This window comes from Delftia sp. BGA-UO-ETr-SB1 (genome assembly GCF_059567865.1).
Genome location: NZ_JCAQOW010000004.1, coordinates 278133 through 390906, shown reverse-complemented (window position 1 = coordinate 390906; position 112774 = coordinate 278133). Strand labels below are relative to the sequence as shown.

The window sequence follows — 112774 nt, the reverse complement described above, 5'->3', positions numbered from 1 at the left end:
CGCACGGAGGCGAGACGGCAATCCAGTATTGTATGGAGAGCTTTCATCTCCAGGTTTTCGCCGCATCTATTACTCCATGGCCAAGAAACCTGAAACACAGTCGCGCATCGCCGACAACAAAAAAGCCGCGTTCAACTACTTCTTCGAGGAACGCTTCGAGGCCGGCATCGTGCTGCACGGCTGGGAAGTGAAGGCGCTGCGCAGCGGCAAGGTGCAGCTGACCGACGGCTACGTCATCGTCAAGGACGGCGAGCTGTTCCTGCTCGGCTGCCAGATCAACCCGCTCAAGACCGCCTCCACCCACGTCAACCCCGACGCGGCGCGCATCAAGAAGCTGCTGCTCAAGAAGGACGACATCCTGCGCCTGATCGGCAAGGTCGAGCAAAAGGGCTTCACGCTGGTGCCCATCAACCTTCACTGGAAGAACGGCTTCGTCAAGTGCGACATCGCCCTTGCCAAGGGCAAGGCCGAGCACGACAAGCGCGACGTGATCAAGGACCGCGAAGGCAAGCGCGAGGTCGAGCGCGCCATGAAGAGCTTCAACCGTTGACGGGCATCCGCAGCTTTTTTTGCACTGCTGCGGAATAAACCGGCACGGCCCAGTGTTCATTGCAGTGTCCGGCCGCAATTTCGCGCGCCGGCAAGCACCGGAGACAGCGATGAAGAAGCTCGGCATGAAACTTGGTACCTGTGCCTTCACGGCAGCCCTGACATTGGCCCTGGCAGGCTGCTATTCCGCGCCTGCGGCCAACGCCTCTGGCCAGACCCCGCCCAGCGCGGTCAGCGTGCAAAACGGCATGCTGGTCGGCGCCAACGGCATGACGCTCTACACCTTCGACAAGGACACGGCCGGCAGCGGCAAGTCCGTCTGCAACGGCCCCTGCGCGACCAACTGGCCGCCGCTGATGGGCAAGCAGGCGCCGTCCGGCGGCAACTACAGCGTGATCCAGCGCGACGATGGCAGCAGCCAGATCGCCTACAAGGGCAAGCCGCTGTACTACTGGGTGAAGGACGGCAAGGCCGGTGACACCACGGGCGACGGCGTCATGGGCGTCTGGCATACCGCACGCCCCTGATTCCAGCCGCATCCGCCTTCGGACCTGCCCATGGACCGCAGCCAGATCCTGGAGCACCTGCCCGGCCTGCGCCGCTATGCGCGGCTGCTGGCAGGCGATGCCTGGGCCGCCGACGACCTGGTGCAGGACACGCTGGAGCGTGCCTGCCGCAAATGGCTGCTGTGGCGCCCCGACGGCGATCTGCGCGCCTGGCTGTTCACGCTGATGCACAACCTCTACCTGAACCAGCGGCGCTCTGCCGCGCGCGGGCAGTGGCTGGACATAGACAGCCTGTCCGAGACCCTGGCCGCACCCGAGGACAACAGCGACGCGGCCCTGGACCTGGAGCGCTGCCTGCAGCGCCTGCCCGCCGAGCAGCGGGCCGTGCTGCTGCTGGTCAGCGTGGAGGACATGAGCTACGCCGACACGGCGCGCGTGCTGCAGCTGCCCCTGGGCACCGTGATGTCGCGGCTGTCGCGCGCACGGTCCCGGCTGCGCGAATTGATGGAGGCCCCATCGGCCACCTCTGCAGCGCCTGCACAGTCAGCACCGACTGCCAAGGCCGCAACACCCCAAGCCGCAGCCCCCGCGCTGCGCCGGCTCAAATGACGAGGCCGCCATGACCGCATCCGCCCCCACCCCTCTTTCATCTTCCTCGCCCTTGCCCCCGCCCATTTCCGACGAGCAGTTGCACGCCCTGGTCGATGGCCGCCTGCCCGCGCAGCAGGCGCAGGCGCTGCGTGACCAGCTGGACGAAGACAGTACCGCGCGCGTGGAGCAATGGCAACGCCAGCGCCAGTTGCTGCGCGCCCTGCATGCCGCCCGGGATGAACCCGGCATGCCCGACGAAATGCGCGCCGCCGCCGAACAGTTGCAGGGCCTGCACCAGCGCCAGCAGCAGTGGTGGCGCTGGGGTGGCATGGCCGCGGGCTGGATGCTGGCCTTCGGCCTGGGCTGGCTGGTGCATGGGCAGCAGGCGGTGCCCGCCGCCGCGCCATCAACGGCGGCCACGCTGGCTGCCGCCACCCCGGCCCGCTTCGCCCACCAGGCGGCCGTCGCACACGCGGTCTACCAGCCCGAGCAACGCCACCCGGTCGAGGTGGAGGCCGCGCAGCAGGCCCATCTGCTGCAGTGGCTGTCCAAGCGCCTGGGCCGGCCGCTGAAGCTGCCGGCACTCACGGACCTGGGCTATGAACTGGTGGGCGGCCGATTGCTGCCCGGCGACAGCGGCGCACGCGCCCAGTTCATGTACCAGGACGCGGCGGGCGAGCGCATCACCCTGTACCTGGGTGCGCTGGAGGACCCGGCCACGCACGGCGAGACCGCCTTTCACTTCAGCAGCGACGGCCCCGTGCCCAGCTTCTACTGGGTGGACCAGGGCTTTGGCTATGCGCTCAGCGGCGCCCTGCCGCGCAACCGGCTGCTGCAGCTGGCCACGGCCGTGCACCAGCAGCTTTGAAGCCTGGGGCCACGGCTACCAAGGCAGCGGCGCCGCCTCGCCGTTGCCATGCTCGCCGTAGTACAGCGAGGGCAGGAAGCGCGACAGGTAGGTGAACTCCGTGTAGCAATGGCGCAGCAGGCCCAGGCCCAGCGCGTCGGGCAGCTCGGCCGCCGGGTCGGCGCAGGACTGGCCCAGCAAAAAGCGGCTGCGCAGCACGCAGCCAAAAGGCGTGTCACGCGCCAGGTGCACCATCTGCCCGTCCATGGGGTCCCCGCTGGCGTCCAGCTGCACATGCTCGCCGAAGCCGATACGCGCATACACGGCGGCCGAGGCGCGTTTTTCGGCAAAGGCCAGCTCCAGCTGCGCAGGGTCGAACAGCTCGCGCGGATCGTGGAACTTGAGCCTGGCCGCCACGGGCGGAATATCGGCCAGGGACTCCACCGCTTCGATGGACGCGCCTATGTAGCTCTCGCCCTTCTTCCATTGCGCATCCCAGCCGCGATGCGCGATGTGGTCATGCGGATGCCACCACTTGATGTGCTGCGTGGTCTCGAAGAACTTGAACCACCAGTCCAGCATGCGGCCGCTGCAGCCATGCAGGTCGGTGCGGCAGGCCACCACCAGGCAGCCGCTGGGCAGGCGCTGGATTCCCGTCTCCAGCCGCAGCGGCGTGATGTGCAGCAGCTCGTCGATGCGGGAAATGTCGGGCTCGAAGGCATGGGAGTTCATGGGTGTTTTCCGTTCCTGGGTTGATGAGGAAAAGCCATCTTATATTAAAGAAACGAATAACGTTTCCAAACAATCGGATAATCCCTGCCAGGTAACAAAATGCTGCACAACCAGGCACAACCAGGCACGACCCTGCACAACACCGAACGGAACGACAAGAAATCCAATGGAATCCGAAATCACTCCTGCGGCCCCCCGGCCGCGCGGGCGGCCGGCCCGGCCCGAGCACGAGGCCAACGACGCCGCCTTGGCCGCCGCCACCTGGCTCTTGCTCAACGAAGGCTATGCCGCCACCACCATGGAAGCCGTGGCCAGGCGCGCGGGGCTGGCCAAGAAGACGCTCTACCGCTTTGCCGCCAACCGCGAGGACCTGGTGGCCCTGGTGGTGCGCGGCTGGACCGACGGTTTCCGCCCTGCCCTGTCGGCCGATGCGCAATCGGCCGCAGAGGTGGCGCCAGCGCTGGCCGAGATCCTGCGCGTGATTGCCGCGCGCGTGCTGTCGGCCGAGGCGGTGGGAATGTTCCGCCTGCTCACCACCGACTTTCCCGCCAAGCCCGAGCTGCTGGAGGTCTACCAGCGCAACGGCATAGAGCGCGGCCGCGGCATGCTGGTGGACTGGCTGCGGCGCCAGTGCGGCAAGGGGTTGCTGCGGGCCGAGCAGCCCGAAGTCGTCTGCGACCTGCTGCTGTCCATGGCCATTGCCGAGCCGTTGCGGCAGATGGCCCTGGGCCTGACGCCGCCCGTGCCCGAATGGGATCCGGGCCCGCGCATTGACGACGCGGTACGGCTGCTGGCAGGCCATTCCTGCCGCATGGAGCCTGCGGATCGTTGAATGAAAAAAGGCCACCCGGCATGGCGCCGGATGGCCTTTTGAACCGTTGGAGGTTTGAGCAACCGCCGCGCGATCAGTCCAGCGCTGCCAGCGGATGCGAATGCGCAGGCCAGGGGCTGTCGAAGAAGGCGCGCCACTGCGCTTCCTGCACCTCCTCGATGCGCGCAGGGCTCCAGCGCGGGTGGTGGTCCTTGTCCACGGCCAGCGCGCGTATGCCTTCGATGGCCTCGCTCTGGCCCGGGCGCAGGTAGAAGCAGTGGCGCACCATGTCGCGCTCCATGCGCAGGTCCTGGGCCAGCGTCATGCCGCGCGCGCGGCGGATCTGCTCCAGCACCACGTGCAGCATCAGCGGCGAGCGCTTGCGCAGCGTGGCTGCCGTGTGCCGGGCCCACTCGCCATCGGTGGCTTCAAGCGCCTCGACCATGGCAGCCACCGTGGGCAGGGCGAACACGCGGTCGATCTCGGCGCGGGGCTGGGCCGCCGGCTTGGCCGGGGCCGTGAACTTCGACTTCACCAGGGCCTCGATGGCCGCTGCATCGGCAAAGCTGCCGTCGGCCAGCGCGTCCCACAGCGCAGGCTGCTGGTCCGAGGGCAGGTAGCCATCGGCCAGGCCGAAGTCCAGCGCATCGGCCGCGCCGATCACATCGCCCGTCAGCGCCAGCCACTCACCCGCGTGACCCGGGCAGCGCGATAGGAAGTAGCCGCCACCCACATCGGGGAACAGGCCGATGGCCGTCTCGGGCATGGCCATCTTGGTGCGTTCAGTGACGATGCGCAGCGTGCCGCCCTGGCTGATGCCCATGCCGCCGCCCATGACGATGCCGTCCATGAAGGCGATGTAGGGCTTGCCAAAGGTGTGGATCAGGTGGTTGAGCGCGTACTCCTCGGTGAAGAAGTCCTCCAGCTGCGGATTGCCCGTGCTGCCCGCGCCATGCAGGAAGCGGATGTCCCCGCCCGCGCAGAAGGCGCCGAAGACCCCTTCCTTGCCCATGCCTCGGATGGCCACGGCCAGCACCTGCTCATCCTTTTGCCAGGCCAGCAGGGTGGCCAGCAGATCGCGCACCATGCCCAGCGACAGCGCGTTCAGCGCCTTGGCCCGGTTCAAGGTGATCATGCCCATGCGGCCCCGCACTTCGCTGAGGACTTCGCCGGCAGCTCCCGTCATATCTTGCTCCTTGTTGCTATGCATGCCCTGCCCCGGCAGCCCGGGGCAATGAGCCGCAACCATAGCTGAAAAACCGCGCCCACCCCTGACAAACAGGTGCCAATATGCGCAACTGCGCGACAGGTGCCGCAACGCCCCGCACTCAGTCCAGAGAGACACCCGTGCTCTTGACCACGCCGGCCCAGCGCTTGATCTCGCTGCGGATGTAGGCGCCGTATTCCTCGGGCGTGGAGCCCAGGCCTTCGGCGCCCTGCAGCTGCAGCTTCTCGACCACGCCCGGGTCCTTGAGCGCACGCATCAGCTCCTGGTTGAGCCGCTGGATGATGGCGGCCGGCGTTTTGGCCGGCACCATCACGCCCTGCCAGGCCCCGGCCTCGAAGCCGGACATGCCGCTTTCGGCCAGCGTGGGTGCATCGGGGAAGTTGGGCAGGCGCTTGGAGGAACTCACGGCCAGCAGCTTGAGCCGCCCTTCCTTGATGAAGGGGGCGACCGAGTTGATGGTGTCGGTCATGAAGTCGATCTGCCCGGCGACCAGATCCACGTCGGCCGGCGCGCTGCCCTTGTAGGGCACGTGGCTGGCCTCGATCTGGTAGTGCTGCACGACCTGGAAGGCCGCCAGGTGGGTGACGTTGCCGTTGCCGGCCGAGCCATAGGACAGCTGGCCGGTCTTGTCCCTGGCATGGCGCACGAACTCCTGCACGTTCTTCACCGGCAGCTTGGGGTTGACCACCAGGCCCAGCGGCACCACGGCCGTCAGCGCCACGGGCATCAGGTCCTTGCCCACGTCGTAGCTCATCTTCTTGTAGAGCGACGGGCTCAGCGCAATGGACGAGGTGTTGTAGAGCACGGTATAGCCATCGGGCGCGGCCTTGGCCACCAGGGCATTGCCGATGTTGCCATTGGCTCCGGGCCGGTTGTCCACGATCACGGTCTGGCCCAGTTGCTGGCCGACCTGCTGGGCCAGCACGCGCGCCACCAGGTCGGTGGGCCCGCCCGGCGGGAAGGGCACGACCATCGTGATGGGCTTGCTGGGCCAGGGCTGCTGCGCCAGCGCGGCGCCGGGCAGTGCCGCACCCACTGCCACCGCCGCAGCCGCCGCAATGGGGGCCGCCAGGGTGACCAGCGCCATGCGGCGCCTTCTATTGCGGGCCGCCTTGTCGATCTGCTTGTCCATGCTTTTGTCTCCTGATGTCGTTATGGGAATGCTTGTGGCTGCCTAGCTGCGCCCGGCCAGCAGGCGCACGGCCGTGTATTCCATGACCTTCTGGTGGCCCTGGTTGAAGACCTCGATGCGCGAGGTGACGACGGCGCGGTTGCCCTTGGAGGTGGGCTTGATGGCGGTGACTTCGACCAGCGCCTCGATGGAGTCGCCCACCAGCACGGGGCCGAGGATCTTCTGGTGCAGCTCCAGCATGGCCAGGCCCGTGCCCTGGATCATGCTTTGCAGGATGAAGCCTTCGATCAGCGCATAGGTCATGGCGCCCGGCACGGGGCGGCCGGCAATGGCGCCGCCGTCGTAGCCCTCCTCGATGAAGATGGCCTCCAGCATGCCCGTGGCATTGATGAAGGCGACCAGGTCCGATTCGGTCACGGTGCGGCGGAAGGTGCGCAGCTGCTGGCCGATCTGCAGGTCCTGCCAGAAAAAGCCCTGGCCCATGCGGGGCACGGCGTTCCAGGCGGCGCCGGGGTGGGGCTGCGGGGTGTTCACTGTCATCTCATGTCTCCTGTTGCGTGATCTGCAGGCCGGCGATGCGCTCGGCGCTCCAGCCCGCCTGGGCCAGCAGCGCCGCCGTGTGCTCGCCCAGGCGCGGTGGCATGCCCATGGGCGCCTGCCGGCCATCCATGCGCACGGATGAACGTGGCAGGTGCACGGTGCCCATGGCGGGGTCGTGCAGCGGCACGAAGAACTCCGTGGCCTGCAGGTGTGGATCGGCGGGCAGATCGTCCATGCGCGCCACGGGGGCGGCGGGAATCTCCAGGCGCTGGCAGGTATCGAGCCAGTACTGGGTGCCGTGCAGCGCCACATGCTCGCCTGCGGTCTCCAGCAGCTCGGCAATGTGGGCCGTGCGGCTGGCCTGGCTGGCAAAGCGCGCATCCAGGGCCAGCTGCGGCTGGCCCACGGCGGCGAAGAAGCGCTGCCAGTGCGCATCGGTGTACGGCATCATGCAGACGTGGCCGTCCAGCGTTCGGTAGGGCTTGCGCCAGGGCGCCATCACGCGCGGGTAGCCAGCGCCGCTGAGCGCGGGGCTGAAGTGCATGCCGTAGAAATGCTCGACCAGGTTGAAGCCCACCATGGTCTCGTACATGGGCACTTCCACAAAGCAGCCATGGCCGCTGCGCTCGCGCTGGAACAGCGCCGCCAGCACGGCATGCGCGGCCACCAGGGCGCAGGTCTTGTCGGCCGCAATGGTGGGCAGGTAGCGCGCCTCGCCCGTCTGGCGCTCCATCAGGTCGGCCAGGCCGCTCATGCCCTGGATGACGTCGTCATAGGCGGGCATGCCTGCATAGGGGCCGTCCTCGCCAAAGCCATGCAGGCCTGCATAGACCAGGCGCGGATAGCGCTCGCGCAGCGTTGCGGGGTCCAGGCCCAGCGGGGCCAGCTTTTGCGGGCGCATGCTGTGCATGAACACATCGGCCGTGGCCAGCAGCGCATGCAGGGCCTGGCGCGCCTCGTCCTGCTTGAGGTCCAGCACCACGCTCTTCTTGCTGCGGTTGGTGCCCATGAACATGGCGGCCATGCCGGGCTCCACGGCCGGGCCGGTATGGCGCGTGGAGTCGCCGGTCGGCGGCTCGATCTTGATGACTTCGGCGCCATAGTCGGCCAGCACCTGGCTGGCCAGCGGCCCGAACACCACGCTGGACAGATCCAGCACCCGAATCCCTGTCAACGCAGCCTGCACTGTGGTCTCCATGTTGCTTCAGGGAGCCAGTATTTGATATCTTCAAAGCTGCGTCTAAGACTTAATTCAGCATCTCTGATACACGGTAGATATCAATGGACCTGCGCCAACTGCGTCACTTCGTCACCCTGGCCCGCACGCTCAACTACCGGCAGGCGGCCGAGCAGCTGCACATGTCGCAGCCGCCGCTGTCCCAATCCATACGCCGGCTCGAAGACAGCCTGGGCGTGCAGCTGTTCCAGCGCGACCGCCGGGGCACGGCACTGACCGAGGCAGGCCAGGCGGCCCTGGAAAGTGCCGAGCTGGCACTGCACCATGCGCGCCAGATGCAGGAGGTCTCGCGCGCCACGGCCGGCGGCGAGCGCGGGCGCCTGCACATAGGCTTCATAGGCTCGGCGACGTTCTCGTTGATTCCGCGGCTGGTGCAGGCCTTTCGCAGCGAATATCCGCTGATCGACCTGGTGCTGACCGAATCGACCACGCGCGAGATCTGCGCGCAGGTGGCCAGCGGCGATTTCGATGCCGGCCTGCTGCGCTACCCGGTGACGCAGGCCACCGACCTGTCCATCACGCCCGTGGAAAAGGACGAGCTGGTAGCCGTGCTGCCCGAAGGCAACCCGCTGCTGCAGCGGCCCGCCTTGCGGCTGCGGGACCTGGCGGACCAGCCCTTCATCAACTACCGCCCCAGCGAGGTGCCAGGCCTGCATGCGCTGGTGGTGCTGGCCTGCCAGAACGCGGGCTTCATGCCCCAGGTCAAGCAGCATGCCGTGCAGGCGCAGACCCTGGTCAGTTTGGTGGGTGCGGGCCTGGGCGTGGCGCTGGTGCCAGCCGTGGTGGCCAAGGGCAGCACGCCGGGGGTGGTGTTCCGTGCGCTGGCAGATACCGAGAACCTGCCCTCCATCGGCCTGGCCCTGGCGCTCAATCCGCAGCAAAGCGCAGCGGCCGGGCAGCGACTGCGCGAGTTGCTGCTGCAGCTGCAGTAGCAAGCAGTAGCAAGCAACAGCAGCAGCAGTTCCTTTGCCGTGGCGCCCGCACGCCTGAACGGCGCGCCACAAAAGACAAAGGCCGCAGATGCGGCCTTTGACAGTCAGGGCGGTGAAGCCATGCGGCTTGCGTGCGCCCTGGTCGCAACAGCGCTTATGCGCCGCGCGAAGCGCGCTTGCGCTCGTTCTCGGACAGGTGGCGCTTGCGAACGCGGATGCTCTTGGGGGTGATTTCCACCAGCTCGTCGTCCTCGATGAATTCCACCGCGTATTCCAGCGACAGGTCGATCGGGGGCGTGATCTTGATGGCATCTTCCTTGCCGGACACGCGGAAGTTGGTCAGCTGCTTGGTACGCGTGGCATTGACCACCAGGTCGTTGTCACGGCTGTGGATGCCGATGATCATGCCTTCGTACACGGGATCGTTGGCCTTGACGAACATGCGGCCACGGTCGTCCAGCTTGCCCAGGGCGTAGGTGAAGATTTCGCCTTCGTCCATGGAGATCAGCACACCGTTCTTGCGGCCGCCGATTTCGCCCTTGTGCGGCTCGTAGCTGTCGAAGATGTTGGAGATCAGGCCGGAACCACGGGTCAGGTTCAGGAATTCGTTGGTGAAGCCGATCAGGCCACGCGCAGGAATGCGGTACTCCAGGCGCACGCGGCCGCGGCCATCGGGTTCCATGTTGACCAGCTCGCCCTTGCGCTCGCCCAGGGCCTGCATCACGCCACCTTGGTGGCCTTCTTCGATGTCGGCCGTCACCAGCTCGATAGGCTCGTGGCGCACGCCGTCCACGTCGCGGTAGACCACGCGGGGCTTGGACACGGCCAGCTCGTAGCCTTCACGGCGCATTTCTTCCAGCAGGATGGTCAGGTGCAGTTCGCCGCGGCCCGACACTTCGAAGATGCCGTCTTCGTCGGTTTCCTTGACGCGCAGGGCCACGTTGGAACGCAGTTCCTTTTGCAGGCGGTCCCAGATCTGGCGGCTGGTCACGAACTTGCCTTCACGACCTGCCAGCGGCGAGGTATTGACGCAGAAGTTCATGGTCAGCGTGGGCTCGTCGATCTTGAGCATCGGCAGCGGCTGGGGGTTCAGCGGGTCGGTCAGCGTGACGCCCATGCCCAGGTCGGCGATGCCGTTGACCAGCACGATGTCGCTGGGACCGGCTTCGGTCACTTGCACGCGGTCAATGCCCTGGAACTTCAGAACCTGGTTGATGCGGCCCTTGTAGCTCTTGCCGTCAGGACCTTCCATGACCAGCACGTCGGTCGAAGGCTTGAGCGTGCCGGAGGTGATGCGGCCCACGCCGATACGGCCCACGAAGGTGGAGTAGTCCAGCGCCGAGATCTGCATTTGCAGCGGAGCGGCAGGATCGCCCTTGACGGCGGGAACGTGCTTCAGGATGGTGTCGAACAGGGCCGACATGTCGGGGCCCCACTGTTCGCCGGGAGCGCCTTCTTCCAGCGAGGTCCAGCCGTTGATGCCCGAGGCGTACACCACGGGGAAGTCCAGCTGCTCGTCGGTGGCACCCAGCTTGTCGAACAGGTCGAAGGCGGCGTTGACCACGTAGTCGGGACGCGCACCGGGCTTGTCCACCTTGTTGACCACGAGGATGGGCTTCAGGCCCAGGGCCAGTGCCTTCTTGGTCACGAAGCGCGTCTGGGGCATGGGGCCTTCCTGCGCGTCGATCAGCAGCACCACGCCGTCCACCATGGACAGGGCACGCTCCACTTCACCGCCGAAGTCCGCGTGGCCGGGTGTGTCGAGGATGTTGATGTGCGTCTCGTTCCAGCTCACGGCGCAGTTCTTGGCCAGGATGGTGATGCCACGCTCGCGTTCGATGGCGTTGTTGTCCATCACCGTGTCCACGACTTTCTCGTGTTCGGCGAAGGTTCCGGATTGGCGCAGCAGCTGGTCCACCATGGTGGTTTTGCCGTGGTCCACGTGGGCGATGATCGCGATATTGCGGATTTGTTTGCTCATAGTGTTTTCCCATTGCCGCTGCGTCATGGGCGCGGCGTGTCTTCCAAAATCTGTTGAATTTCCAGTGAACTGAGCAGGCGCCCGGGGATGAGTTCCCCACGCACCACGCGCCCCACTCCCAGCAGAGCCTGTGGGTTCTCGCCATACACAGCCACCGCCTCGGCATCGGCCCAAGCGCCCTTGCGGGGCAGGCCCGTGAGAAAACGGGCCGCATCTTGCTCGCCCAGCGTGACAGCCGTGTGGCTGGCCAGCAAGGCGTCGACAGGCTGCAACTGCTGCAGACGCTCGCCCTCGCCCATGGCGGCCAGCGCCTCCAGCGAGATACAGCGCTCGACACCCAGCCCCCCGGTGTCGATACGGCGCAGCGCGCGCAGGTGCGCGCCGCAGCCCAGGGCCTCGCCCACGTCCTCGGCCAGCGTGCGGATGTAGGTGCCCTTGCTGCAGGTCACCAGCATCCGGATCGCAGGCAGGCCTTCGCTGTCTTGCGTCAGCGAAAGCTCCAGTGCGTGGATTGTCACTTCGCGCGCCGGGCGCTCGACTTCGATGCCGGCACGCGCATATTCATAGAGAGCCTTGCCGTCCTTCTTGAGGGCGCTGTACATGGGTGGCACCTGGCGGATCGCACCCGTGAACTGCGCCTGCACGGCGGCCAATCGCTCGGCCGTGAGGGCGGCGAGGTCAACGGCGCGCTCGCGCAGCACCTCGCCCTCGGCATCGGCCGTGGTCGTGGTCTGGCCCAGGCGCGCAATCGCCTCATAGGTCTTGGCAGCTTCAAGCTGCAACTGGCTGAACTTGGTCGCCGCACCGAAGCACAGCGGCAGCACGCCGGTGGCCAACGGGTCCAGCGTGCCGGTGTGTCCGGCCTTTTCGGCGCGCAGCAACCACTTGACCTTTTGCAAGGCGTCGTTGCTGGACAGCTCCAGCGGTTTGTCGAGTAGCAACACCCCATGCACAGGGCGCCGCTGCACCCTTGTGCGTGGCGCGTTCATGGGGCTACTCTTCCTTTCCGCGCGAAGAAACGGCCTTGGCGATCAAGGCGTTCATGTCGGCCGCACGCTCGGAGGTGCGGTCGTAGATGAAGTGCAGCGTGGGCACTGTGTGGATGTGCAGGCGCTTGAACAGGCCATTGCGCAGGAAGCCTGCGGCCTGGTTCAACGCTTCCTGCGTCGCCTGTGGATCGCCCACGAGCAGGCTGAAGTAGACCTTGGCGTGGGCATAGTCCGGAGTCACCTCCACGCTTTGCAGCGTGACCATGCCCACGCGCGGGTCCTTCAACTCGCGCGCGATCAGCTCTGCCAGATCACGCTGGATCTGGTCAGAGACTTTGAAGCTGCGATTCGGCGCAGCGGACTTGCGTGTTGCCATGGCGAATTACAGCGAGCGCGCGATTTCCTTGATCTCGAACACTTCGAGCACGTCGCCTTCGCGAATGTCGTTGTAGTTCTTGAGCTTGATACCGCACTCGAAGCCTTCCTTGACTTCCTTGACGTCGTCCTTCAGGCGCTTGAGCGATTCGATCTCGCCCGTGTAGATGACCACGTTCTCGCGCAGCAGGCGGAAATGCGCATTGCGCGTGACCTGGCCTTGCGTGATGTACGAGCCGGCCACGGTGCCGATCTTCGAAGCCACGAACACGGTGCGGATCTCGGCCATGCCGATGATCTCTTCCTTGCGCTCGGGAGCCAGCATGCCGGACATGGCCGCCTTCACCTCTTCGACAGCGTCGTAGATGATGTTGTAGTAGCGCAGGTCCACATCGTTGCTCTCGGCCGTCTTGCGCGCCTGGGCATCGGCCCGGACGTTGAAGCCGATGATGATGGCCTTGGAGGCCAGCGCCAGGTTCACGTCGGACTCGCTGATGCCGCCCACGCCCGAGTAGACCAGCTGAACGCGGATCTCGTCGGTCGAGAGCTTGAGCAGCGATGTGCCCAGCGCTTCCTGCGAGCCCTGCATGTCGGCCTTGATGATGATGGGCAGGGTCTGGACCTCGCCTGCACCCATTTCGGCAAACATGTTCTCGAGCTTGGCAGCCTGCTGGCGGGCCAGCTTGGTGTGGCGGAACTTGCCGGCGCGGTAGGTCGCGATTTCGCGGGCACGACGCTCGTCCTGCAGCACCATGAAGTCGTCGCCGGCCTGGGGCACGTCGGACAGACCCTGGATTTCCACCGGGATGGAGGGGCCTGCAGACTTGGTCTGCTTGCCGTCTTCGTCCAGCATGGCGCGCACGCGGCCGTAGGTCTGGCCTGCCAGCACCACGTCGCCCACCTTCAGCGTACCGGACTGCACCAGCACCGTGGCCACAGGGCCGCGGCCCTTGTCCAGCTGGGCTTCGATGACCAGGCCCTTGGCAGCGGCTTCCACGGGAGCGGTCAGCTCCAGCACTTCGGCCTGCAGCAGAACCTGCTCCAGCAGCTCGTCGATGCCCTGGCCGGTCTTGGAGGACACGGCGATGAACGGGGACTCGCCGCCGTACTCTTCAGGCACCACCTGCTCGGCCACCAGGCCTTGCTTGACGCGGTCGAGGTTGGCATCGGGCTTGTCGGCCTTGGTGATGGCAACCACGATGGGCACACCAGCCGCCTTCGCGTGCTTGATGGCTTCCTTGGTCTGGGGCATCACGCCGTCGTCGGCCGCGCACACCAGGATGACGATGTCGGTGGCCTGGGCACCACGGGCACGCATGGCCGTGAAGGCCTCGTGGCCCGGGGTATCCAGGAAGGTGACGATGCCGCGGGGCGTCGTCACATGGTAGGCACCGATGTGCTGGGTAATGCCACCGGCTTCGCCCGACGCCACCTTGGTGCGGCGGATGTAGTCCAGCAGCGAGGTCTTGCCGTGGTCCACGTGGCCCATGACGGTGACCACGGGAGCACGCGACTCCTGGGCAGCTTCCTGCTGGGACACTTCCTCGGCCGTGAAGGCTTCGGGATCGTCCAGCGCGGCGACCTTGGCCGTGTGGCCCATTTCCTCGACCACGATCATGGCCGTGTCCTGGTCCAGAGGCTGGTTGATGGTGACCATCTGGCCCATCTTCATCAGCACCTTGATCAGCTCGGACGCCTTGACCGACATCTTGTGCGCCAGCTCCGCCACGGTGATGGTCTCGGGCACGTGCACTTCGATGGCACGGAATTCCGCTGCCGCGCTCTGGTGCTGACCGTCATGACGGTCATTGCCACGACGGCCGCCACGCGGGCCGCCGCGCCAGTTGGAACGGCCACCCACGCCACCGGAGCTGTCGCCACGGGTCTTGATTTCCTTCTTCTTGCCATCGCCAGCCCAGCTCGACGAGAGCTTGGCGGACTTGACTTCCTTGCCGGCACCGGCAGGCGCACCCGCACGCGCACCGGCTCCACCGGCGGTCGTGCCAGCGGGCTTGTGCAGCGTGGTCTTCTTGGCATCGCCGGCAGCGGGCGCTGCAGGCTTGGCCACGGGCTTGGGCTCTTCAGGCTTCTTGGCCACGAGCACCTTCTTGGGCGCAGCCATCATGGCGCGAATGGCTTCGGCCTCGGCCAGCGCCTTGCGGCGGCGGTCTTCCAGATCCTTGGCGCGTTCGGCTTCCTCGGCCGCGCGGGCCTTGGACTCTTCCTCGGCCTTGACGCGAGCCGCAACCTGGGCTTCGGCGCGCGCGGCCTGGCCTGCAGCCTGCTCACGCGAAGCTTCCTGCTTCGCGCGGTTGGCCTCGAGGATCTTTGCGGCTTCTGCAGCCGCATAGGCGCTTGCGCGCTCTTCGGCTTCTCGTTCGCGTTGTTGAACTAGTTCGCGCTCTTCGCGCTCACGGCGTTGCTGTGCCAATTCTTCCTCCTCGCGGCCGATCATTTCGGCCTGGCGACGTGCTTCCCCTTCGCGGCGCACCAGATCCTGGGACTCGCGCTCCGATGCCGCGCGCTGCTCCTGGGCAGCGGCAACGACAGCGGGATCGGAGGCGCCCTCGGCGACCTCGTCACGCTTGACGAAGGTGCGCTTCTTGCGCACTTCCACCTGGATGGTGCGGGCGCGGCCCGACGAATCGGCCTGCTTGATCTCGCTTGTGGACCGTTTGGTCAGCGTGATCTTCTTGGCGCCACTTCCGTGGCTGGCCTGCAGATGGCTGAGCAGTTGCTGCTTGTCGCCGTCGGTCAACGCATCCGATGCGTTGTCCTTGGCGACGCCTGCAGCCTTGAGCTGCTGCAGCAACGTGTCAGGGGTCTTGTTGAGCTCTCTTGCAAACTCGGCAACCGTATTACTGGACATATATGCTCTGAACCTCCCTGACCTTACTCTTGCCCTTCGGTGAACCAGTGTTCACGCGCCTTCATGATCAAAGCCTTCGCTTCTTCCTCGGTCTGCCCGGTCAGCTCGGTCAACTCGTCGATGGCCAGATCGGCCAGATCGTCTCGGGTGTGCACATCGGCCTCGGCCAGCTTGTCCACGATCTCCGGAGTCATTCCCTCGAGCGTCAGCAGATCCTGCGACACTTTGCCCACGTTTTCCTCGTGCGCGATTTCCTGCGTCAGCAGTGCATCTTTCGCCCGGGTGCGCAACTCGTTCACCGTCTCTTCGTCGAACGCCTCGATTTCGAGCATTTCCTGCAGCGGCACATAGGCCACTTCTTCCAGGGTCTCGAAACCTTCCTCGATGAGGATGTTGGCGATTTCCTCGTCCACATCGAGCTTTTCCATGAACAGCTGGCGCGCAACAGCGGACTCGTCCGCCTGCTTTTGCGCAGACTCAGCCGCGTCCATGATGTTGATCTTCCAGCCGGTGAGCTCGGAAGCCAGGCGAACATTCTGACCGCCACGGCCGATGGCGATGGCGAGGTTTTCCTCGTCAACCACCACGTCCATGGCATGCTTTTCCTCGTCCACAACGATGGACGACACATTGGCCGGAGCCAGCGCGCCGATCACGAACTGTGCAGGGTCTTCGGACCACAGCACGATGTCCACGCGCTCGCCAGCCAGTTCATTGGTGACGGCGTTGACACGGGTGCCTCGCACGCCGACGCAGGTGCCGATGGGATCGACACGCTTGTCATGGCTGAGCACGGCGATCTTGGCGCGGCTGCCGGAATCGCGAGCGCAGCTCTTGATCTCCAGCAGGCCCTGCTCGATCTCGGGCACTTCGTTACGGAACAACTCGACCATGAACTCGGGCGCCGAGCGCGACAGGATGATGGGCGCGCCGCGCAGCGTGGCGTCCACTTCCATGATCATGGCCCGCACGCGGTCGCCGTTGCGCAGGTTTTCCTTGGGGATCATCTCGTTGCGGCGCAGGCGTCCTTCGACACGGCCGGCCTCGACGATGATGTCGCCCTTGTCCATGCGCTTGACGGTGCCCGTGAAGATCCGGTCGCCGCGCGACAGGAACTCGTTGAGCAGCATTTCGCGTTCGGCGTCACGGATCTTCTGCAGGATGACCTGCTTGGCCGCCATGGCGCCGATGCGGCCGATGGGCACCGACTCGATCTCTTCCTCGATGTACTCGCCTTCGGAGATACCGGGGACGCGGTCCTGTGCGTCCATCAGCATTTCTTCGGCATCGGGGTTTTGCAGGCCCGCATCATCGGGCACCACCAGCCAGCGGCGGAAGGTGTCGTAGTTACCGCTATCGCGATCGATGGCCACGCGGATGTCCACCTCACCTTGGTACAGCTTCTTGGTGGCCTGGGCCAGGGCCGATTCCACTGCACCGAACACCAGATCGCGCTCCACGTTCTTTTCGCGCGAAATGGCTTCTACCAACATCAACAATTCGCGATTCATGCGACGACTCTCCTATTTCAATCACACAGGAAGGGGATGGCAGTGCCCTTCCTGCCCCAATGATTCGACGTACCCTGCCTGCTCCGATCAGACCGGCTTGGCAGAACGCCCCTTGAAATCCACGATGGGAGCCAGACGCGCCTCGCGCAGCTCCTCCAGAGTGAAGCCCAGCGCCTGCAGGGGCGCGGGAACACGCTTTTTGCTGACCTTCTGGCCAGGCTTGACGGGTGGCTCGTCGCTCCAGACGATCTGCCAGCCACCATCTTCGGCACGCTCCAGCGTGCCGCGGAATTTCTTGCGATTGGCGCTGACCTGCCCTTCAGCGGCGGCGCCGATGGGCTCCTTGAGGGTCAGGTCGATGACTTCACCGACAAAGCGGGTGAAGTCCTGCTCGTGCCGCAGGGGGCGGTCGATACCAGGGGAGGAGACCTCAAGGCGCGTGTAATCTGCGCCATCAACCTCAAGCGCGAACTGCAGCTGGCGCGTGATCTTCTCGCAGTCCTCGACTGTCACGAACTGCTCCGGCACCACCGGCTCACCCTCCACCGGGGGCTGCCAAGGCAAATCAATTGTGACGCGCAACAGCCCGCCCGCCGAGCGTTCTATTTCCACCAGGTCATAGCCCAGACCTGTCACGGTTTGTTCAACGATTTGCTGTAGTGCCACGTGTATTTAAATTCAGTCCTGCAAACACAAAAGACCCGGAACGCCCCTGAAACATTGGCAGCAGCCATGTCCCAACAGCGCCGAGCCCCATGGCAATCCCGAAGGTCGCCCGAAGATCGCCCAAAAAAAAGGGCGGTTGGTACCCGCCCGTTTGGTCGTGAATATGCCATTGTATCCGCAAACGACCTTCAGGCCAAGCCCGCCCCGCACAAAAGCGGGGACAGGACGGGGTGCTCAGGCCCGCCCGCGCACCCTTGGCCCGGCGTCAGGCGCCAACGCGCTCCAGCGCCTGCGCCGACTGGAGCCGCCGCAAGAGGGCCTGCGCCTCGGCGGGATCGGCAGGGGCCGCGCCCGGGTCCTGGGCCAGTGACTGCAGCATGCGCGCCACAACCCCTGCCTGGGGCAGCACCGGCCCCAGAAAACGTGCACGCTCGCCATCGGCCACCAGCAGCGAGGGGAAGGTTTCGATGTCCAGGTCTCCGGCCACGTCCTCGCGGTCCTCGACATCAAGCCAGACAAAGCGCATCTGCGGGAACTGGCTTGCCAGTTCCGCAAACGTGCTTCGGTATTGGTTGCAAACGCCGCACCATTGCGCGCACAGGCAAACCACCCACCAGGGGCGGGTGGCGTCGCTGTCGTCCGGCAGCTTGCCGGCCATTGAATCCATGAAAGCCTCTCAGAAACCACGCCCTTCCCGGGCGCGATAAACCTCCATGTTACCGATTTCCGCCGCCTTGTTGCCCCAGGCGTTGCGCACATAGCTGGCCACGGCGGCCACCTGTGCGTCGGACAGCACATGACCGAAAGGCGGCATGCCGTGCGGCTGCGGCTGCTGCCGGGTGGAGGGTGGGTAGCCCCCCTCCAGCAACACCAGCAACAGGTTGCGCGGCTCGGCCAGGGTCACGGAGGCATTGCCCGCAAGCGCGGGAAACGCGCCCGGCGTTCCCTGGCCCTCGGCACCGTGGCAAACCGCGCATTGCCGCTCGTAGACGGCCCGCCCCAAGGCCATTTGCCCGGATGGTACGGGCGCGGCAGCAGGCCTGCTCCTGGGCGGGCCTGCTGCCGCGCCCTGCTCCTGCAGGTAGGAAGCGAGGGCCTGCAGATCCTGCGGCTGCCAGTGCTGGGTGCTGCGCGCCACGACTTCGGCCATGGGGCCCAGCGCCGATCCCGAAGGACCCGAACCCGTCTGCAGCAACTGCACCCAGGCGGACTCCTGGCCTGCGCGCACGCCGGCTTCGCCCGGGTCCAGCAGCGACGGCGCATACCAGGCCTGCCCTGCCACAAAGCCACCGGACATGGCCTGGGACGAGGCGCCCATGCCGTTGCGCGGTGCATGGCAGGCCGCGCAGTGCCCCAGGCCCTGGGCAAGATAGGCACCGCGATTCCAGGCAGCTGCCTTCTGCGGCCGGTCCTGCCAATCCTGCGGGGTGAAGAACAGCGCGCGCCAGACAGCCAGCGAGCCCTGCCAGCCATAGGGAAAGTCCAGCGCATGCCGGGGCGCCTGCGCGCGCACGGCGGGCAGGCTTTGCAGATAGGCAAACAATGCGTCCGAGTCGGCGCGCGTCACATGGGTGTAGCTGTCATATGGAAAGGCCGGGTACAGCAGGCGCCCTTCCCTTGACCGCCCGTTATGCATTGCACGCCAGAAGTCCTGGGCCGTCCACAGCCCCAGGCCACTTTCCTTGTCAGGCGTGAGATTGCTGGTGTAGAGCGTGCCGAACGAGGTGGGCAGGCCCCGCCCGCCCGCATACTCGGCGCCGCCAGCCGCCGTATGGCAGCCTGCGCAGTTGCCCACGCGGGCCAGGTAGGCACCGCGCTCCATCAAGGCAGTTGGCGATTCGCGCGCGCCTGACCAGCCGCCATGGCCATAGGCGTGCACGCCCTGCTCACCGCGCAGGTTGAGCCAGACCAGGAGCGCGCCCAGCAGGGCGATGATCAGTAACGCCAGCCCTGCCACCCTGGCCAGCCGTCGCCCGCGTGTGTTCCCGCTTGCCGCGTTTTCTGTCAGGGTGTTCATGGCTTGCCCTCCTGACCGGTAGTGGCGGCTACAGCGCCGCAGCGCAGCGGCATGGGCAGGGCCAGGGCTTCATGTCCGCCCGGCGCCACCAGTGCGGGGCGCGATGACAGCCAAGCCGTGACGGCCACGACCTCCTGCGCCGTCAGCGCCTTGGCCACCTGGTCCATGCAGTCGGGCGCTGCCGCCTTGCGCTGGCCGGAGCGCCAGGCACCGATCTGGCTGTTCAGATAGTCGCGCGACAGGCCCAGCAGGCCCGGAACATCGTCACCCGCACCCATGAGCCGCTCACCATGGCATGCAGCGCAGGCGGGCAGGCCGCGCTGCGCGTCGCCCCGCAAGACCAGTTGCTCGCCACGGGCGAGTTCAGCAGGCGGCAGTTGCGCCGGCACGGGCGGGGCATAGGGAAGATCCAGGCCTGCGAAGTGCGTGGCGATCTGGCGCAGATAGTCGTCCGACATGAATTCGATCAGCCGGTTCATGGCCGGATAGCTGCGGCGCCCTTGCTGGAAGTTCTTGAGCTGGCGGTACAGATAACCCGCGGGCTTGCCCGCAATGCGCGGAAAGTAGCCTCTGGGCGTGGCCCGACCCTCGGGACCATGGCAGGCCGTGCAGGCCAGCACCCTGGAGGCCATGGAGCCCACATCGGGCAGCGGGGCGCTGACCACGGCCGGCGGCAGGTCTGCCATGGGCACGCCCGGTGCTGGCTGCATGGTCTGCGCGGTCTGCGCCATCACCCCGCAGGTTCCACACGCGCCGGCCACCAGCCATGCGCCCAGCAGAGCCCTCCATCCCCTGGAGCCTGTGCGCCCCCGCCCAGCCCGCCACCGACTGCCATGTGCCATGTCCGACGCCTCCTGTTCCGTCCTGCCGACGCGCGAATGTAATGAACCCGTCACAAGATGCCAGTCAAGCAGGAAAAGGCCCATCGGTTGAGACCCTGCCATGACCGGGCTATGCTGCCTTCGGGTTTGTCCAGAACATCGCCCGCAAGGGCCGGAGGACGGAAATTCATGGATTACAAGGACTACTACCGCATCCTGGCCGTGGACAGGCAGGCCAGTGCCGATGACATCAAGAAGGCCTACCGCAAGCTGGCGCGCAAGTACCACCCCGATGTCAGCAAGGAGGCTGACGCCTCCGAGCGCATGGCCGAAGTCAACGAAGCCAATGCCGTGCTGTCGGACCCCGAAAAGCGCGCAGCCTATGACGCCCTGGCCGATGCGCCGCGCCGCAGCGGGCCCGGCGCCGGCGGCTTCCAGCCACCACCTGGCTGGGAAGGGCAGGACTTTCACTTTCGCAGCAGCGACGGCGCCATGCCGGAGGGCGACGCGGACTTCAGCGAGTTCTTCTCACAGATGTTCGGCCAGGGCGCGCGTGCCCGCCATGCGGGCGGGGGCGGCCAGCATCGCGCCCCACCCGACATGCGCGGGCAGGACCAGCACGCCAGCATCGAGCTGGACCTGCTGGACAGCTACCAGGGCGCGCAGCGCAGCCTGCACCTGCGCACCACGGTGCTGGATGACGACGGACACCCCGTGGCGCGCGACAAGGAATTGCAGGTCAGCATTCCCAAGGGCGTGCGCGAAGGCCAGATGATCCGCCTGGCCGGACAGGGCGGCCCGGGCCTGGGCAACGGCCCGGCAGGCGATCTGCTGCTGGAAGTGCACCTGCGCCACGACCCGCGCTGGTGGGCCGAGGGCAAGGATGTCTACCAGCCCGTGTCCCTGGCCCCCTGGGAAGCTGCACTGGGCGGCCCGGTCCGCGTGGCCACCATTGCCGGTGAATTCGAGGTCAGCGTGCCCGCAGGCAGCCGCGCTGGCCGCAAGCTGCGCATCAAGGGCAAGGGCTTGCCCGCCGCCACGCCGGGCGACCTGTACCTGGTACTGGGCATCGCCCTGCCCGAGCCCCAGACCGACGCCCAGCGCCAGGCCTATGCGGCACTGGCCCAGGCCTTTCCCTCGTTCGATGCCCGCCAGCACGCAGCGGGCCAAGGAGCCACGCGATGAGCACGCCGCTGTACCCCTTCTACGAGCCCGCAGAACTGCTGGGCGAAGGCGCTCTGGACCTGCAGGATCTGGCCCGCCACTGCCAGCGCAACACCGCCTGGGTGGTGGAGCGTGTGCAGACCGGCGTGCTGTACTGCGAAAACGAGCCGTCCGGCGAAGCGGCCGCGCCGCAGGCACAGTGGCGCTTCAGCAGCCAGACCCTGGTGCGCGCGCGCCGCATAGCCCATCTGGAGCACAGCTTCGATGCCGACCCTCAGCTGGCCGCGCTGACGGCGGACCTGATCGAGGAAGTGCAGATGCTGCGCCGCAAGCTCCAGGCACTGCAGCATTGAGAACGCCGCCTCAAAAGCAAAAGCCCTCGTAAGAGGGCTTTTGCTTTCAGAACGTGGCCGCAGCAGGCGCGCATGCGGCCCGCCGTGCTCAGCGGTGACGCTTGCCGGGGTTCTTCTTGGTATGGGTGTGGGCGCCACGGGCGCGGCTCACGCGCTGGCCACGGCCGGGCGTCGGCAGGGTGACGCCGTTGGGCAGGGGAGGCTGGGGAGTGAACTTGCGGTCGGCTTCGGTAACGATCTTGTTGCCCATGGCATTTCCTTCTTCAAAAAAATGAGAACGCGCAATTAGGCCATAGACCTGCATGACCGCGCACAAAAAAACACATGGCCTGCTCTGGCATAGGGAAAGTTCCAGCGTTGCGCGGCCCGCACAGCACCGGTGCAGGCAGCGCCGGCCTACACTGCGGCCCGGTTTTCTGTCCTAAAGTAGGAGCACGCTGCCAAGCGCGCAAGACCCTGGCATGCACGTCTGCCTGAACACGGAGTTCCGCACCATGTCACCCCGCCACCCCAATACAGAGTCAACCACCCCATCCACTTCCCGCCCCGCCTGGGTGCTGCCCACGGCCGGCCTGGCAGGGCTTGCCGTAGGCGCCGCCGCAGCAGCGTTGCTGTGGAAGGGCCTGCGCAACCCACCCATCCCCCCTACCGTGGAGCCGGTGCGCGGCTGGGACATCCAGCGCTACATGGGCCGCTGGTATGAAGTGGCCCGCATCGACCACAGTTTCGAAAAAGGCCTGGAGCGCACCCAGGCCGAGTACACACAGCTTCCCGACGGCACGGTGCACGTGCTGAACCGGGGCTACGACGCCCGCCACCGGCGCTGGAAATCCTCCGAGGGCAAGGCCCGCACGGTGCACGGCCCGGACGTTGCGGCGCTCAAGGTCTCTTTCTTCGGCCCGTTCTACGGCGGCTACAACGTGGTGGCTCTTGATGCCGAGTACCGCTGGGCCATGGTGGTGGGATCGGACCTGCGCTATTTCTGGATTCTTTCGCGCACGCCCGAACTGGCCGACGGCGTGGCGGCACGCCTGCTGGCGCAGGCCCGGCTGCTGGGCGTGCCCGTGGACAAGGTCCAGTGGATCCTGCAGGACGGGGTCAATCCCACGGGCAGCTGGTAGCGCGGTCCGGCAACTGCCTCAGAACCCCTCGGGCATGCCGTCGCCCGAGAAGCCGGCGGCCTCCACCAGCCGCTGCGTGTACGCCTGGCGCGGCGCGCCCAGCACCTGGGCGACGGGGCCGGATTCGACGATGGCGCCATCCTTCATGACCACCACGTCATGGGCCATGGCGCGGATCACGTCCACGTCATGCGTGATCAGCAGATAGGCCAAGCCCCGCTCGCGCTGCAGCCGTTGCAGCAGGCCCAGCACCTGCTGCTGAATGGTCACATCCAGCGCGCTGGTGGGCTCGTCGAGCACCAGCACCTCGGGCTCCAGCACCAGGGCACGTGCAATGGCGATGCGCTGACGCTGGCCTCCCGAGAATTCGTGGGGATAGCGGTCAAGCAGGCCAGGAAACTGTTCGTGCGTCAGGCCCACGGCCGACAGCATCTCCACGATGCGGTCGCGTTGCTGCGACGCCGTCAGCGACGGCGCATGCACGCGCAGGCCCTCGCCAACGATCTGCTCCAGCGTCAGCCGGGGCGACAGCGATGAATACGGGTCCTGGAACACCACCTGCACCTTGCGCCGCAGCGCACGGTTGGCGGGCGAGTTGCGCGTGGCTGGCTGCTGCCAGGCATGGCCGGCAATGCGCAGCCGGCCTTCATGGGGCAGCAGCCCCAGCACGGCCTGGGCCAGCGTGGATTTGCCCGATCCCGATTCACCGACCACACCCACGGTGCGCCCGGGCAACAGCGCCAGGTCTGCGGACTGCACGGCGACGAAGCGCCCCTGGCCGAACCATCCGCGCATGCCTGCCAGCGGCACCGGATAGCTGACCTTGAGGCCCTGTGCCTGCACCAGCGGCTCGCAAGCCGTGGCGTCGGCGCCTGCCTCCACCTCGATCAGGTCGCGGCGCGGCACGCTGGCCAGCAGCTTGCGCGTATAGGCATGGCGCGGAGCCGCCATGACCGCCGACACCCCGCCCTGCTCCACCAGTTGCCCGCGCTCCATCACCGCCACGCGGTCGGCAAAGCGCCGCACCAGGTGCAGGTCGTGCGTGATCATCAGCACGGCCATGCCGGTCTGGCGCTGCAGGTCATCGAGCAACTGCAGGATCTGGCCGCGCAGCGTGACATCGAGTGCCGTCGTCGGCTCGTCGGCCAGGAGCAGGCGCGGGCTGCTGGCCAGCGCCATGGCGATCATGGCGCGTTGGCGCTGCCCGCCACTGAGCTGGTGGGGAAAGGCGCGGGCGCGGCGCACAGGCTCGGCAATGCCGGTGGTCGCCAGCAATTCGGTGGCCTGGACCAGGGATTGCACTCGCGTCAGCCCCTGCTTGAGGCGAAGCACCTCGCCCACCTGCTCGCCCACGGTCATCAGCGGGTTGAGCGCCGTCATGGGCTCCTGGAAAATCATGGCCACGTCGCCGCCGCGCACGGCGCGCATCTCGCGCTCGGGCAGGCGCAGCAGGTCGCGGCCGTCGAACAGGGCCTGGCCGCCCAGTTGAGCGTCTCCAGCCAGCCGCAGCAGCGACAGCGCGGTGATGGTCTTGCCCGAGCCGGACTCGCCCACCAGCGCCAGCTTCTCGCCTGCCGCCAGGTCGAAGCTCACGCCGTGCACCACATCCTTGCTGCCGAAGCGCACGCGCAGGTTGCGCACGGACAGCAATGTCCGGCCACGGCCGGAGGGCGAAGGCAGCTCCATTGCCGGCTGCTCTGCGTTCATGCGGCGTCCTTTGCATCGACACCGGGGGCGGCATCGCTGGCTGCGGCCTTGCGCGGGTCCAGCGCATCGCGCAGCGCATCGCCCATGAAGGTCAGCAGCAGCAGCGTCACCACCAGCACGGCAAAGGTGGACAGCGAGATCCACCAGGCATCGATGCTGTTCTTGCCCTGGTTCAGCAGCTCACCCAGGCTGGGGGTGTCAGGCGGCACGCCCAGCCCCAGGAAGTCCAGCGAGGTCAGGGCCAGGATGGACGCACTCATGCGAAACGGCAAAAAGGTCACCACGGGCGTCATGCTGTTGGGCAGCAGATGGCGCCAGATCAGCGCGCCATTGCCCACGCCCAGCGCCCGCGCCGACTTCACATAGTCCAGCTGGCGGTTGCGCAGGAACTCGGCACGCACGTAGTCCGACAGGCCCATCCAGCCGAACAGCGACAGCAGCACCAGCAGCAGCGAGACGCTGGGCGCCAGCACCGCGCTGAAGATGATCAGCAGATACAGCTCGGGCATGGAGCCCCAGATCTCGATGAAGCGCTGGAATGCCAGATCCGTCCTGCCGCCGAAAAAACCCTGGACGGCCCCCGTCACCACGCCCAACACCACGCCCGATGCCGTCAGCGCCAGTGCAAACAGCACGCTGACGCGAAACCCGTAGATCAGCTGGGCCAGCAGGTCGCGCCCCCGGTCATCGGTACCCAGCAGGTTGTCGCGCGAGGGCGGCGCCGGATTGGGCGAGGTCGCGAAGTAGTTCAGCGCCTGTGGCCCATAGGGATTGAGCGTATACAGCGCCCAGTTGTCGCCCTGGCGCAGGCGGTCGCGGATGAAGGGGTCCAGGTAGTCGGTGGCCGTCTCAAAGTCGCCGCCGAAAGTCTTCTCGGAATAATCGTTCCACAGCGGCCAGTAGGTCTGGCCTTCGTAGCGCACCACCAGGGGCCGGTCGTTGCTGATGAGCTCGGCGCCCAGGCTCAGCACCACCATCACGCAAAAAGCGACCAGGCTCCAATACCCCAGCCGATTGCGCCTGAACCGCATCCAGGCCCGACGCGCCGGCGACACTGCCACCACAGCCAGCGGTACAGGCGCTGCCCCGGGCAGCCCTGCGCCTGGAGCGGCAAGGGAGTGCATCTCAGTTTCCATGTTGCTGCATCACAGTGGCGCGACCGCCCAAAGTCAGGGACACCAGGCAAGGGCCTGCGCCAGCCGCCAATGGCCCGAACGCTCCCCCCGCAAAGCAAGAGGGGGAAGCGGCGCAGCCGTTCAGGGGGGGCTCAATCAAACCGTACACGCGGATCCACCCACACATAACAAAGGTCACTGACCAGCTTTGTCACCAGGCCGATCAGCGTGAACAGATACAGCGTGCCCAGCACCACGGGATAGTCGCGCCGAATCACGCTGTCATAGCTGAGCAGGCCCAGGCCGTCCAGCGAGAACAGTGTCTCTATCAGCAGCGAGCCCGTGAAGAAGGCCCCGATGAAGGCGGCCGGAAATCCGGTGACGATGGGGATCAGCGCATTGCGCAGCACGTGGCGGTAGAGCACCTGCCGCTCGGACAGGCCCTTGGCACGCGCAGTCAGCACGTACTGCTTGCGGATCTCTTCCAGGAAGGCATTCTTGGTCAGCATGGCCGTGATGGCGAAGCTGCCCGCCACCATGGCCGTCACCGGCAGCGCGATATGCCAGAGATAGTCCACGATGCGCGCGCCCCAGGACAACTCGTCCCAGTTGGAGGAAGTCAGCCCGCGCAGCGGAAACCACTGCAACTGGCCGCCAAAGATCACCAACAGCGCCACGCCCAGCACGAAACCCGGAATCGCATAGCCGACCAGGATCAGCAGCGTGGTGGCGAAGTCGAACCGCGAGCCGGCCCGCACGGCCTTGGCAATGCCCAGCGGCACGGCAACGAGGTAGCTGATGAAAAAGGTCCACAGTCCCAGGCTGGCCGAGACCGGCAGCTTCTCCTTGATCAGCTGCCAGACATCCTTGTTCTGAAAGAAACTGCGCCCCAGGTCGAACCGCGCGAACTGCCCGAGCATCTGGAGAAAGCGCTCATGGGCCGGCTTGTCAAAGCCGTAGAGGGCCTTGATCTGCTCTATGCGCTGCGGGTCCACCCCCTGGTTGCCACGGTAGGCCAGGCCACCGCCTTCGCCGCCACGGCCCACGCTGGCCTTGGCCTCGGCCAGATACTGCTCGACCGGGCCACCGGGCACGAACTGCACGACCACGAAGGTCAGCAGCAGTACGCCCAGCAGGGTCGGCACCATCAGCAGCAAGCGTTTGAATATGTAGGCCCACATAAGAAGTCTTGCATTATGTCCATTGCGGGGAGGGGCCCCGGCAAGGGCACGCCCTCATCATGCAACGGATCGCAACGACACAGCCGCAACGCCGGCTCATGGAGGCGGCGCGGTCAGCACCGGCATGCGGGCCCACCAGGTGTCCATGGCCCAGCTCTCGCCCTTCGCATAGGCCGGAACCACGGCCGGTCGCACCAGGCGCCAGGAGTCGTAGACCATGCGGTGCGTGCCCGCGCTCCACTGCGGAATCAGGTAGTGGCCGTGCGTGATGATGCGTTCGAGTGCGTGGCAGGCAGGCAACAGTTGGGCCTCTGTCTTGGCCTCGGTCATGCGGCGGATCATGGCGTCGACCGCCGGGTTCTTCACGCCGGGGAAATTGCCGGAACCCTCGGTTGCCGCCGCCTGGCTGCCGAACAGGTCGGCGAATTCCTGGCCTGGATTGTTCGTGCCCTGGTAGGCGATGGAGATGATGTCGTAGTCGAACTTCTCCACGCGCTGCTGGTACAGCGCAAAGTCCGCCGAGCGAAAGCGCAGCCGGATGCCCAGCTTTTCCAGATTGCGTATCCAGGGCGAGACCTGGCGTATGCCCGACTCGCTGCTGTCCAGGTACTCCAGCTCCATGGCCTGGCCCCGCGCGTTGCGCAGCACGCCATCCTGAATGGTCCAGCCGGCATCGGCCAGCAATTGCCGCGCCTGGCGCAGATTTCCGCGCAACGAGCTGTCGCCATCGGTGCGCGGCGGCTCGGCCATGGGGCCGAAGGCCTCCGGCGGAATGCTCTTGCGCAAGGGCTCCATCAGCGCCAGCTCCTCGGGCGAGGGCTCGCCATGGGTCTCGCAGGCCGTGTTGCCGAACAGCCCGCGCACGCGCTGGTAGGAACCGTAGAACATCTGCCGGTTCATCCACTCGTAGTCCATGGCCAGGCCCAGGGCGCGGCGCACCCGGACGTCCTGCAGCACAGGCCGGCGCACGTTGAGCACATAGCTCTGGAATCCCGATGGCAGCTTGTTGCTGAACTCGCCCTTGACCAGCTCGCCCCGGTCGAAGCGCTTGCCATACAGGCGCCGCGCCCAGTCACCGGCGCTGTAAAAGCGCATGAGGTCGAACTCCCCTGCCTTCAGCGCCTCCAGCCTCGCCGTGTTGTCGCGGTAGATCTTGACGGAGATGCGATCGAAATTGGCCGTGCCAACGCGCACAGGCAGATCGCGGCCCCAGTAGTCCGGGTCACGCACATAGGTGATGTCCTTGCCGAATCGCACGGGACCTATCTTGTAGGGCCCGCTGCCGATGGGCGTGTCCGTCACCACCTGGTCGAAGGGCTTGGCCTTGCCGTTTTCCACGCCCCAGTCGCGGCTGAACACTGGAATGGCCCCCACGGTCAGCGGCAATTCCCGGTTCGGCTGCTTGAAGCGAAAGCGCACGGTGCGTTCGTCCAGCACATCGACGCCCGCCACATCGAAGAACAGCGTTCTGTAGCCGGGCAGTGCATGCGGGCCCACCAGCGTGTCATAGCTGAACTTGACATCGGCCGCCAGCACGGGCTTTCCGTTGTGAAAGCGGGCCTGGGGCCGCAACCGGAATGTGGCGGACAGGCCGTCGGCCGCGGCCTGCACGTCCTCGGCCAGCAATCCGTAGCCGGTGGCGGTCTCGTCCAGCGAGGGCCACAGCAAGGTGTCGAACATCAGCTCCGCCAGATAGGCGGGCGACGACCCCTTGATGGTGAACGGGTTGTATTTGTCAAAGGTGGAGATGCGCAGATTGCTCACCAGGCGCAGCTCGCCGCCCTTGGGGGCCTTGGCGTTGACATAGTCGAAATGGCTGAAGCCCTCGGCGTAGCGGGGCTCGCCCCACAAGGCATAGGCATGCGAGCCCCAGGCCGGCACACACGCCGAGGCCAGCAGCAGCGAAGAAATCATCCAATGGCGCATGCGACAATTCTGCACCACGCAGCCAGCCCTTCCGCTGGCAAACGCTGACGCGGGCCCCGGCCGTCGCCGCCAGCTGGTGCGCACTTCCACTCACTTTCTCTGGAGAACAACAATGGGCTTTCTCGCCGGTAAAAAACTGCTGATCACGGGCGTTCTGTCCAACCGCTCCATCGCCTACGGCATCGCCAAGGCCTGCCATGCACAGGGCGCGGAGCTGGCCTTCAGCTATGTGGGCGAGCGCTTCAAGGACCGCATCACCGAGTTCGCCGCCGAATTCGACTCCAAGCTGATCTTTGACTGCGACGTGGCAGACGATGCCCAGATCGACAAGCTGTTCGCCGACCTGGGTGCGACCTGGGGCAAGTTCGACGGCTTCGTGCACAGCATCGGCTTTGCACCGCGCGAGGCCATCGCCGGCAACTTCCTTGACGGCCTGTCGCGCGAAGGCTTCAAGATCGCGCACGACATCAGCGCCTACAGCTTCCCCGCGATGGCCAAGGCGGCCCTGCCCTACCTCAACGACAAGTCCTCGCTGCTGACGCTGTCGTACCTGGGCGCCCTGCGCTCCATCCCCAACTACAACACCATGGGCCTGGCCAAGGCATCGCTGGAAGCCTCGGTGCGCTACCTGGCCGAGGCCGTGGGCCGCACGGCAGACGGCCGCGCCATTCGCGCCAACGGCATCTCGGCCGGTCCCATCAAGACCCTGGCCGCCTCGGGCATCAAGGACTTCGGCAAGCTGCTGGGCCGCGTGGCAGATGCATCGCCGCTGCGCCGCAACGTGACCATCGAGGACGTGGGCAATGTGGCCGCCTTCCTGCTGTCGGACCTCGCCTCGGGCGTGACGGCCGAGATCACCTACGTGGACGGCGGCTTCAGCCAGACCGCAGGCCTGTCGGCCGACCAGGTCTAAGTCACCGCCAGACTGCGACCCGCCCCGCAGGCATTGCCGCCTGCGGGGTTTTTTTTCGCCTGGAATCCAGGCATCCGCATCCTGCCGATGCGCGAAAGGAAATACACATCGGATTGCATACGGTCATTTTTGTTTTGAATGAGAATGATTCTCATGAATAATACAATTCTCAGATCAATATCAAAAAACCTCTGAAAACCTCGGAGCCAGCAGATATGCAAGCAACCTCTGACCTCAGTCTGCCCTCTCCCGTCCCGGCACCCTCCGAAGCATCCTTGAATCAATGGGAACAGCTGGCGCGCCGCGCCCATGGGCATTTCCATGCAGGCCAGATCGAAAGCGCGCTCGCCATGCAGATGAAGGCCCTGCATGTGGCGCAGCGCCTCATCGCCGGCCCGCTGCTGGCGGAACACGCCGATCACTGCATGGCCGCCTGGGTGGTCTCCCACCACAACCTGGCCGAGTTGCTGGCATTGCGCCAGCAGCCCGCACTGGCCATCGAATACCTGTGCGAGGCGCACCAGGGCCTGCTGGCCCTGGGTGATGCGCGCCACCATGCGGCCGCCGTGTGCAGCGCCGCCTGGCGCCATATGCGCGAAACCCATTCAGCCCTGCTGCAGTGGCAGCGCCAGCACGGCAGCCAGCCCCGCATCGATGCGGCGCTTCAGGCCTCGGCCCGCGTCTTCGACTGCACAGCCACCGCCCTGCCGCCCCGGCTGGCGCATTGATTGCAGCCGCACAGACATCGCAACGCACCGATTTTTTCCCCGTAGTCCCTGAAAGAAACCACATGAGCAACTACACCCTGCCTCCCCTGAACTACGCCTACGACGCGCTGGAGCCCCATATCGATGCGCAGACCATGGAGATCCACTACACCAAGCACCATCAGGCCTATGTGAACAACCTGAATGCCGCGCTCAAGGACACGCCGCACGGCAGCCAGCCCGTGGAGCAGCTGATCGCCGACCTGTCCCTGCTGCCCGAAGGCGTTCGCGGGGCCGTGCGCAACAACGGCGGCGGGCACGCCAACCACAGCCTGTTCTGGACCGTGATGGCCCCGGTGGACCAGGGCGGCGGCGGTGCTCCCTCGGGCGAACTGGCACAGGCCATTGACCGGGAGCTGGGCGGCTTCGATGCCTTCAAGGCCGCCTTCACCCAGGCCGCGCTCACGCGCTTTGGCAGCGGCTGGGCCTGGCTGGTGGTGGGCAAGGACGGCAAGCTGGCCGTGGAAAGCAGCGGCAACCAGGACAGCCCCCTGATGGCCGGCATCGGCTCCGGCGCCACCCCCATCCTGGGCCTGGACGTGTGGGAACACGCCTACTACCTCAAGTACCAGAACCGCCGCCCTGAATACATCGCGGCGTTCTACAACGTAGTCAACTGGGCCGAAGTGGCCCGCCGCTACGCCGCCGCACGCGGCTGAACGGTCCGCAACGCCAACCTCTGACCTCGACCAGCATGGATCTGCCACAACGCTTCCGCTCCAAGACCAGCGTACGGTCCAACATCCGCCTGTGGATAGGCCTGGCCATCATGATGGCCGGCGCCTGGGCGCTCACCAGCCAGTTCTGGGCCTACGCCCAGAACCATCCGGTGGTCTTCCAGGCCCTGGCCGGAGGCTCGGCCGCCGCGCTGGCGACCGCACTGGGCACCGTGCCCGTGATGCTGTCCCAGCGCCTGTCCGAGCGCACGCAGGACACCCTGTTCGGCTTTGGCGCAGGGGTCATGCTGGCCGCCTGCGCCTTCTCGCTGATCCTGCCGGGACTGGAGGCCGTGCGCACCCAGGAACTGTTCGGTGGCGGCAGCTGGGCGGCTGGCGGGGTCATAGGTTCGGCCATCCTGATGGGCGGTGCCGCCCTCATGCTCATGGACAGGCTCCTGCCCCATGAGCACTTCATCAAGGGCCGCGAAGGCCTGGACCCGCAAGGCGCGCGCAAGCTGCAGCGCACCTGGCTGTTCGTCTTCGCCATCACCCTGCACAACCTGCCCGAAGGCCTGGCCATCGGCGTGGGCTATGCGGGCAACGACGGACTGCGCGCCAATGCGCTGGCCACGGGCATTGCCATACAGGATGTGCCCGAAGGCCTGGTGGTGGCCGTGGCCCTGCTGGCCGCAGGCTACAAGCGCAGCTTTGCCGTGTTGCTGGGCATGGCCTCCGGCCTGGTGGAGCCCGTGGGCGCCGTGCTGGGGGCAGCCATCGTGAGCGGCTCGGCAGCCATGCTGCCCTGGGGACTGGGCTTTGCAGCGGGCGCCATGCTGTTCGTGATCAGCCACGAAATCATTCCTGAGTCGCACCGCAAGGGCCATGAAGCCTTTGCCACGGGCGGCCTCATGCTGGGCTTTGTGCTGATGATGGTGCTGGACACAGCCCTGGGCTGAGCCAGCGCACCGCGCACGCCTGGCTCAGGGCAGCAAAAGCCCCAGTTCCCGCGCCGCCGCCAGCACATGGCGGGCGTGGCGCTCTTCATAGCGGTGGGCTGGCATGGTCAGTGTCAGCGCCGCTGCCAATTCCCCATCGCGCTTGAACACGGGGGCAGAAATCCCGGCGATCTCGCGGTGCCTGTCCCCCACCATGGCGCAGTAGCCATCGGCACGCACACGGGCCAGCTGCGTGCGGCTGCCGCCGCGCGATGCGGCGTACAACTCGGTGTCGAAAGCCGACAGCACGCGCCCGCCTGCGCCCTGGGCCAGCGGCAGCAGATCGCCCGTGCGTGCATGGTCGCGCACGGGGTGCGGCGAATCCACGCGGTACAGGCACAGCCGGTCCTGGCCCTGGCGCACGTGGTAGGCCGCACTTTCGCCCGTGGCCTGCACCAGGGTGCGCAGCACGGGCATGACCACGCTGTCCAGCGAGAAATGCCGGGCATAGACGGTGTTCAGCCGCGCCACGGCCGGGCCCACGGCGTAGCGGCCGTCATCCATGCGCAGCACCCAGCCGCCATGCTCCAGCGAGGCCAGCAGCCGCAGCACGGTGCTCTTGTACAGGCGCGTGCGCTCCGACAACTGGGCCAGCGTCAGCCCGTCGTCGCCGTCGCGAAACGCTGCCAGCAGGCTCAAGGCCCTGTCCACGGCCGCCACGCCGCCCGGCGCGGCATTCTCGTCGGCCACCGATTCCGTCACTGATTTGCGAGGCATAAAAAGGCACCCAAGGGAAAACCCCAGGCACGCAGGCTTGACGATGGCGCGTGCAGCAGGGAATATTTCAATAGAGAGAATATAGTTCTATCTATTAGAACCACACAAAACCCCGATGTCAACAGGTGAATCCGCCACCATCGACACCCACCACCGGATGCAACTGCCCATGTCCTCCCACCGTTTTGACGTACTCATCAGCGAAGTCGGCCCGCGCGATGGCCTGCAGTCCGTGGCCTCCACCATGTCCACGGAGCACAAGCTGGCCTGGATCGCCGCGCTGGCCCATGCAGGCCTGCAGGAGATCGAGGTCGGCTCCTTCGTCTCGCCCAAGCTGCTGCCGCAGATGGCCGACGCGGCCGAGGTGGTCGCCCAGGCCATCACCCTGCCGGGCGTCACCGTGATGGCCCTGGCCCCCAATCTGCGCGGCGCCGAGGCCGCGCTGCGCGCCGGCGCCCACAAGGTCACGCTGCCCGTCTCGGCCAGCCCCGCGCACTCCATGGCCAATGTGCGCAAGACGCCCATGCAGATGGTGGACGAGGTGCGGGCGATTGCCGCGCTGCGCGACGAGATCGCACCGCAGGCCCTGATCGAGGCGGGCATCTCCACGGCCTTCGGCTGCACGCTGCAGGGCCTGGTGCCCGAGGACGAAGTGATTGCACTGGCCCTGGCCTGCGTGGCGGCGGGCGCCGATGAATCGGGCCTGTCCGACACCACGGGCATGGCCAACCCGGCCCAGGTGCGGCGCCTGTTCACACGGCTGCGCGCCGAGCTGGGCGAACATGCAGGCGCGGCCCACATGCACAATACGCGCGGCCTGGGCCTGGCCAACTGCCTGGCCGCCTACGAGGCCGGCGTGCGCACCTTCGATGCCTCGCTTGCCGGCCTGGGCGGCTGCCCGTATGCGCCCGGAGCCTCGGGCAACGTGGTCACCGAAGACCTGGTATTCATGTTCGAGGCCATGGGCATCCGCACCGGCGTGGACATCGATCGCCTGATCGCCGCCCGCCAGCCCCTGGCCGCAGGCCTGCCCGGCGAGGAGCTGCACGGCATGACGCCGCTGGCCGGACTGCCCAAGGGCTTTGTGCCCCGTATCTACGCACCGGCCTGAGCCGCAGCGACAACCCCCACATTCATTCACCGTTTTTCCATGAGCCAACCCACCTCCCCCGACACGGCCGCAGGCCAGACCGCGCCACTGCCCTACGCAGGCATCCGCGTGGTCGAGTTCACCCACATGGTCATGGGCCCGTCCTGCGGCATGATGCTGGCCGACCTGGGCGCCGAAGTCATCAAGATCGAGCCCGTGGGCCACGGCCGCGACGGCGATGCCACGCGCAAGCTGCTGGGCTCGGGCTCGGGCTTTTTCCCGCTGTTCAACCGCAACAAGAAAAGCCTGACGCTGGACCTGCAGACCGAGGAAGGCAAGCAGGCCGCGCTGCGCCTGATCGCCACGGCCGACGTGGTCTGCGAGAACTTCAAGCCCGGCACCATGCGCAAGCTGGGCCTGGACTACGACAGCCTCAAGGACCGCTTCGAGCGCCTCATCTACGTGAGCCACAAGGGCTTTCTGCCCGGCCCCTACGAGCACCGCACGGCGCTGGACGAAGTGGTGCAGATGATGGGCGGCCTGGCCTACATGACGGGCCGCCCCGGCGACCCGCTGCGCGCGGGCGCCAGCGTCAACGACATCATGGGCGGCATGTTCGGCGCCATGGGCGCGATGGCCGCCCTGGCCCAGCGCGAGAAGACCGGGCGCGGCCAGGAAGTGCAAAGCGCGCTGTTCGAGAACAACATCTTCCTGGTCGCCCAGCACATGATGCAGTTCGCCGTCACCGGCAAGCCGGCCGCGCCCATGCCGGCACGCATCTCGGCCTGGGCCATCTACGACGTGTTCGAAGTCCGGGACGGCGAGCAGATCTTCCTGGCCGTGGTCAGCGATGGCGCCTGGCGCCTGTTCTGCGACGCCTTCGGCCTGGGCGAGCTGCGCGACGATCCGCGCCTTGGCAGCAACAACGACCGCGTGCTGGCGCGCAGCTGGCTGATGCCGCTGCTGCGCGAGAAGATGGCCCCGCACAGCGCCGCCCACATTGCGGAGATCTTCGAGAAGAACGGCCTGCCCTTCGCGCCCATCGCACGCCCGCAGGACCTGCTGGAAGACCCGCACCTGAACGCCACGGGCGCGCTGGCCCCCATCACCCTGCCCGATGGCCGCGAGACCAAGACCGTGCTGCTGCCCTTCACGCTGGACGGCAAGCGCCTGGATGTGCGCCTGTCGCCGCCGCGCCTGGGCGAGCACAGCCTGGAGATCCTCACCGCCCTGGGCTACAGCAGCGAGCAGGCCCTGGCCCTGGCCCGGGGCGACGCCACCGACAGCCACGCCAAGGCTTCCCACTGACGCCAGGCTGAGCCACTGAAGGCGCCGCCGTCCACCCGGCGCGCGGCGCCCCTGCAACCTTGCACCCCATCCACCCCACACCGGACGACGCTTGCCGCGCGCCCGGCGGGGAGGCCTTTTCCCAAAAATTCCCGGAGACAACACCATGCCCGCCATCCACCGCAACCCGACCGCCCAAAACCGGACACAGGCACAGACCCAGGTCCGCCCTTGTTCCGCCCCGCGCCGCCAGTTGCTGCTGTGCGCCCTGCCCGCATTGGCTGCCGCCCTGCTCCCGCTGGCGGCCCAGGCCCAGCCTGACCACTGGCCCTCACGCGCCGTGCGCATGGTCGTGCCCTACACACCGGGCGGCGGCACGGACGCGGTCGCGCGCCAGATCAGCGAGCGCGTGGGCACGCTGAACAAATGGACCGTGGTCGTGGACAACAAGCCCGGCGCGGGCGGCAACATCGGCCTGGATGCCGTGGCCAAGTCCGCGCCGGATGGCTATACCTTCGGCATGGGCCAGACCGCCAACCTCGCCATCAACCCCGCCCTGCTGCCCAGCATGCCCTTCAACCCGCGCACCGACCTGATCCCCGTGGCCCTGGTCGCTGCCCAGCCCACGGTGCTGGTCGTGCCGCAGGACTCGCCATGGAAGTCGGTGCAGGACCTGGTCAAGGCCGCCAAGGCCGACCCGGGCGGCATCCGCCAGGGCCTGGCATCGACGGGTACGGTAGGCCACCTGGCCGGCGAGATGCTGGCCTTCAAGGCCGGCATCCAGGTGCTCAACGTGCCCTACAAGGGCGCAGCGCCGGCCGTGACCGACCTGCTGGGCAAGCAGACGCACTACATGTTCGGCACGCCCCAGGCCGTCTATCCGCTGCTCAAGGGCGGCAAGCTGCGCGCCCTGGCCGTGACCTCGGCCAAGCGCCTGCCCATCCTGCCCGAGGTGCCCACCGTGGCCGAATCGGGCTATGCAGGCTTCGAGGCCGTGGACTGGAAGCTCATCGCCGCGCCCAAGGGCACGCCGGCTGCCATCGTGCAGAAGATGAACACCGCCGTGAACGCGGCCCTGCAGCAGCCCGCCGTGCAGCAGCAACTGCAGGCCGAGGGCAGCACGGCCCTGGGCGGCAGCATCCAGGATGCCGCCCAATACCTGCTCAAGGAACAGACGGACTGGGCCGCGCTGATCCGCGACGCAAAGATACGCCTGGAGTGACCACGGAACAACAACGCCGCAGCGGCGCAATGAAAAAGGCGCGGAGCCCCTTTCGGGACCCGCGCCTTTTTATGGGCCGTCAGCCGGCCCGGAGATCAGATCGTGCGGCCGAAGGGACCATCGTCCCCCACCTGCACCATCTTGCGGCCGCGCGCAGGCTTGGCTGCGGTGCCGACTTCAGGCGCGGCGGGCTGCACCTTGCGCGCTGCGGGGCGCTTGGCAGGCGCCTTGACCGCGGCAACCTTGGCGGCCGGCTTGGCTGCCGGTTTCGCGGCTGCCTTGGCAACTGTCTTGGCGGCTGCCTTGGCGGCTGTCTTGGCCGCAGGCTTGGCTGCAGTCTTCACGGCCTTCTTCGCAGCAGGCTTGCCACCTGCCGGCGTCTTGCGCGCCGGCGCGGTCCCGGCCACGCAGTCGGCGTAGTAGCGCACTTCGCCATCTTCGCTTTGCAGTTCCACCAGGCCGTGGATGTCGGTCTCGAAGCCCGGGCACTCCTTGGCGAACTCGCGCGCAAACAGCAGGTAGTCCACGATCTTGCGGTTGAACACTTCGCCGGGAATCAGCAGCGGAATGCCGGGCGGGTACGGCGTGACCAGGCCCACGGTGATGCGGCCCTCCAGGTGGTCGATCTCCACGCGCTCGGTCTTGCGCTGCGCGATGTGGGCGTAGGCATCGGTGGGCTTCATGGCGGGCTGCAGGTCCGACAGGTACATCTCGGTCGTCAGGCGGGCGATGTCGTACTTGGCGTACAGCTGGTGCACGTGCTGGCACAGGTCGCGCAGGCCCATGCGCTCGTAGCGGCGGTGCTGCTGGCAGAACTCGGGCAGGATGCGCGCCAGCGGCTGGTTGCGGTCGTAGTCGTCCTTGAACTGCTGCAGCGCCGTCAGCATGGTGTTCCAGCGGCCCTTGGTGATGCCGATGGTGAACATGATGAAGAACGAGTACAGGCCCGTCTTCTCCACCACCACGCCGTGCTCGGCCAGGTACTTGGTCACGATGGAGGCGGGGATGCCCGTGTCCGAGAAATCGCCGTCCAGGTCCAGGCCCGGCGTCACGATGGTGGACTTGATCGGGTCCAGCATGTTGAAGCCGTCGGCCAGCTCGCCGAAGCCGTGCCAGTTGTCGAACTCCTTGCCGTTCTTGGCCTTGGAGCGCTTGGGTGCCGCGTCATGGCCGCGGATGATCCAGTCCTGGGCCGAGCCCACGCCTTCATCGGCCAGCTTCTCGGGACCCCAGACCTCGAACCACCAGTCGTCGTCGCCGAACTCGTCCTCCACCTTGCGCATGGCGCGGCGGAAGTCCAGCGCTTCCAGAATGGACTCCTCCACCAGGGCCGTGCCGCCGGGCGGCTCCATCATCGCGGCGGCCACGTCGCAGCTGGCGATGATGCTGTACTGCGGGCTGGTCGAGGTGTGCATCAGGTACGCCTCGTTGAACAGGTGGTGGTCCAGCTTTTCGGTCTGGCTGTCCTGCACCAGCACATGCGAGGCCTGGCTGATGCCGGCCAGCAGCTTGTGGATGGACTGCGTGGCATACACCACCGAGTGCTTGGGGCGCGCGCGCTTCTTGCCCATGGCGTGGTAGCTGCCATAGAACGGGTGGAAGGCAGCGTGCGGCAGCCAGGCCTCATCGAAGTGCAGGTTGGCCACATAGCCGTCCAGCATGCTCTTGATGGTCTCGGTGTTGTAGAGCACGCCGTCGTAGGTGGACTGCGTCAGCGTCAGCACGCGCGGCTTGACCGTCTTGGCATCCACGCCCTTGAGCAGCGGATTGGCCGCGATCTTGGCCTGGATGGACTCCACCGAGAACTCGCTTTGCGGGATCGGGCCGATGATGCCGAAGTGGTTGCGCGTGGGCTTGAGGAACACCGGAATCGCACCCGTCATGATGATGGAGTGCAGGATGGACTTGTGGCAGTTGCGGTCCACCACCACCACGTCGCCGGGCGCCACGGCGTGGTGCCACACGATCTTGTTCGACGTGGACGTGCCGTTGGTCACGAAGTAGCAATGGTCGGCATTGAAGATGCGGGCGGCATTGCGCTCGCTCTCGCCGATGGCGCCGTTGTGGTCCAGCAACTGGCCCAGCTCCTCCACCGCGTTGCACACGTCGGCGCGCAGCATGTTCTCGCCGTAGAACTGGTGGTACATCTGGCCCACGGGGCTTTTCAGGAAGGCCACGCCGCCCGAGTGTCCGGGGCAGTGCCAGCTGTAGGAGCCGTCTTCCGCATAGTCCAGCAGCGCCTTGAAGAACGGCGGCTGCACGCCTTCCAGGTAGCTCTTGGCTTCGCGGATGATGTGCTTGGCCACGAACTCCGGCGTGTCCTCGAACATGTGGATGAAGCCGTGCAGCTCGCGCAGGATGTCGTTGGGCAGGTGGCGGCTGGTCTTGGTCTCGCCGTAGATGTAGATCGGCACATCGGCGTTCTTGCGGCGCACTTCGCCGATGAAGCTGCGCAGGCTGTGGATCACGGGATCGGTTCCGCCATCGCCCAGCGAGAACTCCTCGTCATCGATGGACAGAATGAAGGCACTGGCCCGGCTTTGCTGCTGCGCGAATTGCGACAGGTCGCCATAGCTGGTCACGCCCAGCACCTCGAAACCTTCTTCCTCGATGGCCTGGGCCAGGGCGCGGATGCCCAGGCCCGAGGTGTTCTCGGAGCGGTAGTCCTCGTCGATGATGACGATGGGAAAGCGAAACTTCATGGGGGCAGCCTCCGTAACCTGAGCGGGCCAAAAAACGAAACAGGCGCGAAGTGTAAGGAATATCCTTATTGCGCCTTTGAAGCGTGCGGATTTTCACCCAGAATGTGCTGCACTAAACACAAGCAACTGTCACAAAGGGAGTCTCACGCATGGAATATTCCACCATCTGGTGGCTAGTCGCCGGCGCCTTGGTCATCGCCGAGCTGCTGACCGGCAGCTTCTATCTGCTGATGCTGGCGCTGGGCGCCATCGTCGGCGCGCTGTGCGCGCATGCGGGCCTGGCGCCCATTGCACAGATCATCATCGCCGCCGCGCTGGGCAGCGCCTTCGTGCTGGCCTGCTATCTGGTGCGCCGCCGCCAGCCCAGCCGCCAGCCGGCATCGAGCAACCGCGATGTCAACCTCGACATAGGCGAGTCCGTCATGGTCGAGCAATGGAATTCCGACGGCACGGCCCAGGTCCGCTACCGTGGCGCCCAATGGACCGTGATCGGCCGCCCGGGCAACCTGCCCTCGGCCGGCATGCACCGCGTGGCCGAGGTCGTCGGCAACCGGCTGCTCGTGGACAAGCTCTGAGCCACCGCTGCACCTCTTGCGCACACCTGGGGATGCAGTCCTCGCGCCCCTTCGCCTCACCCTCTTGTTTCACTGAATGCCCTCCGGGCTTGGAGACACCATGGAAATCGCCATCGTCATCGCCGTCATCGCGGCCATCTTCATCGCACGATCCGTCAAGGTCGTGCCCCAGCAGCACGCATGGGTCAAGGAACGCCTTGGCAAGTACGCCGGCACGCTCACGCCGGGCCTGAACTTCCTCGTGCCCTTCGTGGACCGCGTGGCCTACAAGCACAGCCTCAAGGAAATCCCGCTGGATGTGCCCAGCCAGGTCTGCATCACGCGCGACAACACCCAGCTGCAGGTGGACGGCATCCTCTACTTCCAGGTCACCGACCCCATGCGCGCCAGCTACGGCTCGTCCAACTACATCATGGCCGTCACCCAGCTGGCCCAGACCTCGCTGCGCAGCGTGATCGGCAAGCTCGAACTGGACAAGACCTTCGAGGAGCGCGACATGATCAATGCCCAGGTGGTCTCCGCCATCGACGAGGCCGCGCTCAACTGGGGCGTGAAGGTGCTGCGCTATGAAATCAAGGACCTGACGCCACCGGCCGAAATCCTGCGCTCCATGCAGGCCCAGATCACGGCCGAGCGCGAAAAGCGCGCCCTGATCGCCGCCTCTGAAGGCCGCCGCCAGGAACAGATCAACATCGCCACCGGCGAGCGCGAAGCCTTCATCGCACGCTCCGAAGGCGAGAAGCAGGCCGTCATCAACAAGGCCCAGGGCGAGGCCGAATCCATCAAGGCCGTGGCCGACGCCACCGCCCAGGCCATCGAACGCGTGGCCAACGCCATCCGCCAGCCCGGCGGCGAACAGGCCGTGCAGCTCAAGGTGGCCGAAAAGGCCGTCGAGGCCTACAGCCAGGTGGCATCGGACGCCACCACCACCTTGATCGTTCCCAGCAACATGACCGAGGTATCGAGCCTGATCACCTCGGCCATGAAGATGATCCAGACCGGACAGCGCACCAGCTGAGATCCGCCGGAACCCCACCAAGAACGGGCCATCGCGGCCCGTTTTTCATTGCGCGCCGGTCTGCTGCACCAGTGCCATGGCGAAGCGCCCATGGCCCACGGACCAGTCCGAGTAGTCGTTCTCATGCATGAAGATGAACACATCGGCCGGCGCAACCCCGGCCCCCTCGTGCAGGTTGCGCGCAATGGCCGCATACAAGGCCTTCTTCATCGCGTCGCTGCGTCCGCGCCGCATGGTGATCTCGACCACCACCACCGCATCCGAACGCACCACCCCGTTGAAACTGCGGCTGAACGCGAACTGCCCGGGAGCGTACGGGTGCACCATGTTGAACAGCTCGTCCTCGGGCATGCCAATGCCTTGCACCAGCGCCTGGTGGATGCCCTGCACGACGGCATCGCGCTGGGAAGTGGAGGTGGACTGGGGCAGATAGGTGTGGACGAAGGGCATGGTGCTATGTGCTTTGGGATCGAATGGAGAGGAAGAGTCCGGCCAGAATCCACGCAGGATTGCCGGCCGAAGCGGCAAATCTATCCACCGGCCCATTGCCTGAAAAGCGATGATTTGGCCGGTTCTATGTACCTGGAACTCACATAGCCTCCACCCGCCCGTGACCCGAATCATGACCCGACTCATGACCCCACCCATGACCCGCCGCCTGCCCCCGCTGGCCGCCCTGCGCGCCTTTGAAGCTGCCGCACGCCTGGGCCGCATGACGGCGGCGGCAGACGAGCTGTGCGTCTCGCCCGGCGCCGTCAGCCGCCAGGTACGGCAGCTGGAGCAGCACCTGGGCCTGGCGCTGTTCGCGGGCACCAAGGCCCGCCCCACGCTCACCGCAGCGGCGCGCACCCTGCAGCCCGCGCTCACCCAGGCCTTCGAGCAGATCCATGAGGCGGTGCGCAGCCTGGGCGACGCCCACGAAGGCCCGCTGGACGTGGCCTGCTTCAGCACCTTCACCGTCAAATGGCTGATCCCCCGGCTGTTCGACTTCCACGCGCACCACCCCGGCATCGAGGTGCGCCTGCGCACCACGGACACCGGCACCGACGCTGCACGCGAAGGCTGCGACCTGCTCATCACGGCCATTCCCACCGACAGCAGCGGCAACAGCGGCCAGGCCATTGCAGACGACGAGTTGGCCCTGCCGCTTTTCGACGAGTACCTGGGCCCCGTGATGTCCCCCGCAATGGCCGGGCCTGTCGCGCGGCCCCATGACCTGGCCAGCCTCCCCTTGCTGCACACGCGCGGCCGGCGCGATGCCTGGGACCTGTGGGCCGCCTCCATGGACATGGCCCCGCCCGCAGCGGTAGGCCCCGTCTACGAGCACTACTACTTCACGCTGGAAGCGGCGCTGCGCGGCCTGGGTGCAGCCGTCGCTCCCTGGCACCTGGTGATGGACGACGTGCAGGCCGGCCGCCTGCTGGCACCCTTCGGCTTCACGGCCTCCGGCTACCGCTACCTGGCACTGCGCCGCAGCACCGCCGCGCCTGCCCGGCTCGACACCCTGTGCACGTGGCTGCAGGCGCAGGTGCGGGCCATGCCGCAAGTGCAGAACTTCCAACAGAACACAACGACTCCCCGCAAGATTTGAACTATGCCAACCACGCCAAATTCCGAGGAGTTTGTGACCATCGCCAGGCAGAACCCCATCAACGCCGCACTCCTGCAGCGCCTGCCGGCCCTGGGCCTGAATCAATGCCACCTGACGGCAGGCTGCCTGTTCCAGGCCTGGTGGAATCAACACTCAGGCCGCCCTGCAGGCTGGGGCGTGAAGGACTACGACATCTTCTACTTCGACGACAACGACCTGTCGTGGGAAGCCGAAGACGCCGTAATCCGCAAGGCCGAGCAGTTGCTGGCAGACCTGGGCGCCCGCATCGAAATACGCAACCAGGCGCGCGTGCACCTGTGGTATCCACAGCGCTTCAACGCGCCCTATCCCCAACTGCGTAGCGCCCGCGATGGCATGGACCGTTACCTGATCGCCTGCACCTGCGTTGGCATCGATGTGACCAGCGGGGAGCTGTATGCGCCCGATGGACTGGCAGACCTCGCGGCAGGCCGGCTGCGCATCAACCCCAGGTTCGCACAACCGGCCATGTTCGAGGCCAAAGCGCGAAACTACCAAGAGCGCTGGCCTTGGCTCACCGTGGCGAATTGATGGCACACCATGGAGTTTGTCCAGGACGTGCAAAACCAGTGCTAGAATCGCGGTCTTCGGAGAGGTGGATGAGCGGTTTAAGTCGCACGCCTGGAAAGCGTGTGTGGGCTAATCCCCACCGCGGGTTCGAATCCCGCCCTCTCCGCCAAAATGATCTAAGCCCTTGATTGATTCAATCAAGGGCTTTTTTCTTTGTGCAGCGTGTGACCGCACGGCAGGCATCAGGCGAACCCGCTCCTGATCGCAGCGGGTTCGATTCAGGCCTGCCGCCCGGGCTACCTGAGCCGTGGCTGCACGATGATCTTCACCGCCGATTCGTTGTTGTGGATCAGCGTGTCAAAGCCATGCGCCACCAGGTCATCGAGCTGGATGCGCTGGGTGATGAAGGGCTCGAGGTTGATCTTGCCCTCCTCGACCAGCTTGATGGTTTCCTGGTGGTCGTTGCAGTAGGCAATGGTGCCGCGCACGTCCAGCTCCTTCATGACCACGCTGTGCACGTTGATGGTGGCCGGATGGCTCCAGATGGACACGATCACCACCACGCCCGTGGCCTTCGTCACGGCCACCAGCGTGTCCAGCACCTTGTTCACGCTGGAGCATTCGAACGACACATCCACGCCCTTGCCGCCGGTGAGCTTCATCACCTCGGCCACCACGTCCACTTCGGAGGGGTCGAGGATGTGATCGGCCACGCCCGATTCACGCGCCTTCTGCTTGCGCTTGGCGCTCAGTTCGGTGATGACCACCGTCAGGCCCTTGGCCTTCAGGATGGCGGACAGCAGCAGGCCGATGGGGCCTGCACCGCCGACCAGCGCCACATCACCCGCTTTCGCTCCGCTGCGGGTATAGGCATGGTGGCCCACGGACAGCGGCTCGATCAGCGCGGCCTGGTCCAGTGGAATGGCACTGGAGATCGGGTGCACCCAGCGGCGCTTGACCGCAATCCGCTCGGACAGCCCGCCGCCGCGCCCGCCCAGGCCGATGAAATTCATGTCCTTGGACAGGTGGTAGTGGTCGCCCGGCCCCGTGGGCACATCGTCGGCCACGATGTAGGGCTCCACCACGACGTGCTGACCGACCTTGATATCGTCGACGCCCGCGCCCACGGCGTACACCACGCCGGAGAACTCGTGCCCCATGGTGATGGGTGCGGACTCGCCCGAGATGGGGTGCGGATGGCCGCAGGGCGGAATGAAGATCGGCCCTTCCATGAACTCATGCAAATCCGTGCCGCAGATGCCGCACCAGGCCACCTCGATGCCCACGGTGCCGGGCTCCACCACGGGTTCGGGGATGTCTTCGATGCGGATGTCGCCCCGGTCGTAGAAACGTGCTGCTTTCATGATTGAACTTTCTGTTTTGCAAGGCTGGGTTGGCGGGCGGCACAGCCGCCCCATGGCGATTATTCGGCCTTACCGCAGGTGATGAACTTGCTGCAGGTCATAGACACGCACTGGCAGGCCTTCCTGCCGCGCCTTGAGCTGCAGCGCCAGGTACAGCGAGTAGTGGCGCGACTGGTGCAGGTTGCCGCCGTGGAACCACAGCGCCTCTTGCTGCGTGGGCTTCCACATGTTGCGCTGCTCACCCTCCCACGGTCCCGGGTCCTTGGTGGTGTCCGAGCCCAGGCCCCAGACCTTGCCCACCTTGTCTGCCACCTCCTGGCTGATCAGGTCGGCCACCCAGCCGTTCATGGAGCCATAGCCGGTCGCGTAGACCACCAGGTCCGCCGGCAGCTCGGTGCCATCGGCCAGCACCACCGCGTTTTCCGACAGGTGGCTGATCTGTTTGCCCGCCTGCAGCTTGATGCTGCCGTCGATCACCAGATCACAGGCCCCCACGTCGATGTAGTAGCCCGAGGCGCGGCGCAGGTACTTCATGAAAAGGCCGGAGTCGTCATCACCGAAGTCCAGCATGAAGCCGGTCGCCTCTAGCTTGCGGTAGAAGTCCGCGTCGCGCTCGCGGATGCGGTCGTACACCGGCACCTGGAAGTCGGCCATGATGCGGTAGGGCAGCGAGGCGAAGATCAGGTCCGCCTTCCTGGTCGTCACGCCGCTGGCCACGGCGCGCTCCGAATACAGGTCGCCCAGGCCGATGTCCATCAGCGAATCGGAGCGCACGATGTGCGTGGACGAGCGCTGCACCATGGTCACATCGGCGCCGTGCTCCCACAGGGCCGCGCAGATGTCGTGCGCCGAATTGTTGGCGCCGATCACCACCACCTTCTTGCCCGCGTAGGCATCCGGGCCATGGTGCTGGGACGAGTGCTGCTGCTCGCCCTTGAACACGTCCTGGCCCTTGATCTTGGGCACATTCGCCTTGCCCGACATGCCGGTGGCAAACACCACATGCTTGGGGCGCAGCACCTGCGTCTCGCCGTTGCGCTCCACGGTGACTTCCCATTCCTGCCTGTCCTCATCGAAGCGGGCGTTCAGGCAATCGGTGGAGGGCCAGTAGTTGACCTCCATCACCTTGGTGTACATCTCCAGCCAGTCGCCGATCTTGTCCTTGGGCGCGAACACGGGCCAGTTGTCCGGGAAAGGCATGTACGGCAGGTGGTCGTACCAGACCGGGTCGTGCAGGCACAGCGATTTATAGCGGTTGCGCCACTGGTCGCCGGGGCGCGCCTGGCGGTCGATGACGATGTGCGATACCCCCAGCTGGCGCAGCCGCGCGCCCAGCGCAATGCCGCCCTGGCCGCCGCCGATGACGAGCACGAAAGGCTGCTTGTCGCGGCCCAGCTCCTGGGCCTCCTGCTGGCGGCGCTCCAGCCAGGTCTGGCGGCCACGCCGGATGCCGTGCTCGGCCCCCATCGGGCGGCGCGTGCCCATGGGTTCCTCATGGCCCTTGAGCTCCTGGGCGGCCGTCAGCAGCGTCCAGATGCGCCCGTCCCTGATGCGGACATGGCCGCCGCCGCGCGCATGGCGCGTGTCGATCACGATCCAGGCGGACACCACGCCATCGGCCTCCTCCACCGCCTCACGCTCGTCCAGCGAAAAGCGCACGGGCGCCGCGGCGTCCAGCTGCGCAGCCAGCATGTCGGCGATCTGGCTGCGCCCTTCCATGGTCTTGATGTTCCAGGTCAGCAGCACCAGGTCGCGCCAGTAGCATTCATCGGCGAACAGGCGGCTGGCGGCCGCGAAGTCGCGGTCTCCCAGGGCATGGTTGAGTTGGTCAAGCAGCGCCTTGGCGCGGGCGTTGGGCGTCGTATCGGTCATGGTTGTCTCCTTGATGCGGTCATGCCCGCTGGTTTTTCTTCGGGCAGGCGCTCTTACGCAATCACCATGCCAGACAGGCCCGGCGGCAGGATGCGCCAGGCAAATCAAGGGGTTGCCTGCGCGCCTCCGGTACAAACCCTGCGCCTTGCACCCCGCTGCCCGGCGTTGCCGCCCGCGACAGGTGGGGCAGCCCTGCGACACCTGTCGCACCAGGCGTGCTGCAGCGCAGCAGGAGCAGTGGGTAAATCTCCATTGGCGTAGCCAGGTGCGGGGCACAGAATCGTCTGCGGCACTTTCAAAGCCCGCATCGACTCCACGCCATGCCCCTGCAGTCCTACGCCTCGCACATCCAGGAAATCGAAGCCTTTGGCCTCGGCTACTCCAACCGCGGCCAAGAGCGCGACCGCGCCGTGCTGCGCAGCTGGCGCCGCTGCATCGACTCCCACCGGCTCGACCCGGCGCATACCAGCGAAGCCCACATCGTGACCGACGGCCAGCTGCGCGCGCACCGCGAGGAATCCGAGCCGCTGATCCACATCGCCCGCCATGCGCTGGAGCGGCTGTACCAGCAGCTCAAGGGCCTGGACTACGTGCTGCTGCTGGCGGACCGGCACGGCGTGGCCGTGGACTTCCTCGGGCACGAGGCCGACGCTGGCGACCTGCGCCGCGCAGGCTTGTACCTGGGCGCGCAGTGGCGCGAGGACCACTCGGGCACCTCGGCCGTGGGGGCCTGCCTGGAAACGGGCGAGGCGCTGACCGTGCACCAGAGCGACCATTTCGACTTCACCCACACCGGCCTGTCCTGCACGGCCGCGCCCATCTACGACATGCACGGCGAACTCGCGGCGGTGCTGGACCTGTCGCTGCTGCGCTCACCCGCCGAGCGGGCCAGCCAGAACCTGGCGCTCAACCTCGTCGTGGCCGCTGCGCGGCGCGTGGAGCAGGCCAACCTGATGGCCCAGTCCGGCCAGGACTGGGTGGTGCGCCTGGCGCAGTCGCCCGATTTCCTCGACGTCGATCCCGACGCCTCCATCAGCGTGGACGCACGGGGCCGCATCCGCGCCATGACCCACGCGGGCGCCCGCCTGCTGGTGGCCGCAGCGCAGCTGGACTGGCGCCAGCGCCACAAGCTCATCGGCCAGCCGCTGGAGCGCTTCTTCGACGTGGACCTGCGCCACCTGCCCGAGCTGCGCCGCCATCGCCCGGCGCAGGAGCGCATCATCCGCGCCCGCGACGGCAGCATCCTCTTCGCCCATGCCATGGAGCCGCAGCGCCCGACACGCCGCCTGCGCGCGCAGGCAATGCCGGCGCAGCCCCCGCTGCCGGCAGCGCTGCAGGCGTTGGACACGGGGGATGCCAAGCTGCAGACGCTGCTGCGCAAGGCCGCACGGCTCGCGCCGCAAACGCTGCCCATCCTGGTGCAGGGGGAGACTGGCGCAGGCAAGGAATACCTGGCCCGCGCGCTGCATGCCAGCAGCGGCCGCAGCGGCGCCTTCGTCGCCATCAACTGCGCGGCCATTCCCGAGGCGCTGCTGGAAAGCGAGCTGTTCGGCTACCTGCCCGGCACCTGGACCGGCGGCGCCAGCAAGGGCCGCGAGGGCCTGATAGCCGCGGCGCACGAAGGCACGCTGTTCCTCGACGAGATCGGCGATATGCCACTGGCCCTGCAAGCCAAGCTGCTGCGTGTCCTGTCCGAATCCGAAATCACCCCGCTGGGCGCCCGCGCGCCACGGGCGGTGTCCGTTCGCGTCATCTCGGCCTCGCACCGGCCGCTGGCCGAGTTGGTGCGGCGCGGCAGCTTCCGCGAAGACCTGCTTTACCGCCTCAATGCCGCCGAGCTGCAACTGCCCGCCCTGCGCCAGCGAAGCGACCTGCAGGCCATTGCCGACCAGATGCTGGCCACGCTGGGCAGCCATCTGCACCTGGGCGACGCGGCCCGCGCGCTGCTGGCCGCGCACGCCTGGCCCGGCAACCTGCGCGAACTGCACAACGCGCTGCGCTACGCCGCAGCCCTGTGCGGGAACGATGGCGACGGCAGCATCGAGCCCGACCACCTGCCCGACGCACTGCACGGCACCCCACCCTGCACCGCCGCCCTGGCCAGCAACACCAGCGAGCCCGCCGCACAGGCGCTGGAGCAACTGCTGGCCCAATGCCAGGGCAACGTCTCCGAGGCGGCGCGCCAGCTCGGCGTCAGCCGCTCCACCATCCACCGCCGCATCCAGCAGCTGCAGCTTGGCGTGCGGCATGCCCAATGGCGCGGCCCATAGGGCCGAGCGCCAACGGGCAACCGGCAACCGGCAACCGGCAACCGGCAATCCCGAAGCATCGCTGACACGGTGTTACAGGAGCTGCGGCGTTCACCAGTAGATTGGCGCGTTTCGTCCATTGCAGCCCCAAAAAAAGATGAAACCCAAGATCAACTTCATTGAACGCGAGCGCCTGTTCCGGCGGGAACTGAAACGGCGAAAGGTCAGGTTCCTGCCCATGCAGGTATTGCGCCGGCTGTTCGAGAAGGCAGGTGTCTGAGCCCTCCCCCACGGCTGCAACAACTGGAGCAGGTCTGGCTGCGCATGCAGCCTGGTCAAACCCGCCGCATTCAGCGCTACACCGCCCGGCTCGCTGCCCATGGGTCATGCAATGAATACGGCCGGGTGACTTGGCATGTATGGGCAGCTTTGGCTTTGGATTGCCCGAGAAAACCAGATCAAGATGACTGCCATCAACACTGCGCTCACGTTGGCGTGGATGCTTTCCTTGATCTTCATACCCGTTCTTGTTTTTCTAAAAACAAGGATGCCGCGGAGTACCTCCGCACAGCAAGTCATCAGTGATTACGACGCGCAATTGGCGTCGATTGAAGCCCACCTGCAGGCCAATCGCGCCATTGTTTCCACCCTGCCATCTTGATGTGATGGCTTGCGAAAACGCTTCGCAGGCCATCTCCATGGGTGCTCACGCCCTCACCAGCTGATGCAGCAACTGGCTCAGATCCTCCTGCGAATACGGCTTGGCCAGCCGCGTCATTCCAGGCGGCAGCGCCGGGATATCTGCAAAGCCGCTGGCCAGGATGAAATTCAAGCCTGGATACCGCTGCGCAATGTGTTCGGCCAGCTCGACGCCGTTCATGCCGGGCATGGCGTAGTCGGAGATGACCACGTCAAAGCGTGCCTGGCGCGCCAGCAGGTCGATGGCCTCCTGCCCGGCGCCGAGGGCCGTGACACGGTGGCCCAGGTCCTCCAGCAGGGCCGAGGCGTTGGCCAGCACCAGCGGGTCGTCGTCCACCAGCAGCACGTCCATGGGTCCCACGTCCTGCGTGCGCTGGGTGCCCAGGTGGCAGGCCGTGCTCTCGTCCTTGGAGATGGGCATCCACATCTCCACCGTGGTGCCGTTGCCCGGTGTGCTGTGCAGCACGAGCTTGCCGCCGGATTGGGCCACCAGCCCGTCCACCATGGCCAGGCCCAGGCCGGTGCCCTTGCCCACGCCCTTGGTGGTGAAGAAGGGCTCGACCACGCGGGACAGCGTCTGCTCGTCCATGCCCTCGCCGGTGTCCTCCACGCGCACGCAGACATAAGAGCCTGCCGCAAGGCCTGCAAGCTGGCGCGGCAGCATCGTTTCCACGGCCGCCGCGATCTTGATGACGCCGCCGCCCGGCATGGCGTCGCGCGAGTTGGCGACGAGGTTGAGCATGCTGCTCTCGAACTGGCTGGGGTCGGTGAGGATGCGCGGCAGGTTGGCGGCCAGGGCCATCTTGAGAAAGATATGCGGGCCGGCCGCCTGCTGCAGCAGGCCTTGCAGGCCCGACAGCAGCACCGCCACGTCCACGGCCTCCGTCTTCAATTCCTGCTGCCGCGCAAAGGCCATCATGCGCTGGGTCAGCGAGGCGCCACGCTGGGCGCCGCGCGTGGCGGTCTCCACCAGCGCGCGCAGCCGCTCGTCGGGCGGCATGCGCTTGCGCAGCAGCTCCAGGCTGCTGAGCACCGCCATCAGCAGGTTGTTGAAGTCATGGGCCACGCCGCCCGTGAAGCGGCCGATGGCCTCCATCTTCAAGGCCTGGCGCAGCTGGGATTCGGCGGCCTTGCGCTCGGTCACATCGCGGGTGACCTTGGCAAAGCCGATCAGCCGGCCGTCATCGTAGATGGCATCGATGACCACCGAGGCCCAAAAACGCGAGCCATCCTTGCGCACGCGCAGGCCTTCGGCCTCCATGCGGCCCGTGCTGACCGCCGTGCGCAGCCCCGCCTGGGGCAGCCCGGCCTGCTGGTCTTCGGGCGTGTAAAAGCGCGAGAAATGGGTGTTGAGGACCTCCTCCTCCTCATAGCCCTTGATGCGCTTGGCGCCCAGGTTCCAGCTCACGATGCGGCCTTCGGGGTCGAGCATGTAGATCGCATAGTCGGTCACGCTTTGCACCAGCAAGGCAAAGCTGCGCTCGGCGCTGGAAAGCGGGCTGGACAGGGGCGGCGGCGCTGCAGGCGGGTGCGCATCGGCCTCGCGCACGCACAGCAGCAACGCCGGGCTGCCGTCCGGCAGCCGTATGCGCGATGTGCTCGAAGCCACGGGCCGCTCGCGCCCTGAACAGGTCAGAAGCGGCCAGCAGCTGGCCTGCCGGGGCTGTGCGGCCTGGGCAGGAGGCTCCCATTGGCGGCTTGCCCAGCCCGAACGCGCAGCCTGGGCCACGAAACGCTCTTCGAAAACGCTGCCCTCCAGCGCATCTCCGGAGTGGTCCAGCAGGCTGCGGGCCTGGCGGTTGCAGTGGGCCAGACGGCCGTCGAGCCCAACGACAAAGACGGCGTCGGGAAACGCATCCAGAACGGCGTGGCCCGGGTCAAGGGGCAAGAGAGCGTCGGAGCCTGGAGAGGCCGACGCCAGACCATTCGAGGTCAGCATGTGAGCGACTCCGTAGGCAAATGGGTTGAATGCGCCGCGAAAATTGTAAGCAGCACGGATTCATCGCAAGCGGTTGCATCACAGGATCAGGGACGCGCTTCCGGTTCGTGCTCGGAAGCCACCGGGGCAGGCGCGGCGTCCAGGTCGGGCTCGGAATGCAAGGCCTCGCTGAGCTGGTCCACCACCAGCGCCCAGGTCGCATCGGCATGCCACTGCTGCGAGAACAGGGCGCGTTGTGCATCGGTCCAGAACGGAGCGTCCACCAGCAGCGTGTTTTTCTCCAGGCGGTGCGAAAGAATGAACTGACGGATGCCCTCCGGGCTGGAGTCCAGTCCCAGCTGATCGAAGAGGTTGGTCATGGTGGGTTCGGCTGTGATCATGGTGTGTCCTTCTTGGGTGTGGCGGGGGTTGCTCCAAGGCTAGAAGCTCGGCCGGCAGCCCCATGTCGGACACCGAAGCAAGCTACCGTCGGAAGCCCTTCTGCGCTTGGGCAGCAGTGCCCGCGCACAGCACAGCCCTGCTCCTACAAGGCGGCACCAGCGCACTGGCGCACCATGCAGCCACCTCATCACCGGACATCTATTCCATGAAAAAACTGCTGCTTGCCACCGCCATTTCCCTTGCCTTCGCCGCAGGCCTGTCGACCGCCCACGCCCAGGTGGGCAAGGCCGCCTCCGAGGCCGCCGACGCCGCAGACCACAAGGTGAAGGAAAAGCAAGCCGACGCCAAGGCCAAGGACAGCGGGCCGGTCGGCAAGGCCGTGAACAACGTCAAGTCGGACTACCACAAGAAGCGCTCCAAGCAGTCGGCAGACAACGCCAAGGAATCGCTGAAGAAGGCGACCGAGTAAACGGCACTGCCCGGATGGACAAAGGCCCACTTGCGTGGGCCTTTGTCTTTTGCAGAGGCCGGCGCTGCCGGCGCGGCCTCAGAAGCTGTGCCGCAGCGTCACCATCACATTGCGCGGCGCACCGGGCAGGTTCAGGTTGGGGCTGGTGCCGTGGGCCGAGACGATGTAGCGGCGGTCGAACAGGTTGCGCAGGTTCAGCTGCACCGTGGTGGCACGGCCGATGCGGTACTGGGCCATGGCATCCACCACCGTGTAGGCGGGCAGCGTGACGGTGTTGCCGGGGTTGGCAAAGCGGTCGCCCACGTAGTTGAGGCCGCCGCCCACGGTCCAGGCATCGCCCAGGCGCTGGGTGAGCCAGACAGACAGGGAGTTCCTGGGCGTGATGGTGGCGCGCTTGCCCTGCACGGGCTGGCCGGCGTCCACGGTGGTGGATTCGGTGACCACGGCATCCAGGTAGGCGTAGCTGAAGGTGGCCTGGGTGCCGGGGCGCAGTTCGCCGGACAGCGACAGCTCCAGGCCGCGCGTGCGCTGCGTGCCGATGGGGATCAGCTGGGTGGGCTGGGCCGGGTTGGTGGTCTTGATGTCGGTGCGTTCCAGCTGGAACAGCGATGCCGTCGCCATGGCCTTGCCGTCCATCAGGTCCCATTTGCCGCCCACTTCATAGTTGGTGGTGCTTTCCGGCTTGATGGCGGCATTGGTGGCCGACAGCGCAAACATCTCGGCCGAAGGCTGGTAGGAGCGGCTGACCGACAGGTAATAGGACTGCACGGCATCGGGCTGCCACACCAGGCCGGCGCGCGGGCTCCAGGTGGAGTCCGTGCGGCTGAAGTCGCTCTGGCCGGCCAGGCGGTTGTCGGTTTCCTGGCCGAAGCGGTCATAGCGCAGGCCCACCAGCAGCTTCCACTGCGGCGACAGCGTGACCTGGTCCTGCAGGTACAGGGCCCGCGTGAGGTAGCGGTTGAGCGTGCTGCCGCTCAGGGTGCCGCCGCCGTTGAGCGGGGCCACGGGCAGCACGGGGTTCCAGAGGTTCACGTTGGCCAGGGTGCCGCCGCTGTAGGACAGCGCATCCTTGTTCTGCTGGCCCAGCTCCAGGCCGTAGAGCACTTCATGCTGCACGCTGCCGGTGCTGAAATTCTGGATCAGCTCGGTCTGGTTGAAGATGCCGTGCTCGTTGCGGTCCACGCCCGAGCGGGTCAGCGCCACGGTGCCGGCCGCCTCGTTGGTGGTGCCGGCCGGCAAGGTGTTCTGGCGGTCCAGCTCGTAGTGGTAGTAGCGCAGCGCGTTGCGCACGCGCAGCGTGTCCGAGAAGCGGTGGTTGAAGGTGGCAGTGAAGGAGCCCACGGTGGATTCGGAGGTGTCCGCATCGCGCGCATTGGCCGAGCCGTAGTAGGTGCCGGGCGCCACATCCACGGGGCGGCCGCGGTAGGCGGGAATGCCGAAGTCGGTGACGCGCTTGTCGCGCAGCAGCTCGGCCTGCAGCGTCAGCGAGGTGTTGCCGTCCGGCTTCCACATGACGGAGGGGGCGATGGTCTCGCGCTTGAGGAACTGCTGGCTGCGGTAGCTGTTGGCGTCTTCGGCGGCGCCGGTGACGCGCCAGGACCAGTCGCTGCCCTCGGGCGCGCGGCCCACGTCGAATTCGGCACGCTTGTCGGCCCAGCTTCCAATGCTGACGGCCACGTCGGAGACATTGACGCCCGGCTTCTTGGTCACGCGGTTGACCAGGCCGCCCGAGGAACCCCGGCCATAGAGCACGGCGGCCGGGCCCTTGACGACTTCCACGCGCTCGATGTTGGAGAGGTCGCGGAAATACAGCGCATCGTCGCGGAAGCCATCCACGAACTGGTCGCCGATGCTGGTGAAGCCGCGGATGCTGACCTGGTCGCGCTGGCCGTCGCCGTGCGACAGGCCGATTCCGGCCACGTTGCGCAGCGTGTCCTGCAGCGAGGTGGCGGCCTGGTCGCGCATGACCTGCTGGGGGATCACATTGATGGTCTGGGGCACGTCGCGCAGCGGCGCCTCGGTCTTGGTGCCGCTGGCGGCCGAGGGGGCGTAGTAGGCCGTGTCCTCCGCGCGCGAGGCCAGCACTCGCACTTCTGCCATGACGGCGCCCCCAGCGCCGGAGCTGGCAGCCGGGCCGCCGCTGCGCTCCACGGTGAAGGTGCGCTCATCCTGCGCACGCACCTGCAGGCCGCTGCCGGCCAGCAGGCGCTGCAGGGCCTCGCGCACTTCCAGCGTGCCGCGCAGCGCGGGCGCCTGCAGGCCCTGGGCCACATCGGTGAGGAAGATGATCTGGGCGCCGCTTTGGCGCGCCAGCGCGTTCAGCGACTGGGCCAGCGGCTGGGCAGGCAGGTCCACGGCCAGGGGCTGGGCATGGGCCAGGCCGGCAATGCACAGTGCGGCGGCCAGGGCCGCGATGCGAAGGCGCGGCAGGCCGGTGACGGTAGGGGAAGGGTTCATGGCGACATCTCTCCTGAGGCGTTGGATACGGAATACGGGGTACGGCGGTGGCGGCAGGCCCCTCCAGGGCCTGTTCGGCCCCGGGCGCGATGCCGGTCTGCCTGTAAGCCGCTGCAGCGCGCAGGTTTGTACACATGGCCACGGAAAATTTCTGGATCAGGCCAGCGGCTGCAGGGACAACTGCCGGGCGGCCTACCTGCGCCTACCTGTGGCGCGTGGAGATCAGCACGCGGCCGCCGTCCTCATGCCGCACCTGCACGGGGGCAAGGCGGGGCAGCAAGTCCAGCAGCTGGTCGATGCGGTCCAGGTCGAACTGCCCCGAGATGCGCAGCTGCGCCGCATGCCGGTCGGCCAGCACGATGGGTGCGCTGCGGTAGCGCTGCATCTGCGCCACGGCCTCGGACAGCGGCGTGCCGTCCAGCACCAGGCGGCCCTCCCGCCAGGCCAGGGCGGCCAGGGCAGCGGCGCCGTCGCCCGCCTCTGCCGGCACGAGCTGCGGCAGCGGCCGGCCGGCGCGCGTGCGCAGTTGCTGGCCGGTGGACAGCTCCACGGGTGCGCCGCCACCATCCATGGAATGCACGCGTACCCTGCCCTGCAGCACGGTGATGTCGGCGCCATCCTCATGGCGGTGCACGCCGAACACGGTGCCGATGTCCTGCACCACCACGCCGCCGGCCTGCACGGTGAAGGGCCGCTGCAGCCAGGGCACCCAGCCGTGCCAGAAGGCATGGGATACCTCGAAGGACGCCTCCCCCTGGTCCAGCACCAGGCGGCGCGAGCGCAGGTGCTGCGCCACTTGCACGCGCGAGCCGGTGTTCAGCTGCACCTCGCTGCCATCGGCCAGTTGCCAGCTCTGGCGCTGGCCCACGGCCGTCGCCAGGGTCTGGCGCTGCAGCGCGGGGTCGGCCCAGAGCAGCAGCGCCAGCGCCGCCAGGGCCGCAGCCGTGCCTGCGCGCAGCGCCCTGCGCTGGCGCAGTTTCTGGCGCTGGGCGGCGGCCTGCTCGATTTCCTCGGGCGTGGGCAGGTGCCGGCGCAGCATGTCGGCAAAGGGGGCCAGGGCGTCATCGACGGGCAGATGGGCGCTGCGCCCCGAAGACTGCGCAGAAGCACCCTGGCGCGCGCTGCGCGTGCCGCCTGTGCTGCGCGTGATCTCAGGCGGCATGGTCGGCCGTGAGCACGGGCTGCACATCGCGCAGTGCACGCGCCAGATGGCGGGCCACCATGCCGCGCGAGATGCCCATCCGCTGCGCGGCCTCTTCCTGCGGCATGCCGTAGAGCTTGGTGAGGATGAAGGCCTCGCGGCTGGCCTGGGGCAGCTGCTCTATCGCCACCAGCAGCGCGCGCTGGCGCTGGGCGGCGGCCACGGCCAGCTCGGGCGGGGACAGCGGCATGGCTGCGGCGGGGGCAAGGCGCTCTTCCAGCTCGGCGCCATCGAAGGGCGTTTCGGGCCGGCGCGCCTGGGCCCGGTGGCGGTCTATGGCCAGGTCGCGCGCCAGATGCCGCAGAAAGGCCAGCGGGTTGGCAATGCCCTGGGGAACGGGCCGCTCCATCAACCGCAGGCACAGCTCGTTGACGATTTCGCGAGGCTGGCATTCGTCGCCGAAGCGGTGGCGCAGGAAACCGACCAGTTCGTCATAGTGCTGCACCAGCTGGGCCAGCAGGGGCTCGGCGGGCAGTTGTAGCGTGGAGGGGGACGGCATGGAGGAAAAGCCAATCGCGAAGAAGATCGCAAATGATTCTTATTATCCTATGCAGTTGCCATGCTTACCGTTGGCAAACCGGGCGGTGACGCGCCGCCGCAACAGCGGCGGGCGAACGGCTCAGGGCAGCGGCGCGCGCATTCCGGTGAGTCCCGGCATGACCTCCCGCATGGCCGCGATGAAGGCGCGCAGGCGCGCCGGCTGGTGGCGCGCCTGCGGATACACCAGGTGCACGGGCAGCGGCGCGGCCTGCCAGTCCGGGGCCAGGTGCACCAGGCGGCCCGCCTCCAGATCGTCGCGCACGATCCAGGCCGAGGCCAGGGCCGCACCCAGCCCGCCCAGGGCGGCGTTGCGCAGCGCATAAAGGCTGTCGGTGCTGAGCCGGGGCTCGAACTGCAGACGCCAGGATTTGCACACCCGCTCATCGCCCACGCGGTGCAGTTCCAGCTCGCGCTGGTAGAAAGTGCGCAGCGCAATCCAGGGCAGCCCCTGCAGCTCGCGCGGGTGCTGGGGCACGCTGCCCTGCCCCAGCAAGGCAGGCGCGGCCACGGCAATGCGCGGCACCTCGGCCACGCGCAGCGCGACCACCGATGGATCGACCACGGCGCCCACCTGCACGGCGCAGTCGATGCCCTCGGCAATGAAGTCCGGCTGGCGGTCATGCAGCAGCCACTCGACCTTGACGGCCGGATGGCGGCCCAGGAACTGCAGCAGCGGCGCCATGAGCTGGTCCTGGCCGAAGGCGTGGGGCGCGACCACGCGCAGCAGGCCGCGCGGCGTGTCCTGGGCGCCGCGCAGGTCGGACTCCAGCGCCCGCCATGTATCGAGCAGTTCGCGCGCATGGGCCAGGCAGCGCTCTCCGTCGTCGGTCAGCGCCATGGCGTGGGTGGAGCGCCGCAGCAGGCGCAGGCCCAGCGCGCGCTCCAGCGTCTGCAGGCGCCGGCTGACCGTGGGCTGGGTGGTGGACATCTGCTGCGCGGCGGCCGAGAGGCTGCCGCTTTCGACGATGCGCACAAAGGTCTGCAGCAGTTCGATGCGGTCTGCGCCCGAAGGCAGGGAGAGGTCGGCGATGGTCATACGCCAAGCGTATATCGATTCTGCGGATGCAGCCACTACCGTGGGTTGCTGCATCGCACCACACTACGGCCATCGTTTCTCAAACACGCCGTACGGGCGGATCAACATGTCTTGCATTCAATCTACGCATAACCAAGCGGCCACCAGCGAAAAGGCGTCCGGCGTGCCCCGGTCGCTGGTGCTGCTGATGGCGACCACGGCGGGCGTGGGCGTGGCCTCGCTCTACTACAGCCAGCCCATGCTGGGCGTGCTCGGCCCCGACCTGGGCGCGGGCGAGCGCGCCGTGGGCTTTGTGCCCACGCTGACCCAGCTGGGCTATGCGCTGGGCATTTTGCTGCTGGCCCCGCTGGGCGACCGCATGGACCGCCGGCGCATCATCCTGGCCAAGACTGCCGCGCTGATGCTGGCCCTGCTGGCCAGCGGCCTGGCCCCGGGCCTGGCGCCGCTGCTGGCCGCCAGCCTGGCCGTGGGCCTGGCCGCCACCCTGGCGCAGGATGTGGTGCCGGCCGCCGCCACGCTGGCGCCCGAGCAACAGCGCGGCAAGGTGGTGGGCACGGTGATGACGGGGCTGCTGCTGGGCATTTTGCTGTCGCGCGTGGTCAGCGGGCTGCTGGCCGAGCATGGCGGCTGGCGCAGCGTCTACCTGCTGGCCGCCGCTGCCATGGCACTGCTGGGGGTGGCCCTGTGGCGCGGCCTGCCCAGTTTCAGGCCGACCACGCAACTGGGCTATGGCGCGCTGCTGGGCTCCATGGTGCAACTGTGGCGCGGCCAGCCCGCGCTGCGCCGTGCGGCCCTGGCCCAGGGCCTGCTGTCGGTGGCCTTCAGTGCCTTCTGGTCCACGCTGGCCGTGATGCTGCACCAGCAGTTCCACATGGGCAGCGCCGCAGCCGGCGCCCTGGGCCTGGCGGGCGCCGCCGGTGCGCTGGCCGCGCCGCTGGCAGGCCGGCTGGCCGACCGCAGCGGCCCGCAGCGCGTGACCTGCCTGGGTGCGGGCCTGGCCCTGGCGTCGTTTGCCGTGCTGGCACTGTCGCCCTGGCTGCCGGCTGCGGCCCGGCTGCCGCTGCTGGTGGCCAGCGCCATCGGTTTCGACTTCGGCATCCAGGCGACGCTGGTAGCGCACCAGACCCTGGTGTATGGCCTGGACCCCGCTGCACGCAGCCGGCTCAATGCGCTGCTGTTCACGGGCGTGTTCATCGGCATGGCCTCGGGCTCGGCGCTGGGCGCACTGGCCCTGGCGCAGTGGGGCTGGAGCGGCGTGGTGGCCCTGGCCTGCGCGGCATCGGCGGCGGCATTGGCCGTGCGGCTGGCGGGCCGCAACCGCTGAACTTCCGCGGGCTGCCGGCAGGCTTATGCCCCGCCCTGCAGCCGTGCCGCGCGCTGGGCCAGCCGCTGCTGCTCCGAGGCGCGCAGGGCAGCGATCTGCGCCAGGATCTGCTGCTGCTTTTCCATCAGGCGCTGCGTGTGCACGCCATGCGCATCCCCCGCCAGGCCCTGGGCGATGCAGGCAAGCGCGCGCGCCGGGTCGCCGCGCTGTTGCCAGGTGTAGGCCAGGTTGAGCTGGGTGCGCGCATCGCGCGGGTCTATGCCTTCGGCCTGCAGGTAGGCGTCATGCGCGGCCGCGAACTGCTCCTGGCAGAACAGGCAGTCGCCCAGCACATTCCACAGCCAGGTACTGAGCCAGGGATTGAGGTCCAGCGCGCTGCGCGCCAGCTCGATGCCGGCGGCAAAGTCCCGCAGCTGCAGGCCCACGAATTCGGCCACCTCGCCCAGCAGCCGCCAGTCGCGCGGGCTGCGGGTGATGGCCTGGCGGTAGCTTTCCAAAGCGGCGTCCTGGCGGCCCGACTCCAGGTGCGTGCGGGCCTCCTGGGCCGGGGCCTCGAAGAACTGCTGCGCGTCGGCGCTGAAGCGGTTGAGAAAGGCGGCCGCCGTGCGCTCGCATCCCTCGCCGATCAGCAGCCGCGCATGGATGGCCCTTTGCGCATCGCCCGAAGGCGCCAGCACCTGCCAGCCCTCGCGCCCGAACAATTGCGCCAGCAGCGGAAAGTTCAGGCCGATGGCGCTGGTGCGGCCAAAGCGCTGGGAGGCGCCCGCCTGGGCCGCCGCCTCGGGCGTGCAGGCGCCGTAGTCGTTGATGAGCACCAGCCCCTTGGGCGCCAGCCGCTGCTGCAGCGTCTGCAGCGCGCCAAAGGCGCCGTGGTTGACCAGCAGGCGCGGTGCCGCCTCGCTGACGGACAAGGCGGCTTCCACCCAGGGCGACAGCGCTGCCTGGTCGCAGTCGAAGAAGCCCACCTCCTGCTCGAACAGGCCCACCAGGGGCAGCAGGCGCGCACGCTGCTCTGCATCCGCATGGTCCACCAGGGCGCGGATCTCGCCCGGCGACAGCGCGGTGTACTGGCGCACGAGCTGGGCGTCATCGGTGAGGCGGGTGCGTATGCGCAATTCCTGCACCGGCCCGTCGCCCTGCCGCCGCACGACGGTGGCAGGCAGCACGTCCAGCACGTAGTTGCAGAACACGGCGTGCAGCGGCGGCAGGGGCACGGTGCTGCCGTCCGGCAGCTGCACGGCCTCGGCCCGCATGGCGTCGCAGCAGCCGGCCACGACCTGGCCGCCGAACTCGGCAAACAGCGCGCGCTCCTGCCATTGCGCAACCGTGCGGGGAGATCCATCGGTGACGTAGTAGACCAGCCGCTGGTCGAAATCACGCCCTTCCTGCTGGCACAGGTGCCGGAAGGCCTGCAGGAACATGCGCGCAAACAGGCCGCAGCCGGCGCCCAATTCCAGCACGGCAATGGCGCCTTGCGGCGCGGTGTCCGCGCAGTGGTGGAACAGCAGGGCCGCCGCATCTTCCGAAAGGCGGCCGCTGTTGTTGACCACGTAGGGCACTTCGTTCTCGGCAAAGGTCAGCAGGCCGGCCTGCGCCCAGTGCAGGTGGCCCAGCTCCCACTCGATGCTTTCGGTGATGGGGCGAAAGTCCTGCAGCAGCTGCGAGGCAACGCGCACGCCCGAAAGAACGTCCTGCGGGGCGCGGATGGCAGGCGGACCGCCCGGCGCTGCGTCAGCGTCCATGGCGGGAAGGGACGCGGACAGGGACACAGGCAGGGGCAGCGAAAGGGACAGTGGCGCGCGCAGGGCGGCCTCGCCCGTCGAAGGGTCGATTCTCAAGATGCTCTCTCCGGAAGATGCGATGGGAGTGACGCCTGCCTGCACGGCAGGCGTCCGGGCAGGCTCAGGGCACGGGCGCCCACTTGGACCAGTTCAGGTCGGCCTGCTCGAAATCGGCCTTGAGCATGCGGCGCATGGCGTCCACCTCGTCCTGGGTGATCTGCGCTTCCTTGACCTGCTTGCCGGTGGCCGCCGTGCGGGCCTTGGCAAGATCGGCCTTGGTCACGGAGGCGGCTCCAGCCCAGATGGACTTGGCGGACCCCACATTCACCCAATGCTTGCCCTGGGACTGCAGGTCGGCCTGGTAGGCGGATTTCCAGCCCATGTTGTTCTGCGACACGGCGTTGAGCAGCTTGGCCAGCGAGCGCTGGTTGCTCACCCCCTGCTGGGCGAATGCCTGCAGGTGAACGCGCTCGAACTTCAGCGGCAGCAGGCCCTGCTTGGCCGCCAGGCTGTCGCGCTCATTCCACCAGCGCGATGCATCGGCGGACTTGACGGCCTCCAACTGGTTGAGCCAGTCGGCGTCGGTGACGATGCTGCCGTCGCCCTTGACCCACTGGAAGCGCTTGAAGCCGATGTCGGCCGCGCGGCCGAAGTTGTGGTTGCTCTCGCCCGGGCCGGCCTTGGTCTGGGTCTCGGCGGCCTGCTGGGCAAAGGTGCGCCGGCGCCCCGTGGGCGTGATCCACAGCGCGATCTTGTGCGTGTCATACATCTGCTGCACCAGGCTGGCCAGCTTGGCGCGGAAGGTGGGCTCGTACTCCGCATCGTTGGCAATGGCGGCCTTGCTGGTGGCCACGTCCTGGGCCTTGGCCTCCAGGTACACCGTCTTGGAGTTCTGCGCGGCGCGCATGCCCTGGTGCGAGGCCGGCAGCATGCCGCTGAGCTTGGCCACCGTGGCCCCTCCGGCTGCCGCCAGGCCCAGCGCCTCCTTGGCACCCCCGGCCTGCGGCTGGCCCGGCGCGGCCTTGGCGGCGGCGAGCTTGTGGTCGTTCTGGAAACGCTCCAGCGCGGCGCGCGTCTGCGCGCCGTAGCTGCCGTCGTAGTCCACGCCCAGATACGGCGCGTTCTTGGCGTCCTTGACCACGCGCAGCATGGCCTGCAGCAGGGCCACGTCATGCACCTGGTTGCTGCCGCCCTCGCCTACGCTGTCCTTGATGTCAGGCATGCTTCTCCCCTCGTTGTGGTTGTCGATATGGCCCGCAGCACCGGCTCAGCGGGCGGGCTCGGGTTTGCTGTCGGTTTTGCGGTCGGTTTTGTTGCCGGTTTTTTTGCCGGGATTCAGGCCGGCATCCGGCAGCAGGTGCACCAATGGCACGGTGCGCGGCTGCAGGCTGGCCGAGCAGGCACGCAGCCGCAGAGATTCAGCATGCGCCTGCGCCATGTCCGCCGCCACCTGCACCAGGGCGTGATGGGGCGCGGCGCCTGCGGGGCGTGTGCGCACGACGGAATAGGCGCCCAGGCATTCGGCCTGCTGCGCGCGTGCGGCACGCGCTGCCGCCACGCTGGCATAGCGCGCCGCCACCACGGCCTGCACGGCGGCCGGTGGTGCCGAGGCCTGCTCGGCAAACGCCTGCCGGCCCTTGTTCCAGCGCAGGCTGCGGGTCTCGATCTGGTCGGGCGCATCGTCCTGCGGTGATGCATAGCGCACCAGCAGCACCGGAATCCGGCCCGTGGGCGCCAGCACCCAGCTTTGGTAGTTGCCCTGGGGCTCGTCGTACTGCCAGGCCAGGTGCGGGCCCTGGGCGGTGGCGACATACAGCGCATGGCGGCGCTTGGGATGCTCAAAGCCCCCCATCTGCGTGACCAGCAGCGCACGCGAGCCGCCCTGCACGCCGGGCAGGCGCAAGCTGCGCACGGCAGCGGTGACGGTGTCTTCTTCCTCGCCAGTCGTCCACACGCGCTCGAGGTGCTGGAGCCCTGCTGCCGCAGACAGCGGATCGCCCACGCCGTACAGCGGATCGGGCTGCGCCAATTGCGCCGGCCCCCTGGACGCCGGCCAGGACAGCGCCGCTGGCTGGCCCTGCTGCACACCGGCACGCACCAGCCTCAACTCAAAGGGACAAGGCGCCGCCGTGCAGGCAGGCAGCGACAACTCATAGGCAGGCGCCCCCTTGGCCGTGCCGGACGGCAGGCTTTCCAGCACCTGCCGCTGCGGCCCGGCAGCGAGCGCCGCCCCGGCACCCAGCACCGCCGCAAGGCTCAAGGCCAGTGCCCGCCATGGCAGCGCCCCGCCACAGTAAAAATCGGAGCGCATTGAATGGTGAGCCATGGTGATAGCGGGTTTCTATGATTGGCCTGGGCTGTCGATACGCCGCAATACAGGAGGAATCTGCCGCAATGGGCTTGAAACAGGCATTTCAAGGCCCGGCGCCGCAGGCATTGTCTACAAGCTGGCATGCGGCGTCTGTTGCAAAATGCATCCGGCGCTTGAGAATTGCATTCAACATTTGCAATTCATCCAGGATGCATTCTGGAACCGTTCAAACCAGATAAATTTCATTTGCACAAAAATCAACAACATCAATGACTTACATGAAATTCACCCCAATTTCACAAAGCAAAGAAAATACCTTCTTGTATACATGACAGCTCCCAACATCTGCCTCCATCGAATGCACGGGCTGAGGAAAACCTGAATCAATGCGGATACGCCATGGTTTGCCAACTGCAAATAGCGCGCACCGAGGATTCCCTTGATGGACCCGCATCAAAAGTCCGCCGGATTTCACGATACTGCAACCATTCACCATCCCAAATGGCTTGCGGCTGGACGACCGGGGCGGCCTCGCCGGTTGTACCTGCAAGGTGCAGCGGGGCACACCCGCATCGCCGCCGGTTCCAGCTTCTTACCGTGACCGCCCGAAATCACTGCTACAATCGCTGGCTTCGGAGAGGTGGATGAGCGGTTTAAGTCGCACGCCTGGAAAGCGTGTGTGGGCTAATCCCCACCGCGGGTTCGAATCCCGCCCTCTCCGCCATACACCCAGCAAAACGGGCCCCTACACGGGGCCCGTTTTCGTTTCCGGGCCGGCTTGTGGCAAGGTTCATGCCCAGGTTTGCGCCCGCCGCGCCCGCCCCTGCCCCGGCCCCGCGCACCGGCCGCACATCAGGGAAAGCGACAGCACGGACACCCCCTCCAAGCCTTGCGCAGACGCGCCCCAGGGCTTGCAATAGGCAGCAGCTGGCAGCAATAGGCAAGCGTCTGACAAGCACATCCTTGTTTCGGTGATGTACTAGCTGCAACAAAGCCCCCAGGCGCGCAGCTTTGTGCAACAGCACCCCTGGCGCGAACGTGCATCCAGCCCCATGGCGCGCATGGCTTGCGGCGCTTGAGATTCGACGGAGGTTCCCCAATGGAAAGCAAGGTCATCAAGCTCCCTCAAGTCCTCTTAACTTCCGTCAATTTCTCTCAATTGACGATAGTTTTCAATCGAATCGGAGCAATCGATCGAAAATTCCAAAAACCCGCCGTATATTCCACACCGCTTTGCGGCCTGCCCGGCCCGTCTTCGGGCTGAGACGGGTCCTGCCCCCTGCCGGGTACAGCGCAGCACAAGAACGCACAAGCGAAGAGCACAGGAAAACGCAAAAGGGGTTGGCATGAAGATTCTTTCGTTTTTCGGGACCCGTCCCGAGGCCATCAAGATGGCGCCACTGGTCACGGCCCTGTCGCAGACGCGGGGCATCGAGAGCGTGGTGTGCGTCACCGGCCAGCACCGGCAGATGCTGGATCAGGTGATGGATCTTTTTGGCCTGCGGGCGCAGCACGATCTCGCCGTCATGCAACCCAACCAGACGCTCAACGGCCTGTTCTCCCGCGTGGTGGCAGGTGCCGATGGCGTGCTGGAACAGGAAAAGCCCGACTACGTGCTGGTGCACGGCGACACCAGCACGGCCACGGCCTGCGCGCTTGCGGCGTTTCACCGCCGCATTCCGGTGGGCCACGTGGAAGCCGGCCTGCGCACCGGCGACCTGGCCCAGCCCTTTCCCGAAGAGATGAACCGCCGCGTGGTCGATGTGGTCAGCCAGTGGATGTTTGCGCCCACGTCCACGTCGCGCGCCAACCTGCTGGGCGAGAACCTGCAGGGCCGCATCGCCGTGACGGGCAACACCGTCATCGATGCGCTGGCCACGCTGTGCGACCGGCTCGATGCCCAGCCCGAGCTGGCCCGTGCCATTGCCCAGCGCCATCCCTGGGTGGATGCGCAGCGCCCGCTGCTGCTGGTCACGGGACACCGGCGCGAGAATTTCGGCGAAGGCTTCCAGAACATCTGCGCTGCGCTGGCCGAGCTGGCGCAGCGCCATCCGGACCTGCTCATCGTCTACCCCGTGCACTTCAACCCCGCCGTGCGCGAAGTGGTCATGCGCACGCTGGGCGGCATGGACAACATCCGCCTCATCGATCCGCTGGACTATGTGGACTTCGTCTGGTTCATGCAGCGCGCCCACATCATCCTGACCGACTCCGGTGGCGTGCAGGAAGAGGCGCCCTACCTGGGCAAGCCCGTGCTGGTGATGCGCGACGTGACCGAGCGGCCCGAGGCCGTATCGGCCGGCACCGTGCTGCTGGTGGGCACGCAGCGCGCGCGCATCGTGGCCGAGGTCGACCGGCTGCTGGCCGATGAGGGGCACCACGCCTCGTTTGCGCGCCGCATCAATCCCTATGGCGATGGCCAGGCCTCGCAGCGCATCGTGCGTGCCCTGCTGGGACAGCCCTTCGACGAGTTTGCCGCCGGACACACGGGCGCCGCGGCCGTCCCGGGCATCGCGGCCGCCGTGACCAAGGGCATGGCGCCGGCCTGAACCACGCACGCACCACCCCGCGCACCACGTCCACGAAGCGCATTACGAATCGAGCACCGAAGTGAGAAAAGAGGCCCCCATGCAACCGACCATCCGCCAATCGCTTTCCCGCACCGGGGCCCGCTGGGCGCTGGGTTCGCTGCTGGGCCTGGGCGCCCTGTTCGCGCAGACGGCCTCGGCCTCGGCGCTGGGTGACGCCATACGCCAGCTGGGCGCCAGCGACGGGCTGCAGCGCAGCGTCACGCTCAAGGAGCTGGGCATCGTCGATCCCGTGGTGCTTGCCGGCACGGCCACCCAGGACTTCTACCTGCCCGTGCCGCGCGGCCTGCCGCTGGGCGATGCCAGCATTGCCTTCGACAGCCGCTACCTCAAGGGCGAACCCGGTGTCTCGACCGTGGTGATCTCGCTCAACGGCACGCCCGCCGTGTCGCAGACCGTGCCCGACGGTGACGGCATGCTGCAGCGCACGCTGCCCGTCGCCCAGCAGGCCCGCGCCAGCGATTTCGTGCGGCTGGGCGTGAACTGGCGCAGCCGCAACGGCCAGGTGCGATGCGATGACAACCACTCCCTGGCCAACTCCCTGACCATCTCGCCGCAGACACGGCTGAGCTACCGCGTGGACCCGCGCGATGTGCGCAGCATCGAAGATGTCTGGAACACCCTGCCCGTGCGCACCACCGTGCTGGTGGCGGGCAGGCAGCTGGAGCAGGCCTCGTTCGACAGTGCCTGGCGCATTGGCGCCAGCCTGCAGCGCAACAACAGGCGCATGACGGTGAACGCATTGCCCGCCGTGGGGGAGACGCTGGACCTGCGCGGCCTGGAGGTTCCCGCCGCCCTGGCCGGCGTGCCCGCCTTTGCCGCACTGCGCGGCGCCGAGCCCCAGCACAAGCTGGCCAGTGACGCCGAACTGGGCGCGCTGCTCATGCTGGGGGCCGCCCAGGTCAGCGGAGACATCGTGGTGGCCGACAAGGCACTGCAGCAGCGCCTGACCGCCGCCTTCGCAGCCCTGCAGGCCCAACTGGCGGCCGACCCCGATGCGGGCCAGGCCCTGCAGCAATGGCGCGCCCGGCGCGCGCCGCTGGCCAACGAGGCCCTGGCCTCGCAGCAGTTGCGCGCCCTGCCCATGGGCCGCCAGATGGTGCTGGCCGTGGCAGCCGACGCGGGTGCGCGCGTGGCCGGCCTGCAGGAGGCCGCCCTGCAGCGCCTGCTGGTCAGCGACAACGTGACCGTGGCCGCGGCCCAGCCCCCGCAATGGGACGAGGCCAAGGGCATACGCCTGTCCAGCCTGGGCGGCAGTCCCGACAGCTTCGACGTGCTGTCGCGCGGCGACTGGACGATGAACTTCCCGCTGAGCGCCGTGGCCTCGCAGGGCCAGATGCCGGGCGAGATCACGCTGTACGTGGCCGCCGCCCCCGGCGCCTCGGCCACGCGCCCCGTGGCCACGCTGTTCTGGAACGGCATGCTGCTGTCGGCCCGCCAGCTGGAGGCCAACGGCCAGCCCGAACGCCTGCGCGCCCGTGTGCCCGGCTATGCGCTGGGCATCAACAACACCTTGCGGGTGTCCGTGCAGCGCCAGCCCTACTCGGCCGACTGCAACGAGATTCCCCAGCCCTACCCCGCCAGCGTGCTGCCGGCCATCAGCTACGTGACGCCCGGCAAGGCCGAGGCCAACGGCAGCTTCATCGGCCTGCTGCCGCTGCTGGGCGCCAAGTCGCAGTTCCTGGTGCCCGCCAGCTATCTGTCGGCGGCGCCGGCCGCGCTGGAGCGCATGGCCAACCTGGCGGCCGCCAGCGGCCTGTCGGCTTCGCAGGCCGAGCTGGTCGTGGCCCAGGCCGATGCAACGGCCAAGCCCTCCATGCCCTTTGTCGCCATGGAAGTGCCGGTGGACGGTGCCAAGCCCCTGGTGACGGTGACGGACCGGCAGCAGCTGCGCATCCGCGGCAAGTCGGCGGACTGGCTGGACATCAAGGGACTCAAGCAACTGTCCTCGGCCGAAGTGGTCACTGCAGGCGGCCAGCAGGGCGTGCTGTGGCATGCCATCGGCGAGTGGACGGGCGGCCTGGGCGAGCCCTTCCTGCTCAATCGCGGCAACATCGCCGTGATCGGTGGCGACGGCCCGCTGGCCTGGGTGGACAGCAGCAATCCCGAAACCGGCATTCCGTCGGGTCCGCGCGAAGGCGCCTTCCACGAATGGCGCAACTTCCTGTCCTGGAGCGTGCCGGGCATCGCCATCGCGCTGTTCGTGGTGCTGCTGCTGGTGGTGCTGGCCTGGGCGGTGGCGCGCAGCAAGCAGTCCAAGCACTGAGCCCGGCCCGGGCAACGATGACGACGGCATGAGGCGATCGCCATGATCTCTTCCCTCTACTGGCCCTACCTGGTGGCCGACTACTACCACGCGCTGGAGATCGTCAGCGCCGTGGTGGCCGTCGTCATCCTGCTGTCCAGCATCGACGACCTGTTCATCGACGCCTGGTACTGGGTGCGCGAGGCCTGGCGCGCGCTGACCGTCAAGCGCCGCTACCAGCCGCTCAAGGCACAGCAGTTGCAGGAGGTCGAGGAAAAGCCGCTGGCCATCATGGTGCCGGCCTGGCTGGAGTACGACGTGATCGCGCCCATGCTCGAGAGCATGGTGGGCACGCTGGACTACAAGAACTACATGATCTTCGTGGGCACCTACCGCAACGACGAGCGCACCAAGAACGAGGTCGAGCGCATGCGCCGGCGCTACCGCCAGCTGGTCCGCGTGGAGGTGCCCCATGACGGCCCCACCTGCAAGGCCGACTGCCTCAACTGGATCGTGCAGGCCATCTTCCAGCAGAACACGCTGCAGCCCGAGCCCTTTGCCGGCGTGATCCTGCACGACAGCGAGGACGTGCTGCACCCGCTGGAGCTCAAGTACTACAACTACCTGCTGCCGCGCATGGACTTCATCCAGCTGCCCGTGACCTCCCTGGAGCGCGAGTGGTACGAGCTGGTGGCCGGCACCTACATGGACGAATTCGCCGAATGGCACACCAAGGACCTGGTGGTGCGCGAGAGCATGTCGCACATGGTGCCCTCGGCCGGCGTGGGCACCTGCTTTTCGCGCAAGGCGATGGAGGAGCTGGCGGCCGAGACCCACAACCAGCCCTTCAACACCGACACCCTGACCGAGGACTACGACATCGGCGCTCGGCTGGCGCGCCGGGGCATGAAGCAGATCTTCGGCAAGTTCCCCGTGGACTACGTGATACGGCGCAAGCCGCTGTTCGGCCTGGGCAAGGAAAAGGTGTCCACGCTGACCATGCCGCTGGGCATCCGCGAGTTCTTTCCCAACACCTTCAAGACCGCCTACCGGCAAAAGGCGCGCTGGACACTGGGCATCGGCCTGCAGGGCTGGAGCCAGGTCGGCTGGGCCGGGCCGCTGTCCACCAAGTACCTGCTGTTCCGGGACCGCAAGGGGCTGGTGACCTCCTTCGTGGCCATCCTGGCCTATCTGCTGCTGCTGAACTTCCTGCTGTTCCTGCTGGCCGATCACATGGGCTGGTGGACGGTGTACTACCCGTCCCTGTTCGCTCCCAACGGCTGGCTGGTAACGCTGATGAGCGTCAACGTCATCGCCCTGCTGCTGCGCGTGGTGCAGCGCGCATGGTTCGTCTCGCGCCTGTACGGCTGGGAGCACGCCATGCTGTCCATCCCGCGCATGGTGATCGGCAACTTCATCAATGCCATGGCGGCGGCGCGCGCCTGGAAGCTGTTCATCGTCCACCTGGTCACGGGCAAGCGGCTGGCCTGGGACAAGACCATGCACGACTTCCCGTCCACCGACCAGTTGAGCCACCAGCGCCAGCGCCTGGGCGAGCTGCTGCTGTCATGGCAGGCCATCGACGAAACCCGGCTGGCCACCGCGCTGGAGATACAGCAGCGCGAACGCCGTCCGCTGGGCGCCATCCTCATGGAGCAGGGCTGGCTCGACGAGGCCACGCTGCGCGAGGCCATCAGCTTCCAGCAGGGGGAGCCCACCGACCCCACGGTGCATCCCGACATTCCCGCACAAGGCATTCCAAGCACCCCAAGGGCCGGCATATGAAGCATCTCGCTCCCCTCGTTCGCCCTCTCACGCTGGCCGCGCTGCTGGGCGCCGGCTGGAACACGCCGCCGGCCTGGCCGCAGGCCGTGGCGGCCGTCAAGGCGGAGGCGCCGCTCAGGGGCCGCGCGTGGCAACTGGCCAACCAGGCCTATGCCCACTACCAGGCCGGCCGCTTTGCACGGGCCGCGACCGCCGCCGCATCGGCCGTACAGCTGCGCCCCGACCTGCTGCGCCTGCGCATGCTGCTGATCTACTCGCTGCAAAAGCAGGGCAAGAACGAGGAAGCGCTCAAGGCCATCGCCTCGGCCCGCGCCGCCGGGCTGGACGAGGCCACGCTGCAGCAGGCCGAAACCAATGTGCGGGCGGCGGCCGCAGGCGGGGCGGCGGGCGGGCCTGCGGGGGCCACGGCTTCCGAGGCCTACAACAAGGCCTTTCCCATCGCCACGCAGGCCTACACCGACTACAACGCCAAGAACTACGCGGACAGCGCGCGCAGGGCCGAGCAGGCCTTTCGCCTGGACCCCAGCCAGGGCCAGTGGGCGCTGCTGTGGATAGGCGCGCTGGAGGCGCAGGAGCAACTGGGCGCCGCCATCGAGGCCGCAGATGCCGCCCTGGCCCTGGACCCACCCAACAAAAGCGACCTGGTGGCCAAGCGCCAGACCCTGCGCCGCAGCCAGGCCGTGCTGCCGGCGCAAAAGGCCTACCAGGCGCTGATCGCCAACAACCCGGCGCAGGCCGTGCCCTTTGCGCGCGAAGCAGTGGCGCTGGCGCCGGGAACGGCATCGCACCGCCTGCTGCTGATCACCTCGCTGCTGCTGGCCGAGCAGTTGCCCGATGCGGAAAAAGCCGCAGACGAGGCGCTGGCGCAGGACAACGAAGACACAGCGGCGCTGGGCATGCGCGGCTACATCCGCCAGCGCCAGGGCAAGACCGCACAGGCCAACGAGGACTTCGATGCCGTGCTCAAGCAGGACTGGCTGGACGAAAAGCAGTCCGCCAACCTGCGCCTGATCGCCGCCGACGCGGCCCTGGCCGCTGGCGACGCGGCACGCGCCCGCGCGCTGCTGGCGCCCATGCCGGCACAGGATGAATCCGTGGCCCGCCGCCTCAAGCAAGCCGATGACCTGCGCCCCGGCCGCGACACGCCCATGGTGGCCGATACGCGCGGCGCCTCGCAGACCCTGGCCATGGCCGACTACCCGCCGCCCCTGCAGGACTGCCGCGACACGCCCTATGGCACGGTCTGCGAGCTGCAGCCTTCCGATGCCCAGGGCACGGGCGGCCCCAGCGCCCAGGCCTATGCGGCCTACGCGCGCCAGGACTACAAGGCCGCCATCGAACATGCGCAAACGGCCGTGGAGCAGGACCCCGACAATGCGCAACTGCAAAAGCTGCTGACCACCACGCTGGCCGCAGGCAACCGCGACCAGCAGGGCCAGGCCCTGCTGCGGCTGGACAAGTCCCTGTCCCTCACCCCCAACGACGCCCAGCTGCTGATGCAGCGCGGCTACCTGTACTCGCGCCAGGAAGAGCCGGCCAAGGCGCTGCAGGACTTTCGCGCGGCGCGCGCCACGGGCGAGGCGCCAGCGGGCGCCATGCTGGACGAAGGCTATGCGCTGGCCGGCACCGGCGACAACCGGGGCGCCGTGCGCACCTTCAAGGAAGCCATCGACCTGGACGACGCCGGCACCGCCAAGCTCACGCCCGGCCAGCGCGAAAACGCACGCAGCGCCGTCTCCGGCTATTCGCGCGAATGGGGCGCCATCGTCTCCATGGGCTACCGGGGTGCGCGGCCTGCGGGGCGTGCGTTCTCGGACGGCATCCTCACCCAGGCCGGCGACGCCGTCTTCGGCACGGCCGAGGCCTACTGGCGCCCGTCCAACTTCCTGAACTCATCGACGCGCATCTTCGATGTCTACGGGCGGCTGGGCAGCACCTTGCATGACGGAGGCGGCACCACGCTGGGCCAAAGCGCCATCGACCCCTGCACGGGCCTGCCCATCAATGTGCAGGCCGGCGACAACCGCGGCATCTCTGGCCTGCCCACCACCACGGGCTCGCTGGGCATGCGCTTCACGCCGTCCACCAAGTACGCGCTGACCTTTGGCATAGAGCGCCAGTTCAACATCGGCTCCGCCACGCGCTCGGGCTTCATCACGCCTGAATCGCCCCAGCTGCGCTGCCTGATGAGCGGGCGCGACCCCCTCAACCCCACGGGCCCGGCGCTGGGCAATCCCATCTCGGCCAAGTACAGCGCGGGCGCGGGCCAGGGCGGCTGGCTGGCCTATGTCACCCACGGCTTCTACGAGGGCACGGGCCGGCGCACGGACCGCTCCAGCTGGTTCACCATGGAAGGCTACAGCCAGGCCGGCTATGCCAACCAGAGCATGGCCTCGCGCTTCACGCTGACCGACCAGACCAGCGGCGCCCAGGTGGGCGACGGCTCGGGCCGCTACAAGCGCGAGCAATGGTTCTTCTCCACCGAGGCCCGCATCGGCCGCAGCTTCCGCGCCGACGGCATCAACCAGGGGCTGGTGATCTTTCCGTTCGGCGTGGTCGCGGCCGACTGGATCAAGCAGAGGAACCGCGTCGATGTGCGCTCCCTGCAGGCCGCCCCGGGCGCCACGCCCACCGCAGCCCAATTGGCCGCCCAGCAGGGGCAGACGCTGGCCCTGCAAGGCAATGGCAGCAGCTGGTCCGCCAGCGCAGGCGTGGGCGTCAGCCTGCGCCAATGGTTCCGCGAAAGCCACTACAGCACGGCCCAGTCCTATCTGGACTGGTCCATGCAGTACCGCTTCAACATCGGTGGCGGCCAGGCCGACCGGGCCAAGGGCCTTTTCATGACGCTGACGCTGTCCTATTGAAGGCCCTGCCCCGCCGCCGCTACCACCACACAGACAAGAGAAAAGGAGAAAGCTCCCATGGATTCGACCAAGCAAGCACCCCGCCCCGCCCTGCACGGACTGCGCTCGGGCATGGCACGCGCCGCACGCGGGCTGGCCGGCTGCGCACTGGTGCTGGGCGCGCTGGCAGCGCAGGGTACGGCACAGGCCCAGGCACAGGACAGCTCCTCCATCGTTCTCAGGGGCAAGGACGGCTGGCTGTTTCCGGGCTGGGGCAGCCTGACCCAGGTGGACCGCGCCGGCATCACCGAATCCACGCGGCTGATCACCGAGGCGCGCAACCTGCTGGCCGCGCGTGGCGTGAAGCTGCAGGTGCTGCTGCTGCCCGACAAGGTGCGCTTCTATGCCGACAAGATGCCCGACGGCAAGGCCATGAGCGCCGATGTCCAGGGCCGCTACAAGCAGGTGCTGCAGGCGCTGCAGGTCGCCGGCATTCCCAGCTTTGACGACGAGGCCGTGCTGCGCACCGTGCGCGACAGCGGCAAGGACGTGTTCTACCGCACCGACCAGCACTGGACCCAGGCGGCAGCCGACGCCACGGCCGAGGCCACCGCCCGCATGGTCCAGGGCGAGGTGCCCCAGCTGGCCGGCAGCGCCGGCAGCGGCCTGGCCCTGGGCGACACCGTCACCGAGCGCCGCTATGGCGACCTGGCCGAGCTGTTCCTCACCGCCGACGAGCGCAAGCAGATCGGCCGCGAGGTCTACACCGTGCGCCGCCAGGCTCCGGCCAAGGGCCTGCTCGACGATGAGCCCGCCCCCGTCCATGTCACCGGCCACAGCATGGTCCAGCCCTACTTCGGCTTTCCGCAAAAGCTCTCCAACCTGCTGGACCGCCCGGTCTCGCTGAACTGGAAGCCCGGCAACGTGGGCCAGTGGACCATGCTGCTGGAGTACCTGGAGTCCCCGGCCTTCAAGTCCCACAAGCCCCAGGTGCTGGTGTGGCAGATGTTCGAGCCCACCTACAGCTACGGGCCCAACGCGGCCGGCCAGTGGGACAACGCCTCGCTCATGCCCAACGCCACCTGGCTGGAGCGGCTGCGGGCCGCGCTCAAGGGCTGACACCGTGGACCCCACCGCGCAAGAACTGCAAACCGACAAAGGACACCGGCGCAACGCCTGGATCTGGGGCGCCCTGCTGCTGTCGGGCCTGGCCTGGGGCGGCTGGACGCTGGCCAGCGCGGGACCGAAGGCCGGCGAGCTGCAACTGGCCGCCTGGCTGGATGGCCGCGCGGGCGCGGCGCTGAACAAGGGCCTGCGCCTGCCTGCGCAGTCCTCGCTGGAAACCGGCCAGGCCGCGCTGCGCTACCGCCTGCTGGGCGATACGGGAGCGCAGGTGGCCCTGGGCTGCCCGCAATGGATGTTCTACCGCGACGGCCTGCGGCCCCAGCCCGGCACGGGCGCCGCGCCCTTCGAGGCGCGCCAGCGCCTGCTGCGCCACTGGACCCGGCAGTTGCATGACAAAGGCATTGCCACCCTGGTGGTGGCCGTGCCCGACAAGTCGCGCATCGAGGCCGCCCATCTGTGCGGCCTGCCCGTGGCACCCGTGATGCTGCAGCGCCTGGACCTGTGGCAGCAGCGCCTGCAGGCCGACGGCATTGCCTTCGCCGATCTGCGCCCCGCCCTGCGCCCTGCCCTGCAGACACAGGAGCAGGCGCAACCCGTTTTCTTTCGCACCGACGTGCACATGAATGCCGAGGGCGCACGCGCCGCCGCCCTGGCCGTGGCCCAGGCCGCGCTGCCGCTGCTGGGCGGGCAGCGCGGCGCCCAGGCCTTCGAGGAATCCGCGCCCGGGCCGCTGCAGCCGCTGCCCGGCGACCTGCTGGCCCTGGCCGGCCTGGCCGATGCCCCGGCCGGCTGGCGCCCACGGCGCGACCAGGTGCGCCCGCAGACCATTGCCCCCGTGCGCGGCGGCGGCCTGCTGGACGAGACGCCGCCCGTGCAGGTGCTGCTGGCCGGCAGCTCCAACGGGCTGCGCAGCAATTTCGCGCCGCAGCTCGGCCGCGCGCTGGGCCAGGAAGTCTGGAACCTCAGCATGGACGGCGGCCAGTTCAGCGGCGCCATGGTGGCCGCGCTCAAGCGCCGCGCCTCCTGGCCGGCCAGCCTGCGGCTGGTGATCTGGGAGTTCTCCGAAAACACCTTGTCCCTGCCCCTGACGGACGATGAAAAAGCGGCGCTCAAGGAGATGGACGCCGCCTCCCCGCCTGCGTGACCCCGCCCGCTACATGCTGTTCAATTCCTATCTTTTCCTGCTGCTGTTCCTGCCCATCGCGCTGGCGGGCCACTACCTGGCCGGGGCCATCAGCCTGCGGCTGGCCGCGTTCTGGCTGTGCCTGACGTCCTTTGTCTTCTACGGCTGGTGGAACCCGCAGTTCGTCGCCCTGCTGGCGCTGTCCATCGCCTTCAACTACGTGGTGAGCCTGCTGATCCTGCGCTTTGCGGGCCGCGCGCGGCTGCAGGGGCTGGTCACCGCCCTGGGCGTGGGCGCCGACCTGGCGGCGCTGTTCCACTACAAGTACTTCGCCACGCTGTTCAACTTCCTGGGCGAATGGGGGCTGACGCAGGGCGGCATGCACGAGCTGATCCTGCCGCTGGGCATCTCGTTCTTCACCTTCACCCAGATCGGCTACCTGCTGGACTGCCGCTCGGGCATCGTCAAGGAACGCAGCCTGCTCAGCTACGTGCTGTTCGTGACCTTCTTCCCGCACCTGATCGCGGGGCCCATCCTGCACCACAAGGAAATGATGCCGCAGTTCGCGCAGCCGGATAACTACCGGTTCCGCGCGGACAACCTGTCCATCGGCGGCACGCTGTTCGTGATCGGCCTGGCCAAGAAGGTGCTGCTGGCCGACGAGATCGCGCCCTATGCGGACGCGGGATTCGCCGCGCCCGGCGAGCTGCAGTTCTGGGCCGCCTGGGGCGCCAGCCTCAGCTACGCGCTGCAGCTGTACTTCGACTTCTCGGGCTATTCGGACATGGCGCTGGGCCTGGCGCGCATGTTCGGCATCCGTTTCCCGCTGAACTTCAACTCGCCCTACAAGGCCGGCAGCATCATCGACTTCTGGGCACGCTGGCACATGACGCTGACGCGCTACCTCACGGCCTACCTGTACTACCCCGTGGCCATGGCCATCTCGCGCGCACGCGAAAAGCGCGGCCTGTCCGTGGGCTCCAGCGCCGCGCGCACGCCCGGCGGCTTTGCGGCCACCATCGTCGTGCCCACGCTGTTCACCATGGGGTTGGCGGGCATCTGGCACGGAGCGGGCCTGCAGTACGTGATCTTCGGCCTGCTGCATGCCTTCTACCTGTCGGTCAACCACGCCTGGCGCATCTTCGTGGTCAGCCGCAAGCCGGCCGCCGCACGCAAGTCGGGCCGGGGCGTGCAGGCGCTGTGCGTTGTCATCACCTTCATTGCCGTGCTCATCGCCCAGACCTTCTTCCGCGCCCACGGCGTGGGCGACGCCATGCTGCTGCTCAAGGGCATGGCCGGCCTGCGCGGCGTGGAGGCGCTGGAGTCGCTGTCGCACCTGCAGGGCCTGGCCGTGGGCGACGCGCTGCGGCTGGCCATAGGCCACCACATGCAGCTGGCCCTGGTCCTGCTGCTGCTGGCCATTGCCTGGTTCACGCCCAATGCCCACCAGATCCTGGGCCGCTTCTCGCCCGCCATGTTCAAGGTGCAGGAAGCGCCCCGCGCCTGGATGCGCTGGCGCCCCAGCGCGGGCTGGACGGCCGTGACCCTGGTCCTGCTCTTCCTGTGCCTGGTCAACCTGCACAAGGAAACCCGCTTCCTGTATTTCCAGTTCTGAAACACCTGTTGGAGAGAAACCATGTCCCTGAATGACATCGAAACCAAGATTGCCCAGATCATCGGCGCCATCATCCTGACCTCGGTCGAGCCCGATACGCTGCTGCTCGAATCGGGCCTGGTGGACTCGCTGTCCGCCGTGGACGTGGCACTGGCCATCGAAAAGGAATTCGGCGTCAAGATACCGCCATCGGAGATCGACCTGCACCTGGAATCCGTGCACACGCTGGCGCAGTACGTGGCCGAGCAGCGCAAGGCCTGATGCAGCGCCTGCACGCCGCCGCCCTGTCCCTTTGTCCCTGCGCAACAAGGAGCCCGCATGCGATTCAGTTTTGACCGCTTCGACTTCACCGAGCCCGGCGCCGACACCGCGCGGCCCGCCGTGATCGATGCCGCCGGCACGCTGGACTGGCAGCAACTGGCCCAGGCCGTGGCGCAATGGGAGCAGCAGGCGCTGGCGCGCGGCGCGCGGCGCGACGAGCCGCTGCTGATCACGGGGCACAAGGAGACCGCGTTCCTCGTGGCCATCCTCGGCTGCCTGCGCCTGGGCGTGCCCTTCGTGCCGGTGGACGTGATCAACCCGCCCGAGCGCATGGCGCGCATCGCCACGCTGGTGCAGGCCGGCCTGCACTACGACGCGCAGGCCCGCAGCTTCCTGGACACCGGCATCGCCGCGCAGCCGCTGCAGGAAAAATCGCTGGCCTACATCATGTTCACCTCGGGCAGCACGGGCGATCCCAAGGGCGTGCAGATCGGGCGCGAGAGCCTGGGCCTGTTCGCCGGCTGGATACGCGACTGCCTGGCCCTGGGCGAGGCGCCGGTCTTCATGGACCAGATGCTGTTCAGCTTCGACTTTTCGCTGTTCAACTGGATGGGCGCCCTGGTCACGGGCGGTGCCTGCGTGCTGTGCGCGCGCGAGACCATTGCCGACCGCCAGGCCTTTGCCGCCTACCTGGCGGGCACCCATGTGAACGTCTGGGCATCCACGCCCTCCTTCGTGCGCCAGCAGCTGCTGGATGCCGACTTCGACCAGCAGCACCTGCCCGACCTGCGCGTCTTCGTCTTCGGCGCCGAATCGCTCACGCCCACCGTGGCCGAGGCGCTGTGGAGCCGCTTTCCCCAGGCGCGCATCATCAACTCCTACGGCCCCACCGAGGCCACCTGCTCCACCACCTGGGTGGAGATCGACCCCGCGCTGCGCCAGCGCGCGCCGCTGCCCTTTCCCATCGGCCGGGCCAAGCCCTATGCCGATGTGTTCCTGGACGAAGGCGAGATCTGCGTGGCCGGCGACCACGTGATGCGCGGCTACCTGAACCGCCCCGACCTGCACGCCACACGCATGTTCATGCGCAACGGCAAGCGCGGCTACCGCACGGGCGACCTGGGCGAGATCGACGGCGAGGGCCTGGTCACCTTCCACGGCCGGCGCGACGACCAGATCAAGATGCACGGCTACCGCATCGAGCTGGCCGAGGTCGATGCCGTGCTGGCCACCCTGCCCGGCGTGCGCGCAGGCGCGGCGGTGGCACTCAAGCGGCCCGATGGCTTCATCGTGCGCATGATCGGCTTCGTGGACCTGGACCGCAGCGGCCCGCCCGGCATGCAGCCCCTGCCCGAAGACCTGGCCGGGTGGCGCGAGCTGCTGGCCCAGCGCGTGCCGCCCTACATGATTCCGTCGGAACTGCTGGCCTGCCACGGCTTCCCGCTGACGCAGACTGACAAGGCCGACCGCAAGCAACTGGAGCGCATGTACCTTGATGCACGCATGCGCCCCGCCAAGGAAACCAAGGACCCGCAGGCATGACCTCCGCTTTTTCCCCCGTGATGCGTACCGTCGCGCTCGCCCTGGCCGGCCTGGCCGGGCTCTCCTGCCTGCCCGCCGCGCATGCCGAAGGCACGCTGGCCCAGCTCTATGCGGCGCGCCCGCCCGCAGGCTCGTCCTTCGTGCGCGTGGTCCACCCCGACGCGGGCAGCCTGCGCGTGAAGATAGGCGACGGCCCCGAGCAGACGCTGTCCGGCAGCAAGCCGGCCAGCAGCTACGCCATCGTCAAGGGCGACACGCCCTTTGCCATTCAGCTGGACGGCAAGAGCGCCGGCAGCATGAAGGTGGCGCCGGGCAGCTTCACCACCTTGGTGCCGCAGCGCCAGGGCAAGAACGCGGCCGCGCGCTTCACGTCCATCGACGACTCCGGCGGAAGCCAGGACGCGCTCAAGGCCGAGCTGCGCTTCTACAACCTGATCGACGATTGCACCGAAGGCGGGCTCAAGATCGCCGGGACGGGCACGCCGCTGTTCACGGGCGTGGCGCCCGCCAAGTCGGCCAGCCGCTCCATCAACCCGGTCAGCGCCCAGCTCGCCGCCACCTGCGCCACTGCGGCCAGCGCGCCGCTGGCACTGCCGCAGCTGCAGGCGGGCGACCACTACAGCCTGTTCATGACGGGTACGGCCGCCGCACCCGTGCTGCGCGGCCAGGCCAGCGCCACCGACACCTATCGTCCCTGACCCAGCCCAAGGAGACCGACACAGACATGCGCACCCGCTCCGTATTGCGTGAAGACCACCTGCTGTTCAAGGAACAGGTGGACCGATTCGTGGCCACCGAGATCCTGCCCCACATCAATGACTGGGAGGCAGAGGGCATCACGCCGCGCGCCCTGTGGCGCAAGGCCGGCGACAGCGGCCTGCTCAACTGCGACCTGCCCCCGCCCTACGGCCAGGGCGGCGACTTCGGCCACGCGGCCGTGGTCATCGAGGCGCTGGCGCGCGCCAACTGCCTGGGCATCGGCTTTTCCATCCATTCCGACATGGTGGCGCCCTATCTCTGGAACTTCGGCACGCAGGTGCAGAAGGACCGCTGGCTGCCGCGCATGGCCACGGGCGAGCTGATCGGTGCCATCGCCCTGACCGAGCCCGGCGCGGGCAGCGACCTCAAGGCCGTGCGCACGCGCGCCCGGCGCAAGAGCGAGAGTGAGGGCGGCGGCTACGTGCTCAACGGACAGAAAACCTTCATCACCAATGGCGTCAACGCCGGCCTGATGGTGGTGCTGGCCAGCACCGAGCCCGACCTGGGCGCGCGCGGCCTGTCGCTGTTCGTGGTGGAAGAAGGCATGAAGGGCCTGGGCAAGGGACCGGCACTGCGCAAGATAGGCCAGCACAGCCAGGACACCTGCGAGCTGTTCTTCGACGAACTGCACCTGCCGGCCGACCACCTGCTGGGCCGCGAGAACGCCGCCTTCGAGCATGTGACGCAGGAGCTGGCGCAGGAGCGGCTGGCGATCGCGCTGCGCGCGGCAGCCTCCACCGAAGGCATGCTGGACGAGGCCGCCGAGTTCGTGCGCAACCGCAAGGTCTTCGGGCGCCGCGTGCTCGACTACCAGAACACCCGCTTCAAGTTCGCCGACGCCCTGGCCAAGACCACCATGCTGCGCGTCTTCCTGGACGACTGCCTTACCCAGCACATGGAAGGCTCACTGGACTCCGTCACCGCCGCCATGGCCAAGCTCAACGCCACCGAGCTGCAGGGCCAGGTGCTGGACGAGCTGCTGCAATTGCACGGCGGCTACGGCTACATGGCCGAATACGGCATTGGCCGCGCCTGGGCCGATGCGCGGGCGCTGCGGATCTTCGGGGGCAGCAGCGAGATCCTCAGAGAGATCATCGGCAAGCGCTTCTGACCCGGCAGCCACCGCGCTCAGCGGGCGGCGGCCTTCCACTCGCGCAGCAGTTGCCGGGCCTCCGGCGTGTCGTTCAGCACCCAGGGGTCGATGGCGAAGGCGACGACGCGCTGGGCGCCGTAGTCGCGGGCCACGTCCCACTGGCGGCGCACGCGCTCGAAACTGGCCGTGCGCGCCTGGAAGTCCGAACCATCGGGCCGCGTGGGCGGCAGTTGCTCGAACAGTTCCACGATGAGGTCGAACGGCGCCCTGCGCTCCAGCAGCATCTGCTGCAGCGGTGCCAGCGCCTCGTAGTTGCGCAGCCCCGCCACGCCCACGCCGTCCTGCACCATGGGGCGCAGGGACACCCGGTCCAGCAGGATGCTCCACAGCGTGGGCAGGCTGCCCAGCGTCTGCAGCTGGCTGAAATAGGTGGAGATGCCGGGCACCTGGCCGGACGTGGCCGCTGCCGCCTGCGCCAGTGGCTGCAGTGCGCTCAACAGCAGCTCGATGCGCTCGGGCGCGGCCCAGTGGTACTGCTCCAGCTCGTAGGGGATGTACCAGCCGCGAAACGCCGCATGGCGCGGCCAGGTGCTGGCGTACATGTGGCTGGCGCCCTGCTCGGCGATATGCGCCAGGTAGGGCGCGGGGCCTGCGGCGTTGGAAAGGCTGATCTGCTTCCACCAGCGCTCGTCATAGGGCAGGCCCAGGTGCACGCCCATGCCCAGTTCGGTGCAGATGTCCAGCAGGTCGGCGATCTGCGCGTCGGCCAGCATCCAGCTGTCCGCCTCGGTATCGCCCAGCAGGCCGCTCCATTGCACGAACAGCTCCCGGCAGCCCAGCGCCTGGGTGGCGGCCAGGCGCTGGCGCCATTGGTCGCGCGGCATCTCCAGATGGCTGCGCCACGGCTGCAGAAAACTGCCCGACACGGGCGCCGAGGCCGCGCAACCGACCAGCGAGGCACAGGCGGCGGCCGCGCCGGCGCCGAGGAATTCGCGTCTGGACAAATGCATGGTGGGAACGGCCGCAAGGCTGCGTGAAGCGAAGCACCAAGAATACAGCCAAGCGGCGCGGCAGCCGCCTTAAAAAGCAGCAGCCCAGCCAGGCTTGACCTGGCTGGGCTGAGGGTTGTCGCTTTCAGGGGCCGCGCACCATGCGTCGCCCCGGTATGGATCAGGAAACCTTGCCGACAGCGGCAGGTACCGCTGTTCCTGCCGGGGTCACCTCCATGGCGGGAGCACCATCCAGGGCGGCGTTGAGCTTGGTGTAGTCCAGCTCGTTTTCCCAGCGCGAGACCACCACGGTGGCCACGGCGTTGCCCATGAAGTTGGTCAGCGAGCGGCACTCGCTCATGAAGCGGTCCACGCCCAGGATCAGGGCCATGCCGGCCACGGGCACTTCGGGCACCACGGCCAGCGTGGCGGCCAGGGTGATGAAGCCCGCGCCGGTCACGCCGGCAGCGCCCTTGGAGCTGAGCATGGCCACCAGCAGCAGCGCGATCTCATGGCCCAGGGTCAGGTGGGTGTTGGTGGCCTGGGCGATGAACAGCGCGGCCAGCGTCATGTAGATGTTGGTGCCGTCCAGGTTGAAGGAGTAGCCCGTGGGCACGACCAGGCCCACGACGGACTTGCCGCAGCCGGCGCGCTCCATCTTCTGCATCAGCGAAGGCAGGGCCGATTCCGAGGACGAGGTGCCCAGCACCAGCAGCAGTTCCGCCTTCAGGTAGCGCGCCAGCTTGAGCACCGAGAAGCCGCACAGCCGCGCCACGAAGCCCAGCACCACGACCACGAAGAGCAGCGAGGTGATGTAGAACGAGCCCACCAGCCAGGCCAGGTTCACCAGCGAACCCAGGCCGAACTTGCCGATGGTGAAGGCAATGGCGCCAAAGGCTCCCAGCGGCGCAGCCTTCATCAGGATGCCGACCAGCTTGAACACGGGGGCCGTCAGCGCCTCCAGGAAGTTGAGCACGGGCTTGCCCGCATCACCGACCATGGCCAGCGAGATGCCGAACAGCACGGCCACGAACAGCACCTGCAGGATGTTGTCGCCCACGAAGGGGCTGACCAGCGTCTTGGGGATGATGTCCATGGCAAAGCCGGTGAGCGTCAGCTCGTGCGACTTGGCCACATAGCCCTTGACGGCGGCCTGGTCCAGGTCGGCCGGGTTGATGTTCATGCCTGCGCCCGGCTGCACCACGTGCGCCACCACCATGCCGACCACCAGGGCCAGCGTGGAGAAGAACAGGAAGTAGGCCATGGCCTTGAGGAACACACGGCCCACGGTGCGCAGGTGCGTCATGCCCGCAATGCCGGTGACGATGGTCAGGAAGATCACCGGCGCGATGATCATCTTCACCAGCTTGATGAAGGCATCGCCCAGCGGCTTGAACTGCTCGGCGTACTGGGGCTCGAAGTGGCCGAGCAGCACGCCTGCCACGATGGCGACCACCACCTGGAAATACAGCTGGCGGTAGAAAGGCAGCCGCTCGGGGCTGGCGGCGTGGGTGGGGACGGCATGCATGGTGCGGCTCCGGCGGGACTGTGTGGGGGTGGGCGCACCACCAAGGTGCGGCGAGGTCCAGTTTGTACCGCTGGCGTGCTCCGGCGCCGATAACCTATTGGTATTAGGCGCAGGTGCGCTCCCTGGGAGAATGCACGCAGAATCAGGGTAATCCCCAACCCCTTCCCGCCCCTGGAAGGCACCAAGCTGGCGCCCAATCGGGTCCAGACCACCATGCCCCAACCCGTTCGACGCCCTTCACGCCGCTCCTTCTGGACCCTGCTGCTGCTGTTCGGCGGCATGCTCGCCTGCATGCTGCTGGCCGGTGAGCTGGTCTACCACCGCGCCCTGCGCGGCGAGGCCGAAAGCGTGCAGCGCCAGCTCAGCCTCTACGCCCAGGCCCTGGGCCAGCGCATAGACCGCTACCGCACCCTGCCCGAGGTGCTGGCGCTGGACGCGCAGCTGCGCGCCGCCCTCACCCACCCGCTGTCTCCCGCCGAGGTCGATGCCCTGAACCGCAAGCTGGAGCAGGCCAACGGCGCCAGCCAGTCGTCCACGCTGACCCTGATCGACCGCCACGGCACGGCCCTGGCTGCCAGCAACTGGCGCGAGACGCGCAGCAACGTGGGCGTGGACTACAGCTTCAGGCCCTATGTGCAGCAGGCGCTGTCACGCGGCAGCGGGCGCTTCTACGGCATCGGCCTGACCACGGGCCTGCCGGGCTACTTCCTGTCGCAGGCCATCCTGGACGAACAGAACGCCGTCGCGGGCCTGGTGGTGATCAAGATCGCGCTGCTGGAGCTGGAGCGCGAATGGCTGCAGACGCCCGACGTGGTCATGGCCTCGGACGAGCACGGCGTGGTCTTCCTGGCCAGCCAGCCCGACTGGCGCTACCGCCTGCTGTCACCCCTGAGCCCCGCCGACGAGGCGGACCTGGCCGCCACGCGCCAGTACATCGACCAGGAGCTGCACCCCATGCGCTACCGGGTGCGACAGGGCCTGGAGCAAGGCAGCCGCCTGGTGCAGATGCAGGAGCCCGCCCTGCCCGGCACCACGCTGTGGCAGACCCTGCCCCTGCCCGGCAGCGACTGGCAGTTGCACCTGCTGCACGACACGCAGGCCAGCACCGTGGCCAGCCGCTGGGCGGCGGCGGCCGCTGCGGGCGGCTGGCTGGCCCTGGGCCTGCTGGTACTGTTCGTGCGCCAGCGCAGGCGGCTGGCCGCGCTGCGCCTGCGCAGCCGCCTGGAGCTGGAGACCGTGCTGCGCCAGCATGCCCAGGAGCTGCGCACGGCCCAGGACGGCATCGTCCAGGCCGCGCGCCAGGCCGACACGGGCCTGAGCCGCAGCCTGGAGCACCTGCCCCAGGGCGTGGTGGTGATCGATGCCGACCTCAACCTGGTGGCCTGGAACTCGCGCTACGTGGAGCTGTTCCGGTTTCCCTCCGAACTGCTGCGCACGGGCCAGCCCATAGAGAACCTGTTCCGCTACAACGCCCGGCGCGGCCTGCTGGGGCCCGGCCCCATCGAGGAGGCCATCCACCGGCGGCTGCAGCATCTGCGCAGCGGCAGCCCGCACCTGCGTGAAAGCACCAAGGACGACGGCACGGTGCTGGAGATCCGCGGCAACCCGCTGCCCGATGGCGGCTTCGTCACCAGCTACGCCGACATCACCAGCTACAAGAACGCCGCGCGCGAGCTGCGCTCGCTGGCCGATGCGCTGGAGCAGCGCATTGCCGAGCGCACGCGCGACCTGGCCGAAGCCAAGCGCGAGGCCGAGCAGGCCAACCGCTACAAGACCCGCTTCGTGGCCGCCGCCGTGCACGACCTGCTGCAGCCGCTGAACGCCGCGCGCATGTTCAGCTCCCTGCTGCGCAGCCATCTGCATGACGACGCGGGCCGCCATGTGGCCGACAGCATCGACGGCGCCCTGGCCGCGCAGGACGCCATCCTGGGCAGCCTGCTGGACATCTCGCGCATGGAATCGGGCCAGCTGGAGGTGCGCGTGCGCGACTTCGCGCTGGGCCCGCTGCTGCAGGTCATGCGCCACAACTTCGGCATCCTGGCCGAAAGCCGGGGCCTGCGCCTGAGCGCCGTGGACACGCGCTGTGTGGTGCGCAGCGACGAGGCGCTGCTGCGCCGCATCCTGCAGAACTTCCTGTCCAACGCCATACGCTATACGCGCCAGGGCCGCATCGTCATCGGCTGCCGGCGCCAGGGCCAGCAGTTGCGCATCGAGGTGCACGACCAGGGACCGGGCATTCCCGAAAGCCTGCAGCACGAGATCTTCGAGGAATTCCGCCGCCTGGACGAAGGCCATGGCGACGACCGTGGCGCCGGGCTCGGCCTGGCCATCGTCGAGCGCCTGGGCCGCCTGCTGGGCCACGAGATCGGCCTGCGCTCGCACCTGGGCCGGGGCAGCGTGTTCTGGGTCTGCGTGCCGCTGGGCGATCCCGCAGCCGTGCCGCAGATCGCCGCGGCCACGCATTGCGGCGAGGCAGGCCCGGACGCACCGCTGCAGGGCATGAGCGCCTGGTACGTGGAAGACGATGCCCAGTCCTGCACCGCCATGCGCGCCCTGCTGCAGCGCTGGGGCTGCAACGTGCCGCTGGCAGGTGGCCCGGCCGAGGCGCTGGCGCTGGCCGCGCCCGGCGAAGCGCCGCAGCTGGTGCTGCTCGATGTGCGCCTGGGCCAGTTGCACGGCCCCGATGTCTACGCGCAGCTGTGCCAGCGCTGGGGCCAGTCGCCGCCCGTGATCCTGGTCACGGCCGAGCGCGACGGCATGGTGCGCCGCCAAGCGGCCGAGCGCGGCTGGGGCTTTCTGGCCAAGCCCGTGCGCCCGCCCGCGCTGCGCGCGCTCATGAGCCAGATGCTGCTGCGCCACCGATAGACGTGGCACGGCAGGGCCGGGCGTTCAGACCGTGCCGTCGTTCTCCAGGCTCTTGACCAGCACGGCCGCCTGCGTGCGGCTGTAGCACTCCAGCTTCTTGAGAATGGCCGTCACATGCACCTTGACGGTGTTCTCGGCCAGCCCCAGCTCGTGGGCGATCTGTTTGTTGAGCAGGCCATCGGCCAGGCACAGCAGCACGCGGAACTGCTGGGGTGTGAGCTGGGCCAGCCGCGCGGCCAGCGCGGCGTCGGCCTCGGAGCGCTCGGCGGCCATGGGCGGGAACCAGCTGCCGCCGTCCAGCACTTCCTGCAGGGCCGTGCCTATGGCCTCGGCCGGCGCCGATTTCGGAATGAAGCCCGCGGCACCGAACTGCTGCGCACGGCGGATCACGCGCGGGTGGTCGTTGGACGAAATCACCACCACCGGAACATCGGGGTACTCGCCGCGCACATGCAGCAGCGCCGAAAAGCCGCGCGCCCCTGGCATGGCCAGGTCCAGCAGCACCAGCTCGATCTCGGGGTGCTGCTGCAGCGCCGCGCCCAGCGTGGCGGCGCTTGCGGCTTCCAGCACGGCGAACTGCGGCAGGGCCTCGCGCAGCACATGGATCACCGCAGCGCGGAACAGCGGGTGGTCATCGGCAACGAGCAGGGTGGATTCGGACATGGGCGCGAGTCTGACACGTCTGGAAGCACATGCCCGGCTCATGGGACCCAGGCCTGGCCCATGGCCGGGTTGCAAGCTGGCACGCTGTTTGCAATCAGTTGCAGCCAAAGGCCTGGCAACAGGCACAAATCCCCCGCCCAACCGACGAACAAGGAGCCCTGAATTGACCTTTGAGCCCTCTTGCAACGACCTGCTGCACAGCCCTGGTGCCCCGGCCCCATCCCAGTGCACGGCAGTGTTCAAGCCGCGAGAGTGCAAAACACAAATTAAGTTTCGTCATAACTGTGTCAAAGACACCACTTTCTGGCCGGTGCAATGGCTGGGATGCGTTGTAATACGCGGCTTAGCCAGTCAAGACTGCCTTGCACACAGGCCGCAAAGACGTGCCGACGCCAGCCCGCCCCTGATGCGAAAACGCCACTGTCCCAGGTTTGCCACGTAGCCCAGCCCGGGCGATTGGTTCATCGTCTGCCCCGGTCACAGCACTGGCCACCCGTTTCCACTCTCCAACAATGAAAGACTCCTCAACATGAAACGTTCCTTCATCGCACTGGCCGCTGCACTGGCCTGCGCCGGCGCTGCACACGCCCAAAGCTCGGTCCAGCTGACTGGCCTGGTGGACGCCTATGCCGGCTCCATGCGCATGGCTGGCGACGCCAGCGGCAAGGGTGTCGTGGGTTCGGGCGGCATGACCACCTCCTGGTGGGGCATGAAGGGCCAGGAAGACCTGGGCGGCGGCCTGAAGGTCGATTTCCAGCTGACGGCCTTCATGCGTGTGGACACTGGCAGCCCCGGCCGTTTCGATGGTGACCCGTACTTCTCGCGCGATGCCAACGTCGGCCTGTCCGGCGGCTTCGGCACGGTGCGCCTGGGCCGCGGCATGGCGCCCAACTTCCTGCCCACCATCCTGACCAACCCCTTCGGCGACTCCTTCACCATCTCCCCGCTGGTGCTGCACGCCAACGTGGGCACGACAGCCTGGGGCTCGGCCAACCTGACCACGCCGTCCGACACCGGCTGGAGCAACCAGGTCGTCTACACCACGCCCAAGTTCGGCGGCCTGCAGGCCAACGTCCACTACCAGTTCGGTGAAAAGGGCGGCGATTCCGGCAAGAAGAACATCGGCGTGAACGCCATGTACTTCGGCGGCCCCCTGAGCCTGGTGGCCTTCTACGAGCGCGCCCAGATCAGCAACCCCGTGAGCCTGGCCGTGATGCCCACCAAGACCGACTGGATGCTGGGCGGCACCTACAACTTCGAAGTGGCCAAGCTGTACGCAACCTACGGCCAGGCCAAGGTCAAGGATCTGGACCGCAAGAACAGCACCTACTCGCTGGGCCTGGACGTGCCCGTGACCAGCGCCGGCACCATCAAGGCAGCCCTGGCCCGCACCAAGGCCGAAATCGGCGCCGTGGACTCCACGCGCACCACGGCCAGCCTGGGCTACGACCACTACCTGTCCAAGCGCACCGACGTGTACACCGTGCTGATGCACGACCGCATCACGGACCTGAAGTCGGGCACCAGCCTGATCGCGGGTATCCGCCACCGTTTCTAAGGCGACGCCTGGCCTGCCAGCACGGGCCAGGGACTTACGTCCCGAACTTTCAGCGAGGCTCTGCCTCGCTTTTTTTTCGGCCTCTTGAAAGTCGATAGAAATTTTCTCTCAGTACTTTTTTACAAACGTCAAGAGAGAAAGCGATTGTCCGACAGCCGCGCTGCGCAATCCGGTGTGCAATGGAGTCCAGGCCCAGCCCAATGCTCTGCCTGCGCTGCCAGACAGGAGGTCCACCATGCGCAGACCCAGCCCCTTCGGACGTCATCCCTTCATCGCCTTCACCGCCACGGTCGTGCTTGCCGTAGCCGCCAGCGTTGCCACCTTCTGGCTGGACAGCGCCGCCCCGGCCGCAGACACCTTGCTGCAAAAAGACCCGGGCGCCCTGCTGTCGTCGATGTAAGCCCTGCAAACGCCTGCAAATGCCTGCCCAGCGCCATCCCTTTCGGACTGGCGCTGTTTTCATTTGCCGGCCGATGTGCCCCCACCGCTGGCCGTCTTCTCCAGCAGCGACAGCCTGCGCCTGACGGCCTGGGCCTTGTCCACCTCGCCCGCTTGGTCATGGGCCCTGGCCTGCAGCAGCAGCCAGGCCATCACCGCCCGGCGCCAGCCTTGCGCCGAGGCGGTTTCGGCACCCAGCTCCAGCAACTGCGGCTGTGCCGCACCCGCCCGCAAGGCCGCGCCGGCCGCCACCAGCCGGGGCAGCGGCTCCTTGATGGCGCTCACGGCGGCCAGCGCCGACGCAGACCCGCCCAGCAGCGCCTGTGCCACGGGGCGCTGTAGTTCTGGCAATAGCGCAATGTCCTCGGGCCGGGGCCTGCCTTGCAAATAGCGCGCATAGGCGGCCTCGGCCGGTGCAGCGTCAAGCGCCAGCGCCTGGTAGCCGGGGCAGTCGTCCCATTCCAGACTGGCCACCTGGGCCGCGCAGCGCATCAGCTCCAGACGCGCGGCCAGGTCGGTGCGGCCCGTGGCGGCCACCTCGGCGCGGGCTTTGTCCCATTCCATGGCCTGCACGCGCTGGCGGCCTTCCAGGTAGGTGGTGGATGCGCGCTGGGACGCAGATTCGGCATTCAGCGCCCAGTCCGGCGCGGGCGGGCGGCTGCTGCAGCCGGCCAGCACCAGGGTCAGCACGGCGCCGGCGGCGGCATGGCGCGCCAGGAGGGTCGCGGCAGAAAGTTTCTTGGCGGCAGCACTCATGGCAGCTTCAACTCCGGTTGATGGGCAAACGGCCACTTGCGCTGCAGGTCGGCCAGCACGCCTTCCAGGCGGCGCAGGTTGCCCTCCACCTCGGCGCGCAGGGCACCCAGGTCGGCCGTGGCCTCGCGCGCATTGGAGCCCACGGCCTGGGCCTCGGCCAGCACGGCGTCCACCTTGCCCAGCGTGCGGCGCGTATCGGCCAGCAGGCCGTTGAGCTGCACCACGGTGGAACGCACCTCGGGCATGACGCCGCCGGCGTCGAACACCTGGCTGTCGGCCCGCGCCACCATGCGCTCCATGCGGGCCAGCGTGGCGTTGGCGCGGTCCAGCAGGGCCGTGACCTTGCGCGCCTCCTGCTCGCTGCCCATGACCACTCCCAGCACGCCGCCCGGCCCCTGGGCCCGGCCGGCCAGGCCGCGCAGCTCGGTCAGCGACCCGCCCAGAGCCGAGTCCGGCGCGGTGAGCTGGGCGATGTTGCCCAGCACTTCCTTGGCCGTGGACATGATCTGCGGCAGCTCGGCCGTGGCATCGCCGCGCAGCACGGGGCGCACGGCCTCGTCGGGCAGCGGCGGATCGCTGAGGATGCCGCTGTAGGCCTTGATGGTGGTGCCGCCCACCAGTCCCTTGACCAGGGTGAAGACGCTGGACTCGCGCAGCCAGTGCGCGTCCTTGCGCGGCACGTCGATGAGGATGCGCACATTGCCGTCCTCGGCCAGCTCGATGCGGCGCACGCGCCCGATCGGAAAGCCCGAGAAGGTCATGTCCATGCCCACGCTCACGCCCTCGGAGTCGTCGGCCGTGAGCACCAGGCGCTGCGTGGCGTCGAACACGCCGCGCGAGTACAGCAGGTACAGGGCCGATCCAAGAATCAGCACCAGCGTGAACAGCAGCAGGCCCGCGGCCTTGGCGCGCAGGTGCGCCACGGGCTTGAGGGCCTCGATTTCCTCGCCGTCCCAGGGGTCTGGCGGCGTGCGCCGCGTATCGGTCATGGCATTCCTTGTTCTGGCACGGGCCTTGCCGTGCATGTGGGGTTCGTGGAGTTCAGCGGGCGTGCTCAGTAATAGTTGCCCATGAGCGAGATCACCTCGATCACCAGCAGCACGGCAAACATGCGCGCAAAGCCGCCCAGCGCCGCGCCGCCCAGCCGGTGGCGCCGCAGCGGCGCATACAGGCCCGAGGCCATGGGCATGATGGCCACGGTGAGGCTGAAGAACCAGGTCTTGAGCACGAAGACCAGGGTCACGGCCGGCGTGAAGATCTGGCCGAAGATGCGCGTATAGCCGGGCAGGCCCGCCAGCGTGAAGCCATAGACACTCAGGTAGACGGTGACCAGGGCCACCACGCAGCTGAGCACGGCCAGCGTGACCGAGGCAAACACGCCACCGGCGGCGCGCGGCACCAGGGCCATGCGCAGCGGATCGGAGCCGCGCTCCTGCCAGGCCTGGAGCTGGCCCCGCGCGCGCAGTTGCGCAATCAGCGTGCCATTGGGAATGGTGCAGCGCATGGCCACGAACAGCGCGGCCGTCAGCGGGATCAGCTCGATCACCAGCACACGCACCACCATCTCCAGCGCATAGCGCGACAGCCCATAGCTCAGCGCCGTGACGATGACGATGCGCGTGATCACCGCGCACAGCAGCGCCGCAAGCGCCGTGAATCCCAGCAGGATGGGGCCGGTCTGCACATAGATCTGGTGCGCCATGGCACGCCGTGCACCGCGCCGGTAGCTGGAAGGGGACATGGCCAGCACCAGCAGCACGGCGCCCAGGTAGACGCTGCGCCACCAGGCCAGCGCATGGTCGCGCAGCGCCGCCCAGATGCGGTCGGGAAGGGACAGGGCTGCGTGGCTGAGGCTCATCGGGCGATGATAGCGAGCCGTACCGGGACGGTCCGTCGGACGCCGGCGCAAGACAGGCAGCTGCGGACGGCGCTACACATGGCGCTTGGCGCCGGAGCTGCCCAGGGCGGGTGCCAGCGGTTCGTCGGCCTGGGCGTGCAAGGCCTCGATCAGATGGCAGTAGCTGTCCGACCCGTCGCACTGGCTGCGCAGCTGCATCAGCTCATGCTCCAGCGCGCGCAGCTCGGCCAGGCGCTCGCGCACATGGCCCAGGTGCGCATCCAGGGTTTCGTTGGCGGCCACGCAGTCGGCCTTGCTGGCGCCGTCCAGCGCCAGCAGGGTGCGGACCTCGTCCAGCGACATGTCCATGGCGCGGCACAGGCGGATGAAGCGCAGCCGGTGCACATCGCTGTCGCTGTACAGCCGGTACTGGTTGTCCTCGCGCACGCCTGCACTGAGCAGCCTTTCCTTCTCGTAGTAGCGGATGTTGGCGGCGGCCACGCCGGAACGCTTGGCCGCCTCGCCGATGCGCCAGCGCGCAGATTCATGCTGTGACATGCTTGACCTTGAAGTGACTTCACCGTTTCCAATGCTCGCATGAACTCCAATCGCCTGCCAAGCCCTCAGGGCAACGAGGCCCTGAAAGCCTCCCCTGCCCTTTCCAAGCCCGCCTCGACTTCGCCGTCTTCCGCCTGCGGCACCGATTGCTGCGCGCCCTTCACCATCACCCAGCCCACGCCGGCCCGCAAGAAGGCCCAAGGCCACTCGCATGCGCATGGCGAGGGCCATGGCCACGACCACGCCCATGACCATGACCATGACCATGACCATGAACACGGTCACGACGAGAGCGATCCCCATGCCGGCCACGACCACAGCGTGCTGCCCGGCTGGCCGCGCATCACGGCCGCGCTGATTGCAGCCGTGCTGGCCGAAGCCGCCCACTGGTTCAGCGGTGCCCAGGGCGGCGTGCCGGCCCTGCAATACGGCGGCATGGCCGTGGCCGTGCTGGCCATTGCCCTGTCGGGCCTGGGCGTCTACAAGGCCGGCATCCGCGACGTGCTGCGCCTGAAGCTGGGCATCCACGCGCTGATGGCCATTGCCGTCACGGGTGCCTTCGCCATCGGCCAGTGGCCCGAGGCCGCCATGGTCATGGCCCTGTACGCCGCGGCCGAGCGCATCGAGGACCAGGCCATGGACCGGGCGCGCAATGCCATCCGCAGCCTGCTGCAGATGGCGCCCGAGACGGCCGACGTGCTCCAGCCCGACGGCAGCGTGCAGCGCGTGGCCGCCGCCGACGTGGCGCTGGACGCCACCGTGCGCGTGGCCCCCGGCGCGCGCGTGCCGCTGGACGGCGTGGTCCTGCGCGGCCAAAGCTCGGTCAACCAGGCGCCCATCACCGGAGAAAGCGCCCTGGCCGACAAGGCCCCGGGCGACGAGCTCTACGCCGGCAGCATCAACCAGGATGGCGAGCTGCAGATGCGCGTCACCTCGGCGGCCAATGACAGCCTGATTGCGCGCATCGTCCATGCCGTGGAGCAGGCCCAGGCCTCCAAGGCGCCCACCCAGCGCTTCGTCGATCGCTTTGCCGCCGTCTACACGCCCATCGTGCTGGTGCTGGCCATTGCGCTGGCGGTGCTGGCACCGCTGGTCATGGACTGGAGCTGGCATGACGCGGCCTACCAGGCGCTGGCCCTGCTGGTCATCTCCTGCCCCTGCGCCCTCGTGCTGTCCACCCCCGTCACCGTGGTCAGCGCGCTCACGGCGGCTGCACGCCGCGGCCTGCTGATCAAGGGCGGCCAGGCGCTGGAATCGGCCCGCAAGCTGCGCGCCATTGCCCTGGACAAGACCGGCACGCTGACCACGGGCAGCCCCAAGCTGGTCGAATGGAAATCCTGGAGCGAAGAAGACGCGGCCCAGGACTCCAGCCAGCCCGCCGCATACGCCCTGGCCCTGGCCGGCCGCTCGGACCACCCGGTCTCGCGCGCCATTGCTTCCGGCCTCCAGGCCGATGCCGCCGTGGCCGCCGATGCCGCACGGGCCTCGGTCAGCAAGCTGCTGGCCCTGCCCGGCCGTGGCGTGCAGGCCGAGATCGACGGCCAGCTCTGGACCCTGGCCAACCTGCGCTGGGTGCAGGAGCAAGGCTGGGACAGCGCCGCGCTGCGTGCCAGCCTGGCCACCCATGAGGCCCAAGGCCGCACCGTGACCCTGCTGGCCGACAGCAGCGGCGTGCGGGCCCTGTTCGCCGTGGCCGACCCGCTGCGGCCCCAGGCCCGCGAGGCCGTGGCACGCCTGCAAGCCCTGGGCGTGCAGCCCGTGGTGCTCAGCGGCGACAACACGGCCACCGTGCGCTCCATCGCTGCCGAAGCCGGCATCCAGGATGCGCGCGGCGGCCTGCTGCCCCAGGACAAGCTCGACGCACTGGCCGAGCTGCAGCGCACCCGCGGCCCCACCGCCATGACGGGCGACGGCATCAACGACGCACCGGCCCTGGCCCAGGCCGACATCGGCTTTGCCATGGGCGGCATGCACAGCACGGGCATGGCCATGGAAACCGCCGACGTGGTGCTGATGAACGACGACCTGCGCCGCCTGCCCGAGGTGGTGGAACTGTCGCGCAGCGCCCACGCCGTGCTCTGGCAGAACATCGCCCTGTCTTTGGGCGTCAAGCTGGTGTTCTTCGCACTGGCCCTGGCCGGCAACGCCAGCATGTGGCTGGCTGTGCTGGCGGACATGGGTGTGAGCCTTCTGGTGGTCGCCAACGGCCTGCGGCTGCGCCGCTGGGGCAGCGACAGGGAGGCGGCATGACCGACGCCCAGCGCCGCGCCGCCTTCACCCACCTGCTGCACAGCTTCCGTTCAAGCCAGGACCAGGCGCCCGCACAGCGCTGGCTGCTGCTGGAGGCCAGCCATGTGCTGGGCCAGCAGCTGCTGGGCCTGCACTGGCGATCCCACTGCTGGATGCTGCGCCATGCGCTGCAGCTGCGCGATGGCGGGGAGGTGGCAGGCCAGTTGCTGCGCTTGGCCCTGGTGCCTGCAGGCCACCTGCTGGACTGGCTGCCGCGCGGCAACACAGGCCGCGCCACGGTGCCGGCCACCCTGCCCATGGACATGCCGCCCGCCGTATCGGCCCTGATCGCCGAGGCCCTGCGCGCCACGCGCCGCCCGCCCGGGCGAAGGGCCCGCACCTGAGGAACTTCGCAGCACCGTCCGGTATCATCCATGCCTATGCGCCGCCCCTTGTCCATTGTCCTGGTCTTGCTGCTGGTCCTTCGTGGCCTGCTGGGCGACGCCATGGCCATGGGGGCTGCGCCGGTCATGTCGGCCCTGGCGCCGGCAGCCGCATCTGCGCCAGCGTTGGCTCCGGCGTCGGCACTCCACCACCACGCGCCCGAAATCGCGCGGGAAGTCGCGCTGGAAATCACGCAATCGCCGGACAGCCCTGAGCAGCATCACGCGGCGCACGCCGCAGATCACGGCCCGGATCACGCATCACACGCCGAGCACAGTGCAGCCTGCGCTCCCCAGGCCGGTGGCCCTGCGGGCGGCAGCTGCGGCGAACATGAACATGGGCCCAGCTGCACCCTGTGCGGCATCTGCCATTCGGCCCTTTTCACTCCTGGCCAGATCGGTTCGGACGGCGCAGCGCCGTCCGCCGCACTGCGCCCCCAAGGCAGCGCGCGCTTTGCCAGCGCGGCCAAGCTGCAGGCCATCAAGCCACCCATTTCCTGAAGCCTGACGCCCGAAGTGCGTCCGCGCCATCCCTGCCGCCCCTCCATGGGCAGCCCGCTTGCGGGCATGGCGGGGCGTCTGGCCGCGGATGCGTTGTCCGTTTCGCATTCAGGAGAACACCATGCGCCGAGCGCATTTTCTCGTCCCCCTTATCCAATTCGGGCTGGCGGCCCTTGCCGTCTCCAGCCCCGCTGCATGGGCCCAGGTCCATGACGGCAGCCTCCCCCCGGCCTCTTCCTCCGCAGGCCTGACCGGCGCCATCGATCCGGCTGCGGCCAGCCTGCCGCTGCGCCATGCCGCGCTGCCGGCCAGTGGCGCCGTGGAAACCGAGCTGACCGACTGGCGCCAGGCCAATGCGGCCGTGGCCGAGTTTCCCAACGGCCATATGGACATCCTGCGCTGGGAAGCCGCCCAGGGCGGCCGATCCACGCCTGCGCCGTCCCCGCACGGCTCTCACATGCAGCACGGAGGCCGGCCATGAAGCGCACCCTCTTCGCCCCCACCCGGCTGGTCGGCGCCATGGCTGCCGTGCTGGCCCTGGCCGGCTGCGCCAGCATCTCGCCCGACGGCCTGCGCGGCGCGGTCCAATCCCATACCGCCAGCCGCCTGCCGGACGGCGCCCAGCTGCCGCCAACCGATCTGCAGGCCCGCGACGCGGCGCAGCAGCGCATCGACGAGTGGCTGCGCCAGCCGCTGGACATGGACCAGTCCGTGCGCATCGCACTGCTCAACAACCCCGGCCTGCAGGCGCGCCTGGCGCAACTGGGCGTGCAGGATGCCGAACGCGTTCAGGCCCTGACCCTGCCCAACCCCACGCTGGCCCTGGGCCGCATGGTCAACAGCGACGAGCGCGAGATCGAGCGCCAGCTGAGCTTTGGCCTGGTCAGCCTGATCACCCTGCCCTGGCGCAGCCGCTGGCAGGGCATGCAGATGGAACAGGCCACCCTGACCGCCGCGCAGGATGTGCTGCGGCTGGCCGCCGACACGCGCCGCGCCTGGCTGCGCGCCGTGGCCGCACGCCAGCAGCTGGCGTCCAGCGAGCGCATGCACGAAGCGGCCGAGGCCGGGGCCGAGCTGGCGCGGCGCATGGCCCGCGTGGGCAACTTCAGCCGGCTGCAGCAGGCACGCGAGCTCAGCATCCAGCAGGACACCGCAGCCCAGCTGGCGCGTGCGCGCCTGGCCGCCACGGCAGAGCATGAGCAACTGGCCCGTCTGATGGGCCTGTGGGGACGGCGCATCGATTTCAAGCTGCCCGACCAGCTGCCCGCCATCCCGCAGGCCGCCACGCAGTTGCGCTCCGGGGACGATGTCGAAGCCACCGCGCTGCGCGAGCGCCTGGACCTGCGCGCCCTGCGCCGCGACCTGGACCAGTTGGCCGAGCGCCGTGGCTGGGCACGCCTGGGCGCCATGTTCGGCGACATCGGCCTGGGCTACAACCGCAACACCGCTACGGACCGGGCCACCGGCCACAGCGATGTGACACGCGGCTGGGAGATCGACCTGCCCCTGCCGCTGTTCGACTGGGGTGGCGCCGCCAGCGGCCGCGCGCGCGCCGAGGTCCAGCGCAGCGCGGCCCAGCTGCAGCAAGGCGCCATCCAGGCGCGGGCCGAGGCGCGCAGCAGCTGGATGCGCTACCGCACGGCCTGGGACCTGGCCCACCAGCAGCAGGCCGAGGTGCTGCCGCTGCGCCGCTTCATCCAGGACGAAACCATGCTCCGCTACAACGGCATGTTCGTCAGCGTCTGGGAGTTGCTGGCCGAGGCCCGCAACAGCGCCCAGGCCGTGGCCACCGCCACCGACGCCCAGCGCGACTTCTGGCTGGCCGACACCGACCTGCAGCTGGCTCTGGCCGGAACCTCGCCAGGCACGGTCGAGGCCGCATCCAGCGCCGCCGCACCCACTCCCACGAACACAGCGAGCCACTGACATGAACCGCCGCAACTTCTTCACCGGCGCGGCCGTGGCCGCCGTCTCCAGCGCCGCCGTCAGCCGCGTGGCCCTGGCCGCCCTGCCCGAGGCAGCGACCCAGTCCTCGGCCGAAACCGCCGCCCCGCTGGCACCGCCCAACGGCCGCCCCTACCGCCCCGTGGTCACGCTCAACGGCTGGACCACGCCCTGGCGCATGAACGCAGGTGTCAAGGAATTCCACCTGGTGGCCGAGCCCGTGGTGCGCGAGGTGGCACCGGGCTTCTTCGTCAACATGTGGGGCTACAACGGCCAGAGCCCCGGCCCCACCATCGAGGTCGTGGAAGGCGACAAGGTCCGCATCTTCGTGACCAACCGCCTGCCCGAGCACACCACCGTGCACTGGCACGGCCAGCGCCTGCCCAACGGCATGGACGGCGTGGGCGGCGTGACCCAGCCGCACATCCCGCCCGGCAAGACCTTCGTCTACGAGTTCACGGCGCGCCGCCCCGGCACCTTCATGTACCACCCGCATGCCGACGAGATGGTGCAGATGGCCATGGGCATGATGGGGCTGTGGATCACGCATCCGAAGGCGGCGCATCCGCAGATCGCCGAGGTCCAGCGCGACTACGCCTTCCTGCTGTCGGCCTACGACGTGGAGCCCGGCTCCATGACGCCGCGCGTGGCCGAGATGACGGACTTCAACATCTGGACCTTCAACAGCCGGGTGTTCCCCGCCATCAGCCCCGTCGTCGCCAGGCGCGGCGACCGCGTGCGCCTGCGCGTGGGCAACCTGACCATGACCAACCACCCCATCCACGTGCATGGCCACGAATTCGAGGTCACGGGCACCGACGGCGGCCCCGTGCCCCGGTCCGCGCGCTGGCCCGAGGTGACCACCGACGTGGCCGTGGGCCAGATGCGCCAGGTGGAGCTCATCGCCGACGAGCTGGGCGACTGGGCCCTGCACTGCCACAAGAGCCACCACACCATGGGCGCCATGGGTCATGACACGCCGACCATGATCGGCGTGGACCACCGGGGCCTGGTCGGCAAGATCCAGAAGATCGTGCCCGACTACATGGTCATGGGCGAGCGCGGCATGGGCGACATGGCCTCCATGGAAATGCCCCTGCCCGATAACACCTTTCCGATGATGACCGGCACGGGCCCCTTCGGCCCCATCGAGATGGGCGGCATGTTCACCACCCTCAAGGTGCGTGAGCAGCTGGGCGCCAACGACTACGGCGACCCGGGCTGGTTCACCCACCCCAAGGGCAGCGTGGCCTATGAATGGAAGGGGCCGGCGGCCGAAGCCTCCGCACCGCGCCAGACCACGCCCGGCCAGTCCCCCGGCGCACCCAGCGTGCGCAAGCCCGGTGCGGGCCATGAGCACCACTGATGCCATCCAAGGAGCACCTCATGAACACCTTTGCCCTCCTCCTCGCCACCGCACTGCTCGCCGGCCCCGCTGCCGTCTTCGCCCATGGCAGCGAAGCCCACGATGACGCTCCCAAGACCGCCGCGGTCAAGGAGCAAAAGCCCTGGGGCATTGCCGGCGATGCCTCGGCCGCCCGGCGCACCATCACCCTGGACATGAGCGACAACATGCGCTTCACGCCAGAGCGCATCAGCGTCAAGCGCGGCGAGACGGTGCGCCTGCGCGTGGCCAACAAGGGCCAGGTCATGCACGAGATCGTGCTGGGCACGCCGGCCTCGCTGGACGAGCACGCGCAGATGATGCTCAAGTTCCCCACCATGGAGCACGGCGAGCCCTACATGGCCCATGTCTCGCCCGGCAAATCCGGCGACCTGGTCTGGAATTTCAACCGCGAAGGCAGCTTCGACTTTGCCTGCCTCATCCCCGGCCACTACCAGGCCGGAATGCGCGGAACCATCACGGTGACGCAATGAGCGCGCCACTTCTTCCCCCCTTCAGGAGCACCCCATGAAACATGAACGCATGGCATCCGCCCACCCGCGCCGCAGTGCGCTGCGCCGCATGGCCCTGGCCTGCACGGCATTCGCCGCCCCTTCGCTGTGGGCGGCCGCACCCATGGCGCCCAAAGAAGCGCCCAGCACCCGCATCCCCGTCGAGGTCTGGAAGGACCCCAACTGCGGCTGCTGCCAGGACTGGGTGGTGCACATGGAGCAAAACGGCTTTGCCGTCACCGTGCACGACACCGGCAACAGCGCCGTGCGCGCCAGGCTGGGCATTCCGGCGCGCCTGGGCTCCTGCCACACGGCCCTGGTCGAAGGCTATGCGCTCGAAGGCCATGTGCCTGCGGCCGACGTGCACAAGCTGCTCAAGCAAAAGCCCAAGGCGCTGGGAATTGCCGTGCCCGGCATGCCCGTGGGCAGCCCCGGCATGGACGGCCCCGAGTACGGCGGCCGCAAGGACCCCTACGAGGTGCTGCTGATCACCAAGAACCTCATGAACAGCGACGTTTCCACCCGCACCTTCACCAGCTACCGCTGAACCCCGGAGCACACCATGCACAACACAGCCCTCCTTGTTTCCCGTACGTCCCGTACCGCACTTGCCGTGCGCCTGGCCCTTGCCGCCGCGCTGATCCCGGCCTGGGCCGGTGCCCAGGCCACGGCCCACGACCATGCGGCGCATGGCGCGCAATCTGCAGAAACCGCACCTGCCGCCGCCAGCCAGGACCTCAGCGAAGGCGAGGTCACGCGCTGGGATGCTCGCACCAGCAAGGTCACGCTGCGCCACGGCGAACTCAAGAACCTGGGCATGCCGCCCATGACCATGGTCTTCCAGCTGCGCGTGGCTGCACCCGAGCCCGCCCTCAAGGCCGGCGACAAGGTGCGCTTTCGCGCCGAGCAGGACCAGGGCGCCTTCGTGGTCACGCAGCTGGAAGTGCTGCGCTGAAGAGCGGGTGCAGGGCTGCCGTTTCGGCTAAGGTGAAGGCCTGTCCATCACCGAGCAGAGCAGCGCATGCCAAGCACCGACTCAGACCCCGGCTCCATCACCCGCGTACAGGGCATCGAGGTAGGCCACCACACCGATGCCCGCCGCCCCACGGGCTGCACCGTCGTGCTGGCACGCGGCGGCGCCGTGGGGGGCTGCGATGTGCGTGGCGCCGCCCCCGGCACGCGCGAGACGGACCTGCTGCATCCTTCCAACCTGGTGCAGCAGGTGCATGCCGTCATGCTCTCGGGCGGCAGCGCATGGGGGCTGGACGCTGCCAGCGGCGCCATGCGCTGGCTGGACGAGCAGGGCATAGGGCTGGATGTGGGCGTGGGCCGCGTGCCCATCGTGCCGGCCGCCGTGCTGTTCGACCTGGCGGTGGGCGACAGCCGCATCCGCCCGGGTGCCGATGCCGGCCATGCGGCCTGCCAAGCCGCCAGCGCCGCGCGGCCTGCCGAGGGCAATGTGGGCGCCGGCATGGGCGCCTGCGTGGGCAAGGTCTTCGGCATGGATCGCGCCATGAAGGGCGGCATCGGCACGGCCTCGCTGACCGTGCGCGGCGTCACCGTGGGCGCGCTGATCGCCTGCAATGCCGTGGGCGATGTGGTCGACCCCCACAGCGGCGCGCTGCTGGCCGGCGCGCGCAGCCCCGATGGCCGCCAGCTGCACGACACCTGCCGTGCCCTGCTGCGCGGCGAAGAGCCCCGGCCGCTGCTGGCAGGCACCAACACCACCATCGGCGTGATTGCCACCGATGCACGCATCACCAAGGTCCAGGCCCAGCGCCTGGCCGTGGTATCCCATGACGGCCTGGCACGCGCCATACGCCCCGTGCACACCATGAGCGATGGCGACACGCTGTTCGCCCTGGGCACGGGCCTGGCCGAGCACTCGCTGGGCATGCTGACCCTGTCCGCCATGGCCGCCGAGGCCGTGGCCCTGGCCACGGTGCGCGCCGTGCTGGCCGCGCAGTCGCTGACCACGGCCGAAGGGCTGGAGCTGCCCTGCGCCAGGGAGCTGGCCGCCTGCCGGCCCTGACCGGGCTCAGGCCTGCAGCGCAACCGCCCAGGCGTCGTAGCCGTAGACGCCATCGGCATTGCCACCGGCGCGCAGCCAGTTGTTGCCGCGCGAGCCGATCTGGATCTCGCTGGTGCGCTGCATGCGCATGGCCTGGTAGCGCGCCAGGACCTCGGGCACCTGCTGCGGGCCCGGGGCGGCATCCAGGTTGCGGGCCAGCACCACGGCGTCTTCGATGGCCATGCCTGCGCCCTGGGCCATGAAGGGCATCATCGGGTGGCAGGCATCGCCCAGCAGCGTGATGCGGTCCTGCGACCAGGCCGGCAGGGGATCGCGCTCGTACAGCGCAGTCTTGAGCACGCCATCGCAGGCGTCGAGCAGCGCCCGGGCGTCGGGATGGAAATCGGCGTAGAAGCCGCGCAACTCCTCGACGCTGCCGGGCGTGGTCCACGATTCCTCGTGCCAGGAATCCTGGGCCGTGGTGGCGAAGATGAAGGTGTCGCGCCCCTGGTTCAGAGGAAAGGTCACGATCTGGCTTTGCGGCGTGGCGCCCCACCATTTGGTGAAGGCCTGGATGTCGGGCACATGGCGCACGCGCTCGGTGGGCACCACCGCGCGGAAGGCCACCACACCCGTGAAGCGCGGGCTCTCGGCACCGAACAGGGCCGCGCGCACCACGGAGTGGATGCCGTCCGCGCCAATGAGTGCGTCCAGCCCGGCCACTTCGCTGCCATCGGTGAAGGCGATGTCCACGCCTTGCCCCGTCTGCGTGATCTGGCTGGCACGCTTGCCCAACTGCACCTGGTCCAGCGGAAAGGCATCGGCCAGCGCGGCCAGCAGATCGGCGCGGTGGATGGTCAACTGCGGGGCGCCGTACTTGCGCTCGGCCTCGTCACCCATGGTCAGGCGCGAGGTTTCCTCGCCCGTGTCCCAGTTGCGGCTGATGCGGTGCGTGGGCCGGGCGGCGCTGGCGCGCACGGCGGCGGCAATGTCGGCACCCAGGCCATCGAGGGCGCGCACAGCATTGGGCGTGAGGTTGATGTCCGCGCCCACGCGCAGGAACTGCCGGCTTTGCTCGAACACCAATACTTCATGCCCTGCCTGGTGCAGCGCATTGGCTGCCGCCAGTCCGCCAATGCCTGCTCCGACGATGCCTATCCTCAAACGCGCCATGATTCCTGTCTCCTGCTGGTGGGGTCTATTCGGTGATGCGCCCCGTGATCCGTAGCGCACCGATGCAGGACATTGTCTTTTTGACAGGCCTCGGGCCTCAACCTCCGCAAGGCCCGAATTGGGCACGATTCGTCCCCATCGACGCCGGCGCAGGTGCGGCAGGCGCCTCAGTCCACGCGCCGCAGCTGCCCTTGCGCCAGCAGCTTGTCGCGCATGCGGCGCGTCATGGACTGGGTGCTGCCATCGGTGGCCGTGAACAGGAACAGCGTCTGCTGCGGGCTGACCCAGGTCAGCTGGGTGCGGATGCACTGCCGGGCATTGGACAGTTCCACCCAGGTGCCCAGCGCCCAGTCTTCGGACACCACGGGAACCATCGGCGGCGGTGGCTCCTGGGGCAGCGCGGGCTCGGTGGGCATCGGGGCGGCTTCGCCACCGGCCAACGCAGCCTGCGCGGCAAGCCCCGCAAGGGCCTGCGGCGCTTGTGCAGCCGGGGTGGCCGGCAGCTCATCCTGCAGCGCCTCGGGCAGCTCCAGGTCCTGCTCGGTCAGCGCGCCGATATCGTCCACCATCGGCTGCCGCACATCGAGCGGCACCGGCAGGGAGGCCGCCACGCCAAACAACGACTGCGGCAGACGGCCCGCCAGGGAGCCGGGCGTTGTCTGGCCAAGCGTTGCCGCACCAGTGGAGGAAGACAGGGATGCCAGCACCGAGTCCGATCCGTAGATGGTCGGCGGTACGGAGTCCAGATAAATGTCCACGCTCTCTATGGGCTGGCGGACCACACCAGCATCCAGCGCATCCTGGTGCAGGCCGGCCAGGCGCGCGGCAAAGGCCTGGATTTCCTCTTCCGTACGCCCTACGCTGCGCAGGCCGGCGCGCAGCCGGGCCTGCAGCCGGGGTGCCAGCGCCACCAGGCGGTCGGTATCGCGGCCCGCGTGGGCTGACACGCTCCACAGCAGGCTGGGCACCAGGGCCAGATAGCCGCCGGGGTCCCGGGCCTCGCTGCCGTCCACGGGTTCCTGAACGCTGGCGATCACTTCGGCCCAGGGTCCCGTGGCGAATTCCAGAATGTCATCGGGCACGCCCTGGGCGCTGGGCAGGCGCCGGATGGCGGCTGCAATCTGCTCGGCCCTGGGCATGGCGGTTTCGGGCCAGCGCGGGTCCACGCCCCGCCTTTCCACATGCCTGAGCGCAGCCGAGACAGGCCCGGTCACCGTGCCGCCTTCCGGCATTTCGCCAGGACCCACGGGCTGCATGCCGCTGCCGCCCCAACCGTCGCGCAGTTGCTGCAGCACCGTGGCAAAGGCCGACGCATCGGCACGCTGCAGGGCCGCCAGCCGCATGGCGGCGGAATCGGCCACCTGCAGGAATTGACCGTAGCCCGGCGCGGATTCACTGTCGAACCACAGGCTGCGTGCCGTCAGCTCATCAAGCAGCTGGCGCGCGGGGTGGCTGCGGTCTTCAAAAAAGCGCGCGTCCTGGACCACCAGCTGCTGCAGCAGCGGCTCCAGACGGCCCACGGTGCGCTGCACGGAAGGCAGCAGGCGCGTGTCGGCTGCCATGAAACGCATCATGCGCTGCAGGGTGTGCAGCGCGGCGCCGTCGTCGGCGCGCACGCCGGGTGCGGGCTCCTGCTGCTCGGGCGGCTGCAGCGCCTGCATCAGTTGCTCCAGCTGGGCCGAGTGGTGCTGCACGGACTCCAGCGCCATGCAGCTCAGCGAAGTCCAGCCTTCGGGCAGCGCCGCCAGCACGGTGGGTGCCGTCTCGCTGCCCTGCCAGGCGGTGGTCTGCAGGCGGCTTGCGCCGTCCATGGCCGGCGCAAACTGCCCGGGCACGGAATAGGCGGATGTGTGGGCCAGCGCCAACATGGAAGAAGGCGCCGCAGCGGGCGCCTCGCGGTGCGAATCCATCCAGCGTGGATCGGACAGCAGGGCCGCCACCAGGCGCCGCGTCAGCTCATCTTCCTGGGCCTGCTGGCCAAAGGAGCCATAGGCGCGGCTCTGGGCCACGGCATCGCCATAGTGGGAAGGTGCCCGCCAGCGGCTTTGCCCCGGCAGGTCGGAATGGCGGCGTCCCGCCTCGGGCGAAGGGGCCTGTACCGGCGCCAGGCCATAGGCCGCAGGCTGCACCCCCTTGTCACGCAGGGATTGGGCGATATGGCCGTACTCGGACACCAGCAGCGCACCCAGGTGCTCGCGCATGAAGCCCAGCCAGCAGGCGGCGGAGCCGGGGTCCACCCCGGTGTCGTCGATCACGCGCTGCAGCGCCTGCACATAGCTGTGGGGCCGCAGCGGATTGCGTTCGGGCTGGACACGGTCCAGGCCCTGGACGGCGCTGACCAGGGCATCGAGCTCGGCCAGCGCGATCTCCACCTGCGGCGCCACATGCTGCAGCAGGCGCTGGTGGGCCAGCTGCGACTGCAGCACGGAGTCGTCCAGGAGGGAGAGAGAGGCGAAATCGGTGGTTCCGGGCACACCGGATGCACCGGACATGCCAGGCACAGGGGGCCAGGCCGCAGCGCCGCCGGATTGACCAAAGCATTCCAGCAGCGCCCGCCCATAGCCCTTGAGCATGGGCGCCCGGTGGCGGGCCAGCAGCTCCAGCGCCTCGGGGATTTCAGCGCGGCGCGGCAGGCCCGAGCCCGGCTGGTCGGCCTGCTCCATGGCATGCGCCGTGCGCTGCAGCAGCCGCAGGATCAGCGCCTCCGAGCCACGCACAGCCTGCACCAGGCAGGCTTGCAACGCGGCAACAGAAACGGGTGGAGGATTCATGGCCCGAAGAATACAGGCTCCAGCCCGTGCCGGAGGCGCTTTGAGGCTTGCCTTTGATGCTTACTTCAGTGCCTTGTAGCGCATGCGCTTGGGCTTGGCACCCTCCTCGCCCAGACGCTTTTTCTTATCGGCTTCGTACTCCTGGTAGTTGCCGTCGAAGTACACCCATTGCGAATCGCCTTCGGCGGCCAGGATGTGCGTGGCGATACGGTCGAGGAACCAGCGATCGTGGGAGATCACCAGCACCGTGCCCGCATACTCCAGCAGCGCATCTTCCAGCGCGCGCAGGGTTTCCACGTCCAGGTCGTTGGACGGCTCGTCCAGCAGCAGCACGTTGCCGCCCTGGATCAGCGTCTTGGCCAGGTGCAGGCGGCCGCGCTCGCCGCCGGAGAGGTTGCCGACCTTCTTTTGCTGGTCCTGGCCGTTGAAGTTGAAGCGGCCTGCGTAGGCACGCGAAGCCATCTGGAACTTGCCGACGTTGATGATGTCCAGCCCGCCCGAGATGTCTTCCCACACCGTCTTGTCGTTGGCCAGCGCGTCACGCGTCTGCTCCACATAGGCCATCTTGACCGTCTGGCCCACGATGACTTCGCCGGAGTCGGCCTGCTCGCGCCCCGCGATCAGCTTGAACAGCGTGGACTTGCCTGCACCGTTGGGGCCGATGATGCCGACGATGGCGCCAGCGGGGATGTTCATGGTCAGGTTGTCGATGAGCACGCGGTCGCCAAAGCTCTTGGTGACGTTGTTGAACTCGATGACCTGGGTGCCCAGGCGCTCGGCCACAGGAATGAAGATTTCCTGGGTTTCGTTGCGCTTTTGGTATTCGAAATCGCTCAGTTCCTCGAAGCGCGCGATACGGGCCTTGGACTTGGTCTGGCGGCCCTTGGCATTCTGGCGAACCCACTCCAGTTCCTTCTTCAGGGCCTTGGCGCGGGCTTCCTCGCCCTTTTGCTCGGACTCCAGGCGGCTTTGCTTCTGGAACAGCCATTCGGAGTAGTTGCCCTTGTAGGGAATGCCGTGGCCACGGTCCAGTTCCAGAATCCACTCGGCAGCGTTGTCCAGGAAGTAGCGATCGTGGGTGATGGCCACCACGGTGCCGGTGAAGCGGTGCAGGAATTGCTCCAGCCATTCCACGGACTCGGCGTCCAAGTGGTTGGTGGGTTCGTCAAGCAGCAGCATGTCGGGCTTGGACAGCAGCAGCTTGCACAGGGCCACGCGGCGCTTTTCGCCACCGGACAGCTTGCCGATCACGGCATCCCAGGCCGGCAGGCGCAGGGCGTCGGCAGCGATCTCCAGCTGGTGCTCGGAGTCGGTGCCGGCAGCGGCGATCTTGGCTTCGAGCTCGCCTTGCTCGGCGGCCAGCGCGTCGAAGTCGGCGTCGGGCTCGGCATAGGCGGCGTAGATTTCATCGAGGCGCGAACGGGCCGCGTTGACTTCGGCCATGGCCTCTTCCACGGCCTGGCGCACGGTGTGCTCCGCATTGAGCTGCGGCTCCTGCGGCAGGTAGCCGATGGACAGGCCCTGCATGGGCAGCGCCTCGCCTTCGAATTCCTTGTCCACCCCAGCCATGATCTTGAGCAGCGAGGACTTGCCCGAGCCGTTCAGACCCAGCACGCCGATCTTGGCGCCCGGGAAAAAGCTGAGAGAGATGTCCTTCAAGATCTGCCGCTTGGGCGGCACGGTCTTGGTGAGGTGGTTCATCGAGAAAACGTATTGAGCCATTCTGGTCCGAGTACTTGAATCGTTGATTTCTGCAAAAACCGGGCAACAAATCAGTTGCACGCCAGCCGTGATTATCCGCGCATGCGACAATACCCTGCGTCACGGGTTCCAGTTGCCCGTGACATCAGCATTCCAGCTGGGGACGATGGACGCTGTTTTCCAGGCTCCCGACATTGAACTACATCCGCCTACGACTGGTCCGGCAACCGCCCTGGTTGCCTCGACAGGCAGATACCCAGCGCCCCGGACGGGCGCATCTTTGATCACATGACATTTGAAGAACTGAATCTGGCTCCCGCCATTCTGAAGGCCGTGCTTGAGGAGGGTTACGAGAACCCGACTCCCATCCAGGCACAGGCCATCCCTGCGGTGCTCGCCGGCCACGACCTGCTGGCAGGTGCCCAGACCGGCACCGGCAAGACCGCTGCCTTCACCCTGCCCATGCTGCACCGCCTCTCGCAAGGCCAGGTGCCGCGCAACAAGTTCGGCGGCAAGGGCATCCGCGCCCTGGTGCTGACGCCCACGCGTGAACTCGCGGCACAGGTCGAGGAATCGGTGCGCAGCTACGCCAAGTACCTGGACATCAACTCCACCGTCATCTTCGGCGGCGTGGGCATGAAGCCCCAGATCGACCGCATCAAGAAGGGCGTGGACATCCTGGTCGCCACGCCGGGCCGCCTGCTGGATCTGCAGCAGCAAGGCTTCATGGACCTGTCCACCGTCGAAGTCCTGGTGCTCGACGAAGCCGACCGCATGCTGGACATGGGCTTCATCCATGACGTCAAGAAGGTGCTGGCCCTGGTGCCCAAGGACAAGCAAAGCCTGCTGTTCTCGGCCACCTTCAGCGACGAGATCCGCGACCTGGCCAACGGCCTGCTGCGCAACCCGCAGTCCATCCAGGTCACGCCCAGCAACACCACGGTCCAGCGCATCACCCAGGTGATCCACCCCGTGGGCCGCGGCAAGAAAAAGCAGGTGCTGCTGCACATCATCAACGAGAACAACTGGAGCCAGGTTCTGGTGTTCACGCGCACCAAGTTCGGCGCCAACAACGTTGCCGAATTCCTGACCAAGAACAACATCAGCGCCATGGCGCTGCACGGCAACAAGAGCCAGAGCGCCCGCACCCAGGCCCTGGCCGGCTTCAAGACCGGCGAGCTGCGCGCCCTGGTCGCCACCGACATCGCTGCACGCGGCATCGATATCGATGAGCTGCCGCACGTCGTGAACTACGAGATCCCCAACGTGTCCGAGGACTACGTGCACCGCATCGGCCGCACGGGCCGTGCCGGTCGCGAAGGCCACGCCGTCAGCCTGGTCTGCATGGACGAAGAAGGCTTCATGATGGACATCGAGCGCTTCACCAAGCAGGAAATCCCTGTGCAGGTGCTCGAAGGCTTCGGCCCTGAAGAGGACGAAGTGGCCGAACCCATCGCCATGGGCCGCCAGACCATCTGGGGCGGTGCGGGCAAGCCGCCCAGCCGTGACGTCATGCAGGCCGCCGCCAAGGCTGCGCGCCAGGAAATGATGGACCGCATCCGCACCACCAAGGCCACCCAGCCCGACCGTGGCGGCCGCGCAGGTGGCCGTGGCCAGGCTCCCAAGGCCGGCTCGGACGAAGGCCGCTCCGAAGGCAACGCTGGCGGCCAGGGCCGTGGCCGCAACCACGCCGGTGCAAGCGCCAACAACAAGCCGCGCCGCGATCGCTTCGATGGTCCGGGCAATGGCTCCGGCGCCGCCCACCGTCCCAAGGCAGCCCCCCAGAACGCCCCCAGGCGCGGCCCGCGCCCTGACGGCGAAGGCGGCGGCGGTGTCCGTCGCTTCGATGACCAACCCCCGCGCGCTGATGCCCACCTGGGCACGCAGCTGGGCCATGCACGCAGCAGCGGCCCCCGTGGCAGCGCAGGTGGCGGCCAGCCCGATCCGATGCGCACCAGCGTGGACACCATGGCCGAACGCGGCCGCCGTGGCGGCTTCAACCGCGGCGGCAATGGTGGCGGCGGCGGTGGTGGCGGCTTCGGCGGCGGTGGCCGTGGCGGCCCCTCGCGCGGCGGCTACGGTCGCTGACCTGCACCACGGCTCCTTGGCATGCCCTGCTGCAAGCCGAGGAATCCGCCAGCAAAAACGGGCTGCATCTCTCCGGGGCTGCAGCCCTTTTCACATGGCGCAGATTGCGCATTCAGCCGACAGCGCGCCGCAAGCCTGCATGGCTATCATCCCGATAGCATTGCGGCCTGCGGCGATTGAAGGCCGCGCCCTTTTCCCGGATTTCCAAAGACTCCCCCGACTGGTTCCTCAAGGCCACGCCATGACACTGCAGACCCCACACGCCACCCCCTCCAGCCAGCGCCCCGATTCGGAGCTGCCACAGGACAGGTTGCGGTGGTCGGCCCTGGCGTGCGCAGCCCTGCTTTCCGCCTGCGCCAGCACCCCGCTGCCGCCATGGCCCACCTCCAAGCCCCAGGCGCCCGCCCCCACCCGGCCGGCCCCGGCCACCCCCGTGGTGCCCCAGGCGACCACGCAGCCCATCGCGCCGGCCAACAACCTGGTCCCCCTGCCCTACAACGCGGCCGTGGCTGCGCGCTTTCCCGATCCAGCCACCCGCTACGACACACCGGGCCTGGCGCCGCAGCGCAACCAGTTCACCACGGCCAGCGAACTGTCTTCCTGGCTGAACAGCCAGGCCAGCAAATCCCTGGGCCGCGACACGCGCCTGGGTATCGTGCAGCCCGGCAGCTCGCAGCGCGGCAGCCCCATCCAGGCCCTGGTGGCCACGCGCGCACCCGGCATTCAGCCGTCGGCGCTCTATGACAGCCGCCGCCCCACGGTCATGCTCGTGGCCGGCCAGCACGGCGACGAACCTGCGGGCACGGAGGCCTTGCTCATCATCGCCCGCGAGCTCGCTCCCGGCGGCCTGCTGGAGCCGCTGCTGCAGCAGATCAACGTGATCCTCGTGCCGCGCGCCAACCCCGACGCCGTGGAAGCCGGCACGCGCAATGCAGCCGATGGCACCGACATCGCCCATGACCACCTGCTCCTGAACACGCCGGAGGCCAAGGCCCTGGCCACGCTGGCGCGCGACTACCGCCCCGTCGCCGTGGTGGACCTGCAGGAATTCCCCGCCGCCAGCGTCTTCCTGCAGAAGTACCAGGCCATACAGCGCTACGACGCCCTGCTGCAGTACTCGGCCACGGCCAACCAGAATGAATTCGTGACCAAGGCTGCGCGCGAGTGGTACACGGCGCCGCTGCGCACCGCGCTGTCGCAGGCCGGGCTGAGCAGCGACTGGTACTACACCACCAGCCAGGATCTGCAGGACAAGTCCATCTCCATGGGCAGCCTCGCGCCCGATTCGCTGCGCAACGTCAGCGGGCTCAAGAACTCGGTGGGCTACCTGGTCAGCAGCCGCGGCTCGGACCTGGGCCGCGCCCACATCCAGCGGCGCGTGCACACCCTGGTCACCGCGTCCACACGCATGCTGCATTCCAGTGCCGAGCGCGCCAAGGACCTCACCCAGGTGCAGGCCTTCGTGGCGCGCGAGACCGCCTCCCTTGCCTGCCACCAGCAACTGGCCGTACTGGCCGAGCAGACCCCCGAGCAGCGCACCCTCACCATGATCCAGCCCGATACGGGCGCCGACCAGCAGGTGCGCGTGGACTGGAACGCTTCGCTGCAGCCGCGCACCACGCTGTCGCGCCCGCGCTCCTGCGGCTACTGGCTGTCCGCCAGCGCCCAGCCCGCCGTGGACAGGCTGCGGCTGCTGGGCCTGCAGGTGCTCAAGGTGGCCGAGCCCGGCCAGCTGCTGGCCGACTCGTACAACGAAGCCCGCTCGGCCACGCCCACCAGCGGCGCCTATGCGCTCACGCGCGGCGCCGTCGAAGCGCCCGTGGGCAGCTACTACCTGACGATGAACCAGCCCATGGCCAATCTTGCCGCTGCAGCGCTGGAGCCCGACACGCCCTACAGCTACCTTGCACGCGGCCTGGTGCCCACGATGACCGACATGGCGCGCGTGATGGCACCTCCTTCGGTGGTTTTCGAGGAAGAAGACGACGCCGAATGACGGCAAGGGCGCCAGGGCACGCCGCCAAGCCCTGAGCGCCCACCCATTGCGGGTATGATCCGCGCTGGCCCGTCAGCGGCCATACCTGCCCGTAGCTCAACCGGATAGAGCAATTGCCTTCTAAGCAATAGGTCGGGGGTTCGAGTCCCTCCGGGCAGGCCATCCTGGCATCCCAAGAAATCCCAATACGTCCAAAGAAGTCCAAGGGCCCGCACTGGTCTCGGGCTTCAGGTACCCCTAGCTTTCGATATCGTCCAACGGCGCCCGGGTGGCGCCATACACGCTTGACGTGATGCCGTCCGGAGTGGGTTCGACGTGCCTGACTACGTGCCTGACGAACGGCAAGCACCGGGACATTGCCGTGCTCTACGGGCAGGATCGATGGCGCACAAGAGCTGTCTCCTGGCGTCCGCTCGGCGCAGATGCAACACGACGGCCGCGTGATCGCACGGTCCCGATTGATTGAAAATCTGGTCGCTCTGGAAAAGCAGCTTCCGGAGGTGGAAGGCATCAAGGCACCCGGCCGGATCATTCATCTGTCAGCGATGAAGATGGAGCTCCGGGTGGTAGCCAGTCGGCTTGCCGGCAGCTCAGTCTTCGTCCAGCGCCTCAAACCGCTCTGCCAGAAAATCCAGCAGCGCCCGCACGGCCGGCAGCAGCCCGCGCCGTGAGGCGAACACCGCATGGATGATCTCGCGCCGTGGCGCCCAGCCCGGGATGACGTGGAACAGTTCACCGCGCGCGATCTGCTCGCGCACCATCATCGAGGGCAGTTGCACCACGCCCACCCCCGCCAAGGCCGCCGCGCGCAGCGCCAGCATGCCGCGCGTGACCAGGCGCGGCCGGTGGCGGATGGCCACCTGCGTGCCGTCCGGGCCGATCAGGTGCCACACATGCTCGTGCTGCGGCAGGCCCAGGTCCATGCTCGGCAGGCCTGCCAGATCGGCGGGCACCTGGGGGATGCCGCCTGTCAACAGTCGCGGGCAGGCCACCAGGCATTGCCCGCGCTCGGCGAGCATGCGCATCACCAGGTCGCTGTCTTCCAGCGGCGGCGGGCGCACGCGGATGGCAACGTCGATTCCTTCGCCCACCACGTCCACGCGGCGGTTGGTTTCCTCGAGGTGGATCTCCACGCGCGGATACGCGGCCATGAAGGCCGCTAGCATGTCGGCGATGCGCGCATCGAGCAGCGCCACCGGGCAGGTCATGCGCACGATGCCGCGCGGCTCGGCGTGGGTCAGCGCGATGGCCTCGTCGGCGGCGTCGGCCTCCACCAGCATCGCCTTGCAGTGGCCGTAGTAGGTCTGGCCGGTCTCGGTGACGGCAAATCGCCGCGTGGAGCGCTGGATCAGGCGCGTGCCGAGACGCTCCTCCAGCTGCGCGATGCGCCGGCTCAGCTTGGATTTGGGCATCCCCAGCGCGCGGCCCGCGGGCGCAAAGCCGCCGTGGTCCACCACCTGCACGTAGTAGTAGAGGTCGTTCAGGTCTTTCATTGCACACCGCCTTCATCGTTCCTCAGATAGGACTCTGATGGCAAATATTAACGACTACCGCGTTCATCGTTCAAATCCTATTCTCTATCCGTCAGCCAAGACCTTTGTCTGGGCGACCCAAGGAGATTCACCATGACCAAGCCCTACGTCCGCCTGGACAAGGACAACGCCGCCGTGCTGCTGGTAGACCACCAGACCGGCCTGCTGTCCCTTGTACGCGACATCGACCCGGACAAGTTCAAGAACAACGTGCTGGCGCTGGCCGACATCGCCAGCTATTTCAAGCTGCCCACCATCCTGACGACCAGCTTCGAGAACGGCCCCAACGGACCGCTGGTGCCGGAGCTCAAGAGCCAGTTTCCCCAGGCGCCCTACATCGCCCGGCCCGGCAACATCAACGCCTGGGACAACGAGGACTTCGTCAAGGCCGTGAAGGCCACGGGCAAGAAGCAACTCATCATCGCCGGCGTGGTGACCGAGGTGTGCGTGGCCTTTCCCGCACTGTCGGCCATCGAGGAAGGCTTCGACGTCTTCGTGATCACTGACGCCTCCGGTACCTTCAACCCCATCACCCGCGATGCGGCGTGGAATCGCATGTCGCAGGCCGGCGTGCAACTGATGAGCTGGTTCGGCGCTGCCTGCGAACTGCACCGCGACTGGCGCAACGACGTGCAGGGGCTGGGCACTCTGTTTTCCAACCACATCCCCGACTACCGCAACCTGATCACGAGCCACACCATGCTCACCCAGGGCAATTGAGGAGAAGACCGTGAGCACACCCCAAACCATCGCCAACTTCAACGGCGCCCGCCCGGTCATCGATCCCGACAATGTGGCGATGCTGCTGATCGACCATCAAAGCGGCCTGTTCCAGACCATCAAGGACATGCCCTTCACCGAGGTGCGTGCCAATGCCACCACACTCGCCAAGGTAGCGACACTGGCGAAGATCCCGGTCATCACCACCGCATCGGTGCCGCAGGGTCCGAACGGCCCCTTGATCCCCGAGATCCACCAGTACGCCCCGCATGCCCGGTACGTTGCGCGCAAGGGCGAGATCAACGCCTGGGACAACCCGGAGTTCGTCGCTGCCGTCAAGGCCACTGGGCGCAGGCAGCTCATCATCGCGGGGACGATCACCAGCGTTTGCATGGCCTTCCCCAGCATCGCCGCAGTGCACGAGGGCTACCAGGTCTTCGCGGTGATCGACGCCTCGGGGACCTACTCGAAAATGGCGCAGGAGATCACGCTGGCGCGCATCGTGCAGGCTGGTGTCGTGCCGATGGACACGGCGGCGGTGTGCTCGGAGGTGCAAAAGACCTGGAACCGTGAGGACGCGTTGCAGTGGGCGCAGGCCTACAGCGCAGTCTTCCCGCCTTACCAGTTGCTGATCGAAAGCTACTCCAAGGCGCAGGAAGTGGCCAGGAACGGTGAGCAGCTGGATTCGCAACGCACCTGACTGCGGTAGCACGGCACGGGTACGAGGCCGCTTGCCCAAGGTGTCGGCGGCCATGGTGGAATTTGTGGATGAGGCGCAGGACTGAGGCCCCGGCCCCGGTGGCGCTCAGCGCCAGCAGTCTCCCACCGTTCCCAAGGGCGAGATGCCCTTCACGCCCAGGGCGTTCAGGGTGTAGTCGCCGCAGCGCCTGTCCGATGCCTGGCGGCCTGTGCGCGTGGCCTTGAGCGTGTAGCCGCCGTCATTGGCGGCCGTGGCCATCGTCAGGGTGTAGTGGCCGTTCTCGGACTTG

At 67.8% G+C, this 112774-nt stretch carries 99 protein-coding genes and 3 tRNA genes (1 of these 102 running past the window's edge); 56 read left to right on the top strand and 46 right to left on the bottom strand.

What is annotated here, in order from left to right:
* Positions 1-76 precede the first annotated feature (76 nt).
* The 4 genes from smpB to AC57B5_RS02305 all read left to right on the top strand — a co-directional run bounded on the left by smpB (position 77) and on the right by AC57B5_RS02305 (position 2514).
* Entirely contained in the window at positions 77-550 is a 474-nt protein-coding gene (smpB, locus tag AC57B5_RS02320) for an SsrA-binding protein SmpB (RefSeq protein ID WP_013803027.1), read from the top strand.
* 109 nt (positions 551-659) lie between these two features.
* Entirely contained in the window at positions 660-1076 is a 417-nt protein-coding gene (locus AC57B5_RS02315; protein ID WP_017403808.1) for a COG4315 family predicted lipoprotein, read from the top strand.
* A gap of 30 nt (positions 1077-1106) precedes the next feature.
* Entirely contained in the window at positions 1107-1664 is a 558-nt protein-coding gene (locus tag AC57B5_RS02310; RefSeq protein ID WP_353175147.1) for an RNA polymerase sigma factor, read from the top strand.
* A gap of 10 nt (positions 1665-1674) precedes the next feature.
* Positions 1675-2514 carry an anti-sigma factor family protein gene (locus tag AC57B5_RS02305; RefSeq protein WP_496398613.1) on the top strand — a complete coding sequence of 280 codons (840 nt, stop codon included), beginning with the start codon at positions 1675-1677 and terminating at the stop codon, positions 2512-2514.
* A gap of 15 nt (positions 2515-2529) precedes the next feature.
* Here AC57B5_RS02305 and AC57B5_RS02300 read toward each other — a convergent pair whose 3' ends face one another.
* Positions 2530-3225 (bottom strand): DAPG hydrolase family protein, encoded by a 696-nt coding sequence (locus tag AC57B5_RS02300; protein ID WP_012204844.1) that lies wholly within the window; start codon positions 3223-3225, stop codon positions 2530-2532.
* Positions 3226-3391: 166 nt separating this feature from the next.
* Between AC57B5_RS02300 and AC57B5_RS02295 the strand changes: the two genes are divergently transcribed.
* Positions 3392-4057 (top strand): TetR/AcrR family transcriptional regulator, encoded by a 666-nt coding sequence (locus AC57B5_RS02295; RefSeq protein ID WP_313233566.1) that lies wholly within the window; start codon positions 3392-3394, stop codon positions 4055-4057.
* A 73-nt stretch (positions 4058-4130) separates the two neighbouring features.
* Here AC57B5_RS02295 and AC57B5_RS02290 read toward each other — a convergent pair whose 3' ends face one another.
* From AC57B5_RS02290 to AC57B5_RS02275, 4 genes are all read right to left on the bottom strand, one after another.
* Positions 4131-5222, bottom strand: a complete 1092-nt coding sequence (locus tag AC57B5_RS02290; RefSeq protein ID WP_496398612.1) for an enoyl-CoA hydratase/isomerase family protein — start codon at positions 5220-5222, stop codon at positions 4131-4133.
* A 142-nt stretch (positions 5223-5364) separates the two neighbouring features.
* Entirely contained in the window at positions 5365-6396 is a 1032-nt protein-coding gene (locus AC57B5_RS02285; RefSeq protein WP_099734055.1) for a Bug family tripartite tricarboxylate transporter substrate binding protein, read from the bottom strand.
* A gap of 42 nt (positions 6397-6438) precedes the next feature.
* Positions 6439-6936, bottom strand: a complete 498-nt coding sequence (locus AC57B5_RS02280) for a MaoC family dehydratase (RefSeq protein ID WP_496398611.1) — start codon at positions 6934-6936, stop codon at positions 6439-6441.
* A 1-nt stretch (position 6937) separates the two neighbouring features.
* Positions 6938-8134, bottom strand: a complete 1197-nt coding sequence (locus tag AC57B5_RS02275; RefSeq protein ID WP_496398610.1) for a CaiB/BaiF CoA transferase family protein — start codon at positions 8132-8134, stop codon at positions 6938-6940.
* Positions 8135-8217: 83 nt separating this feature from the next.
* Here AC57B5_RS02275 and AC57B5_RS02270 point away from each other — a divergent pair, with 83 nt between their 5' ends.
* On the top strand, positions 8218-9105 hold the full coding sequence (locus tag AC57B5_RS02270) for a LysR family transcriptional regulator (RefSeq protein WP_034392165.1): 888 nt from the start codon (positions 8218-8220) through the stop codon (positions 9103-9105).
* 154 nt (positions 9106-9259) lie between these two features.
* On the opposite strand, the gene typA is transcribed toward AC57B5_RS02270, so the two are convergent.
* The 9 genes from typA to AC57B5_RS02225 form a co-directional block, all read right to left on the bottom strand.
* Positions 9260-11086 carry a translational GTPase TypA gene (typA, locus tag AC57B5_RS02265; protein ID WP_034398352.1) on the bottom strand — a complete coding sequence of 609 codons (1827 nt, stop codon included), beginning with the start codon at positions 11084-11086 and terminating at the stop codon, positions 9260-9262.
* A 23-nt stretch (positions 11087-11109) separates the two neighbouring features.
* The gene (gene truB / locus AC57B5_RS02260; RefSeq protein ID WP_012204836.1) at positions 11110-12075 is read right to left on the bottom strand and encodes a tRNA pseudouridine(55) synthase TruB; all 966 of its coding nucleotides are present in this window, start codon (positions 12073-12075) and stop codon (positions 11110-11112) included.
* Between the two features lie 4 nt (positions 12076-12079).
* On the bottom strand, positions 12080-12451 hold the full coding sequence (gene rbfA, locus AC57B5_RS02255) for a 30S ribosome-binding factor RbfA (RefSeq protein ID WP_012204835.1): 372 nt from the start codon (positions 12449-12451) through the stop codon (positions 12080-12082).
* 6 nt (positions 12452-12457) lie between these two features.
* Positions 12458-15319: a translation initiation factor IF-2 gene (infB, locus tag AC57B5_RS02250; RefSeq protein WP_013803037.1), complete on the bottom strand. Its 2862-nt coding sequence runs from the start codon at positions 15317-15319 to the stop codon at positions 12458-12460.
* A 23-nt stretch (positions 15320-15342) separates the two neighbouring features.
* Positions 15343-16830, bottom strand: a complete 1488-nt coding sequence (gene nusA, locus AC57B5_RS02245) for a transcription termination factor NusA (RefSeq protein WP_012204833.1) — start codon at positions 16828-16830, stop codon at positions 15343-15345.
* 87 nt (positions 16831-16917) lie between these two features.
* On the bottom strand, positions 16918-17496 hold the full coding sequence (gene rimP / locus AC57B5_RS02240; protein ID WP_034392158.1) for a ribosome maturation factor RimP: 579 nt from the start codon (positions 17494-17496) through the stop codon (positions 16918-16920).
* A 265-nt stretch (positions 17497-17761) separates the two neighbouring features.
* On the bottom strand, positions 17762-18163 hold the full coding sequence (locus AC57B5_RS02235) for a thioredoxin family protein (RefSeq protein ID WP_052155372.1): 402 nt from the start codon (positions 18161-18163) through the stop codon (positions 17762-17764).
* Positions 18164-18172: 9 nt separating this feature from the next.
* Complete coding sequence (locus tag AC57B5_RS02230; RefSeq protein WP_496398609.1) at positions 18173-19513, bottom strand: c-type cytochrome; 1341 nt, start codon at positions 19511-19513, stop codon at positions 18173-18175.
* Positions 19510-20355, bottom strand: coding sequence for a c-type cytochrome (locus AC57B5_RS02225; protein ID WP_496398608.1), 846 nt, complete (start codon positions 20353-20355; stop codon positions 19510-19512). Before AC57B5_RS02225 ends, AC57B5_RS02230 begins: the two co-directional genes overlap by 4 nt.
* A gap of 168 nt (positions 20356-20523) precedes the next feature.
* On the opposite strand from AC57B5_RS02225, the gene AC57B5_RS02220 reads away from it, so the two are divergent.
* Together AC57B5_RS02220 and AC57B5_RS02215 are read left to right on the top strand one after the other, a co-directional pair.
* Positions 20524-21519: a DnaJ C-terminal domain-containing protein gene (locus AC57B5_RS02220; RefSeq protein WP_448677542.1), complete on the top strand. Its 996-nt coding sequence runs from the start codon at positions 20524-20526 to the stop codon at positions 21517-21519.
* Complete coding sequence (locus AC57B5_RS02215) at positions 21516-21851, top strand: chaperone modulator CbpM (protein ID WP_043823548.1); 336 nt, start codon at positions 21516-21518, stop codon at positions 21849-21851. Before AC57B5_RS02220 ends, AC57B5_RS02215 begins: the two co-directional genes overlap by 4 nt.
* Positions 21852-21939: 88 nt before the next feature.
* On the opposite strand, the gene AC57B5_RS02210 is transcribed toward AC57B5_RS02215, so the two are convergent.
* Entirely contained in the window at positions 21940-22101 is a 162-nt protein-coding gene (locus tag AC57B5_RS02210; protein ID WP_012204826.1) for a hypothetical protein, read from the bottom strand.
* A gap of 244 nt (positions 22102-22345) precedes the next feature.
* Here AC57B5_RS02210 and AC57B5_RS02205 point away from each other — a divergent pair, with 244 nt between their 5' ends.
* Positions 22346-22972 carry a lipocalin family protein gene (locus AC57B5_RS02205; RefSeq protein WP_034398350.1) on the top strand — a complete coding sequence of 209 codons (627 nt, stop codon included), beginning with the start codon at positions 22346-22348 and terminating at the stop codon, positions 22970-22972.
* 18 nt (positions 22973-22990) lie between these two features.
* Here AC57B5_RS02205 and AC57B5_RS02200 read toward each other — a convergent pair whose 3' ends face one another.
* The 4 genes from AC57B5_RS02200 to AC57B5_RS02185 all read right to left on the bottom strand — a co-directional run bounded on the left by AC57B5_RS02200 (position 22991) and on the right by AC57B5_RS02185 (position 28901).
* A complete protein-coding gene (locus AC57B5_RS02200; RefSeq protein ID WP_496398607.1) occupies positions 22991-24679 on the bottom strand; it encodes an ABC transporter ATP-binding protein in 1689 nt (562 codons plus the stop codon).
* Positions 24676-25803 carry an ABC transporter permease gene (locus tag AC57B5_RS02195; protein WP_496398606.1) on the bottom strand — a complete coding sequence of 376 codons (1128 nt, stop codon included), beginning with the start codon at positions 25801-25803 and terminating at the stop codon, positions 24676-24678. The genes AC57B5_RS02200 and AC57B5_RS02195 overlap by 4 nt, the downstream gene beginning before the upstream one ends.
* Before the next feature lie 143 nt (positions 25804-25946).
* Complete coding sequence (locus AC57B5_RS02190) at positions 25947-26975, bottom strand: microcin C ABC transporter permease YejB (protein WP_097202742.1); 1029 nt, start codon at positions 26973-26975, stop codon at positions 25947-25949.
* Positions 26976-27071: 96 nt separating this feature from the next.
* The gene (locus tag AC57B5_RS02185; RefSeq protein WP_043796336.1) at positions 27072-28901 is read right to left on the bottom strand and encodes an extracellular solute-binding protein; all 1830 of its coding nucleotides are present in this window, start codon (positions 28899-28901) and stop codon (positions 27072-27074) included.
* Between the two features lie 112 nt (positions 28902-29013).
* Here AC57B5_RS02185 and fabI point away from each other — a divergent pair, with 112 nt between their 5' ends.
* Positions 29014-29814, top strand: coding sequence for an enoyl-ACP reductase FabI (gene fabI / locus AC57B5_RS02180; protein ID WP_012204820.1), 801 nt, complete (start codon positions 29014-29016; stop codon positions 29812-29814).
* Here the strand turns inward: fabI and AC57B5_RS02175 are convergent.
* Positions 29811-29969, bottom strand: coding sequence for a hypothetical protein (locus AC57B5_RS02175; protein WP_496398605.1), 159 nt, complete (start codon positions 29967-29969; stop codon positions 29811-29813). The genes fabI and AC57B5_RS02175 overlap by 4 nt on opposite strands.
* Positions 29970-30089: 120 nt before the next feature.
* Here AC57B5_RS02175 and AC57B5_RS02170 point away from each other — a divergent pair, with 120 nt between their 5' ends.
* From AC57B5_RS02170 to AC57B5_RS02160, 3 genes are all read left to right on the top strand, one after another.
* The gene (locus AC57B5_RS02170; protein ID WP_225614194.1) at positions 30090-30542 is read left to right on the top strand and encodes a DUF2753 family protein; all 453 of its coding nucleotides are present in this window, start codon (positions 30090-30092) and stop codon (positions 30540-30542) included.
* Between the two features lie 62 nt (positions 30543-30604).
* Positions 30605-31240: a superoxide dismutase gene (locus AC57B5_RS02165; protein ID WP_012204818.1), complete on the top strand. Its 636-nt coding sequence runs from the start codon at positions 30605-30607 to the stop codon at positions 31238-31240.
* 35 nt (positions 31241-31275) lie between these two features.
* Positions 31276-32196, top strand: coding sequence for a ZIP family metal transporter (locus tag AC57B5_RS02160; RefSeq protein WP_012204817.1), 921 nt, complete (start codon positions 31276-31278; stop codon positions 32194-32196).
* Between the two features lie 24 nt (positions 32197-32220).
* Here AC57B5_RS02160 and AC57B5_RS02155 read toward each other — a convergent pair whose 3' ends face one another.
* Positions 32221-32952 carry an IclR family transcriptional regulator gene (locus AC57B5_RS02155; RefSeq protein ID WP_496398604.1) on the bottom strand — a complete coding sequence of 244 codons (732 nt, stop codon included), beginning with the start codon at positions 32950-32952 and terminating at the stop codon, positions 32221-32223.
* Positions 32953-33109: 157 nt separating this feature from the next.
* Between AC57B5_RS02155 and AC57B5_RS02150 the strand changes: the two genes are divergently transcribed.
* The 3 genes from AC57B5_RS02150 to AC57B5_RS02140 all read left to right on the top strand — a co-directional run bounded on the left by AC57B5_RS02150 (position 33110) and on the right by AC57B5_RS02140 (position 36551).
* Positions 33110-34063 carry a hydroxymethylglutaryl-CoA lyase gene (locus tag AC57B5_RS02150; protein ID WP_496399424.1) on the top strand — a complete coding sequence of 318 codons (954 nt, stop codon included), beginning with the start codon at positions 33110-33112 and terminating at the stop codon, positions 34061-34063.
* 39 nt (positions 34064-34102) lie between these two features.
* Entirely contained in the window at positions 34103-35350 is a 1248-nt protein-coding gene (locus AC57B5_RS02145) for a CaiB/BaiF CoA transferase family protein (protein WP_496398603.1), read from the top strand.
* Positions 35351-35495: 145 nt separating this feature from the next.
* The gene (locus AC57B5_RS02140; protein WP_496398602.1) at positions 35496-36551 is read left to right on the top strand and encodes a Bug family tripartite tricarboxylate transporter substrate binding protein; all 1056 of its coding nucleotides are present in this window, start codon (positions 35496-35498) and stop codon (positions 36549-36551) included.
* Between the two features lie 95 nt (positions 36552-36646).
* Here the strand turns inward: AC57B5_RS02140 and AC57B5_RS02135 are convergent, their stop codons facing one another.
* Positions 36647-39253, bottom strand: a complete 2607-nt coding sequence (locus AC57B5_RS02135; protein WP_496398601.1) for an Orn/Lys/Arg family decarboxylase — start codon at positions 39251-39253, stop codon at positions 36647-36649.
* A 149-nt stretch (positions 39254-39402) separates the two neighbouring features.
* Between AC57B5_RS02135 and AC57B5_RS02130 the strand changes: the two genes are divergently transcribed.
* Positions 39403-39828 carry an NfeD family protein gene (locus tag AC57B5_RS02130; protein ID WP_012204811.1) on the top strand — a complete coding sequence of 142 codons (426 nt, stop codon included), beginning with the start codon at positions 39403-39405 and terminating at the stop codon, positions 39826-39828.
* Between the two features lie 100 nt (positions 39829-39928).
* On the top strand, positions 39929-40846 hold the full coding sequence (locus tag AC57B5_RS02125) for an SPFH domain-containing protein (RefSeq protein ID WP_012204810.1): 918 nt from the start codon (positions 39929-39931) through the stop codon (positions 40844-40846).
* Positions 40847-40891: 45 nt separating this feature from the next.
* Here the strand turns inward: AC57B5_RS02125 and AC57B5_RS02120 are convergent, their stop codons facing one another.
* The gene (locus tag AC57B5_RS02120; RefSeq protein WP_230355960.1) at positions 40892-41296 is read right to left on the bottom strand and encodes a tautomerase family protein; all 405 of its coding nucleotides are present in this window, start codon (positions 41294-41296) and stop codon (positions 40892-40894) included.
* A 196-nt stretch (positions 41297-41492) separates the two neighbouring features.
* Between AC57B5_RS02120 and AC57B5_RS02115 the strand changes: the two genes are divergently transcribed.
* From AC57B5_RS02115 to AC57B5_RS02105, 3 genes are all read left to right on the top strand, one after another.
* Entirely contained in the window at positions 41493-42437 is a 945-nt protein-coding gene (locus AC57B5_RS02115; protein WP_496399423.1) for a LysR substrate-binding domain-containing protein, read from the top strand.
* A gap of 3 nt (positions 42438-42440) precedes the next feature.
* A complete protein-coding gene (locus tag AC57B5_RS02110; protein ID WP_096915908.1) occupies positions 42441-43007 on the top strand; it encodes a nucleotidyltransferase family protein in 567 nt (188 codons plus the stop codon).
* A 58-nt stretch (positions 43008-43065) separates the two neighbouring features.
* Positions 43066-43155 (top strand) — tRNA-Ser (locus tag AC57B5_RS02105).
* Positions 43156-43282: 127 nt separating this feature from the next.
* On the opposite strand, the gene AC57B5_RS02100 is transcribed toward AC57B5_RS02105, so the two are convergent.
* On the bottom strand, positions 43283-44350 hold the full coding sequence (locus tag AC57B5_RS02100) for a 2,3-butanediol dehydrogenase (protein WP_496398600.1): 1068 nt from the start codon (positions 44348-44350) through the stop codon (positions 43283-43285).
* Positions 44351-44419: 69 nt separating this feature from the next.
* A complete protein-coding gene (locus AC57B5_RS02095; protein WP_496398599.1) occupies positions 44420-46222 on the bottom strand; it encodes an NAD(P)/FAD-dependent oxidoreductase in 1803 nt (600 codons plus the stop codon).
* Positions 46223-46542: 320 nt separating this feature from the next.
* Here AC57B5_RS02095 and AC57B5_RS02090 point away from each other — a divergent pair, with 320 nt between their 5' ends.
* The 3 genes from AC57B5_RS02090 to AC57B5_RS02080 all read left to right on the top strand — a co-directional run bounded on the left by AC57B5_RS02090 (position 46543) and on the right by AC57B5_RS02080 (position 49132).
* Positions 46543-48492, top strand: a complete 1950-nt coding sequence (locus AC57B5_RS02090) for a sigma 54-interacting transcriptional regulator (protein WP_492802754.1) — start codon at positions 46543-46545, stop codon at positions 48490-48492.
* 136 nt (positions 48493-48628) lie between these two features.
* Entirely contained in the window at positions 48629-48751 is a 123-nt protein-coding gene (locus AC57B5_RS02085) for a hypothetical protein (RefSeq protein WP_013803059.1), read from the top strand.
* A gap of 183 nt (positions 48752-48934) precedes the next feature.
* On the top strand, positions 48935-49132 hold the full coding sequence (locus AC57B5_RS02080) for a hypothetical protein (RefSeq protein WP_260263119.1): 198 nt from the start codon (positions 48935-48937) through the stop codon (positions 49130-49132).
* Positions 49133-49177: 45 nt separating this feature from the next.
* On the opposite strand, the gene AC57B5_RS02075 is transcribed toward AC57B5_RS02080, so the two are convergent.
* Both AC57B5_RS02075 and AC57B5_RS02070 read right to left on the bottom strand, forming a co-directional pair.
* On the bottom strand, positions 49178-51109 hold the full coding sequence (locus tag AC57B5_RS02075; protein WP_492385316.1) for a PAS domain S-box protein: 1932 nt from the start codon (positions 51107-51109) through the stop codon (positions 49178-49180).
* An 86-nt stretch (positions 51110-51195) separates the two neighbouring features.
* On the bottom strand, positions 51196-51489 hold the full coding sequence (locus tag AC57B5_RS02070) for a DUF2789 domain-containing protein (protein ID WP_199961389.1): 294 nt from the start codon (positions 51487-51489) through the stop codon (positions 51196-51198).
* A 206-nt stretch (positions 51490-51695) separates the two neighbouring features.
* On the opposite strand from AC57B5_RS02070, the gene AC57B5_RS02065 reads away from it, so the two are divergent.
* Positions 51696-51959, top strand: a complete 264-nt coding sequence (locus tag AC57B5_RS02065) for a hypothetical protein (protein ID WP_034398349.1) — start codon at positions 51696-51698, stop codon at positions 51957-51959.
* A 78-nt stretch (positions 51960-52037) separates the two neighbouring features.
* Here the strand turns inward: AC57B5_RS02065 and AC57B5_RS02060 are convergent, their stop codons facing one another.
* The 4 genes from AC57B5_RS02060 to AC57B5_RS02045 form a co-directional block, all read right to left on the bottom strand.
* Positions 52038-54416: a TonB-dependent siderophore receptor gene (locus AC57B5_RS02060; protein ID WP_199961388.1), complete on the bottom strand. Its 2379-nt coding sequence runs from the start codon at positions 54414-54416 to the stop codon at positions 52038-52040.
* A 202-nt stretch (positions 54417-54618) separates the two neighbouring features.
* Positions 54619-55578, bottom strand: coding sequence for a FecR family protein (locus AC57B5_RS02055; protein ID WP_496398598.1), 960 nt, complete (start codon positions 55576-55578; stop codon positions 54619-54621).
* A complete protein-coding gene (locus AC57B5_RS02050; RefSeq protein ID WP_065347574.1) occupies positions 55568-56116 on the bottom strand; it encodes an RNA polymerase sigma factor in 549 nt (182 codons plus the stop codon). Before AC57B5_RS02050 ends, AC57B5_RS02055 begins: the two co-directional genes overlap by 11 nt.
* 120 nt (positions 56117-56236) lie before the next feature.
* Positions 56237-57193 carry a LysR family transcriptional regulator gene (locus AC57B5_RS02045; protein WP_496398597.1) on the bottom strand — a complete coding sequence of 319 codons (957 nt, stop codon included), beginning with the start codon at positions 57191-57193 and terminating at the stop codon, positions 56237-56239.
* A 106-nt stretch (positions 57194-57299) separates the two neighbouring features.
* On the opposite strand from AC57B5_RS02045, the gene AC57B5_RS02040 reads away from it, so the two are divergent.
* Complete coding sequence (locus AC57B5_RS02040; protein WP_496398596.1) at positions 57300-58517, top strand: MFS transporter; 1218 nt, start codon at positions 57300-57302, stop codon at positions 58515-58517.
* Between the two features lie 23 nt (positions 58518-58540).
* On the opposite strand, the gene AC57B5_RS02035 is transcribed toward AC57B5_RS02040, so the two are convergent.
* The 3 genes from AC57B5_RS02035 to AC57B5_RS02025 all read right to left on the bottom strand — a co-directional run bounded on the left by AC57B5_RS02035 (position 58541) and on the right by AC57B5_RS02025 (position 62558).
* Positions 58541-60355 carry a tetratricopeptide repeat protein gene (locus AC57B5_RS02035; RefSeq protein ID WP_496398595.1) on the bottom strand — a complete coding sequence of 605 codons (1815 nt, stop codon included), beginning with the start codon at positions 60353-60355 and terminating at the stop codon, positions 58541-58543.
* Positions 60356-60419: 64 nt separating this feature from the next.
* Positions 60420-61520: a M15 family metallopeptidase domain-containing protein gene (locus AC57B5_RS02030; RefSeq protein WP_043823588.1), complete on the bottom strand. Its 1101-nt coding sequence runs from the start codon at positions 61518-61520 to the stop codon at positions 60420-60422.
* Between the two features lie 45 nt (positions 61521-61565).
* A complete protein-coding gene (locus tag AC57B5_RS02025; protein WP_448677555.1) occupies positions 61566-62558 on the bottom strand; it encodes a hypothetical protein in 993 nt (330 codons plus the stop codon).
* A gap of 685 nt (positions 62559-63243) precedes the next feature.
* Between AC57B5_RS02025 and AC57B5_RS02020 the strand changes: the two genes are divergently transcribed.
* From AC57B5_RS02020 to AC57B5_RS01965, 12 genes are all read left to right on the top strand, one after another.
* Positions 63244-63333, top strand: a tRNA-Ser gene (locus AC57B5_RS02020).
* Positions 63334-63955: 622 nt separating this feature from the next.
* Positions 63956-65158: a non-hydrolyzing UDP-N-acetylglucosamine 2-epimerase gene (gene wecB, locus AC57B5_RS02015; RefSeq protein WP_496398594.1), complete on the top strand. Its 1203-nt coding sequence runs from the start codon at positions 63956-63958 to the stop codon at positions 65156-65158.
* 79 nt (positions 65159-65237) lie between these two features.
* Positions 65238-67463 (top strand): hypothetical protein, encoded by a 2226-nt coding sequence (locus tag AC57B5_RS02010; protein WP_496398593.1) that lies wholly within the window; start codon positions 65238-65240, stop codon positions 67461-67463.
* A gap of 42 nt (positions 67464-67505) precedes the next feature.
* Positions 67506-69227 (top strand): glycosyl transferase family protein, encoded by a 1722-nt coding sequence (locus AC57B5_RS02005; protein WP_012204791.1) that lies wholly within the window; start codon positions 67506-67508, stop codon positions 69225-69227.
* Positions 69224-72091 (top strand): NfrA family protein, encoded by a 2868-nt coding sequence (locus tag AC57B5_RS02000; RefSeq protein ID WP_496398592.1) that lies wholly within the window; start codon positions 69224-69226, stop codon positions 72089-72091. The genes AC57B5_RS02005 and AC57B5_RS02000 overlap by 4 nt, the downstream gene beginning before the upstream one ends.
* Positions 72092-72148: 57 nt before the next feature.
* Positions 72149-73189 carry an alginate O-acetyltransferase AlgX-related protein gene (locus AC57B5_RS01995; protein WP_496398591.1) on the top strand — a complete coding sequence of 347 codons (1041 nt, stop codon included), beginning with the start codon at positions 72149-72151 and terminating at the stop codon, positions 73187-73189.
* A gap of 4 nt (positions 73190-73193) precedes the next feature.
* On the top strand, positions 73194-74339 hold the full coding sequence (locus tag AC57B5_RS01990) for an alginate O-acetyltransferase AlgX-related protein (protein WP_496398590.1): 1146 nt from the start codon (positions 73194-73196) through the stop codon (positions 74337-74339).
* A 13-nt stretch (positions 74340-74352) separates the two neighbouring features.
* A complete protein-coding gene (locus tag AC57B5_RS01985; protein WP_043823599.1) occupies positions 74353-75933 on the top strand; it encodes an MBOAT family O-acyltransferase in 1581 nt (526 codons plus the stop codon).
* A gap of 21 nt (positions 75934-75954) precedes the next feature.
* Positions 75955-76194 (top strand): acyl carrier protein, encoded by a 240-nt coding sequence (locus AC57B5_RS01980; protein ID WP_012204786.1) that lies wholly within the window; start codon positions 75955-75957, stop codon positions 76192-76194.
* A gap of 57 nt (positions 76195-76251) precedes the next feature.
* Complete coding sequence (locus AC57B5_RS01975) at positions 76252-77736, top strand: AMP-binding protein (RefSeq protein WP_012204785.1); 1485 nt, start codon at positions 76252-76254, stop codon at positions 77734-77736.
* Entirely contained in the window at positions 77733-78434 is a 702-nt protein-coding gene (locus tag AC57B5_RS01970; protein ID WP_496398589.1) for an alginate O-acetyltransferase AlgF, read from the top strand. The genes AC57B5_RS01975 and AC57B5_RS01970 overlap by 4 nt, the downstream gene beginning before the upstream one ends.
* A gap of 26 nt (positions 78435-78460) precedes the next feature.
* On the top strand, positions 78461-79606 hold the full coding sequence (locus AC57B5_RS01965; RefSeq protein ID WP_034392081.1) for an acyl-CoA dehydrogenase family protein: 1146 nt from the start codon (positions 78461-78463) through the stop codon (positions 79604-79606).
* Between the two features lie 17 nt (positions 79607-79623).
* Here the strand turns inward: AC57B5_RS01965 and AC57B5_RS01960 are convergent, their stop codons facing one another.
* Together AC57B5_RS01960 and AC57B5_RS01955 are read right to left on the bottom strand one after the other, a co-directional pair.
* The gene (locus tag AC57B5_RS01960; protein WP_496398588.1) at positions 79624-80598 is read right to left on the bottom strand and encodes a DUF4434 domain-containing protein; all 975 of its coding nucleotides are present in this window, start codon (positions 80596-80598) and stop codon (positions 79624-79626) included.
* 160 nt (positions 80599-80758) lie between these two features.
* Positions 80759-82105: a dicarboxylate/amino acid:cation symporter gene (locus AC57B5_RS01955; protein WP_063326556.1), complete on the bottom strand. Its 1347-nt coding sequence runs from the start codon at positions 82103-82105 to the stop codon at positions 80759-80761.
* Between the two features lie 213 nt (positions 82106-82318).
* Here AC57B5_RS01955 and AC57B5_RS01950 point away from each other — a divergent pair, with 213 nt between their 5' ends.
* Positions 82319-84970, top strand: a complete 2652-nt coding sequence (locus AC57B5_RS01950) for a hybrid sensor histidine kinase/response regulator (RefSeq protein ID WP_278533415.1) — start codon at positions 82319-82321, stop codon at positions 84968-84970.
* Positions 84971-84994: 24 nt separating this feature from the next.
* On the opposite strand, the gene AC57B5_RS01945 is transcribed toward AC57B5_RS01950, so the two are convergent.
* Positions 84995-85633 (bottom strand): LuxR C-terminal-related transcriptional regulator, encoded by a 639-nt coding sequence (locus AC57B5_RS01945; protein WP_034392075.1) that lies wholly within the window; start codon positions 85631-85633, stop codon positions 84995-84997.
* A gap of 529 nt (positions 85634-86162) precedes the next feature.
* On the opposite strand from AC57B5_RS01945, the gene AC57B5_RS01940 reads away from it, so the two are divergent.
* Both AC57B5_RS01940 and AC57B5_RS01935 read left to right on the top strand, forming a co-directional pair.
* Positions 86163-87191, top strand: coding sequence for a porin (locus AC57B5_RS01940; protein WP_013803085.1), 1029 nt, complete (start codon positions 86163-86165; stop codon positions 87189-87191).
* A 235-nt stretch (positions 87192-87426) separates the two neighbouring features.
* A complete protein-coding gene (locus AC57B5_RS01935) occupies positions 87427-87591 on the top strand; it encodes a hypothetical protein (protein WP_013803086.1) in 165 nt (54 codons plus the stop codon).
* A 59-nt stretch (positions 87592-87650) separates the two neighbouring features.
* On the opposite strand, the gene AC57B5_RS01930 is transcribed toward AC57B5_RS01935, so the two are convergent.
* The 4 genes from AC57B5_RS01930 to AC57B5_RS01915 form a co-directional block, all read right to left on the bottom strand.
* Positions 87651-88385, bottom strand: a complete 735-nt coding sequence (locus tag AC57B5_RS01930; RefSeq protein WP_496398587.1) for a hypothetical protein — start codon at positions 88383-88385, stop codon at positions 87651-87653.
* A complete protein-coding gene (locus tag AC57B5_RS01925; RefSeq protein ID WP_013803088.1) occupies positions 88382-89374 on the bottom strand; it encodes an MlaD family protein in 993 nt (330 codons plus the stop codon). The genes AC57B5_RS01930 and AC57B5_RS01925 overlap by 4 nt, the downstream gene beginning before the upstream one ends.
* Before the next feature lie 65 nt (positions 89375-89439).
* Positions 89440-90243: an MlaE family ABC transporter permease gene (locus tag AC57B5_RS01920; RefSeq protein ID WP_012204765.1), complete on the bottom strand. Its 804-nt coding sequence runs from the start codon at positions 90241-90243 to the stop codon at positions 89440-89442.
* Between the two features lie 72 nt (positions 90244-90315).
* Complete coding sequence (locus tag AC57B5_RS01915) at positions 90316-90780, bottom strand: Cd(II)/Pb(II)-responsive transcriptional regulator (RefSeq protein WP_013803089.1); 465 nt, start codon at positions 90778-90780, stop codon at positions 90316-90318.
* 39 nt (positions 90781-90819) lie between these two features.
* Here AC57B5_RS01915 and AC57B5_RS01910 point away from each other — a divergent pair, with 39 nt between their 5' ends.
* The 10 genes from AC57B5_RS01910 (at position 90820) to AC57B5_RS01865 (ending at position 99825) form a co-directional block, all read left to right on the top strand.
* Positions 90820-93030 (top strand): heavy metal translocating P-type ATPase, encoded by a 2211-nt coding sequence (locus AC57B5_RS01910; protein ID WP_496398586.1) that lies wholly within the window; start codon positions 90820-90822, stop codon positions 93028-93030.
* Positions 93027-93413 carry a DUF3703 domain-containing protein gene (locus AC57B5_RS01905; protein ID WP_496398585.1) on the top strand — a complete coding sequence of 129 codons (387 nt, stop codon included), beginning with the start codon at positions 93027-93029 and terminating at the stop codon, positions 93411-93413. Before AC57B5_RS01910 ends, AC57B5_RS01905 begins: the two co-directional genes overlap by 4 nt.
* 48 nt (positions 93414-93461) lie before the next feature.
* Positions 93462-93953, top strand: a complete 492-nt coding sequence (locus tag AC57B5_RS01900) for a hypothetical protein (protein WP_428143101.1) — start codon at positions 93462-93464, stop codon at positions 93951-93953.
* A gap of 121 nt (positions 93954-94074) precedes the next feature.
* On the top strand, positions 94075-94434 hold the full coding sequence (locus tag AC57B5_RS01895; protein ID WP_392416112.1) for a hypothetical protein: 360 nt from the start codon (positions 94075-94077) through the stop codon (positions 94432-94434).
* Positions 94431-95879: a TolC family protein gene (locus AC57B5_RS01890; RefSeq protein ID WP_496398584.1), complete on the top strand. Its 1449-nt coding sequence runs from the start codon at positions 94431-94433 to the stop codon at positions 95877-95879. The genes AC57B5_RS01895 and AC57B5_RS01890 overlap by 4 nt, the downstream gene beginning before the upstream one ends.
* Position 95880: 1 nt before the next feature.
* Positions 95881-97263: a multicopper oxidase family protein gene (locus AC57B5_RS01885; protein ID WP_496398583.1), complete on the top strand. Its 1383-nt coding sequence runs from the start codon at positions 95881-95883 to the stop codon at positions 97261-97263.
* Positions 97264-97283: 20 nt separating this feature from the next.
* On the top strand, positions 97284-97775 hold the full coding sequence (locus AC57B5_RS01880) for a cupredoxin domain-containing protein (protein WP_012204757.1): 492 nt from the start codon (positions 97284-97286) through the stop codon (positions 97773-97775).
* A 34-nt stretch (positions 97776-97809) separates the two neighbouring features.
* Positions 97810-98340 carry a DUF411 domain-containing protein gene (locus AC57B5_RS01875; protein WP_496398582.1) on the top strand — a complete coding sequence of 177 codons (531 nt, stop codon included), beginning with the start codon at positions 97810-97812 and terminating at the stop codon, positions 98338-98340.
* 15 nt (positions 98341-98355) lie between these two features.
* Positions 98356-98748, top strand: a complete 393-nt coding sequence (locus tag AC57B5_RS01870; RefSeq protein ID WP_013803097.1) for a copper-binding protein — start codon at positions 98356-98358, stop codon at positions 98746-98748.
* A 66-nt stretch (positions 98749-98814) separates the two neighbouring features.
* On the top strand, positions 98815-99825 hold the full coding sequence (locus AC57B5_RS01865) for a P1 family peptidase (RefSeq protein WP_013803098.1): 1011 nt from the start codon (positions 98815-98817) through the stop codon (positions 99823-99825).
* Positions 99826-99831: 6 nt separating this feature from the next.
* Here AC57B5_RS01865 and AC57B5_RS01860 read toward each other — a convergent pair whose 3' ends face one another.
* The 3 genes from AC57B5_RS01860 to ettA all read right to left on the bottom strand — a co-directional run bounded on the left by AC57B5_RS01860 (position 99832) and on the right by ettA (position 105470).
* On the bottom strand, positions 99832-100977 hold the full coding sequence (locus tag AC57B5_RS01860; protein WP_012204753.1) for an FAD-dependent monooxygenase: 1146 nt from the start codon (positions 100975-100977) through the stop codon (positions 99832-99834).
* Positions 100978-101144: 167 nt separating this feature from the next.
* On the bottom strand, positions 101145-103748 hold the full coding sequence (locus tag AC57B5_RS01855) for a DUF1631 family protein (protein ID WP_496398581.1): 2604 nt from the start codon (positions 103746-103748) through the stop codon (positions 101145-101147).
* A gap of 60 nt (positions 103749-103808) precedes the next feature.
* Complete coding sequence (ettA, locus tag AC57B5_RS01850; RefSeq protein ID WP_013803101.1) at positions 103809-105470, bottom strand: energy-dependent translational throttle protein EttA; 1662 nt, start codon at positions 105468-105470, stop codon at positions 103809-103811.
* Positions 105471-105737: 267 nt separating this feature from the next.
* Between ettA and AC57B5_RS01845 the strand changes: the two genes are divergently transcribed.
* The 3 genes from AC57B5_RS01845 to AC57B5_RS01835 all read left to right on the top strand — a co-directional run bounded on the left by AC57B5_RS01845 (position 105738) and on the right by AC57B5_RS01835 (position 109695).
* Entirely contained in the window at positions 105738-107537 is a 1800-nt protein-coding gene (locus AC57B5_RS01845; protein WP_063326567.1) for a DEAD/DEAH box helicase, read from the top strand.
* A 241-nt stretch (positions 107538-107778) separates the two neighbouring features.
* Positions 107779-109533 carry a M14 family metallopeptidase gene (locus tag AC57B5_RS01840; RefSeq protein ID WP_496398580.1) on the top strand — a complete coding sequence of 585 codons (1755 nt, stop codon included), beginning with the start codon at positions 107779-107781 and terminating at the stop codon, positions 109531-109533.
* 85 nt (positions 109534-109618) lie between these two features.
* Positions 109619-109695: transfer RNA gene (locus AC57B5_RS01835), tRNA-Arg, on the top strand.
* A gap of 428 nt (positions 109696-110123) precedes the next feature.
* Here the strand turns inward: AC57B5_RS01835 and AC57B5_RS01830 are convergent.
* On the bottom strand, positions 110124-111026 hold the full coding sequence (locus AC57B5_RS01830; protein ID WP_496398579.1) for a LysR family transcriptional regulator: 903 nt from the start codon (positions 111024-111026) through the stop codon (positions 110124-110126).
* Between the two features lie 132 nt (positions 111027-111158).
* Here AC57B5_RS01830 and ycaC point away from each other — a divergent pair, with 132 nt between their 5' ends.
* Together ycaC and AC57B5_RS01820 are read left to right on the top strand one after the other, a co-directional pair.
* On the top strand, positions 111159-111785 hold the full coding sequence (gene ycaC / locus AC57B5_RS01825) for an isochorismate family cysteine hydrolase YcaC (RefSeq protein WP_034392043.1): 627 nt from the start codon (positions 111159-111161) through the stop codon (positions 111783-111785).
* A gap of 10 nt (positions 111786-111795) precedes the next feature.
* Positions 111796-112485, top strand: a complete 690-nt coding sequence (locus AC57B5_RS01820) for a hydrolase (RefSeq protein WP_013803115.1) — start codon at positions 111796-111798, stop codon at positions 112483-112485.
* A 105-nt stretch (positions 112486-112590) separates the two neighbouring features.
* Here the strand turns inward: AC57B5_RS01820 and AC57B5_RS01815 are convergent, their stop codons facing one another.
* Positions 112591-112774 carry the 3' end of a type IV pilin protein gene (locus tag AC57B5_RS01815; RefSeq protein ID WP_496398578.1) on the bottom strand. It continues 305 nt past the right edge of the window, so 184 of the gene's 489 nt are visible here — the last part of the coding sequence; its start codon lies beyond the right edge, outside the window; the stop codon is at positions 112591-112593.

Coding starts and splice junctions, on each gene's coding strand:
- smpB (WP_013803027.1), top strand. CDS start 77: ATGGCCAAGAAACCTGAAACACAGTCGCGCATCGCCGACAACAAAAAA.
- AC57B5_RS02315 (WP_017403808.1), top strand. CDS start 660: ATGAAGAAGCTCGGCATGAAACTTGGTACCTGTGCCTTCACGGCAGCC.
- AC57B5_RS02310 (WP_353175147.1), top strand. CDS start 1,107: ATGGACCGCAGCCAGATCCTGGAGCACCTGCCCGGCCTGCGCCGCTAT.
- AC57B5_RS02305 (WP_496398613.1), top strand. CDS start 1,675: ATGACCGCATCCGCCCCCACCCCTCTTTCATCTTCCTCGCCCTTGCCC.
- AC57B5_RS02300 (WP_012204844.1), bottom strand. CDS start 3,225: ATGAACTCCCATGCCTTCGAGCCCGACATTTCCCGCATCGACGAGCTG.
- AC57B5_RS02295 (WP_313233566.1), top strand. CDS start 3,392: ATGGAATCCGAAATCACTCCTGCGGCCCCCCGGCCGCGCGGGCGGCCG.
- AC57B5_RS02290 (WP_496398612.1), bottom strand. CDS start 5,222: ATGACGGGAGCTGCCGGCGAAGTCCTCAGCGAAGTGCGGGGCCGCATG.
- AC57B5_RS02285 (WP_099734055.1), bottom strand. CDS start 6,396: ATGGACAAGCAGATCGACAAGGCGGCCCGCAATAGAAGGCGCCGCATG.
- AC57B5_RS02280 (WP_496398611.1), bottom strand. CDS start 6,936: ATGACAGTGAACACCCCGCAGCCCCACCCCGGCGCCGCCTGGAACGCC.
- AC57B5_RS02275 (WP_496398610.1), bottom strand. CDS start 8,134: ATGGAGACCACAGTGCAGGCTGCGTTGACAGGGATTCGGGTGCTGGAT.
- AC57B5_RS02270 (WP_034392165.1), top strand. CDS start 8,218: ATGGACCTGCGCCAACTGCGTCACTTCGTCACCCTGGCCCGCACGCTC.
- typA (WP_034398352.1), bottom strand. CDS start 11,086: ATGAGCAAACAAATCCGCAATATCGCGATCATCGCCCACGTGGACCAC.
- truB (WP_012204836.1), bottom strand. CDS start 12,075: ATGAACGCGCCACGCACAAGGGTGCAGCGGCGCCCTGTGCATGGGGTG.
- rbfA (WP_012204835.1), bottom strand. CDS start 12,451: ATGGCAACACGCAAGTCCGCTGCGCCGAATCGCAGCTTCAAAGTCTCT.
- infB (WP_013803037.1), bottom strand. CDS start 15,319: ATGTCCAGTAATACGGTTGCCGAGTTTGCAAGAGAGCTCAACAAGACC.
- nusA (WP_012204833.1), bottom strand. CDS start 16,830: ATGAATCGCGAATTGTTGATGTTGGTAGAAGCCATTTCGCGCGAAAAG.
- AC57B5_RS02235 (WP_052155372.1), bottom strand. CDS start 18,163: ATGGATTCAATGGCCGGCAAGCTGCCGGACGACAGCGACGCCACCCGC.
- AC57B5_RS02230 (WP_496398609.1), bottom strand. CDS start 19,513: ATGAACACCCTGACAGAAAACGCGGCAAGCGGGAACACACGCGGGCGA.
- AC57B5_RS02225 (WP_496398608.1), bottom strand. CDS start 20,355: ATGGCACATGGCAGTCGGTGGCGGGCTGGGCGGGGGCGCACAGGCTCC.
- AC57B5_RS02220 (WP_448677542.1), top strand. CDS start 20,524: ATGGATTACAAGGACTACTACCGCATCCTGGCCGTGGACAGGCAGGCC.
- AC57B5_RS02215 (WP_043823548.1), top strand. CDS start 21,516: ATGAGCACGCCGCTGTACCCCTTCTACGAGCCCGCAGAACTGCTGGGC.
- AC57B5_RS02210 (WP_012204826.1), bottom strand. CDS start 22,101: ATGGGCAACAAGATCGTTACCGAAGCCGACCGCAAGTTCACTCCCCAG.
- AC57B5_RS02205 (WP_034398350.1), top strand. CDS start 22,346: ATGTCACCCCGCCACCCCAATACAGAGTCAACCACCCCATCCACTTCC.
- AC57B5_RS02200 (WP_496398607.1), bottom strand. CDS start 24,679: ATGAACGCAGAGCAGCCGGCAATGGAGCTGCCTTCGCCCTCCGGCCGT.
- AC57B5_RS02195 (WP_496398606.1), bottom strand. CDS start 25,803: ATGCACTCCCTTGCCGCTCCAGGCGCAGGGCTGCCCGGGGCAGCGCCT.
- AC57B5_RS02190 (WP_097202742.1), bottom strand. CDS start 26,975: ATGTGGGCCTACATATTCAAACGCTTGCTGCTGATGGTGCCGACCCTG.
- AC57B5_RS02185 (WP_043796336.1), bottom strand. CDS start 28,901: ATGCGCCATTGGATGATTTCTTCGCTGCTGCTGGCCTCGGCGTGTGTG.
- fabI (WP_012204820.1), top strand. CDS start 29,014: ATGGGCTTTCTCGCCGGTAAAAAACTGCTGATCACGGGCGTTCTGTCC.
- AC57B5_RS02175 (WP_496398605.1), bottom strand. CDS start 29,969: ATGAGAATCATTCTCATTCAAAACAAAAATGACCGTATGCAATCCGAT.
- AC57B5_RS02165 (WP_012204818.1), top strand. CDS start 30,605: ATGAGCAACTACACCCTGCCTCCCCTGAACTACGCCTACGACGCGCTG.
- AC57B5_RS02160 (WP_012204817.1), top strand. CDS start 31,276: ATGGATCTGCCACAACGCTTCCGCTCCAAGACCAGCGTACGGTCCAAC.
- AC57B5_RS02155 (WP_496398604.1), bottom strand. CDS start 32,952: ATGCCTCGCAAATCAGTGACGGAATCGGTGGCCGACGAGAATGCCGCG.
- AC57B5_RS02150 (WP_496399424.1), top strand. CDS start 33,110: ATGCAACTGCCCATGTCCTCCCACCGTTTTGACGTACTCATCAGCGAA.
- AC57B5_RS02145 (WP_496398603.1), top strand. CDS start 34,103: ATGAGCCAACCCACCTCCCCCGACACGGCCGCAGGCCAGACCGCGCCA.
- AC57B5_RS02140 (WP_496398602.1), top strand. CDS start 35,496: ATGCCCGCCATCCACCGCAACCCGACCGCCCAAAACCGGACACAGGCA.
- AC57B5_RS02135 (WP_496398601.1), bottom strand. CDS start 39,253: ATGAAGTTTCGCTTTCCCATCGTCATCATCGACGAGGACTACCGCTCC.
- AC57B5_RS02130 (WP_012204811.1), top strand. CDS start 39,403: ATGGAATATTCCACCATCTGGTGGCTAGTCGCCGGCGCCTTGGTCATC.
- AC57B5_RS02125 (WP_012204810.1), top strand. CDS start 39,929: ATGGAAATCGCCATCGTCATCGCCGTCATCGCGGCCATCTTCATCGCA.
- AC57B5_RS02120 (WP_230355960.1), bottom strand. CDS start 41,296: ATGCCCTTCGTCCACACCTATCTGCCCCAGTCCACCTCCACTTCCCAG.
- AC57B5_RS02115 (WP_496399423.1), top strand. CDS start 41,493: ATGACCCGCCGCCTGCCCCCGCTGGCCGCCCTGCGCGCCTTTGAAGCT.
- AC57B5_RS02110 (WP_096915908.1), top strand. CDS start 42,441: ATGCCAACCACGCCAAATTCCGAGGAGTTTGTGACCATCGCCAGGCAG.
- AC57B5_RS02100 (WP_496398600.1), bottom strand. CDS start 44,350: ATGAAAGCAGCACGTTTCTACGACCGGGGCGACATCCGCATCGAAGAC.
- AC57B5_RS02095 (WP_496398599.1), bottom strand. CDS start 46,222: ATGACCGATACGACGCCCAACGCCCGCGCCAAGGCGCTGCTTGACCAA.
- AC57B5_RS02090 (WP_492802754.1), top strand. CDS start 46,543: ATGCCCCTGCAGTCCTACGCCTCGCACATCCAGGAAATCGAAGCCTTT.
- AC57B5_RS02085 (WP_013803059.1), top strand. CDS start 48,629: ATGAAACCCAAGATCAACTTCATTGAACGCGAGCGCCTGTTCCGGCGG.
- AC57B5_RS02080 (WP_260263119.1), top strand. CDS start 48,935: ATGACTGCCATCAACACTGCGCTCACGTTGGCGTGGATGCTTTCCTTG.
- AC57B5_RS02075 (WP_492385316.1), bottom strand. CDS start 51,109: ATGCTGACCTCGAATGGTCTGGCGTCGGCCTCTCCAGGCTCCGACGCT.
- AC57B5_RS02070 (WP_199961389.1), bottom strand. CDS start 51,489: ATGATCACAGCCGAACCCACCATGACCAACCTCTTCGATCAGCTGGGA.
- AC57B5_RS02065 (WP_034398349.1), top strand. CDS start 51,696: ATGAAAAAACTGCTGCTTGCCACCGCCATTTCCCTTGCCTTCGCCGCA.
- AC57B5_RS02060 (WP_199961388.1), bottom strand. CDS start 54,416: ATGAACCCTTCCCCTACCGTCACCGGCCTGCCGCGCCTTCGCATCGCG.
- AC57B5_RS02055 (WP_496398598.1), bottom strand. CDS start 55,578: ATGCCGCCTGAGATCACGCGCAGCACAGGCGGCACGCGCAGCGCGCGC.
- AC57B5_RS02050 (WP_065347574.1), bottom strand. CDS start 56,116: ATGCCGTCCCCCTCCACGCTACAACTGCCCGCCGAGCCCCTGCTGGCC.
- AC57B5_RS02045 (WP_496398597.1), bottom strand. CDS start 57,193: ATGACCATCGCCGACCTCTCCCTGCCTTCGGGCGCAGACCGCATCGAA.
- AC57B5_RS02040 (WP_496398596.1), top strand. CDS start 57,300: ATGTCTTGCATTCAATCTACGCATAACCAAGCGGCCACCAGCGAAAAG.
- AC57B5_RS02030 (WP_043823588.1), bottom strand. CDS start 61,520: ATGCCTGACATCAAGGACAGCGTAGGCGAGGGCGGCAGCAACCAGGTG.
- wecB (WP_496398594.1), top strand. CDS start 63,956: ATGAAGATTCTTTCGTTTTTCGGGACCCGTCCCGAGGCCATCAAGATG.
- AC57B5_RS02010 (WP_496398593.1), top strand. CDS start 65,238: ATGCAACCGACCATCCGCCAATCGCTTTCCCGCACCGGGGCCCGCTGG.
- AC57B5_RS02005 (WP_012204791.1), top strand. CDS start 67,506: ATGATCTCTTCCCTCTACTGGCCCTACCTGGTGGCCGACTACTACCAC.
- AC57B5_RS02000 (WP_496398592.1), top strand. CDS start 69,224: ATGAAGCATCTCGCTCCCCTCGTTCGCCCTCTCACGCTGGCCGCGCTG.
- AC57B5_RS01995 (WP_496398591.1), top strand. CDS start 72,149: ATGGATTCGACCAAGCAAGCACCCCGCCCCGCCCTGCACGGACTGCGC.
- AC57B5_RS01985 (WP_043823599.1), top strand. CDS start 74,353: ATGCTGTTCAATTCCTATCTTTTCCTGCTGCTGTTCCTGCCCATCGCG.
- AC57B5_RS01980 (WP_012204786.1), top strand. CDS start 75,955: ATGTCCCTGAATGACATCGAAACCAAGATTGCCCAGATCATCGGCGCC.
- AC57B5_RS01975 (WP_012204785.1), top strand. CDS start 76,252: ATGCGATTCAGTTTTGACCGCTTCGACTTCACCGAGCCCGGCGCCGAC.
- AC57B5_RS01970 (WP_496398589.1), top strand. CDS start 77,733: ATGACCTCCGCTTTTTCCCCCGTGATGCGTACCGTCGCGCTCGCCCTG.
- AC57B5_RS01965 (WP_034392081.1), top strand. CDS start 78,461: ATGCGCACCCGCTCCGTATTGCGTGAAGACCACCTGCTGTTCAAGGAA.
- AC57B5_RS01960 (WP_496398588.1), bottom strand. CDS start 80,598: ATGCATTTGTCCAGACGCGAATTCCTCGGCGCCGGCGCGGCCGCCGCC.
- AC57B5_RS01955 (WP_063326556.1), bottom strand. CDS start 82,105: ATGCATGCCGTCCCCACCCACGCCGCCAGCCCCGAGCGGCTGCCTTTC.
- AC57B5_RS01950 (WP_278533415.1), top strand. CDS start 82,319: ATGCCCCAACCCGTTCGACGCCCTTCACGCCGCTCCTTCTGGACCCTG.
- AC57B5_RS01945 (WP_034392075.1), bottom strand. CDS start 85,633: ATGTCCGAATCCACCCTGCTCGTTGCCGATGACCACCCGCTGTTCCGC.
- AC57B5_RS01940 (WP_013803085.1), top strand. CDS start 86,163: ATGAAACGTTCCTTCATCGCACTGGCCGCTGCACTGGCCTGCGCCGGC.
- AC57B5_RS01935 (WP_013803086.1), top strand. CDS start 87,427: ATGCGCAGACCCAGCCCCTTCGGACGTCATCCCTTCATCGCCTTCACC.
- AC57B5_RS01930 (WP_496398587.1), bottom strand. CDS start 88,385: ATGAGTGCTGCCGCCAAGAAACTTTCTGCCGCGACCCTCCTGGCGCGC.
- AC57B5_RS01925 (WP_013803088.1), bottom strand. CDS start 89,374: ATGACCGATACGCGGCGCACGCCGCCAGACCCCTGGGACGGCGAGGAA.
- AC57B5_RS01920 (WP_012204765.1), bottom strand. CDS start 90,243: ATGAGCCTCAGCCACGCAGCCCTGTCCCTTCCCGACCGCATCTGGGCG.
- AC57B5_RS01915 (WP_013803089.1), bottom strand. CDS start 90,780: ATGTCACAGCATGAATCTGCGCGCTGGCGCATCGGCGAGGCGGCCAAG.
- AC57B5_RS01910 (WP_496398586.1), top strand. CDS start 90,820: ATGAACTCCAATCGCCTGCCAAGCCCTCAGGGCAACGAGGCCCTGAAA.
- AC57B5_RS01905 (WP_496398585.1), top strand. CDS start 93,027: ATGACCGACGCCCAGCGCCGCGCCGCCTTCACCCACCTGCTGCACAGC.
- AC57B5_RS01895 (WP_392416112.1), top strand. CDS start 94,075: ATGCGCCGAGCGCATTTTCTCGTCCCCCTTATCCAATTCGGGCTGGCG.
- AC57B5_RS01890 (WP_496398584.1), top strand. CDS start 94,431: ATGAAGCGCACCCTCTTCGCCCCCACCCGGCTGGTCGGCGCCATGGCT.
- AC57B5_RS01885 (WP_496398583.1), top strand. CDS start 95,881: ATGAACCGCCGCAACTTCTTCACCGGCGCGGCCGTGGCCGCCGTCTCC.
- AC57B5_RS01880 (WP_012204757.1), top strand. CDS start 97,284: ATGAACACCTTTGCCCTCCTCCTCGCCACCGCACTGCTCGCCGGCCCC.
- AC57B5_RS01875 (WP_496398582.1), top strand. CDS start 97,810: ATGAAACATGAACGCATGGCATCCGCCCACCCGCGCCGCAGTGCGCTG.
- AC57B5_RS01870 (WP_013803097.1), top strand. CDS start 98,356: ATGCACAACACAGCCCTCCTTGTTTCCCGTACGTCCCGTACCGCACTT.
- AC57B5_RS01865 (WP_013803098.1), top strand. CDS start 98,815: ATGCCAAGCACCGACTCAGACCCCGGCTCCATCACCCGCGTACAGGGC.
- AC57B5_RS01860 (WP_012204753.1), bottom strand. CDS start 100,977: ATGGCGCGTTTGAGGATAGGCATCGTCGGAGCAGGCATTGGCGGACTG.
- AC57B5_RS01855 (WP_496398581.1), bottom strand. CDS start 103,748: ATGAATCCTCCACCCGTTTCTGTTGCCGCGTTGCAAGCCTGCCTGGTG.
- ettA (WP_013803101.1), bottom strand. CDS start 105,470: ATGGCTCAATACGTTTTCTCGATGAACCACCTCACCAAGACCGTGCCG.
- AC57B5_RS01845 (WP_063326567.1), top strand. CDS start 105,738: ATGACATTTGAAGAACTGAATCTGGCTCCCGCCATTCTGAAGGCCGTG.
- AC57B5_RS01840 (WP_496398580.1), top strand. CDS start 107,779: ATGACACTGCAGACCCCACACGCCACCCCCTCCAGCCAGCGCCCCGAT.
- AC57B5_RS01830 (WP_496398579.1), bottom strand. CDS start 111,026: ATGAAAGACCTGAACGACCTCTACTACTACGTGCAGGTGGTGGACCAC.
- ycaC (WP_034392043.1), top strand. CDS start 111,159: ATGACCAAGCCCTACGTCCGCCTGGACAAGGACAACGCCGCCGTGCTG.